This is a genomic window from Affinirhizobium capsici, assembly GCF_977018625.1.
On the sequence record NZ_CDRNXD010000004.1, the window covers coordinates 62,389 to 174,205 of the forward strand.

The window sequence follows — 111,817 nt, forward strand, 5'->3', positions numbered from 1 at the left end:
TTATCTCGACGCTTTGGAAAAGCCGGTTCGCGGCGGCTCTTCTCTGGGGCTCATAGAACGCGTCGCAAGCGGCGTAACCGCTATTGCTGCGCTTTCCGATTTGACTGCGCTTCGGGCGCTAACGGAATTGCAGGGCGCGGGCATTTCCGTTCCTCAGACGGTTTCGGTTTCAGGCTTTGATGATCTTCTCTGGTCTGCTGTCGTCACACCGGCCATCACCACCATGCGCATGAATATGGCTGAGATCGCGCGGCTCGCCATCGATGCCTTGAGTTCGACCATTGAGGATTTACCAGCCTCGGCTTCGACAGCAGATCTTGCGGTCGTCTCGCCCATCGATCGGGTTGCCATGACGCTTGTTGTTCGTGCCTCCACTGGCCTTGCAACAAATGTGCTTCCCCCACAGGTGGTATCGTGATGCGTCGGATTTTCTTTGTTATCGCTATGCGCCCTAATTTGGCCTTGCTTGAAGCCTTTGCTGGCAGAATAGATTTTCGCATCCCCTCAATCGCATCTGGTGCCGTATTTGGCGGTCATCAGCCTATTCCCGATACGGTCTCCCTGGCGGCGGGACTGGTCGGGCCGCCGCGTGCGGTGAACATGGTCTCAGGTCCTTTCCATGTCATCGTGCGCGGCGCACTTATGCTGTTCTCATTGTGCAAGCGGGGAACGGTGTAATGGGTGTGTGGATCGATACCGATATGGGCTTTGACGATATCGTCGCCATTCTTGTCGTTGCTCATTCCCACTACGAAATTGATGGCGTCTCGCTTGTCTTTGGCAACAGTACTCTGGAGCAGGTAAAGGCCAATGCCGCTGGCGCCGCAAAGGCGTTTCAATGGCGTTTCCCGCTTCATACCGGTCGTTCCGGGCCGGTGCTATCACCGCTCGAAACCGCGGAGAGCATTCTCGGCGCCCATGGGATGCCCACGGCAGGTTTGCGCCTGCCTGAAGTGCCTGTGGTCCTGCACGCCGAGAATGCTTTCCAAGCTCTGTGCCGCTGGTTGGAAGAGGGCGAGAAACGGCGCATTCTGGCGCTTGGCCCTTTGACCAATATTGCTGCCGTAGCGCTTGCACGGCCTGATCTTCTGCCGCGTATTGAGCAGCTGGTGTGGATGGGTGGTGGTCTGACCACAGGTAATCACACTGCCTCTGCGGAGTTCAATGCCCTTGCAGACCCGGAAGCTTTGGCCATCGTGCTTTCTCACGCCCTGCCGATCCGCATGGTTGATCTCGATCTCTGCCGCAAGGTATTGGCGGCACCTGCCGACGTCTGGCCGGTCCGGGCAGCGCATGGTCGTAATGCAGACCTTATCGCCGATCTCTTGAGCGGCTTCATTGATATTGCGGTCAGCCGTGGGCGTCGTGCCATGTCGCTCTATGATGGTGTGGCAGCGGTTGCCTTCACGCGGCCTGATCTGGTGGAATGGCGCGAAGCGCGGCTGGATGTCGAACTTCAAGGCCAGCATACGAGAGGCCGTACAGTGATCGAAACACGTCACGGGAGAGGCGTGTTCAATGCCCATTATGCACAAGGCATTCGGGTTGAGGAGGCGCGTGACCTGATCCTGCAAGTGCTCCAGAATGAAGCTGGTTCATGACCCGTCCATTTGAGTTTCTCGATCTCAACCTTCCGGAATTGCGACGTCGCGCTGTGCAGGCTGCAAGGGGGGAGATATCTTTCGACGTGCTGTTGAAGGGTGGAAAAGTTCTCGACGTCGTGACAGGCGAACTGCGTGAAGCCGATGTTGGTTTGGTCGGACCGATGATTGCCAGCGTCCATGCGCCGGGTGCGCATGAGATGGCTGCAAGCATAGTCAATGCTGCGGGTGCCATCATCTCGCCGGGCCTCATCGATACACATATGCATATTGAAAGCTCGATGGTATCTCCTGCTCATTATGCGCAGGCCGTGGTGCCGCGAGGTGTTACGACTGTCGTGTGGGACCCGCATGAGCTCGGCAATGTCATTGGCGCTGAAGGCGTCAACTGGGCCGCAGATGCGGTGATCGACCTGCCTTTGCGCGTCCTTCTTCTGGCTCCCTCTTCAGTGCCATCCGCGCCGGGACTGGAACTGGCCGGTGCCGATTTTGACGAGACGGTGTTGGCCGAGCTTCTTGCCCGTCCTGATATCGCAGGCATCGCCGAAATGATGAATATGCGGGGTATCATCGAAGGCGATCTCCGCATGGAAGGCATTATCCAGGCCGGTTTACACCAGCAAAAGCTGATCTGCGGCCACGCAAGAAGCCTGACCGGCAAAGACCTGCAAGCCTTTGTAACGGCAGGCGTGACATCAGACCATGAACTTGTCTCGGCACAGGATCTCATGGAGAAACTGCGCGCTGGCCTCACCATCGAATTGCGTGGCAGTCATGATCATCTTCTGCCGGACTTCGTGGAGGCCCTGAATGATCTCGGCCATCTGCCGCAGACGGTGACGCTCTGCACCGACGATGTATTCCCAGACGATCTTCATCAGGCGGGTGGGCTGGATGATGTGGTGCGCCGCCTCGTGCGCTACGGTTTGAAGCCGGAATGGGCCATCCAGGCCGCCACCCTCAATGCCGCCAGACGGCTTGGGCGGCCTGATCTTGGCATGGTTGCTCCAGGGCGGCGGGCTGATCTTGTGCTCTTTGAAGACCTCTGCGGTTTTGAGGCACGGCGGGTATTTGTGTCTGGGCGGGAAGTGGCAGCCGGCGGTGCGCTTCTGCATCCGCCGCTCGGCATAGAGACGGCTATCCTTCAAGACAGCATGAAACTTTCAGCGCTGACTGCCGATGATTTCCGCCTGCGATCGGAAGAGGCATCCGTTCGGCTGGCGACAATTGACCGCCCCCGTTTTACCCAGTGGGGGGAGGCCGATGCGGAGGTGGTTGATGGCTTTGTGGTACCGCCAGCCGATACGGTGATGATTGCCGTGATCCACAGGCACGGCAGAACAGAAGCCGTTCCCCGTCTAGGATTTCTGAAGGGTTGGGGTGCGTGGCGTGGTGCCCTTGCCACCACTGTTTCGCATGACAGCCATAATCTGACTGTCTTCGGACAGGACCCGATAGATATGGCAGTCGCTGCCAATGCTGTTATTGCGGCTGGCGGAGGATTGGCTGTTGCATCGGATGGTGAGGTGAAGGCCGTTTTGCCATTGCCTCTCGCTGGCCTCGTTTCAGACCGTCCAGTCGGTGACGTGGCGGCGCAATTTGCCGCGATCCGTCAGATCATGGATGAGATTGTCGATTGGGAGCCGCCCTATCTGGTCTTCAAGGCCTGCTTTGGCGCAACGCTTGCCTGCAATGCAGGGCCGCATCAGACCGATCTCGGCATCGCCGATGTTCTGACGGGGCGGCTTCTGCAAACCCCAATCATCAGAATTACCTCATAGGAGGTACGATTTTGTCGCAGTTGATTCTGCGCAAAGCATGGTTCATTTTGAAGGGCTATTGTCCAGTCCTGGATAGGTGCCGTACTTGAGAGTACGCGCCGGATTTTTGAGGGTAGTCCCTCGAAGGAATGACCATGGAACGGGCCTACCGCGTCGCTGAAATGACGGCATCCGAGATCGATCTCGCTTTTCCCTTGGCTGCGGCTGCGGATGTTGCGAGCGATCTGGGAGAGTGGCGACGCTTTTGTGAAAACATTATTGCCCAGCAGCAGACGGGTGATGACCATCTGTTCGTCTGCACCAATGCGCTTGGTTACCTCAAGGCGCTGTGTCTTGCGCGGCTGAAGCGAACACAGGAGGGTTTAGTGCTGGATGTACCTTTGCAGGTGGTAGCGACGGTTGTCGATGAGGAAGGCGTTCGCGAGGCACTGCTTCAAGGCGTCAGTGCTTTTGCAGACCGAACCGGCGGCCGCCATCAGCCTTAAATTTCCTTACTTCAACTCGCCCGTGAAGATGTAACCAACGCCGCGAACCGAACGAATGAAGGTCGGCTGTGCCGGGTTTGGTTCAATCTTCTTTCTGAGGCGAGCAATCTGAGCGTCGATAGCCCTGTCGAAAGCCTCGAGCGAACGGCCGCGTGTCTGGTCCATGAGCATTTCACGCGTCAATACCCGGCCCGCATTTCGGATCATCACCGTCAACATATCGAACTCGCCGGTCGTGAGTTCAATTTCCTGAAGCTCCGGATTAAGGAGGCGTCGCCGACTTATTTCCAGCCGCCAGCCATCGAATTCCAGTACTTGGCCAGTATCCTGCGGTGCCTGTTCCACTGGCCGACGGCGGCGCAGGATGCTGCGAACGCGGGCCAGCACCTCGCGCAGATGGAAGGGTTTGGGAATGTAATCATCAGCCCCCACCTCCAAACCGATGATTCTGTCCAGAACATCGTCGCGACCTGTCAGCATGACGATGGGAACGTCGGAACCGGCGCGGACCTCACGCGCAAGCGCAAGGCCGTCTTCACTGTTGGGCAGAACCAGATCGAGAAGAATAAGATCGATGGTGTGATCCTGAAGTAGGCGTCGCATAGACTGGCCATCCGCCGCACCCAGTACATGAAAGCCCTCGTCTTCGAAATAGCGTGTCACCATCTGTCGGATTCGGGGATCGTCATCGACGACAAGGATTCGTTCCACCCGCTTTTCGACTTTCGTCATCCGACTGATCCGACTGCTACTTCTGCTCTGTTACACACCGTTACACTATTCAAACGAACGGTAACATGCGCGGCATCCTTCTGTCACCGCCAGCCGCCATATTTCGGCCATCAAGACAGAGGGACGAATGATGTTTTCGACAGCTTCCAACGCACAACCACACCTTGCCACAGTGATGGGCATGAAGCCACAGTTGGCGACGCTGGACGAACTCTTTGCGTCTACGCCTCGCGAGTCACTGGATATCGGTGAAGGCCTGTTCTGGCAAGGTGATCGCGCGCAGCATATATTCGAAATTACAGAAGGTGTGCTGCGGATTTTCAAGATCATTGGTGATGGCCGCCGCGTCATTACCGGCTTTCTGTATGCCGGTGATATGGTCGGGCTGTCACTCCGGGATGTCTATCTCTACAGCGCGGAAGCTGTCACCGCCGTCAAGGTGCGCCGCCTGACGCGAAAGAGCTTCCAGGACGCGATTGAAAATTCGCCGGAACTTCGCCCGCAATTGTTTGCGCTGATGTGCGATGAGATGGCTACCGCGCAGGATCAGATGGTGCTTCTGTCACGCAAGAGCGCGGAAGAGCGGCTGTGCAGCTTCCTCTTGATGACAGGACGTCGCCACTCAGGCGGGCAAATGCCGCGAATGGTGGAGCTTGCCATGAGCCGCCAGGATATTGCCGATTATCTGGGCCTGACCATCGAGACTGTGTCACGCACAATTACAAAGCTGATCCAGCGGGGCATCATCGCGCCAAACGGCCGCCACGCATTCGATGTCGCCAAGCCTGGAAAACTGCTTGCCCTCTGTGGCGATGGAGATAGTTATGAGGAACTCGGCGGCAGCGGCGTGAAGACGCGTCAGGCTGTCTGGCCGAATTGACAGGCACCAGACTAGCGGATTTCGTATGGCTGACAGTAAGGACCACAGTGCATCTGCAACCCAGCTGACGGACCTGCTGTCATTGCTCGATCCCATCAACTTCATCGTCCATACGCATGATGGGATTATTAGCGACTGGAGTTCGGGAAGCACGGACCTGTTTGGCTGGTCGAAGGAAGATGCCATCGGTCTGCACGTGACGGAGCTTCTGTCCCCGGAGCCTTCCATTTCCCTTGACAGCCAAGCCGCCCATCTTCGCGATGCCGGTGCCTGGAAAGCCAATCTGGAATATCGCCACAAGGATGGGCATACCATTTCCGTGCTCAGCCGCTGGCTTGCGGCCGGGCAGGATGCCGATGGCCAGCCAGTCGTGCTTCAAATCAACGAGGATTTCCGCGCAGCAGCCACCATTCAGGAAAATCTGGCGGCGCGTGAAGCGCATTTTCGCTCGATCCTGAAGACAGTGCCTGAGGCGATGGTTGTGATCGATGAGGCTGGCATCATCACCTCCTTCAGCGCCACTGCGGAAGACCTTTTCGGCTATGAGGCGGAAGAGGTTGAAGGCCGCAATGTGAGCATGCTGATGCCGCAGCCGGACCGGGGCAATCACGACAACTATATCCATAATTATCTGCGCACCGGTCAGCGACGCATCATAGGCCTTGGTCGTGTCGTAAAAGGGCTGCGCAAGGACGGCTCCACCTTTCCGATGGAGCTTGCTGTGGGCGAAGCCATCTCCAACGGCAAGCGCATCTTTACCGGCTTCATTCGTGATCTCACCTCGCGTCACAAGATCGAGGAAGAACTGCGTCAGGCCCAGAAAATGGAGGCCATCGGTCAGTTGACCGGTGGTCTGGCGCATGACTTCAACAATCTTCTCACCATCATCAGCGGCAATCTGGAAATGCTGGAAATGCGGGTGAGGGACCCGAAGGCGCAGGAGCTTTTGCGGGAGGCGCAAGGTGCCACCGATGACGGTGCGAAACTGACTGGACAATTGCTGGCATTTGGCCGCCGCCAGCCGCTCAACCCGCGTTTGATGGATTTGGGGCAGATGGTCTCCAGCTTCGCCGAACTGATCCGACGGACGATTGGCGACCGCATCGAACTTCGAACTGTCATACGCGCTGGTGAAAACGAGGCGCTGGTGGACGGGCCGCAACTGCAAAACGCTCTGCTGAACCTCACGCTCAATGCCCGTGATGCCATGCCCTCTGGTGGCCAGTTGATTATTGAGGTGAGCCGCAATCATCTGGATTTCGATTATGCGCAAATGTATCCGCAAGTGCGGGCCGGCGATTATGTGCTGATCTCTGTCACCGATACGGGTAGCGGCATGTCGGAAGAGGTGAAGCAGAGGGCTTTTGAACCTTTCTTCACGACCAAGACCATGGGTGCTGGCACGGGGCTTGGCCTCAGCATGGTCTATGGTTTCGTGCGCCAGTCAGGCGGCCATATCCAGATCTATAGCGAACCCGGCCAGGGAACCAGTATCCGGCTCTTTCTTCCGGCCATTCAGGGCGATGCAAAACCTGCGGATCATGCCAGCGAACAGGAATCGCCTACATTCGATTTTCCGGGGGGCACGGAGAAAATACTTGTGGTGGAGGATGATGCCCGTGTTCGCCGCGTGGCGGTCGCACGGCTTGAAACCATGGGCTATGAGGTGCACCAGGCAGGAAACGGCGTTGAAGCACTAAGCGTGCTGGAGCAACAGCCCGGTTTTGCTCTCGTCTTTACCGATATCGCCATGCCGGGAATGTCCGGCGATCAACTGGCCGGGCATGTGCGAGAGCGCTGGCCTGAGGTGCGCATTCTCTTCACCTCGGGCTATGCGGAGCCGGAAGTGGCGGGCAAGCAGCTGGCGGCGGACGAGAGCTGGTTGAAGAAACCCTATACAGCGCGCGAGCTTGCCATGCAGTTGCGCGCTCTACTGGATTGAATGTGTATCTCTGAAGCTCATCTTGATCAGAATGCTTAAATCGCTACACCGGCTCACTTCTTGAAATGCTCTAAAATTCCGACCATTCCGCTCTATTGCCACCGTTCGCCATCATGCGTTTCGTCTGCTGAGGCGGCGGTGCGCTGGATTCGAATTGGTGGGGTACCGTCGCGGCTGCCATGGTTTTCGCAGTTTGCGTGAGAAGGGCTGCCTGGTGTCCGGTCATCTCCTTCAGTGTGAATTCGCTTACCATATCTCGCAGCCGCTCCGCCTCGCGGGCAAGCGAACTGGCGGCCGCGCTGGCTTGCTCCACCATGGCTGCGTTCTGCTGGGTAACCTGGTCCATCGCATTGACCGCCTGATTGACCTCGGAAAGTCCAGTTGATTGTTCTCGTGCTGCGACCGAGATAGCGGACATATGCTCGTTGATTTGGAGAATAAAACTGCCGATGTTCTTCAGAGCGTCGCCTGCGCCGCGAACGAGAACAACACCGCCCTCGACTTGGGTAGACGAATTATGAATAAGGTCCTTTATCTCCTTGGCGGCCGTTGCTGAACGCTGGGCAAGTTCCCGAACCTCCTGCGCTACCACGGCGAAGCCCTTGCCTGCCTCACCAGCGCGTGCGGCCTCGACGCCGGCATTCAGTGCCAGAAGGTTGGTTTGGAAAGCAATCTGGTCAATGACGCCGATGATGTTTGCAATCTGCTGCGCAGATTCTTCAATTCGACGCATTGCTTCCTCGGCCTCCGATACCACGTTGGCTGAACGGTCAGCGGACATATTGGCCTGACTTGTCACCTGCTGTGCTTCTTGCGTCCGATGAGAAGAATTCTGAACATTGGTCGTAATTTCATCGACAGCAGCAGCGGTCTCTTCAAGAGAAGCGGCTTGCTGCTCGGTACGCCGTGACAAGTCGTTCACGCCTTGCGCAATCTCGCGGGCACCGGTTTCGATTGCCGCCACGCTGTTCAATACCGCGCCCATGGTCGAGCCAAGCTTGCTGATGGACTGGTTGAAGTCGTGACGCAAGGCCTCGAAGTCCGGTGCGAAGGCCTCGGTAAGCTGGAATGACAGGTCGCCATCTGCCATCCGCTTCAAGCCGATAGCCAAACCGGATGTCGCGACCCGCAGGCGCTCAGCAGCTTCTGCCTCGGCTCTGGCTTGCGTCGCAAGACGATCTGCTTCTGCTTGCCGACGATTTTCATCGGCTTCTCTCTCAAGGCGCTTGTTGGTAATTGCAGCCTGTTTGAAGACCTCCAGAGCGTCGGCCATGTCGCCGATCTCGTCATTGCGGCCTTTGCCCGGCACTTCAATGTCAAGTTTTCCATGGGTTAGGCTGCTCATGGCTTCAGCCATTTGAACCAAGGGGCGGCTGATTTTGCGTGAACCGAGGAGTATCGAGATAATGCCGAAAAGAACCGCGAGGCCCAATGCGACATAGGCAACCATCGACGCTAGCCGAGCAGTCGAGAGCGCTTCATTCCCTTCAGCGGTTGTGTCGGAAGCCATATCGTCGACGGCCTGTTGTAGCGTATCACTTGCTTGATTGTATGTATCCAAAGCAGGACCAAAGAAAATTCGCTTGGCTTCATCCAGCTTGCCTTGGTCTTTCAAAGAAGCGACTTCCTTCCAGCTAAGGCTCACTTCGTTCAATTTTCCTTTGAACTTTGCGAAAAACTCTATGTCCGCTGCATCTACGAGAAAGGCTTCGTATTTCTTCATTTCACTCTCAAGTGAATTTGTAGCCTGAGTGAGTGAAGCTTCGAATTTGGGTCTATCTTGCTCAGAGGCATCAAGTACACCGCTTTGTGCGATGCGAAGATCGCCCAGGACAGCGTTCATTTGTCCTATTGTGATGAAAGAGGGCACACGACTTTGTGCGACGATTTCAACTCCGTCGACAAGCCTTGAGAAATAGAAAAGTGATGAAAAGCCCTGAGCGACTGCAACGGTCAACATCAAAACTGTCAGGCCACCGATCATTTTCGCAACAGTCAGCCTCATCACAACCTCACGTATTCCCTGGGTTGTGTGTAAGTATGGGTGTAAAGGTTAAAGGGATCTAAAGTTTCATATTCGAAAATGCGAAAATACTTATTGCGTGTGAAAACTACCTGTTGGGTCCTTAACTTTTCGCCGTTGGTCAGAGCGTTTGAGTGGTCTTAAGAAAGTTGGATCACTCCAAGTCTCAATTTCACGCCTTTTCAGGCGTAAACCGGATTTTACTTTTCCCCGGGACTGCTCCGGGTGTTGCATGACTGTTTGAGCGCTGGCCGGTCAGGTAGGAAATCCAAGCGGTCACATCATGCCGCTTTCACCAATCCTTAGAGGATCTGCAAAAATGTGGCTGTAAGATCTTAGACCTTGGAAGTGCGTCTGCGTTTTGGAACCCGCGCCGCCAGCATCGCCTCTATGTCTGCGGCGGGCAGGGCACGCCCGTAGAGAAAGCCCTGGCCGTAGTCGCAACCCATCAGCCTCAGCGCGATTTGCTGGTCCAATGTTTCAATGCCTTCTGCAATGGTTTGCAGGCCAAGATCGTGGCTTAGCATGATCAGAGCACGCGTGATGGCCGCATCCCGCTGACGGCTCATCAAATCACGTACGAAGCCGCGGTCGATTTTGAGCGTGGTTATTGGGTAGCGCTGTAAGGAGCCAAGCGAGGCATAGCCGGTGCCGAAATCATCGAACGCGATGCCGATGCCGAGTTCCCTCAACTCGCTGATGAGTTCAAACGCGCGATCCTCATCCTCAAGTGTCGCAGTTTCCGTGATTTCCAGCTCAAGCCATTTTGGTTCGATACAATGGCGGGCAGAAAGATCACTGATATGGCGCGGTAAATCGCTACCACGAATCTGCGACGGGAAGAGGTTCATTCCCATTTTGATCGGAGGCAGTCCCTTGGCAATCCACTCGCCCAATTGGCGTGTCGCCTCCTGCATTACCCATGTTCCGACATCGAGGCTCAGCGCGCTTTTTTCCAATGCCGGCAGAAACGCCCCGGGCAAAATCAGGCCGCGTTCTGGATGTTGCCAGCGAATGAGGGCTTCAATGCCCGTCAGTTCACCGGTTTCGAGCAGCACCTGGGGCTGATAGTGCAGAACAAATTGCTGCTTGTTCAAGGCGTCCAGAAGTTCATCGCGCGCCACACGATTTTGCAGAGCGGCTTGGGCTACCGGGCCTTCGTAGGTGACGGCAGTCCTGCCGCCGCCACGCTTGGCATGCATGAGGGCGAAATCCGCATTGGCCAGCCACTCGCGGGCATCGGCGACATTGTCCCGTCTCGCATAACCAAGGATGGGCCGAATCTGTAACCGCATTGTTCCGACATCGAACGGAGCTTCCAGCTCGGTCAGAACCGCCTCACAAAGAACCTGGGCCTCTTCATATGTTTGTGCCGAAGGTACGAGGATGCCGATCTGCTCTTCGGTAAAACGGGATATCAGGCATTCTTTGGACAGGACGCGAGGAAGACGGATGGCGATGTTTTGCAACAGCGTATCGAAGACAGCTTGACCCAGGCGGTCACCGGTTTCGCGCAATCCATCCAATTCGGCCAGAATGACGGTGCCAGCGCGGTGGGTAGCGATATGCTGGTCCAGCAATTCTTCCCAGTGGTGTCGTGTGTTGAAGCCTGTCACCGGATCGTTGTTGGCCAGCCGCAAAAGGCGAGCATCTCTGGCACGGCGTTCGGAGATGTCGTTGATGATCGCGCCAACGCCTAGGCCGTTGGCATCGGTCCAGGCGGAAAGAGTGAGTTCGATCGGGATCTCGGCTCCGTCCTTATGACGTGCAAAAACCTCTACGGTTTTACCGTCCAGGAGGGGGCCATGCGATTTTGAGAGGCGGCTGAAGCCGTGATCATGCGCACCGTGGAAACGCTGCGGTACAATGACGCTCACGTTCTGCCCGATGATTTCCTCACGCTGATAGCCCAAAAGGCGCAGGAGGCTGTCATTGACGAACTTTACCGTACCGGTTCGATCGACGGAAATCATTGAAAGCTCGGTCGCGTTGATGAAGCTGGCCGCCGTATTGGCCGGAAAGCCGTCTTTGCGCGCTTCATAGTGTTCCATCAACAGGCGACCGGCCTGTATCAATCGCGCAGTTCTGGCTGCGCTCCAAGCCTTGCGAGGGCGTGTATCGGCAAAGCACAGCGCACCGAGTACATCGCCATCCGGCGTCGTGAGCGGAACGCCCGCATAGAAACGAATTCTTGGATAGGTTGCAACTAAGGGAAGATCTTTGACGCGCCCATCCAAGGCGGTGTCCAGAATAACCATTGGAGAATTGCTCTCAATGGTTAACCTGCAAATACTGTCCTCGCGCGCGATATCTTTAATGACCGCTCCGCTGCATGCACGGATAATTTGTCGATCATCTGAAATAAGTGATACGTAAACAATCGGAATTTGCGCGATGTTGCATAGAAGATCGCAAAACGATTCTGTGAAGGCATCGTCATAGCTGCGGTCCAGATAGTAGCGGTCGAGCAAAAGCGCTCGCGATTGATTAACCTCTACATTTTTGGGTGCTTGACGCATGCGAAACCCGGCCAGTCCAATGAATGTGAGCTAAATTAACACTTTAAAGCTTAGAAATTGCATAACGGCAGACAGTAAACTGCAAGCTTTCCCGTAGCGATACCATTTCTCATCAATAAGGTTGAAGATGTATTGATTTTGGCTTGATGGACAGAAAGGTTTCTGAGCGGCCGACATAGATAACCGATGCATCGGCCATCTTATCAAGAATGGAAACCAGTTCCTGTTGTGTTTCAGGGTCAAGCGCTTCCAGCGCGTCATCCAGTACAATCCAGCCGGGTTTGACGAGTGCGGCATTGGCAAGCCGAAGCCGCATCTGCTCTTCCTCTTCCAGAACACGTTCCCAGCGGTCGCGATCATCCAGGCGATCTGCCAGTCGCGATAGCCCCACATTGTCAAGGGCCGCGCGCAAGTCTTCGTCGCGATGGGAATCAGCTGGTAGCGGGTAGGTCAAAACTTCCCGCAAAGGAGCATCGGGGAAATAACCCTTTTGCGGAACCAGCAGCATTCGCCCGCTTTTCGGCAGCCGGATTTCGCCTTGCCCCCAGGGCCAAAGACCCGCCAGAGCTTGAAACAGCAGCCGTCTGTTTGCACGCGGATCGCCGTTCACCATCACCCGCTCGCCGGGCAAAATGGTATATTCGCCATCCAGACGCAGTCCGCGATCAGCGCCACTGCCGTTGGGGTTGGGTGTAAGAACGAGATCCTTGAGCACGAGCTCTTCTGTCTCGGCAACTGTGAGCGTGAAGGCCCCTGGCTTCTCCTCCGCTCGGTCCAATTCGATCAAGGCCCGGCGAAATACCGAGACGCGGAAGAGGGCGGCTTTCCAGTCCGCAATCGGGCGGAAGTTATCGATATACCAGCGAAGCGCGGTATTGACCTGATTGAACGCGCCGACCGCCATCATCAAGCCGCCGAAAGAAAGATTTCCGGAAAAATAGACGGGTGCGGCAATCAGGATGGGTGCAATGGCGGTGAGCCAGCCGAAGCCAGCTGATACCCAGGTAAGATTGGTATAGGCCAATGCCAAACGGCGTATGATGGCAAGTACGTTGTCGATTGCGCCGTTGATGCGTCTTTGCTCATTACCTTCCCCTTTGGTGAGGGTGATGGCCATCATGTTCTCGTTGGTCCGCATGAGCGTGAAGCGTAGCTCTGCCTCCTGCGAAAGCTTGCGTGTGTTCAGGATCGGCAGCATGCGACCGACATAATTGCTGAGCAGGGAGGCGGAGCCAGCATAAAGGAGTGCCGCCCAGACCATATAGCCCGGGATGTCGATGCGCTTGCCGTCCAAAGTGAATGAAAAATCCGCCGAGAGTACCCACAGCACGCCGATGAAGCTGATGAGAAGGATGGTTGCGTTGACGAGACCGATGGCCAGTGTGGTGGTCAGCTCAGCCAGGTTACGCGCATCCTCGTGCAGGCGCTGGTCGGGATTGACGCCAATCCTGCCAAGACGGCTCAGGCGCAACGCACGCCGCGGCTTCATCCATTGGTCAACAAGATCGCGGGTCAGCCCCTCGCGCATATAAAGCGCCGTCATCTGGTTCAGCCACGCCTGAATGACATTCAGCACAAGAAGCGAACCGGCGATGATAAAGAAAGCTTTGAGTTGCGTGAAAAACTCCGGCAGGTTGCGCTGTTCCAGTGCATTATAGAAAGGCGTATTCCAGTAATTCAGGCGGTACTGCGCGTAGACCGTTGTCAGAATGATGGTGAGAAGTGCCACGATCAGCGCTAAAACGCGGCCCCGCACCTGCGAGGACCAGAAGGCCCCCGCCATCATTTTCAACTGACTTCCGAAACCAAAATCCGGATAGTTTTCAAGATCGGATCGATCAGCGTTCTGCTCAGTATTTGCCATGCCCTGCATCCACCTGCGGAAACGAAACGTCTCCACCACGCCTATTTATACAGGCAATTGGTAAACCGACCTTGCTACCGTCTCACGGCAAGCTTGCGGCAGGCGGATGTGCTGTTCAGACGTGAAGTTTATCGCCTTCGGCCTGCGGGGCGCTGGCAAGGCTGGCCGCAAGACGTGCCATGCGATTGACCGCTTCTTCCAGAACATCGTCGGGAACAGTCAAGGAAATGCGGATGAAGCCTGCAGCCTGATGCCCGAAAGAGGAACCCGGCATCACGGCGACCTTTTCCTTGCGCAGCAATTCCCAAGCGTAGGCTTCGCCATTCAGTCCTGTGCCGGTTACATCGACCACCACGAACATCCCACCTTCCGGCATCATCGGCTTCAAAAGGTTGCTGCCGGACAGGGTCTTTTCGATAATGGCGGCACGGCGACTGTAATTGGCCTTCATGATGCTTGCTGTCTCGAACGGCTTGGAAAGCGCCAAGGCTGCCATATCTGCGATGAAAGGTTGAACGCCGAAAAGCATGGTTTCCGAAACAGGCAGAAGCCTGGCGCAGAATTCTTCAGGTCCCGCGGCCCAGCCGCTGCGAAAGCCGGGTGCTGCATGGGATTTTGAAATGGAAGAGACGACAATGGTGCGCTCCGCCAGCTCCGGCATGTCGAAAGGAGAGGCGAAATCCGCGCCGAAGATTAGCTGTTCGTAGACTTCGTCGCAAACAATCCAGAGATCATGCTTGCGGCAGATGGCGCCAATGGCTGAGATTTCTGCCGCGGTCAGCACTGCGCCTGTCGGGTTGTGCGGCGTGTTGAGCAACAAGACGCGCGCTTCCGGTGTGATGGCTCTTTCAAGATCGGCAGCTTGCAAATGGAAGCGGTTTTCCGGGCGCAATGGAACGGGGATCAGGTGCGCGCCGGTTGAGGCGATTACGCCTTCATATGTTGCATAGAGCGGATCACCCACCAGAACGCCATCGCCCGCTTCAACAAGGCCTGTCATCACAGCATAAAGTGCACTTTGGGTCCCGGGGAAGCAGAGGAAGTTCTTGTCGGTCACGCCAGGACGACGCGCAGAATATTTATCGACCAAGGCTTTCAGGACGGCTGGCTCACCGCGGCCGTTGGAATAGCGGGTGCGCCCCGCATACATTGCACGTGCGCATTCATCGAGCAGTTCCTGATGGGGGGGAAGATCCGGCTCGCCGATTGTCAGCTCGATGATTGGCTCACCCTCCGCTTTCATGCGGCGGGCTGCGATGTGCAGAGCCCAGCGGCCTGAGCCCAGATCGGCCAAACGGTCGGTGATGGAAGCGTAGCGCATGTATATCTCCTCCGGAACGTGTCAGGCGGAGAGTTCTCCGGGTTTAAGACCGAGAAGACGCTCCACCGAAATGAGAGCTGTTTCTGCCAGCTCGCTTTCGCGGAACATATCTGCCGCCAGCGTGCCTTCCATCCAAAGCCCATCGATGAGGCCGTTTAGCGCGATCGCTTCCCGGCGGCAACGTTCGGAATCGATAACTTCGCCCCGCTCGCGGAAGAAGCTTGAGACCAGATCCTCCAGCGCGTTGAGGAAAATAAGGTAGTTTTCGCGGTGGATGGCGGCTATCGCGGGATCAATGCGGATCTGGCCAATAAAAACGGCCCAGAGCGACAGCATCTTCACATCCGTAACCGGGGGCGTGAGGTTCGCCACGATGAAATCATGCAGCCGCTTGGCGGCGGGCACATCCTGATCCGCAGCGCTCAAGGCAGGCTCCAGCATATCGGCCATGATCTGGCGATAGGCGGCCTGGATCATCTGGTCCTTGCCCTCGAAATAATGACGTATGAGCCCGCCGGTGACGCCAGCACGCGTTGCAATCTGGCGCACAGTTGCGCCCTGAATACCGAATTCGGCGATGCAATCGAGTGTGGCGTTGATCAGATCGTCGCGGCGCTCGTTTTCCGAGGCGCGGTGATAGCTACGGCGGGTCAATCCGGTTTCCCTCTTGCGGCTGCGAACGCAAATACATCGGAACATAGCATCGATCAGACGAGGAGGGGCGTCACTGCCGCGGCCAGAAGCGCAACAATAGACCTCGCCATGGATGCCAAAGCTGAAGATTGTTCAGAAACTGTATTATACGCTTGAGTAATTTATGGACAAGTGCAAAAGTTGCCGCTTAATCCATCGGTACCAGCTCCGTTGATCAAAAACATGCTGGGGGGAATAATCGTTAAGCCAAGACCGGCCATTCAAAGGCTGGCAGTGAAGGTAACATGACGGAACCGGCGCAAGCCATTGAAGTTCGGGATCTCCATAAGCGTTTTGGTCCGCTGGAGGTTCTCAAAGGCGTTTCTCTCACCGCCAAGCAGGGCGATGTGATCGCGCTGATCGGCGGGAGTGGTTCGGGGAAATCTACTTTCCTGCGCTGCATCAACATGCTGGAACTGCCGACGGCAGGTAGCGTGTCGATCCACGGTGAACCCATCGATTTGAAAAGCGATGGTCATGGCGGCCTGATGCCCGCCAACCGCCGCCAGGTTCAGCGCATTCGCACCAAGCTCGGCATGGTGTTCCAGAGCTTCAATCTCTGGCAGCACATGACGGTGTTGCAAAACGTCATTGAAGTGCCGGTCCACGTCCTCGGTCAATCGAAGGATCAGGCTATTGAAGTGGCGGAAGCGCTGTTGCGCCGCGTCGGCCTTTACGAGAAGCGTGATGCCTATCCAGCATTTCTCTCCGGTGGTCAGCAGCAGCGTGCCGCGATTGCCCGCGCGCTCGCCATCCAGCCGCTCGTTATGCTTTTCGATGAGCCGACATCCGCGCTCGACCCTGAACTGGTCGGCGAGGTCTTGAGCGTTATTGGCGATCTTGCCCGCGAAAAGCGCACGATGCTTCTGGTGACGCACGAGATGAAGTTTGCACGGCAGGTGGCAAGCCACGTTATCTATCTGCACGGCGGCGTCATCGAGGAACAGGGGCCGCCAGAAGCCATCTTCGAGAACCCGCAATCTGAGCGGTTGAAGAAGTTCATCAGTTCTATCCACTAAAAACGAAGATAATCTCGAAAGGGGAAATCATGAAGAACATTGTGAAGACAGCCGTTCTGGCGCTGGCACTGGGAGCCGCCAGCCTGACCGCAGCCGTGGCGCAAGACATCAAGGTCGGCGTTGATTCCGGCCCGTATCCACCGTTCAGCTCGCCGGATTCCAGCGGCAAGTGGGTTGGCTGGGAAGTGGAAATCATGGATGCGCTCTGTGCAGAAGCCAAGTTGACTTGCACGCTGACGCCGATTGCCTTTGACGGCCTCATCCCGGCGCTCAACGGCAAGAAAATCGACGCGATCATGAGCTCCATGTCGATCACCGACGAGCGCAAGAAGATGATCGATTTCTCCGATAAATATTATAACACACCATCGGCCATTATCGGCCCGAAGGGCGAGAAGTTTGAACCAACGGCAGAAGGTCTCAAGGGCAAGATCGTGGGCGTTCAGGCTTCCACCATTCACCAGCGCTATGTGCAGGCCCACTTCGGCAAGGCTATTTCCGAACTGAAGGAATATCAGTCCCAGGATGAAGCCAATAGCGATCTGGCAGCTGGCCGTATCGACGCGATCCAGGCCGACCTCATCACGCTCGATTCCTTCCTCAAGACGGATGAAGGCAAAGCTTGTTGCGACCTCAAGGGCAACGTTCAGGATGACCCGGAAATCCTGGGTGCCGGCGTTGGCGTTGGCGTTCGCAAGGATGACACGGCGCTGAAGGACAAGTTCAACGCCGCCATCAAGGCTATCCGCGCCAATGGCACCTACGACACGATTTCGAAGAAGTACTTCGACTTCAACGTCTACGGCAAGTAACTTACCGTAATCGCTGCCGAAGCCCGTCTTTCTGGTGGGTTTCGGCTTTTCGATTGACGCTTCTGCATCCTTTTTCTGGTCGCTTTCCTGCTGTCAGAACATGCTGCATAAGCCCCGGAAAACCGATCGTTCATGGGCCCTACTAGTTTTGACCTGAGCCTGCTTGCCCTTTCTTCACCCGGCTGGGGCGGCGTTTTGCTGCAAGGGCTTTTGATGTCGCTGAAGGTGGCCATTGGTGGCTATCTGCTGGGGCTTTTCATTGGCATCGGAGGAGCAGCGGGGAAGCTGTGGGGCGGTCCCATTCTGCGCGATCTGCTGGCGGTTTACACCACTGTGGTGCGCGGGGTGCCGGAACTCATCCTGATCCTCATACTCTATTATGCTGGCACGGATGCGGTGAACCAGTTGATGGCCGTGCTGGGTTTGCCTGCGGTCGATATCAGCGGTCTGGTAGCCGGTATTTTCGTTATCGGCGTGGTGCAAGGGGCGTATTCGACCGAAGTGTTGCGCGGTGCCATTCTTGCCGTGCCGCCTGGCCAGATCGAAGCGGCTCGCGCCTATGGCATGCCACCGTTGCTGGCGCTTCGCCGCATCACGCTTCCGGCCATGTTGCCTTATGCCATTCCCGGCCTTTCCAACCTCTGGCTCATTGCCACGAAAGATACCGCGCTTCTTGCCGTCGTGGGCTTCGCGGAACTTACGCTGGTCACGAGGCAGGCGGCAGGCACCACGAAGGCCTACCTCATGTTCTTCCTGGCGGCAGGGGTTCTCTATCTATTGGTAACATTGATCTCGAACGTGCTGATCGGCTTTCTTGAGAAGCGAGCCCGCCGTGGCATGACCCGCCCGGAAGGTGCAGCATGAGCGAGGTTACCGGAATTCCCGCTTACGAGCCGCCCAAGGCGCGCAGCCTGTTTGAGCCACATCGAATTTTCCTGATGGCCGTCTTTGCTGGCATCATCTTCTGCATGGTCTGGTTCATGCGGTGGGATTGGTTGCCGCAATACCAGAGCCGTCTGCTCTGGGGCATCTGGGAAACGCTGCTTCTGCTCTTTTCAACCTCTGTGGTTGGCTTCCTGTTTGCCGTGCCGCTTGGCCTCGTTCAGGTTACAGGACCACGGCCTCTCGCTTGGTTGGCGCGGGGTTTTTGCACCCTCATTCGTGGAACACCCCTGCTTTTGCAGCTCTGGCTGCTCTATTACGGGCTGGGGTCGCTGTTTGCGCAGTACCCGGAAATCCGCCAATCCTTCCTCTGGCCCTATCTCAGGCAGGCATGGCCCTATGGTTTCGCAGCGCTGACGATTTCCTTTGCCGCCTATGAGGGTGAGGTTATGCGCGGCGCATTTGCCGGTGTGCCGAAGGGCGAACTGGAGGCTGCCCGCGCCTATGGCATGGGTCGTTTCACCATGTTCCGGCGCATCTGGTTGCCACGGGCTGTCCAGCGCACCCTGCCCACACTGACGGGCGAAACGGTTCTGCAGCTGAAATCAACACCGCTCGTCGCCACGATCACGGTTGTGGATGTGTATGGCGTGATTTCCCGCGTGCGTCAGGATACCTTCCTCACCTATGAGCCGCTGTTGTTCCTGGCACTCATCTATCTCATCCTGACCGGCATTCTGGTCTACGCCTTCCGACTGCTCGAAAAGCGCGTCCCAAATCGAGGGGCGTGAAGGCGTTCAGGCTCCAAGCCACAGTTTGATAATGAGGCCAACGAAGCTGACAGCCAGCACACCCGCAAGCCAGAGGCCAATGAACCAGGCGATCTGCTGAACTTTCTGGCTTGCCATTAGTGATAGCCCTCATCGGGGTTCATTTTGCCTCGGAAGACCCAATAGGCATAAGAGGTGTAGATCAGGATCGCCGGAACCAGGACCGCAGCTCCCACAAGCAGAAAACTCAGGCTCTCATCGGGTGCTGCAGCATCCCAGATGGTGACTGAGGTCGGAACGATATAGGGATAGAAGCTGACCCCGATGCCCGCATAGGCCAGGACGAAGAGGCCAAGCGAGCAGAGAAAAGGCCTCGTGTCCTTGTTGTTGCGGATGCCAGAAAGCACGCCATAAAGGCAGGCAAAAACGAGGAGTGGCACGGTAACCGTCAACAGAGCGCCGGGGAATTTGAACCAGCGATCCAAGTATTCCGGCTTCAACAGGGGCGTCCAGATGCTGACAATACCCATAGCGGCCACGGTTCCGAAAACCGTGAAGAAAGCAAAGTTTCTTGCCCGCTCGGCCAGCTCGCCTTCTGTCCGCATGACCAGCCATGTTGCGCCGAGCAGTGCATAGCCAATCAGCAAGGCCACTCCCGTCATAACGGAAAACGGTGTCAGCCAATCCCACCAGCCGCCTGCATAGGCGCGGTTGACCACCGGAATACCTTGCACGAGAGCCCCGAGCGCCACGCCTTGGGCAAAGGTGGCGACAATGGAGCCGCCCGCAAAAGCCCAGTCCCAGAGCCACTCCGCCCGCTTGGTTCTCCAGCGATATTCGAAGGCCACGCCGCGAAAGATCAGACCCAGCAACATGGCAATCAGCGGCGCATAAAGAGCGGGAAGAATGGTCGCATAGGCCAGCGGAAAGACGGCGAGCAGACCGCCACCGCCAAGCACCAGCCATGTTTCATTTCCGTCCCAGACTGGTGCGACGGAATTCATCATGACATCCCTATCGTGCTTCTGCTGAAAGAATGGGAACAGGATGCCGATGCCAAGATCGAAGCCGTCGAGAACCACATAGGCGAGCACGGCGAAGGCGATGATGGCCGCCCAGATGAAGGGAAGATCAAGCTCCATGATGCGCCCCTCCATGGCGGGTATGGCCCTCTGCAAGGGCGGGTGCCGGGGTGATCCCCGCGCTGCGAATTGGTCCACCCCCCAAGTGGGCATCCGGATCACGCGGCAACCGGCCCATCAGTCTTAGGATATAGAAGGTTCCAGCACCGAAGACGAGAAAGTAGACAATGATGAAGGCGATGAGAGAAGCACCAACGGCAGGCGCTGAGATCGGTGAGATCGAATCTGCCGTCAGCAGGTGACCATAAACTGTGTAGGGCTGCCGTCCCACTTCTGTGGTGATCCAACCCGCCAGAACTGCGATAAAACCGGCTGGTCCCATAACGCAGGCATAGCAATGCAGCCAGGCGTTCTGGTAGAGAGAACCCCGCCAGCGGCAGTACAGGCTGAATAGCCCAAGTCCCAACATGGCAAAGCCGAGAGCGACCATGACGCGGAAGGACCAGAAGACGACCGTGACTGGCGGCTGTTTGTCGCGCGGTATTGTATCGAGCCCTGCTAGCGGAGCATTGAGATCATGCTTCAGGATCAGGCTCGACGCCTTCGGAACCTCGATAGCGTAGTTCATTTTCTGGTTTTCCTGATCGGGTATACCGAAGAGGATCAATGGTGCGCCGTTTGGATGGCTTTCAAAATGGCCTTCCATGGCCATGACCTTGGCGGGCTGATGCTCCAGCGTGTTCAAGCCATGCGCATCGCCTGCCAGAATTTGCAGAGGCGCGACCACCGCAATCATGCCCATGGCCATGGAAAACATAGTGCCTGCCCGCAAAGGGGCCGTGCGACGCAAGAGATGCCATGCGCCAACCGCACCCACCACCAGAGCCGTCGTCAGATAGGCGGCAAGCACCATATGCGTGAAGCGATAGGGGAAGGAGGGATTGAAGATCACCGCCCACCAATCCGCAGGCACGAATTGGCCCTTCTCGTTCATGGCAAACCCTGCCGGCGTCTGCATCCAGGAATTGACCGAGAGAATCCAGGTTGCTGATAACAGCGTGCCAAAAGCCACCATCAGTGTGGCAAAGAAGTGTAACCCTTTGCCCACCCGCTTGCGGCCAAACAGCATCACACCCAGGAAGCCAGCTTCGAGGAAGAAGGCAGAGAGCACTTCATACCCCATCAATGGGCCAATCACCGGCCCGGCTTTATCGGAGAACACGCTCCAGTTCGTGCCGAACTGGTAGGACATGACGATGCCGGAGACCACGCCCATGCCGAATGCAATCGCGAAGATGGTTTTCCAGAAATCGAAAAGCTCGATGTAGATCGGTTTTTTTGTCCAAAGGTGTAGGCCTTCCAGCACCGCAAGATAGCTTGCAAGCCCAATAGAGAAGGCGGGGAAAATGATGTGGAAGGAAACCGTGAAGGCGAACTGAATTCGCGCCAGTAGGATGGCATCGAAGTGCTCGAACATGGCAGCTCTCTTTCCGATCGAAAAACACACAGATCGACCTTGTTGAGCAGTATGTAATCGCAAGCTGAAGTTCGGCAATGGTTAGTTTGGTCGCATTGACGAAAGGTCGCAGAGCATCCGATGCGAAAGAAAGGGCGCCTCCTTAGGAAGGAGACGCCCCGAGGGGGGAGGTTCTATGACGCTGTCGCGAGGCGCCTTGTGCCTCGCGACAGCAAAAAAACGAGCGGTCGGGCCATTAGTTCCAGGCGGACAAACATTCTTTGAGGAACCCTGGCCTCAGGCACTGGTTCGGAATGGTGTCAGTTCATCAGGAGAACCAACATGAGCGAATCCGTTCAAACGACCGATCATAAGGAAATTCGTGGCTGGATCGAGAAGCGTGGCGGCCATCCCTCGCGCGTCAAGGGAGCGAAGGAAGGTGGCCTGTTGCGCGTGGATTTCGGGAAGCCGGAGGAGAACCTGGAAAAGATCGGGTGGGACGATTTCTTTGCCATTTTCGATGAGAACGAGCTGAGCTTTCTTTATCAGGACAAAACCAAGGATGGAAAGACAAGCCGTTTCAACAAGTTCGTGTCACGTCACTGATCAGGAGCCGAGCCATGCAAGGCAATAAGACACATCAACAGCAGCGGGCCATCATCGAGAAACAGGAAAATACAGCCAATGCCGGTCCTGATTTCGATGCACGCGCTGACCTGGAACGTAGCCCGGAAGCGCGGGAGGCCTTCCGCAAGGGTGAGAGCATCAACCCGCAGGTGGGAGAAGTATCGATGCACGATGATCCCGGCATTGTCCGCGGGGTGAATCAGGAAAGCGCGCACCGTAAAGGTTGAGCTTTCATAGCCTTATATCGGCAATCAGAGGCAGATGATCGGAGGCGCGGCGGGTGGCGGTGTTTCGCACCGCTTTCGCCTCCACGATTTCAGGCCCATTGACCACAAAGATGTGGTCAAGCCGCAAAAGAGGAAAACGAGAGGGGAATGTTGGATCGGCCAATCGCTTCGTGTGGCGCTTGGTATCGGCAAGAGCACCGCTCAGTTCGCGATAGGGCTTGGAACTTGGGATGGAATTGAAATCACCCATCAGGATGGCTGGCCTATCCCGAAGGGTGGGATGCCCAAGCCAGTGAGGACCAAGCAGTTCTCTTGCCTGTCGCAGGCGGTCGCGGCGCAGCAAACCAAGATGCGTGTTGATGACCTGAACCGAGGTTTCCCCCACATCGACTTCAGCCCAGAGAGCACCTCGAGGCTCCCCATAGGAGGCAAGGCCTGCAGCCTTGACGAGCCGCATGGGGAGAGCCGTCATCAATGCGTCTCCATAAAGCTCCTCTTCCAAGTGCAGGGCTGGGTGAAAATGGAAATCCATCTTTAGCCGCATGGCAATGGCTTCGGCCTGATCAATTCCGCCGCTGCGCTTTCGCCCGACATCCAGCTCCTGCAAACCGATAATGTCCGGGTTCAGCGAGGCAATTACATCTGCCACGCGCGCGGGGTCGAGCTTGCGATCCGTGCCCACGCAGCTGTGAACATTATAGCTGAGGATTCGAATGGTCCGGTGAGGAGCGGAGGGCGTAGAGAGGCTGGGTTCGTTCATGACGCGGGGAACCCCTTTACACCGCGTTTCGTTCCCTCAGCACTTATTATCGCAGGCCACCTTCTAGCGGAAAAAGGGCGAGGACATTTCGTGTCGCGGCAATTCATTCGAATACTCATCTTTCTGGTCATCTGCATCGCCCTGGTTCTCGTCTACCGGAGTTTGAGCCGTTACAGCCTGGAAGAAGTGACAGGTTCATTATCGCAAATACCCGTCTCGCGGATCATCAGTGGCTTTGCCTGTGTTCTGTCGTCTTATATCTGCCTTTCGCTCTTTGATTGGCTAGGTCTGAAATATGTCGGCAAACCGCAAAGCTATCCGCGTGCGGCGCTTGCTTCCTTCTGCGCATTGTCGATTGGCCACAATGTCGGCGGTGCGGCACTTTCCAGCGGTGCCGTGCGCTATCGGTTCTACACGAGGTGGGGACTGACTGGCGACGAAGTGGCGAAGGTGATCCTGTTTTGTGGCGCGACCGTTCTCTTGGGCTTGAGCATGCTGGCGGGTCTTGCCCTCGTTCTCATGCCGCCGACGGGTGAAACAATCCTGCAACTGGACCCATGGCCGCGCTTCTGGCTGGGCATAGCCTTTCTTGCCTATCCAGCGGCTTATGTGCTTGCATCCATCCGCTGGCGGCCTCCGCTGAAGTTTCGCAATTTTCGCATGGAAATGCCAACCACCGGCATGTGTATGGCCCAGATTGCCGTGGGCACCGTGAATTTCGGCTTCGTGGCGGCAGCGCTCGATCAACTGCTCTCGACCTTTACGGATGCAGGCTATCTGCAAGTCGCATCCGCCTATGTGACCGCGACAATCGCGGCCATGCTGAGCCATGTTCCGGGAGGGTTGGGAGTTCTGGAAGCAACCATGCTGATGCTGTTGCCCGCCGGTGCCTCGATCGGCGCCCTGGTCGCATTCCGCGTGCTTTATTATTTTGTACCGCTGTTGATCGGCGGGCCACTGTTTCTCCTGACGGAAATTCTAGCCCGCCGCAAGGGCGTCAAGGAAGCCGAGGTTTCAGGTAAAGCTGCGCATCAGGCGTGAGAGCGCCCAGCGGGTGCCAACCTTGAACTGTCGATAGGGCCAGAAGGGACGGCGAGGATCTATGATCGAGGTGCCCATGAGGGATTCGGTTTCGCCGTTCAGAACGTCCACATCGAATTGTCTCAAGCCGCGTGGCTTCACGTTCAGCCTATCGATGGTGCGGATCATCGAGCCGGTTTCTGCAAGCGTCTCCGTCACCCGTTCAGGTGTCGTATCCAGATGTTCGGCAATCAGATCGTTGCGGAAGTCGAGGATAGCCTGCCGGTTGGCTGCATCCGTGGGTTCGAAGGCGAGATCAGATTCCGTATCCAGCCCCTCTGAGCGGTTATTGAGGTTGGAAGAGCCAACGCGCACGAAGCTGTCATCGATAATGACGACCTTGGCATGAACGACGATTTCCCGCTCCTGGCCTTCCTCATCTTGCGTTACAGCATAGAAAACCCGCAGTCGACCATAGCGATCATGTCGCTTCAGGCGGCGTAACAACCGGGTGCGGTTGTGGCCCATCATGACCTTTTCCAGAAAGCCATGAGATTCGCGTGTGACGAGAATGACAACCTCAGGCCCATTCACTTCCTGCAGTCGATCGATGATGGTGCGGGCAACATTGAAGGAAGCGAGGTATTGGGACTCAAGATAGATATGCTTTTTGGCCGCATGAAGCGCATCATGCGTCAGCTGGATAGCCTCACGGCGCCCCTTGCGCCCGTTCCAGCGAAGTGGCTCCGTCAACGCCAACGCGACGTTGCAATTGGTGAGGGCCGGGGCAAGATCGCTGGGCCAGAGGTCATCCGCTAGGCCTGAAACAGGCTGGAGTACTTCCTTGCGCGCCCATTTCCAACGCTTTCGGCAGGCATCGCCTACCATGCGTGCGGCCTCGCCAGAGACAATGGACTGCACATCGTGCACCGGCCCATAGCAGGTGCCATCAGGCGAGCAGCGCAGCTGGTTGGGAATGGCATGACGACGGTCATCCCAGCGTCGCGCTGTCAGGTCTATACCGCCGAGGAAGGCCACCGCGTCGTCAACGCACACCATTTTCTGGTGGTGGCTTGCCCGCACGGGATGGCGGAAATCAAATTCCATGGTGATGCGGGCATGGTCGTTCCATCCGGTTTTCTTGAAAAGCTTCAGACTTTTGCCGGAATAGATCGGCCCCATGCCCCAAACGAGAATATGAACCGTCAAATCCGGCTGCGTATCCACACGCTGGCGCAGGATCTGGCCGAGTGTGGGGCTGCCCGGAATTTCCGGCCTCAGGCGGATGTTCGGGTTGAAATCCCACCCGACGATGAAGATGGATTTGCGCGCTTTACGCAACACCTGCTCAAGGCGATGATAATATTCTGCCCCATCGACAAGAAAAGCCGCCTTTTCACATTGGCTGCTGCGCCACGCGTTGCGACCCGGCCGAATGACGGAAAGGCTTTTGTCGTTCAATGGAACGGCGTTTGACGAGAGATCCACGTTGCTACCCCTGAAACGTTTCCTCGAAAACGCAATTGGCCGCACGTGGGTTCCCACGGCGGCCTCGCGCTTGGATAGAATCTTGTTTTAAGCGTTTGCCTGCATCGGAGGCTCACGCGTTTCATCGGGGTTTGGAACGGGATTTTCATCTGGGAGATGGTCCGGTTCCGGCTCCTGGATCGGCGGTTCCGGCGCCCAGCTCGGTGCTGGCATGGGAGGCTGCTCGCTTGGTTCCCGAGGGTCAGACATGCATGTCTCCTTCCGTTGGACTTCAGTTTCAAAACACGAGTGGCGGCCTTTGGTTCCGTGCCAAATTCTTGCAAAATGCCGTTCGTGGCCCACATGTTGAAAAGAGAAGTGAAGGAGAGGAGCAAGGTTCATGACCCATGCCAGAGATCACTTTGCACGCTGGTTGAGCGATGCGCATGCGCTTGAAGTGCAATCCATCACCCGCTTGAAGGGCCAGATCGCACGCATTGAGAATTACCCTGACTTGCGCGAAAAAATGATTGAGCATCTCGCCAATAGCGAGGGGCATGAGCAGGCTCTGCGAGGCTTGATGGAGCGCTTTCCCGGCGCGCAGTCTGTTCTCAAAGAGGTGGCGGGACGCCTGTCCGCGACAGCGCAAGGGTTGACGGGTGCCTTCTCAGCCGATGAGATCGTGAAAACCTGCATGAATGCTTACGTCTTCGCGCATGAAGAAATCGCTCGCTACAAAGTGCTGTTGGCTGCAGCGGATGAATTGGGAGATGCCACGGCCGTTTCCGTTTGCGAGACAATTCTCGACGAGGAAAAGGCCATGGCGGATTGGCTTGAAGCTTATCTGGATGGGGTCACGCGGCTCTATCTTATGCGTGAAGAAAGGGATCTGCTCGCTAAACGCTAGCCCAATTTTTCATCCAGTTCCTGAGGGTCGCGAACCCCGATTTGATAAAGCTCAATAATCTGCGCCGCCAGATTACTGGCGGCTGTCGTGTCATTGTCGAGACCTCGACGTTTCAAAGCGTCGTTGAAGACGTCCTCCAGAAAGGAAAGCTCCTGCGGTTCAATGACTGTAGTTTCAGCGGATGTCTGCATCTTGTCACCTCCAAGGTGGAGGGCGAAAGCGATGTCGTCTTCCAGCCGTCGATGCCCTTGATTTATCGACGATGAGTTTAGCCTACGCTTAAATGCGGCAATTGCAAGCCGCAGCCACCTCACGAAATCGAAAGGATCATCGTGAGGTGGTCAATCGTTCTTAAAGGCCGGGCGTCAATTCAGCTTGTTGGATTCATGATCCTGATATTGCTCCGTCTGGACGAACTTGCTGTCCAGGCCGCGCTCTTGGGAATGTTGGGCCTTGTCGCGGTTGGAAAGCACCATGTTTTCGTTGAGCTTGTCCTTATCGATATCTGTCATCGCGCCAGTTCCGCTCCCTTTGCCCTGTGCGCCCGAACCCATGTGTTTGGAGTTGGCATTGGCCATTTCGGTTCTCCTTCATCTCTGTTCACGAAGATCAAACCGTCTAGGGCGACATTTGATCCCACTTTATGCGGCTTCTGTTTTTTGACGTCGTGCCAGTCCCCATGGTTTGAGCAGTGATTGGGCAGACAATATTCCAATGAAAGCCGCGTTATCGCGAAAGCCAGTCAAGGGTGCGCCCTGCGCCTTTCGGCAGAGTTTTGAAACCGCAAACGTATCGAACAAGCCGCCAGCGGCAATCGCCTCTTCAGACATCAACTCATTGATGATTGCTTGCCCTGCAGCGCCTTGAAATGCTGCACTATCGGGCGCGCGATAGGGTTGTTTCGGGCGGGTCTGTATCTCTTCAGGTAGAAGGCCTTTTGCCAGTTCGCGCAGAAGAGGCTTTTCCGTCAGCCCTTTCAGTTTGAGACCGGGAGGCAACTGTGCCGCAAATTCCATTACGCGGTGATCGAGGTAGGGAAAGCGTCCCTCCACACCGTTTGCCATGGCCATGCGGTCACCCTGAGAGGACAGAATATAGCCGGGCAGCAGGTAGCGTGCTTCCAGATATTGCGCCTGGTTTTGTGGATGCCAGTGCTTGAATTCATTTGGCAGCAGGGAGGCGAGTTCCTCAGCGGCATCGTATCCCTTCAACGCGCGCCGTAATGCATCGGAGAAAAAGATCTTGGTGCCACCTGTGTTGCGCATGCGGGGTCGGTGCGAAAAGAGTGGATCATCCAGCCTATCTTGCGCCACGCCAAAGAAGCTTGCGATATAACTTGCCGGTTGGCTCTGGAGGCCCGGCAGGTAAGGATAGAGGCGACGGAAGAGAAGCGCCCGCCGCTGTGATTTTGGTTGAGCAGCGCAGAAGCGGCGAAGCCGTGCTTCTTTGAATATGTCGTAGCCGCCGAAAATCTCATCCGCGCCTTCACCGGTTAGAACCACTTTCATGTCCGATTGGCGCACCAGACCTGACAGCATGTGCATGGGTACAGGCGCTGTTCGAAGGATAGGTCTCTCGCATAGACCCACAACCTCTTTGAATCTATTGGCAATGCCCTCCAGGCTGCACTGTATGCTGCGGTGCCGGGTGCCAAGCGCTTTCGCCACTGTTTGTTGAAAGCTGCTTTCATCATGCTCCCAACTATCGAAGCTGACGGAGAAGGTGTTCAGCGGCTCCAGGCTCATGGGGGCTGCCAGGGCGCAGAGAAGAGAGGAATCCAAACCTCCGGACAGGTAGGCACCGACTGGCACATCAGCTCGCAAACGGATGCGTATGGCATCTTGCAACAGGTGCTTTGCCTGCTCGCACGCCTCGTCCATGCGCAGCGCCGGTGCGATGTCACCTGAACGGGGATAGGAGAGCTGCCACCATGTTTTTGTCGTGGTGCGGCCATCTTCTATGATCATCAGATGGCCCGGTTGCAGTTCCTGGATGTCTGTAAAAGCGGTTCGCTCACCCAACGTCGTCCAGAGCGTAAAAATCTGGTCCATCGCCATGGGGTCGATGCGCGGCGTGACCCCTGGTAGCTCGAGCAGTGCCTTGATCTCTGAAGCAAAGGCGATGCCTTTGCCGTGGCGCATAAAGAAGAGCGGTCGTACGCCAATGCGGTCCCGCGCCAGCAACAGGCGCTTGATACGTTTATCCCAGAGGGCGAAGGCGAAATCGCCGTTCAGGTGTTGCAAGCATTCTTCGCCATACTCCCCGTAAAGCGCCAGAATGACTTCCGTATCGCTCCCGGTGCGAAAGCTGTGGCCCCGCTGGCGCAGGTCTTCCCGCAACTCGACGTAGTTGAAGATTTCGCCGTTGAAGACGATTGTGAGGCACTCATCGCTGCTGTGCATCGGCTGCTGCCCGTCGCCCAGGCCAACGATGGAAAGGCGGACATGCGCCAGACCAAGCTCTCCCGTTTCGCTGAGGTCGATGCCGCGCTCATCCGGGCCGCGATGGGCAATGGCATCTGCCATGCGACTTAGGATCTGGCGTCCTTCTGCGGGGTTGATATCCGCTTTCAGGTATCCCGCAAAGCCACACATGCGCCACTCCATTCCACATCATCATGGTGGCTCGGATGCTACTGCATAATTCCTTCAATCGGAATTGATTTAAGGACAAAATAATGCAGCAGATTTAAAGTGTTACAGCGTCCTTTGTGCGTTTGATAAAGCGCACGGCGCTGTAACCTCTGAAAGCTAAAAGAAACCGCAAGGAGGCGGTGTCGATAGCATTAGACGCGGACAGGCCCTTGTTCGGGCCGGTCAATTGAGCCACCTTTTCGCAATCCATGGGAGGATCGGCTTGGGGAAGCGTTATCTGGCGGCATTCATCGCCTTTGTTATTCTGGGTGTTGTGTTTGCCATTCATGGCGGCAACATCATCAAACGCGGCTATCTGGATGAGGCTGCCACGCAAGGCGGCACCACGCTTCGTCTGGCCGTCGCGGCCCTTGAAGGGCATTTGCGCCGCTATGAAGCGCTGCCGGCCTTGATCGCGGATCAGCCGGACATCGAAGCGCTGATCCTGTCTCCCAATGATCCGGTGCGGCGCCACTCCACAAACCTATATCTGGCGAACATCAACGCTCTGCTCAGCTCCTCCGACATCTATATGCTGACCATGAATGGGGAAACGATTGCGGCCAGCAATTACGATCTGCCAACCAGCTTTGTCGGCCAGAATTTCAGCTATCGTCCCTATTTTCAGGAGGCGGCAGCGGGCAAGCAGTCTCGCTTTTATGCGCTCGGCACCACGTCAGCCAAACGCGGCTATTACTTCTCCTCCCCCATCGAGATTGGCGGCAAGATCTTGGGCGTCATCGTCTTCAAGGTCGATATCGATAATCTGGAAGCGTCCTGGGTAGGAGGAGATTCCCGCATCTTCGTGTCGGACCCGGAAGGTATCATCTTCATGACGGGCACGCAGAATTGGCTCTACCACTCGCTCTTGCCGTTGACCAAGGAGCGTCTGGAGCGGACCTCCGCCTCGCGCCGCTATTCCGATGCGGCATTGAAACCGTTGAATTTCACCCAGCGGCAAGAGGACGGTCACGCCTTGATGACAATCCCAGAGGCGGGGAATGTCCGGGAATATCTCGTGCTGTCGCAGACCATGCCAGACGCGGGGTGGACGGTGAATGTGCTGACCGATACCGCGTCTGCCCGTGCGCAGGCGCAGACCGTGGTGGTCGCGGGACTTCTGCTCATTTGCCTTGCGGGGCTTGGCTTTGCCATTCTCATGCAGCGGCGTGCGCGGCTTGCCGAACGCATGCACATGCAAGAGGCGGCGCAGGTGGAGCTGGAGAGAAGGGTTGAGGAGCGCACCTCCGATCTGGCACGTGTGAACCGCCGCATCGAGGAGGAGATTGCCGAGCGCCGGGCAACGGAGCAACAGCTTCGGCAAACCCAGGCCGATCTTATTCAGGCAGGCAAGTTGGCAGGGCTCGGCCAGATGTCTGCGGCGCTCTCACATGAGTTCAATCAGCCCTTGGCGGCAGCCAAGACCTATTCCGATAGTGCCGAAGTTCTGATCGAACGCGGGCGACTGGATGAGGCTCGCGACAATATCCGGCGGATTTCCGCCCTCATTGATCGGATGGCGTCCATTTCGCGGCATTTGCGCAATTTCGCTCGAAAACCCAATGAGAAACTAAGCACCGTTGCGCTGGATGAGGTGATCCGCGATACGCTGGAAATTGCAGAAGCGCGGCTGAAGAGTGCCAGGGCAGACCTTGCCGTAAAGATTGAGGAGCCTGCTCCCATAGTGCAGGCAGGCTCCGTCCGTTTGCAGCAGGTGCTCGTCAACATCATCACCAATGCCGCCGATGCCGTTGAAGGTCTGGAGGACCGTCGCATCGATCTCACCGTCACCACTGAAAAATCGACGGTGCGCATTGCAGTGCGCGATTGCGGCCCAGGCGTGCCCGAAGCCATCCGAGAGCGTATCTTCGATCCGTTCTTCACCACGAAGGGTGTGGGCAAGGGGCTGGGACTTGGCCTTTCCATCTCCTATAACATCATCAAGGATTTCGGCGGCAGCCTGAGTGTTGGCTCGCACCCGGAAGGCGGCGCTGAATTTGTGATTGAACTTGCCAGAGCCGGGACATCCCTGGACCAGGCGGCAGAGTAACGGGGATATATGCAGCGCGTTCTGTTGGTGGATGATGAAGAGGAGCTTCGGCGCTCCACGGCGCAGGCGCTGGAGCTGTCTGGCTTCAACGTGCAGACCCTAGCCAGTGCCGAACAGGCTCTGGAACTGGCTGGCTATGCCTTCGACGGGGTTATCATCAGCGATATCCGTATGCCCGGTATGGATGGCATGACGCTGATGCAGCGCGTTCGCGAGTTAGATTCTGAGCTGCCTATCATTCTGGTCACGGGTCATGGCGAGGTGCAATTGGCGGTCAAGGCCATGCGCGAAGGTGCCTATGACTTTATCGAGAAGCCTTTCGTTACAGCACATCTGGCCGGTGTTTTACGACGCGCGCTCGACAGGCGAAGCCTCGTTTTGGAAAACAGGCGGCTGCGGGCGGTTGCGGGCAAGCGTGACGATTTGGAAACGCGTCTGCCGGGCCGCACGCAGGCGATGATCGACTTGCGCTACAAGATCCGCGCCATTGGTGCGACAGACGCCGATACGCTGATCATCGGAGATACAGGCGTTGGAAAGGAGGTGGTTGCCCGCGCGCTTCACGATGTCAGCGCCCGCGCCAGCCGGCCTTTCATTGCAATCAATTGTGCCTCCCTCCCGGAAACACTGATCGAGAGCGAGCTTTTCGGACATGAGGCGGGTGCCTTCCCCGGTGCGCTCCGCCCGCGATACGGCAAGTTTGAGCATGGACGTGGCGGCACCATTCTGCTGGATGAAATCGGCTCCATGCCCATCGATCTCCAGGCGAAATTCCTGCGCGTGCTTCAGGAGCGGGTGATTACGCGGCTGGGTTCGAATGAGCCAGTGGGGCTCGACGTGCGCTTCATTGCGACAAGCAAGGTGGATCTTGAAGCAGAAGTGGCCAGCGGTCGCTTCCGTGCCGATTTGTTCTATCGGCTCAATGTGGCCACGCTGCATGTTCCCGCACTCACACAGCGTCGCCCGGATATTCCCTTGCTGTTCCTGCAATTGGTGCGGGAAGCCTGTGCCCGTTATGGGCGGGATGATATGGATGTGCCGCAGGAACTGGTCGCCTCCGTGGCTTCCAAAGAGTGGCCGGGCAATGTGCGTGAGCTTCGCAATGCTGCGGATCGCCTCGTACTGGGGCTTGATATGTGGCCAGGCGATGGTGGTGCGCTGGTCAAGCCGGAAAGCGGAAGGTTGGCAGATAGAGTGGCTGCTTTCGAGCGCAATATTCTGGCAAGCGCCATTGCCGCACATGGCGGTGCGTTGAAGCCTGTTTATGAGCAATTGGGAATCAGTCGCAAAACACTTTACGAGAAGATGCAGAAATACGGTTTGGACAAGAAACATCTTTCTCCCGAAAGCTTGGCCGAACTAGACGATTGATCGCGCTCATAGTGATGTGTGGATTTCCACCCGCGGTTTGAAAGCCCGTGTTTCGCAATCCACCCATCAAGCCGGCAAAGGCGCACAGCCGATCCGGCAAAGCATGCTGCGGGCATTGAAGCGCCAGCGTTTCTTCTGACAGATGACGGCGAACCAGGGGCTGCGGGAGGAGCTGCGGCCCTGGAATGATCGTCTGAGGAGGATGTCGATGAAGTTTCTCAAGGCTCTTGCCTGTGCGACGGCTTTTGCCGCCTGCGCATTTTCGTCTGTTGCCAATGCTGCGGGCTATCCCGAACGTTCCATCACCATGATCGTGCCGTTCTCGGCGGGTGGCCCGACTGATACTGTTGCGCGCCTTGTGGCAGAAAGCATGTCCAAGGATCTCGGCCAGCAGATCATCATTGAAAATGTTGGCGGTGCCGGCGGCACGCTTGGTGCTGGACGTGTGGCTAACGCGGAGGCGGATGGCTACACCCTGCTGCTCCATCACATTGGCATGGCAACGAGCGCCACGCTTTATCGCAAGCTGCCCTATGACACGTTGAAGGCCTTTGAATATGTGGGCCTCGTGACCGATGTCCCGATGACCATCGTGACCCGCAAGGACATGGAAGCGAAAGACCTCAAGGGTCTGATCGACTATGCCAAAGCGAACAAGGACAAGGTGACCGTGGCCAATGCCGGTATCGGTGCTGCCTCGCATCTGTGCGGTATGATGTTCATGAGCGCCATTGAAACGCCGCTGGTGACTGTGCCTTACAAGGGCACAGGCCCGGCTATGACGGATCTCCTGGGTGGTCAGGTCGATATCATGTGCGACCAGACCACCAACACGACAAAGCAGATCCAGGGTGGCACAATCAAAGCCTATGCCGTGACCTCGCCCAAGCGTCTGGACGTCATGAAGGATATCCCGACCGCGGTGGAAGCAGGTCTGCCCGGCTTCGAGGTTGGCATCTGGCACGGCATCTATGCGCCGAAGGGTACGCCAGCGGAAGCAACGGAGCGTCTCTCCAAGGCTCTTCAGGTTGCGCTGAAGGACCAGAACGTGGCGGCACGCTTCGCGGAACTGGGCACCGCACCTTCACCTGAAGCCGATGCAAAGCCTGCCGCCTTGAAGGCGAAGCTTGAAGGCGAAATCGCTCGCTGGAAGCCTGTCATCGAAGGTGCCGGTCAGTACGCTGATTGATACCTGCCGCGACCTGCCGCGTCTTCCCGGAAGGCGCGGCCATTTCGCCCATTCAGGCTGTCTCGGTGGTCGTCGCACAGGTGCGGACCCATAAACAGACGGCTGCCGGATCATCGATGGGGGCATCATGAAATCCACCACAATCGACAAGACAAATGCGGTCTGCGGCGCGCTTTTTATTCTTCTTGGGCTGTTTTTCGCCCTGCAATCCCTGGATCTTGACTTGGGTACGGCCTTCCGCATGGGGCCTGGCTACTTTCCTTTCCTTCTTGCTTGTGCGCTCACTCTTCTGGGGGCGGTGATCTTTATACAGTCTTTCCGGGTGGAGCACGAGCAGATCGGCGCAATCGCCTGGCGCGGCCTCATGTTCATTCTGCCATCTGCCATCTTTTTTGGTTTGACGGTGCGTGGTCTAGGCTTTGTACCTTCGCTGTTTTGCACAGCCCTGATCGCCTCCTTTGCCTCTACACGCATGACGCCGCTTCTGGCCGTGCTGTTATCGGCCGGTCTCACGGTCTTTTCGCTGCTTGTCTTCTCCTATGGTCTTGGGCTGCCTTTCCGCACGTTCGGCCCATGGCTCGGCTATTGAGGAGCGAAAATGGATCTTTTCAGTAATCTCGCGCTTGGTTTCTCGACGGCAAGTTCCATCGAAAACCTGTTCTTCTGCCTCATCGGTGTGCTTCTCGGCACGCTCATCGGCGTATTGCCGGGTATTGGCGCAACAGCGACCATTGCCATGCTGCTGCCGATTACTTTCCAGCTTGAGCCGGTTTCCTCGCTCATCATGTTGGCGGGCATCTATTACGGTGCGCAATACGGCGGTTCGACCACGGCAATCCTGATCAACATGCCGGGCGAAAGCTCGTCTGCTGTCACAGCCATTGACGGTTACCAGATGGCGCGAAAGGGCAGGGCGGGAGCCGCTCTCGCCATTGCCGCCCTTGGCTCCTTCTTCGCCGGGACCGTCTCCACTTTTCTTGTCGCCATCTTCGCGCCGCCGCTCACCAAGGTGGCGCTTCAATTTGGGGCGGCAGAATATTTCTCGCTGATGGTGGTCGGTCTCGTTTCGTCCATTGCGCTTGCATCGGGCTCCATCATCAAGGCTCTGGCCATGGTGGTTCTCGGCCTTCTGCTGGGCCTTGTCGGAACCGATATCTATTCCGGTAGCCCTCGCTTTACCCTTGGCATCCGAGAATATTCGGATGGCTTGAACTTCGTCGCCGTCGCTGTCGGTGTCTTCGGGATTGCGGAAATCCTGCGTAATCTTGAAGGAGAAAAGACCCGTACGGTTCTTATTGCCAAGGTATCTGGCCTTTTGCCGACAAAGGACGATTTCAAGCAGATGATTGCGCCCGTGTTGCGTGGCACGGTCATTGGCTCGGCGCTCGGCATCCTGCCGGGTGGCGGTGCCATTCTCGCGTCTTTCGCATCCTATACGGTGGAGAAGCGCGTCTCGAAAACACCGCAGGAATTTGGCCAAGGCTCCATTGCCGGGGTGGCAGGGCCGGAATCCGCCAACAATGCAGGGGCGCAAACTTCGTTCATTCCGCTTTTGACACTTGGCATTCCCGCCAACCCCGTCATGGCGCTGATGATCGGTGCCATGATCATTCAGGGCATCGTGCCTGGGCCGAATGTGGCAGTCGAGCAGCCCGCCCTGTTTTGGGGTATTATTGCCTCGATGTGGATCGGCAACCTGATGCTGGTGGTACTCAATCTGCCGCTCATCGGACTATGGGTGAAGCTTCTGACGATCCCATACTACGTGCTCTTCCCCATCATCATGGCCTTTTGCTCCATCGGGGTCTACAGCGTCAATTCCAACGTGTACGATCTCTATGCGGTCGCCTTCTTCGGCTTCATTGGCTATGTGTTGGTGAAACTGCGTTGCGAGCCAGCACCTCTGCTTCTCGGTTTCGTTCTCGGCCCACTTTTGGAAGAGAACCTGCGCCGCGCCATGATCTTGTCTCGTGGTGATCCTACCACATTCGTCACGCGCCCGATCAGCGCCACACTTCTCGGCATCGCACTCATTGTGCTCATTGTGGTGTTGCTGCCAAGCGTGCGCAAGAAGCGTGAGGAAGTTTTCGTCGAAGAAGACTAAGAGCCAGACTCTGTCTCAAAAGCCCGTTACGCCCTGCACATATTGCAGTTCGTGGACGGGCTTTTTTTCGTTGATCCTTTGTAACAGGAATTCGCCCATCAGACGTCCGGCTTCAGACAGGTCCTCGTAAATGGTTGGTATGCGTGGGCGAACCTGATCGAACAGGCCCGATGTCTGCTTGGTCACGATATGAACGTCCTTGCCGATCTCAAGGCCCCGATCATGAGCCGCTGCCATGACCGCCATGGCAATAACCTCGCCCGCGCAAATGACGCCATCCGGCCTGTCCATCTGGGCAAACTGCTCATAGAAGCAATCGCGGATTGCGTCGGAGCTGCTATCGATGCTGACCGTGCTTGGGATGTCAAATGCAGTCTGCGCCTCTTCGACTGCCTTCATAAATCCGTCGCGCATATGGTGCGCAAAGGTGAAGCTGGTGGGCGGCAGGATGATCGAGAGCTTTGTTGCACCTGCCTCCGCCAGTCGCAGGCCAGCGCGATGAGCGAAAGTGAAGTTGTCATAATCCACAAATGGATGCTGGGTTTCAATTTCCGTTCTGCCATGGCAGATGAACGGAAAGTCGTAATCCAGCAGCATCTTCACGCGCTCGTCCTGCGGCTCTGTACGGGTGAAGATGATGCCATCTGCCATACGGTTGCGCACGATATGCTGGACCGGGTCGATCTGCGGCGTGTCGGAAAAATGCGGCGTGATGACCAGATGATAGGCGGTGGAACGCAGGGCTTCGCTCAAGCCACTGATCATGGATGTTGCGTAGCCAAGGATTTCCTCGTGCGGATCAAGAACGAGGCTGATGACATTGGTGCGGCCCGTACGCAAACGCTGGGCAGCTCGATCCGGCAGGTAACCGATGTCTTCTGCGACCTGTGCTACGCGTAACCGGGTTTCCAGTGCGATTTGCGGTGCGCCTGCCAAGGCTCTGGAAACGGTTGTGACCGCAAGGCCTGTCAGTTCAGAGATGGTTCGTAAAGTAGGCTTTGCGGAAACTCCGTTGCCGGTCAGTTCCCTGGTCGAAATTCCTCCGGAAGGTCTTTCCTCCTTGAATGTCATGATCCTTACTCTCCCCCAGAGTCTCGTCTTGCTGCCTACAATCACATTCAATCGCAATTGAAAATGCTGGTCTAAGACTTCAAGCGGAAAAAATACGACACGGTATCACCGCCAGGAGAGCAGGCAAAACCATGTGAAGGAAAACGTTCAGAAATGGAACAATTTATCTTTGCAAGTGGTACAACATTAAGAACAATAATGAATGAAGTTTTTAGCGTACTTCAATCGAACGTTGCGTCTTGAGTTTCCGGCGGATAGGTTCGATTCTAAATATGATTAACGATCGTGTTCAATTGTATCGTGTTGATACCGACTTGGTTCCATAAGCGAAGTCGGATAGAAGTGGTTCGACGATCTTCGTCGAAGATATGAGGGGACTGCAAGCGATGATCGCATATTCAAGCGAGATTCGGCACATCGTTCGGGATGTCATGGCAGCACATGAAACGGTTTAACCGCCTTCTGCCGACCGCACCCATTGGGGCTTATCTTATAGCGTTGGCGGTTGTCATCGCACTGCCTCTTATTGCCTTCGTCATTTTCCTAATTCTGCGGTTGGAAGATCAGCAGCGGGAAATCCTGAACGGGGAAACGCAGGATGATGCTCGCGTTATTGCGCGAGCCATTGATCAGGAACTGCGGGACGGTATGACCACGCTTCGCCTGATTGCGACCGCCCCTGAACTGGAAGCCGGGGATCTGGCCAATTTTCATTCACGCACACAGCAAAGCCTGCGTGGCAGCCAGCGCTATGTTTTGATAGCCAACGCAGATGCCCGGCAGGTTTTGAACACGCGTGTCGATTATGGCGTGGCACTGCAACCTTTGTCAGATAAAAATGGACTTCGAACGGTTATTTCGACGCAGCAGGTGACCGTCTCCGATATCTTTTTTGGCAATACAAGCAAGCGCTGGGTTTTCAACGTGCTGATGCCTTTGCCGGAGCGGCTTCGCAAGACAGCGGGCGATGCCCTTATCCTGACCCAGAATGCGGAAGACCTTCAGCGTCTGATTTCCACCGACGTCTTGCCAAAGGGGTGGTCGGTCGCTGTGCTTGACAAGACGGGGCACGTGGTGACCTCCACCAATGCCTGGGCGGGTGAGCCAAGCCCGATACCGCCTGCGACCCTTGCACTGATGACGGGCGCGAGCGGCACGATTGAAGATGTGGGCGGCAGCGAACGCAACATGTATGGCTATGCGCAACTGGCACCCTGGGATTGGAAAGTTATCGTCTGGGGTCCCATCAGTGCTGCCCAGGCGACCATTACGTCCACATGGAGATACTTCGCTGTAGGCAGCATGGCCTTCCTCTCTGTCGGTCTTTTAATGGCCTATCTGCTGGCCAGGCAGTTGCGCACGCCCATCCGCCAGATCGCCGAGATGGCGGATCAGATCGGGCGCGGCAAAATTGTTTCACCGGTTCAAACACGGATCGATGAAGCCAACCAGGTTGCAATCGCACTATCCAATGCATCCTTCGATCGAAGCGAGGCAGAGGACCGCATTCATCTCATCATGCATGAGCTGGTGCATCGAACCAAGAATATCATGACGCTGATCCAGGCGATGATCCGGCAATTGGCCCGCAAGGAAACAGATATCGATTCCTTTCAACGCTCCATTGGCGAACGTTTGCAGGGGCTTGGCAAGTCCATCGAAATGCTGGCCCAGGAGCAGTGGGCGGGTGTTCCCATTGCGCGTGTCATCTCGCTGCATCTGGAGGTCTTTGCCGAGGCACAGAAGCGCGTGGATGTTTCAGGACCCGATTTTGTTTTGCGAGCGGAAGCGGTTCAAAACCTCGGTCTTGTTCTGCATGAGCTGGCGACGAATTCGGTGAAGTACGGCGCTCTGTCCGCTAATGATGGTCGTGTTTCGCTCACATGGAAAGTTGTCGAGGAGATTGGCGAGGAGCCAAATATCCGCATCGAGTGGGCGGAAAGTGGCGGCCCGGAGGTGCACGAACCAACGACGACCGGCTTTGGTACAACCATCATCAAACGTCATGCCGCCGCCGCCTTCAATGGCCAAGTTGAGGTGGATTATTGTGCTGATGGTTTCCGTTGGGCGCTCACAGGCCCGCGACGTCTGTTTGAACGCTGCCCGACAGAAGCGCAAATGGAAGCCGAAGCAAGATTGTGAGCCGGAACGAACGCGCGGATTGGGCGTTTGGCGGGGATGGATGTTACACGCACAATTCCCCTGGAACCGGCGGCTCTGTCAGAGATCGGCCTCATCTATGTCAGCGATGCTGAACCTGGCATCAGCCGTGTGCGCAAAGGGCGCGGCTTTTGCTACCGAATGCCGGATGGGACGCTGGTTTGCGAAGGGCCGATCAAACAGCGCATCCTGTCTCTTGGCCTGCCGCCCGCCTATGAAAAGGTCTGGATCTGCCTTGATGAGCAAGGGCATTTGCAGGCAACCGGCTATGATGCCCGCGGGCGCAAGCAGTATCGCTATCACACAGCCTGGCAAAGCTTTCGCAGTGAGCTGAAATACGACCAGCTTGCCGCTTTCGCAAACGCATTGCCACGCATTCGCCGCAAGGTTCAGCGGGATTTGTTGAATGGCCTGGATAAGCCTGAAGCAGTACTGGCCGCATTGGTTTCATTGCTGGATGTGACGCATCTGCGCGTTGGAAACCGCGCCTATGTCAAGCAGAACAAGACCTATGGCGCGACAACACTTCTCAAGCGCCATATGAGCTTTACTGAGGATGGTGTGCAGCTTCGCTTCACCGCAAAAGGTGGAAAGCGCGTGCGTCACGTCATTCGCCATCCGCGTCTGCAACGGATCTTCGAAGAAATTGCCGATCTGCCCGGGCGGCAGCTGTTTTCCTGGTTGGATGAGGATGGGGTGATGCATCCCGTCGATTCAGGCCGCCTGAACAGCTACCTCGCACAATGTTCAGGCCTGCCGATTTCCGCCAAAACTTTCAGAACCTGGGGAGGCAGTCTTGCCGCCTTCGGCGCAGCGGCGCATGCCTTCAAAAAGGGTGAGAAAATAAGAATGAAGCTTCTGACGCAGGCTGCATCGGAGCGGTTGCAGAATACGCCCGCCGTCTGTCGCAACAGCTATATTCATCCAACCATACTTTCGCTTGTTGATGATGTTTCACCCCTGGAACAGCTATTTTCAGCACCTCTTGCAAAAGAGGCAAAGCTCACTGGTTTGCGGGCTGAAGAGCAATATTTGCGAGCATATCTCGGCCTTGCTCAAGAGTAGTCCGGAACGCTTTGCACGAGAAAAGGCCGCCTGTGAGGGCGGCCTTTTTTTGTTGTCGTATCAAATTGATTAGGCAGCGCGGCGGTCGTGGCGACCTTCCTCGACTTCCTCGACGATCTTGGCCACGAAAGCTTCAAGATCTTCAGGGGAACGCGAGGTAATGATGCCGTTGTCCGTCACCACTTCCTTGTCTTCCCATGTGGCACCAGCGTTTTTCACATCGGTGCGGATGGAGTGGTAGGATGTGGCCTTGCGACCGCGCAGTGCATCCGCTTCCACCAGAAGCCATGGGCCGTGGCAGATCGCAGCGACCGTCTTGCCGCTCTTGATGAAATCGCGAACGACCTGAACAGCCTTTTCTTCCGTACGCAGAATGTCAGGGTTGATCTGGCCGCCCGGAATGACGAGCGCGTCATAATCTTCGTGGCTAACCTGATCGACGGTCAAATCGACAGGAACGGTATCGCCCCAATCCTTCTCGTCCCAGCTTTTGATTTCGCCGGATTTGAGAGATGCGATTTTGACATCGGCGCCATGGCTGCGGAGCTTCTCAAGCGGTACGCGAAGTTCAGAACGCTCATAACCGTCTGTTGCAAGAATAAGAATACGTGCGGATTTGATATCAGGCATGGGTCAATAATCCTTTCGTGCTTTTGAAGGTGATCGGTCGTTAGAAACGGCCGGTCGATAGGTCGCGCCCGTTGATGGAAGCTGGCACGCAGATTTCTTCGCGGGAAGCGCGAGGAAAAGGCAGTGTCACGCTATCGGGTGCGACGACGTGAAGATGCGGGGTGGGGCGAACCTCACTGGCATCGGTATTACTGTGTTCACTCAAAAGGCCTTTCAGCCTCGTCAAAAAACTAGTCATCGGTCTTCTCCCTTCCATGTCGGCGGTGAGGTTCTTGATGCCTCGTGCTGTAAGAACCGATGGAGCAAGAAGACGGTTCCGTTAAAAATCGTCGAAATCTATGGAACCTTTTCTAAGTTCGATGTGTTTCGCGCGAGTGCCGTTGTTCGGAGCCTTGTGCTGCGACGACATGAAAATCTCTCAAAGTCAGGCCAGAGCCCCTCATGAATGACCGATTGGTTGGCCCTTGCCGACTGACACGATCACTGTCACGGATTTTACTGCCGCCTTCGGCATTGCTTCCCTTGGTTCTGGTATTCTTGAGTTCTTGTTCTGGCGTGCAATCCGCACTCGATCCTGCCGGGCGTGAGGCAGAGGCAGTCTCGCTTCTATTCTGGGTCATGGTTGCAGGCGGAGGCATTATTTGGCTCGCCGTGATGGGGGCGCTGATCTATGCAAGCCACCTGAAAAAACGCAGGTATTCCGAGCGTCAGGCGAGTGGCTTGATCCTCTTTGGAGGGGTGGCCTTTCCAGTGACCGTGCTTGCGGCACTGCTTGCCTATGCGGTTTGGCTGATGCCCGCCATGCGGCCATGGTTCGGCGGCGAGGGTGAGGGTTTGCGACGCATTGAGGTGACGGCCGAACAATATTGGTGGCGCGTTCGCTACCTGGATGAGCGCGGCAAGCTGATCCGGGAAAGTGCCAATGAAGTTTACATGCCTGTCGATGAGCGCGTGCTTTTCCTGCTCAAAGCCAAGGATGTCATCCATTCCTTTTGGATACCCTCGATTGGCGGGAAAATGGATGCCATTCCCGGTCGCGTCAATGCGCTGCAACTGGAAGCGACGAAGCCTGGCAGCTATCGCGGCGTGTGTGCAGAGTTTTGTGGCACGGCCCATGCCTTGATGGCCTTTACCGTGGAAGCATTGGAGCCGGATGCATTCAATGAATGGCTGCAAAAAACCTCTGTCGCTTCATCGGATCAGCCAAGGCTGCAGCAGGTTTCGTTGTCAGCTGGCGAAGCATCATTTCTGCGACAGGGTTGCGGGGCGTGCCACGCAATTGACGGAACAGAGGCGCGGGGAACCATTGGTCCGAATCTGACTGGTTTCGGCAGCCGACCCACCATTGGCGCTGGAACTCTGCCAAACACGCGCGAACACCTCATCCGCTTTATTCGAAACCCCGATACGATCAAGCCAGGTGTTCGAATGCCTTCATTTTCCATGCTGCCTGAGAGTGAACTGACGGCCATCGCAGACTACCTGAAAGGATTGGAATGACAGCCAAGCTTGGACCGCTTCTGCCCGCCGAAGAGCGTGAGGCGCAGGAGAAGCGTCTTCGGGACGTATGGAGAACGCCCAGTGGCTGGCGATATTGGACATCTGTCAACAACAGCGAAATTGGCCTTTGGTATGGCTGCGCCGCCTTCATCTTCATGTTGTTTGCAGGCGCCTTGGCGCTTCTCGTTCGCCTGCAATTGGCAGTACCGGAAAATACATTCCTTAGCGCCAATTTTTTCAACCAGGCCTTCACCCTGCACGGCACGGTGATGATGTTCCTTTTCGCGGTGCCGATTTTCGAGGCCGTGGCAATATTTCTGCTCCCATCGATGCTGGGTGCGCGTGAACTGCCCTTCCCAAGGTTGTCTGCTTTTGGCTTCTGGAGCTTTGCAATCGGTGGCGTTTTCGTCTGCGGTTCCATCTTCTTCAATGCAGCGCCCAATAGCGGCTGGTTCATGTATCCGCCGCTCGCCACCGACAAGGAGCAGACCGGCATTGGTGCCGACATATGGTTGCTCGGTCTTTCCTTCATCGAGGTCGCATCCATCGCGGCTGCAGTGGAACTGATTGTTGGCATCATGAAATGCCGTGCTCCGGGAATGCGGGTCAACATGATGCCGCTCTTTGCCTGGTATTTGTTGATCGTAGCGGGCATGATCCTGTTTGCTTTTCCGCCATTGATTGCAGGCGATCTGCTGTTTGAAATGCAGCGCATGTTCGACTGGCCCTTTTTCGATGCCAGTCGCGGCGGCGATCCGCTCTTGTGGCAGCATCTGTTCTGGATATTTGGCCACCCGGAAGTCTACATCATCTTCTTGCCCGCCATCGCCTTAATGGCGATGATCGTGCCGACCTTTTCCCAGCGTCCCATTGTTGGCTATTCGTGGATCGTGTTGGCGGCGGTCGGAACCGGATTCCTGAGCTTCGGGCTGTGGGTGCACCACATGTTCACCACGGGCCTGCCGCAGATTTCGCTCGCCTTCTTTTCGGCAGCATCGGAAGCCGTTGTCATACCCACTGGCGTGCAGATTTTCGTCTTTATCGCCACCATGCTGGCAGGCCGGGTCATCTTCTCGGTGCCCATGCTGTTTGGCGCGGGCGGGCTGGCCATCTTCATTATCGGCGGGTTGACCGGGGTCATGGTTGCCCTTGTGCCCTTTGACTGGCAGGCGCACGATACTTATTTCATCGTGGCGCACCTGCATTATGTGCTGATTGGCGGAATGCTGTTTCCCGTCACCGCTGGCATCTACTACTTCTACCCCTTCTTTAACGGCAAGAAACTCTCCGATAGCCTCGGCAAGATCGCCTTCTGGCTGATGTTCGTCGGCTTCAACGTTGCATTCTTCCCCATGCATTTTGCCGGTCTTCGCGGCATGCCGCGCCGCGTGTTCAGCTATCCGGCCAATATGGGCTGGGATTGGTTCAATCTCATTTCCACCGTGGGTGCCTTCGTCTTTGCGGCGGGGTTCCTCATTGTTGTCTTCGATGTGGTGAGGCCGAAGAAAAAAGTGCCACCCTGCGCTCCAAACCCCTGGAATGCAGGCACGATGGAATGGCTGAACCAGCACGAGGAAAGCTGGGGCATTCGGTCGATCCCGATTATCGAGAGCCGTTATCCGCTATGGGATCAGCCGGACCTGCGCGAGAACATCGAGAAGGGCCGCTATTATCTGCCGGATGCGGAAACCGGCCACCGCGAAACGCTGGTCACCTCTGTTCTCGATGGCAAGCCGCTTCAGGTTCTGCGCGTCGGCGGTTCGTCCTATATCACCATGATCGCAGCTTTGTTGTTGGGCGGCGTCTTCATCGCGCTCACCTTTGAGTGGTGGCTCGTTACCATCCTCTGCGGAATTGGCACACTGGTTGCCATTCTCTATTGGCTTTGGACAGGTACGGCGCAAATCCCGGAAAAGGGAAATCGCGAGGTGGGGCTGGGCGAGAGCTATCCGCTCTATGTTTCCGGTCCGGCATCAGTTGGCTGGTGGGCCATGTTCATCACCATGGTAGGAGATGGAACGGCCTTTGCCAGCCTCGTCTTCGGCTATTTCTTCTACTGGACCATCCATGAGGATTTTACAGCCGGTCTCGGTGGCCCTGGCATGGCCTGGCCCTTGGCGGCCGCAGCGCTGTTTCTTATTGCCTGGCTCTTGATGGTGGGTGCGAGAAGGTTAAACGACCGCGACAGGGTTTTGCCTATGCGCCTTTCACTCGGCTTCTCATTTCTTCTGACGATTGGCGGATTGCTGGCCGGTTTGATGGGGCCTTATACCCATGCCATGGACCCGACCGTGCATGTCTACCCGGCAACTGTATGGATTCTGGCCATCTGGACCTCCGTTCACGCGCTGGTGGCTCTCATCATGCAGGTCTATTGCCTGGCGCGAAGCTTTGCTGGCTACCTGACTTCGGAATATGATCAGGATCTCTGCAATACAGTGCTCTACTGGCATTTCATGGCCTTCACCGCCGTGGTGACCTACCTCACCATCGGCCTCTTCCCGGAACTGAGGTGAGGCCATGAAAAGCGTCATCCCTCGCGAAGTGGAAACCCTCTGGACCCTGTTTACCGCGCCAACCGTGTGGGCGCTCCACTTTCTCATCTGCTACGTGGCCGCGGCGATTTACTGCGCAAAGCCGGGCATCATGGGGTTACAGTTCATCAGCCTGCGCTGGTTACTCGGTGGGCTCACTTTCGCCGCGCTCGCATTTATTGTTTTTGCGGGCTATCTGGCCTGGCGGCAATGGGGTTTTGGTTCCGGCGACCCGCCCCATGATGAACCGACGCGGGATGACCGCAAGCTGTTTCAGGGTTTTGCGACCCTGCTTCTCTGCGGCCTCAGCTTTGTCGCGGTGATCTATACCTCGATCCCGTTGATATTCCTCGCGGAGTGCCAGTCATGAAGTTCAGGCAGATCTGCTTCATCCTTGGACTCCTGGTTCTCGCTTCTGCCTGGATAACGCTGATCCTTGGCAACAAGCAGAGCTTCTCAGTGCACATGATCGTGCATATGGCTGTCGTGGCGGGGGCAGCACCTTTGTTGGCGGCAGGACTGGCAGGCGGGGTTTACGACGTTGTTTCGCGAAGCCGGGTTTTGACGCCGCTCGTTGCATCGATGGTGGAGCTTTTCGTCGTCTGGGGTTGGCATTCGCCAGCGGCGCGTGACCTGGCAGAAGGGTCGGTACTGGTTCGCGGCCTTGAGCAGGTGAGCTTTCTGATGGCAGGCCTTATTCTTTGGCTTTCCTGCCTAAGTGGTTCAGGGGGTGAAAAAGATAGCCGCCGTCTGGCGGGAACACTCGGGCTTCTCTTTACTTCCATGCACATGACCCTGCTCGGCGCACTGTTATCGCTCTCGCCCCGGCCTCTTTACGGAGAAGGGGAGGTAACCTGTTTTGGCGTGCCGCTCACTGCAGGTCAGGATCAACAGGTTGGTGCAGTGGTCATGCTGCTCATCGGGGCAGCCGTTTATCTGGCAGGGGGTGTGACACTGCTTGGCCGTACGCTGAACCGGCCAGACTTGAGACCATCTGGAGAATGACATGCGATTAGGCTGGAAACATCTTGCAATTGCAGCGGTCGCGGCAGTCATCCTGGGCTTCGCGTTTGCCTGGTCGGGTATCATGGGCATTGGTGCTCGGAGCGGCCATTGGGCGGTGACGGATTGGTTTCTCCACTGGACGATGAAAAATTCGGTACGCACAGCCTCCCTCGGTACCGAACCACCACCGCTCGATAACCCTGAAATGCTGAAGCTCGCTGCCGGTCACTATGAGCAGGGCTGCGCTTTTTGCCATGGTTCGCCGGCTGAGGCCCGGTCTCAGGTGGTCTTCAATATGTTGCCGGTTCCGCCGGACCTAAAAGTCAAAGTGCCTGAATGGACGGATGCAGAACTTTTCCATATCGTTCAGGACGGTGTGCGCTTCACCGGTATGCCAGCCTGGCCTTCCGACCATCGGGAAGATGAGGTCTGGGCCATGGTCGCTTTCCTTCGGCAGGTGCCGCGCATGGACGCTGGAAAGTACTGCGAACTGGCGGGGCTTGGCGATGTCTCTTCGCAGCAGAAGGTGGATCTCAACTGTCAGTCCTGTCACGCGGAGGACCGGCTGAACGGGCAAAGCCTTATCCCAAGCCTTGCCGGTCAATCGGAAGCTTATTTGAGGGCAACCCTTCTAGCCTACCTCAAGGGCGAGCGTGCAAGTGGTGTCATGCAGGCGGCGGTGGCTGGCCTGGATGCGAATGATGTCGGCAGACTGGCGCATACCTATGCCACCATGCAGCGTAAGCCGATTGATGCGGGGGGTGTGAACCCGCGTGGCGCGGATGTTCAGGCGGGAAAAGATTTGGCGATGAATGGCCGGGCGCAGGATCGTATTCCTGCCTGCCTGAGTTGCCATGAGAGAAAAGATAGCAACCCGGCCTATCCGAGGCTTTCAGGTCAGAGTGCGCCTTATCTTGCGCAGCAATTGCGGCTGTTCAGGGAAGGCTATCGAGGCGGAACGGCCTTCAGTCACTTGATGATACCAGCGGCCAACAACCTGACGGATAAGGATATCGAGAACCTCTCCGCCTATTTCGCTTCAGAACTGAGATAGCCCGTGAATACGGGCAATCACACTATTTCGAGACCGGCTCAAACCGGGACGATGAACATGTAGCAGACGGCAATTGCAAACACGAAACTCGCCGCTTCAACCCACTCGCGTGTCATGATCAGTCTCCCTTTGCTGTGTGCTGTCAAAACGCTGTGTCGCGTCAAGGGTTCCACACATTCGCCACAGGTGTGAATAATGGGGCGATAATCTGTCGGGAAGATGACGGTCCGTTAACTTTTCGCAGCGTCAGCCCGCGCTTTCGCGGCCTCCAGAATGGAGCGCACTTCGCGGGCTGCTCCGTTTTCAATGGCGATGCCGGCAGAGGGAACAGCACCTGGATCTTCCTCATAATTCTTATAGTTCGCATCTTCGCGAATGCGCTCAATCAAACTGTCCCGCACCGATTGACCCGCCAAAAGAGCGGCCAGACAATCGATCAGTAATTCCCGGTGGGCGTTCACGCGCGCTTCCAGTTCTTCGCGGCTAAGGGCGGTCATAGGCGTTCTCCTCGTTGCACTTATCATCTGGAACTAGCGCGATAGGATACGGGAACAACCCGGCACGGCAGTCAGTTAATCCTCCAAAGAACAAGGAGGAAATACCATGGAAGGGCATGCCACATTGGGTGGATTAGGCCGCGGCGGTGATGTTCGAGACCGTCTTATTCTCGCACTCTATGCGCAGCTGAAGGCCGAACGCGATACGCGAGAAGCGTTGGAATACGTCATTCGCAAAGGCGCAATTTCGCCGGAAGTTCTGCAGGCGATTGCCGAAGATCCCATTCCAGCTGCCGCGGAGGCTGATATCGCCGCTGTTGAAAAGGTTGTGTCCTTTGATCGAGACCGCCGTAAAGCCAAGACTACCGAGGAGCAATTTCCATGAGAATTCTCAGATTTGCTTCCGCAGCATTGTTGGTGCTGTCTTTGTCCGCTTGCGATTCCGACAAGCAGAACTCTCGCAGCGATACTGACCCTGTAACGACAAAGGGTGTCGGAACTGCACCTGCCAGAAGCGACCCTACGGCGGATAGCAGCACGGGCGGCGACAGGCAGAACAAGAACGGTGGCTTTACCCAGTAGATCGTCAATCGCTTATATTCTTCGCAGGTGCGGGAACGAAAAGACATGTCGCGCTTTGATTGCGCACATTCAACACAAGGTGCGGCATGGACAGCAAATCACACAATTTCACCATCGAGTCCGGCACATGGCTGGAACAGGGCGCGACCTTTGACGGCAAAGGCACGAACTTCGCCATATTTTCTGCCCATGCCGAACGCGTGGAACTTTGCCTTTTCGACCCTTCAGGCAAAACGGAAATTGCAAGGCTGACACTGCCGGAAAATACGCATGAAATCTGGCATGGCTATGTGCCGGGCGTAAAACCGGGGCAGCTTTACGGCTATCGCGTTCACGGACCCTACGATCCTGAAAACGGCCACCGCTTCAATCCTAACAAATTGCTGGTCGATCCCTATGCAAAGGAACTGGTCGGGAAATACGACTGGAACGACGCGCATTTTGCCTACGACATCTACCACGATGACAAGGATCTGACATTTGACGAGCGCGACAGTGCGCCGTTCACGCCAAAGTGCCGGGTGATCGACCCGTTTGCCATCGATTGGGGGTCTGATCAGCGTCCGAATGTGCCGTGGCCTTCAACCATCATCTATGAAACCCACGTCAAAGGCTTTACGCAGCTGAACCCCGGTATTCCGCAGGATCTGCGCGGCACGTTCGAAGGCATGGGCCACAAGGCAACGGTCGATTATATCAAGAGCCTTGGCATCACCTCTGTCGAACTCATGCCAGTGCATGAATTCCCGGACGATCAGCACCTTCTGGACAAGGGGTTGCACAATTTCTGGGGTTATAACACCATCGGCTTCTTTGCGCCGGCCTCGCGCTATTACGGGCCAAAGGGTCTGCAAGGCTTCCGCAACATGGTGCGCGCCTTCCACGATGCCAATATCGAAGTCATTCTCGATGTGGTTTACAACCACACGGCAGAAGGCAATGAGCTCGGCCCAACCCTTTCCTTCAAGGGCATCGACAACTTTTCCTATTATCGGACGATGCCGGATAATCACCGCTATTACATCAACGATACGGGCACCGGAAACACGGTCAACACATCGCATCCACGCGTGCTGCAGATGATCATGGATTCGCTGCGCTACTGGGTCGATCACATGCATGTTGATGGTTTCCGCTTCGATCTCGGTACGATTTTGGGCCGCGAACCGGAAGGTTTCGATGAGCGTGGCGGCTTCTTCGATGCCATTACGCAATGCCCGACCCTGTCTCGCGTGAAGCTGATCGGTGAGCCTTGGGATATCGGTCCCGGTGGATACCAGGTCGGCGGTTTTCCTCCCGGCTGGGCAGAGTGGAACGACAAGTACCGCGATACGACTCGCGAGTACTGGAAGGGCGACCAGAACACCGCGCCGGATTTTGCTGCACGCCTTTTGGGCTCAGGTGACCTCTACGACCAGCGCGGGCGCCGTCCCTGGGCTAGTGTCAATTTCCTGGCAGCCCATGATGGCTTCACGCTGAACGACCTCGTTTCTTACAATGAGAAGCACAACGAGGCGAATGGCGAAGACAATAATGACGGCCACAACGATAACCGTAGCTATAATTACGGTGCGGAAGGTCCGACGGAGGATGAGGGTATCAATGCCGTTCGCGAGCGGCAGAAGCGAAACTTCCTCGCCACGCTGCTTCTTTCGCATGGCACGCCCATGTTGCTGGCAGGCGATGAATTTGGCCGCAGCCAGATGGGCAATAATAACGGTTATTGCCAGGACAGTGAAATCTCATGGGTTCAGTGGGAAAATCTCCCTGAATCCAACGAGACTTTGCGCAACTTCACCAAGCAAATCATTGCTCTGCGCGCTAAGCAACCAATTTTCCGCCGCGAAAACTGGCGCGATGGCATGGAGGTAAACTGGTTCAATGCCGGTGGTGGTTATCAGCAGCCTGAGCAATGGTTGGAAGGAACAACACTTGGTCTGCACCTTGGCCGTCGCGACCTGGAAGGCCAATCCGGCATCTGGTCGGATGTGCTGATGCTGTTCAACCCCTTCGAAGGCAATGTGCCGTTCAAGATCCCGCCGCTCAACAAAGGGCGCTGGATACTGGAACTGACGACTGCCGATCCAAGTCTTCGCGGTCAGGAAATCGAGCAGGAAGAAGATTACGAGCTTGAAGGCCGCAGCATGGCAGTGTTCCGCCGCGGCTGATCAGATCACAGATCTGTACAAAAAAACCGCCGCTCCTATTTGGAGCGGCGTTCTGCTTCCAGGCTCTTTTTCAATGCGCTCATAATATCGACGACATTGTTTTCCTTCGCCTTGGCCTTCGGCTTGGCGCGGCTCTTCGTTTTTTTCTTTCGGCTTTCGATGATGGAAACGAGCTTATCCTGCACCGGATCATCCGCCATGGACGGGTCCCACTCTTCTTTCCGCTCGTTGATCAGACGCTTTATAAGGTTCAAATGCCGGGTGTCTGGCTTGCCCGGTGCCGTGCGGTCGAAATAGGCCTCCGCATCTCTTACCTCGTCTCCATAGCGAAGTGTCCAAACCACAATGCCTTTGTCGTCGGGCACGAGCATTACCGCCCGCTCACGGCGGTACATGACAAGCCGGGCAATTCCCACCATGCCCGTTACGCGCATGGCCTCCCGGATGACCGAGAAGGCCTCGTCGCTCACTTTGTCATCCGGTGTCAGATAGTGCGGTCTGTCATACCAGATCCAACCGATGTCCTGGCGCGGAACGAAAGTTTCGATATCGATAGTGCGGGTGCTTTCCAGTCCCACATCGTCCAACTCGTCATCCTCGAACAGGACGTATTCATCTTCTGCGCGCTCAAAGCCTTTGACCTGATCGTCTTCATCGACGGGCTTGCCGCTCACCGCATCCACATATTGCGTGACGATACGATTATGGGTTTTGCTGTTGAGATTGTGGAAACGAACTTTCGCGCTTTCAGATACTGCAGGCGTCATAGCGACGCGGCAGGTGACGAGCGAAAGTTTGAGATATCCCTTCCAGAAGGCGCGAGGTGCCATGATTTCTCTCCAATTCGAGAGAGAAACCGCAAGGCCCTTCACTGGTTCCGTAGGGTACGGGAACCAAGGCCGGGTTGACCCGTTTTCTGTTCAAGCGAAATAGAAAAATACAGGAAAGGGTGGCCATCATGAGCATTGTCGGTACGCAGGTTATCGCAGAAGGCAGCGGAAACGCAGGCTACACGGTCGAATTCATTGAAGACAGCGGGGATGTCGTTTCCGTCAGCCTCCGTTCGAATACGTCTGGTGTGAACAGGACCAATGCAGTTTTGAAGGCCAAGGAATTCTTGAGCCGGATTGTTGAAAGCGATGCACTTCCCGACGAAATGGTGGAGGGAAAAAACCAGGATGGCCGCGCTTCGACAATGGCCTCCGCAGACCGCGTCAGCAGCTCTTCTCAGGAGCAGCAGTTGAACGAAGGTCTGGAAGACACATTCCCGGCCAGTGATCCGGTGTCTGCAACCATCACGTCTATTCCTGGACGCAATAACAACACGAACTAAGTAATCGCGAAGCACGAATGTCACGCCCGAGAGCTAAGTCGCTTTCGGGTGTTTTGCGTTTGCGAGCATCGCTTGACTTTGCCATTCAATCGTCGTTTTCCACTCGTTCAGATGTTCTTAATCAGAATGTACTGAACATGGTGTACCTGTGCTCTTGCTGCGCGGGCGTCAAAGAGGTCGGAATGACAAAGGAAGAGCCCAGGATTGTCGAGGAAACTGGCATCAGCCAGAAGGTTCTGGGCCGCGAGGTGAGCGAAAAAGTCGCTGATCTGCTTTGCGAAATCGAGAAAGAGCCGGTGCCGGACCGGCTCATGTCGCTGGCATTGGAATTGCAAAAAGCGCTAAACGAAAAGCTGAAGTAAGCGTTAGCGGGTTTTTGCCTTGGCAGAGGCAGACAGAACATCGCGTTCGATATAGCCAGCCACGACCTCGCGCGGGCCTTCCGTTTCATATTGCCCACTCTCATCCAAGATCACGCTGTAAAGTTTCTCGCTGCGGAAGGCGCTTGCCATTTCTGTTGAGTTTCCCTCCGCGGGCAGCGCATCGATCTGCGTAAAATCACCTTCAGCTTCACTTGCGACAAGCCTTGCATCACCTGACGTGCGGGCGCGGACATAGATTGTCCCTTGCGGTGGTCGGTCCATCCACTGCGGGTCGTCGTCTGGGGCATTGGGAACAAGGGCGAAAATTTTAAGAGGTTCTGACATGAAATTTCTCCTCACAGGCAGATCAGAAGCTAACCAAGAGAAAGCTTGAAAGTTTCTGTCTCGGTGAAGGAGGAACATTCGCCTGAGCGTCCTGTTGGGATTGGGACAGCACGAAACTTAAAGAAGGAGAATGTCATGCGACATGAACCCAAGGATGGCGGAAAGCCTGGCGAAATTTCTCAGTGGCCACGATGGGAAGGGCCAGCAGAAAACAGACCGAGCGGCTACGTTCAGGGGGAAGCGAATATCTTCGCTGACGATCCCGTCGAAGACAAGAAGCGTACGGCAAACGACTACCCCGTCGATGACTTGGCCGACGAGGAGCAGCGCAAGCAGGATTTGGAAAAGCGCCGCTGATTCCTCACTATCGATCTCAGTGCGCTCGCTTGTTTCGAACCCACTGATGATTCTTTTTCTCCATCAGGAACCCTGCGGCGGGGTCGCTGTTAGAAGGCGGCCTTGAGCCCAAGGACGTTTGAAAAAGATAACAATGGAGAGAAACACATGGCTGCGAAGACCCTCGACGATCTCTTTTACGAGACCTTGAAGGATATCTACTACGCTGAGCGCAAGATTTCTCGGACGCTTCCCAAGATGGCCCGCGGAGCGCAGAACGAAAAGCTGAAGCAGGCCTTCCTTGAGCATAAGGAAGAAACAGACGGGCAGATCGAACGTTTGCAGCAGGTTTTCGAACTCATCGGCAAGCGCGCCCGTGGTAAGACCTGTGATGCCATTGAAGGCATTATTTCCGAAGGCGAAGAAATTCTCGAAGAATTCAAGGGCACGCCCGCACTGGACGCCGGTCTCTTGGCCGCAGCTCAGGCTGTCGAGCATTACGAGATCAGCCGTTACGGCACGTTATGCGCCTGGGCAAAGCAGCTTGGCATGAAGGAAGCTGCAGACCTGCTCTCGCAGACATTGCAGGAAGAAAGTGCAACGGATGAGAAGCTTTCCAAGCTCGCAGAAAGCACACTGAACGCTGCAGCTCAGAAAGCAGCCTAACAAATAGCAAGGGCCGGCAGATGTCGGCCCTTGCTGCTGTTCAAGCGAAAATTGAAATTACTGATGGGCGATTGTCGAGGCAGAGGCCACGCGGGTCATTTCACCGTTGAGCTCTTGTCTTCGAAACACAATCCGCTTCAGGGTATCTGTCTCTCGGGACGCATGGTGGCGGGCCGCCTTCAATGCCAAGGCATAAGAGGGATAGGATGCGGAAACGCGTCCATCCAACACGTAAACCCAGCCGGTAGAATGCGGAATGATGTCGAAGCATTTTTCCATCTTGACGGGCCCTCCCAAGCCCGGCCCCGTAACTGGCGGCAGTGAAGAAGGTTCCCGCAGCTGAAAAAAAGTTTTTTAGCTCTTGCTAGTTTTAGATGCAGCGCACAAAATCGTTTTGGGTACGGAACCTTTTAGATTTCTCTAACGTTATCGTTGTCGGGCGAATGGAGAGGCATATGGCGGATTCCGAAAATTGGATAAAACAGCGCGCTTATGAGTTGTGGGAGGCCGATGGTCGTCCGCATGGAAAGCATGATGAACATTGGCAGCAGGCGGCAGCCGAGTTCAAGGCCAAGCATAATGGCAAATCTCCGGTTTCAGCTTCCAAAGCGCCAGCAAAGCGCAAGGCGCCGGTAAAGGCCGAGCCTGTTGCAAGCGACCCATCAATTGAAACATCCGCGAAACCGAAAAAAGCCAAGGCTTCATTGAAGCCTATGCCTCCGGTTGCGGACCCTTCGCCGAAGAAGAAGACGCGCAAGGCCACCACGGCCTAATCGCCAATATCTTTACCGGGAATTTGTGACCGTCGCAGCTTCTGCGGCGGCGTGGCGTTGTTTTGACTTCGGGACGGGCATGACTTTCGATCTTCACCATCACTTTATTTCATTTTTTGATTGGAACGGGCGAGGCTTTCGTCACGTTTCGCATGATGCGAAGCATGCGGGTCGGCAGGAACCGTGCATTCGGAGGAAGCCGCGATGATGAACGCCCCGTTGACACTGGATAACCGGTTTAGCCGTGGCGCTGAGCGAAACCGATCGGTTGAGTTCAGCGCGCGCAGGAAAGAAACAGGCCCAATGAAAGTACTCTCGGTCACCTCCGAACTGTTTCCCCTTATCAAGACAGGGGGGCTTGCGGATGTAACAGGGTCTTTGCCGAAGGCGCTTCTGAGTTGCGGAGTGGATACCACAAGCATGCTGCCCGGCTATCCTGTTGTGATGGAGGCCATTGGCGAGCGTATCCCGCTCATGAGCTTTGATGATCTCCTCGGTGAGCGGGCAACGCTCTATCATGCCCGTCATGAAGGACTGGAGCTTTTTATTCTCGACTGCCCAAACCTCTTTGCCCGTGACGGTGGCCCCTATATCGATGGAAGCGGAACCGATCACGCCGATAACTGGAAGCGTTTTGCCGCCCTTTCACGCGCTGCGGCGGACGTGGCAAATGGTGCACTTCCAGGCTGGCAGCCGGACCTCGTTCATACGCATGATTGGCAGGCCGCTCTCACCTCCGTTTACATGCGCGAAATGGGGTGCAATGTACCGGTCGTCTTGACCATCCACAATCTGGCTTTCCAAGGTCAATATGGTGTGGATCGAATGGAGGAGCTTGGTCTTGGCCAGCATCTCTACAGCACGGATTGCCTCGAATATTTTGGCGATATCAGTTACCTCAAGGGCGGATTGCAGACAGCGGACGTCATCACCACGGTCAGCCCCACCTATGCACGCGAAATCCTCACTTCTCGTTTCGGCATGGGACTGGACGGCGTTCTGAACGAGCGCGTCATGTCGCTTCGCGGCATCGTCAACGGTATCGACCTTGATATCTGGAACCCATCCACCGATCCCTATCTGCCCCGGAACTACGATTCCACTACATTGAAGCGCAAGCGGGAAAACCGCGCTGCCTTGATGGAGCGCTTCGGCTTGCAGCAGGGCGATGGCCCGGTGTTTTCTGCCGTGACACGCCTGACATGGCAAAAGGGAATGGACATGTTCGCGGATGCTGCGGATGAAGTTCTGTACCAGGGCGGGCGCGTTATCGTGTTCGGCCAGGGTGACGCTGCCATTCAAGAGGCTTTGCGCCAGACGGCTGCCCGTTTTCCGGGGCGCATGGCTGTTCATGTCGGGTATGACGAACCAACGGCCCACCTCATTCATGGCGGATCGGATGCTATCGTCCAGCCGTCGCGTTTCGAGCCCTGCGGTCTGACCCAGCTTTATGCGCTGCGTTACGGATGTGTGCCTGTCGTTTCCCGCACCGGCGGGCTTTCGGAAACCATCATCGATGCCAATGATGCAGCCATGTCTGCCCGTGTCGCGACGGGTTTCCAATTCCATCCAGTCAACACAGATGGTCTAAGACTGGCATTGCGCCGGGCGCTGGACACTTATGGGGATACGCGCAACTGGGCGCGCCTTCAGAACCAGGGCATGAAAACCCGCTTCTCGTGGGAACGGAGCGCCGAGAAATATGCTGCCATTTATAACAACCTCGTTTCCCGAAGCGAGGAACTGCCGGAACAGCGGCGTTATAGGTAACAAGGCTTGAGACCGCCCAGGCAAAGGGGCGGTCTCGCGACGATCATCTCAACGGCGCTTCTTCTTTGGCGTATCGCCTTCAATCACGGCTTCTGCCTTGCGAAAATCGGCCCATGGATCTTTGTCCAGCGCAGCGAGACGGGCAGGCGTGTTTTCGACAGTAAATTGCGCCGGACCAATATCCTCATTCAGTTCCGACCAATCAAGCGGCATGGAAACCGGTGCGCCCGGACGAGCGCGGGTCGAGTAGGGCGCGACGGCAGTCGCTCCGCGTCCATTGCGCAGATAATCGATCAGAATTTTTCCCCGGCGCTTGGACTTTGTCACCGTCGATACGTAAAGATCGGGGCTATCGCCTGCCATGGCATCAGCCAAGGCCTTCATCGTGGCTTTAACGACCGGCCATTCCGCCTTCGGCTTCACTGGAGCAACCACGTGAAGACCCTTTCCGCCCGAGGTCTTCAAGAAGCCGGTCAGGCCCATGGCTGCCAGCCGTTCGCGCACTTCCTCAGCTCCGGCAATCACCGCGCTCCAGGACGTTCCTTCACCGGGATCAAGATCCATGATGATCATGTCTGGCTTTTCCCAGTTGGAAAGATTGGAGCCCCAAGGATGAACTTCCAGCGTCCCGCCCTGAACGAGGCCCAGCAATCCGTCAAGATCGCGGATCGTTATGCTCTGCGCGCCACTCTTATCCTGTGGGTCTGTCACCAGGCGAACCTGCTTGGTCATTCCGCGCCAAGCATGTTTCTGGAAGAACAGGGGTTTGGTGATCCCATCCGGTCCGCGAAGCAGCGACAATGGACGGTTGACCACGAAAGGCGCCATGAACGGCCAGGCCTGCGCATAGTAATTTGCAAGCCCGGCTTTTGTTACGCCCGCATCCGGCCAATAGATGCGGTCTGGGTGAGTGAGCTTGACCGATCGCTGGGTCTCGGGCGGAGAGGAGGCAGTTTTATCGGAAGCATCTGGCTGGCTTTCACGCACAACCTCTTCCGGTGATTTGTCTTCGCGTAAACCCCGAAACGAAGCGTGGCGTAGATGCGCATCGGCTGTCCAACCGCGAAATTCCACTTCAGCCACGAAACGCGGCTCGGTGAAGATGGCGTCGCGTCGCTCGTCTGCGGTCAGCTTCTGCTTAAACGGGCTCTTTTCCACCCGATTGGGTTCAAGCGTTTTGAAAAGGCTACGGGCAGTTTCAGCGGAATAGCCGGTGCCGACGCGTCCGGCGTAGATCAGCTCCTCATTACGATAGTAGCCCATGATCAGGCTTCCGATTGCCGATTTCGAGACGCTGGACGGGACAAAACCTGCAATGACGAATTCCTGCCGGGCGGAGCACTTGGATTTCACCCAGTCTTTGCTGCGACCGTTCCTGTAAGGCGCATTTGCAATCTTGGAGATAATGCCTTCCAGGCTCAAGCGGCAGGCATGTTTCAACACCAACCCGCCCTCATCGGTGAAGTGCTCGCTATAACGCAGCACAGGCGGGCAATCCCTGCACATCGTTTCCAGCCGCTCCTTGCGTGCGGCTAGGGTAGCGCCGGTTAGGTCCTCGCCGTTCAGATAAAGGAGGTCAAACAGGTGAAATACAAACCTATCCTGCCGGTTCTCGCTCAAATCCTGCTGCAGAAGAGAAAAGTCCGTCGCGCCGCTACCGTTTTCAACCGCAATTTCTCCATCCAGAATGGCGGTCTCGACGGCAAGCGTGGAAAGTGCGTCACGGATTGCTTTTCCAAACCTGTCCGTCCAATCCAATCCCGTGCGGGTCAGCAACGTAACCTTGCCGTTTTGAATGTGCGCTTGCAGTCGGTATCCATCAAGCTTTACCTCATGGAGCCAGCGGCTGCCTGTGGGCGCGGATTTAACCAATGTGGCAAGCTGTGGCTGGACGAAATCCGGCATGTCGGCCTGCTTTGCGCCCTTCATCTTGGTGGCGGGCGAGCCAGAAGTTTTCGTTGCGCTCGAAGTCTTGCGGGGCTTCTTGCCCTTCAATGTCTCTCCGGTTTTGACGGATTCGGGGCGTTCCTCAAGAATATCCACATCATCTACTGTGCGGGCGAACTCATCTTCAGCCTTGATCAAAAGCCAGTTTTCGCGGTTCTCATCCCGGCGGTCCGCCATGCGCACAAGATGCCAGCGGCCTTGCAGCTTTTCTCCCTCCAGCACGAATTCCATATGGCCTTTGCGATATGCCTTCTTCAGGTCGCCGACCGGCGTCCAGGTGCCGCGATCCCACACAATCACATTGCCGGCACCATAATGGCCTTCTGGGATTGTGCCCTCGAAATCTCCATAGTCCAGCGGGTGGTCTTCCACGTGGACGGCCAGCCGCTTTTCGCCGGGAACAAGACTTGGACCCTTTGTCACGGCCCAGCTTTTCAGCACTCCATCCATTTCCAGGCGAAAATCATAATGCAGGCGCCGTGCCGCATGCTTCTGGATAACGAAGCTGTTGCCGCTGGCTTTTGCCTTTTTGCCTCTTGGTTCAGGGGAGGCTTTAAAATCGCGCTTTTGATGATAAGTCTGGAGAGACACGAGTTAGCTCGCTTTCTTCTGCTTGGGAGGCGCGGATGTCTTTGTGGCTTTGGTCTTGCTCTTTGCCGAAGCCTTGGCAGGTGCCTTCTTCGCCTTGGGCTTGTCTGCCCCAGCACTCATCCGCAGCGCTTCCATCAGATCGACGACATTGGTTTCTTTGGGCTTTGGCTTTTTCTTTGGCTTGCGGCCTTCAATTTTTGCTTTCACCAGTTCCTGAAGCGCGCTTTCATAGCGATCATCGAACTCTTGCGGATCGAAACTTCCCTGCTTGGTCTTGATAATGTACTTGGCAAGGTCGAGCATCTCACCCTCGATCTTGAAGGGCTTGATGTCGGAAAAGGCTTCGCTGGCTGAGCGTACCTCGTAATCATAGTTCAAGGTGCTGGCGATCAAGCCGTCGCCATGCGGGCGGATGAGCACGGTTCGCAATCGACGGAACAGAACTGTGCGCGCGAGGGCGGCAACATTGCTGGCCTTCAACCCTTGGCGGATCAGCTCGAACACTTCCATCGACACTTTATCAGCCGGTGCAAGATAATAGGGGCGGTCAAGATAGATGGTATCGACTTCACTGCAGGGAATGAAGGTCTCAAGCGCCAGCGTCTTGTCACTTTCAGGCACGGCATCGGCAATTTCCTGCGGATCGAGCAGGACGTATTCGCCGCTCGAAATCTCATAGCCTTTGACGATATCCTCGCGCTCGACCTCATCGCCTGTGTCTGCATCGACCATCTGGCGGTGCACCCGGTTGCCGGTCCGGCGATTGATGATGTGAAAGCTGACCCGGTCAGAGGTGGAGGCCGCGGTATATAGACTAACGGCGCAGCTGAGTTCGCCAAGCGTCAGATGCCCTTTCCAATTTGCGCGAGGTGCCACGACAAGTCTCCTTTTAAGAAGACTCGCTGAACAGGAAACAGGCCGCAATTGTTCCGGCACTGCCGCTTCTTCCGTACGATTCCAGACAAGCTGACATATGCTTGTTTTAGGGGAACCAAATAGATGCACGCGACGTTTGCCAGCATCCACACCCCGCCAAGATCCTGGGAGAGGTTTCGAACGGTGTCCGAATCACAGTCGAGTCGCGATCCTGCTCGCGCAGATATTGTCAGGCTCATTCCTGCCCTTCGTGCCTTTGCTCGCACGTTTTGCCGTAATCCCACAGATGCAGATGATCTGGTGCAGGAAACGCTGATGAAGGCGCTTGCCAATCTCGACAAGTTTGAGCCTGGAACAAAGCTGAAGTCGTGGTTGTTCACCATTATGCGCAACACATTTTACACGCGTGCCAAGGTTCTGGGGCGCGAAGCGCCTGGCGTTGAAGAGTGTGTGAGCGGTGACTCTCCGATGGAAGCAACGCAGGAGGTGCAGGCGCGGGCGCGCGAAGTGCAGGAGGCTCTTGCCAAACTGCCACCGCATTACCGGGAGGTATTGACGCTCGTTGCCATCCTTGGAGAAAGCTACGAATCTGCAGCTGAAATCTGCGATTGCGCCGTAGGAACAGTGAAAAGCAGGCTGAACAGGGCGCGGCATCAAATCCTTCAAGAGCTCGGCGAAGAGTGACATTTCTCCACGATGATTTTTAAATCACTCTGCCTGTAAAAATTGCGGGAACTTTTAGAGCGCTCGCAAGTTCACGCGAAGCGGGAGGCCGTCCGGCCTCGATCGTCTGCACCTGCTCTTTAAGGATTTCATTATGCCCGTAACGATCACCGCGATCCTGTTTGCACTTATCGGGATCGCCCTGGCGGCGGGTGGCGCACAGCTATTGATGCTGGGGGATAGTGCCTACTATCTCATCACCGGCATAGCGTTTCTCGTCACCGCTGTTTTGCTTTTCCTCCGGCGCGCGGAAGCGCTTTGGCTCTATGCTCTCATTGTCCTCGGTTCGCTCGGTTGGGCGATCTGGGAAGTTGGCTTCGATTGGTGGCAGCTTGGCCCTCGCGGCGGCGTCATCATCGTGCTTGGGGCTTGGTTGCTTACGCCCTGGATTCGCAAGCCGCTTGGTTTTATCAGCCCCAATACGGGCTATCGATATAGTGCCGTTGCGACGCCGCTTGTTGCATCGCTGGCTCTGGCCCTCCTCATCGCCGTGGTTTCGATGCTGGTAGATATCCACGATCTTTCGGGCGAACTTCCGGAAGAACAGGTTGCAGCAGCGCCTGCCATGGGAGGCAATGTGCCTCCGGGTGAATGGCACCAGTACGGTCGTACCCCCTATGGTCAGCGTTACTCGCCACTTGACCAGATCAACGTCAAGAATGTTGGCGATCTGACAGAAGTCTGGCGTTACCAGACTGGCGATGTGAAGCTGCCTGAAGATGTGGGTGAGACCACCTATCAGGTGACCCCGCTCAAGATCGGCAATTCTCTCTATCTTTGCACGCCGCACAATTGGGCCATTGCGCTTGATGCGACTACCGGCAAGCAGAAGTGGAAATATGACGCGAATGTGGGCCTCAACCCTGACCGTCAGCACCAGACCTGCCGTGGTGTAACCTATTACAAAGATCCACAGGCGGCAGCTGGCGCAGCCTGTGCCGAGCGCGTCTATCTTCCCACGTCCGATGCTCGTCTCATCGCTCTCGATGCAGCAAATGGGCAGGTCTGCCCAAGCTTTGCGGAAAATGGCGTCCTGCAGCTCGAGCAGAAAATGCGCTTTAACCCAGCGGGTTATTATTACTCCACGTCTCCGCCAGTGATTGCCGCTGGCAAGATCATAATCGGCGGTGCGGTCAACGATAACTATTCGACTGAAGAACAGTCCGGTGTTATCCGCGCCTTTGACGTCAATACGGGACAGTTGGTGTGGAATTGGGATTCGGGCAATCCGACCCAGACACAGCCGCTGCCAGAGGGCCAGAAATACACCACCAACTCGCCCAACAGCTGGTCCGTCTTCAGTGTCGATGAAGAACTGGGTCTCGTTTACATTCCGCTTGGTAATCAGGTGCCAGATCAGCTTGGCATGAACCGCTCGGAAAATGTCGAAAAGTATTCAGCCGGTATTGTGGCACTTGACGTCAACACGGGCGCCGATCGCTGGATGCGTCAGTTCGTCCACCACGATCTGTGGGATATGGACGTTCCGGCACAGCCTGTTCTGATCAACCTGAAGAAGGAAGATGGTGCCATGGTTCCGGCTCTTGTCGGACCAACCAAGCAGGGTGACATCTATGTTCTCGATCGCCGCAGCGGCGAGCCGATCATTCCTGTCACGGAACAGCCGGCGCCTGGCGGTGCCATCCCGGAAGATCGTACCTCGCCAACGCAGCCTATCTCTGCCCTCAACTTCCGTCCGCGCACCCTGGAAGGTCGCGACATGTGGGGCGTCACCATGTTTGACCAGATGGTGTGCCGCATCCGCTTGAAGCAGCTTAAATATGAAGGCCAATACACACCGCCTTCATTGCAGGGCTCACTCATCTATCCGGGCAATTTCGGCACCTTCAACTGGGGTTCCGTCGCAGTTGATCCGGAACGGATGGTCATGTTTGGCATGCCTACCTACCTCGCCTTCACCTCGCAGCTCGTTCCGCGTTCGGAAGTGCCGCCGAAGGGGCAGGACGAAAAGGGTTCCGAACAGGGGCTGAACCGTAATGACGGCGCACCTTATGCCGTGAAGATGGGCCCATTCCTTGGTCCGCTTCAGATTCCGTGCCAGGCTCCGCCATGGGGCTATGTGACCGGCGCTGACCTTCGCAACGGCAAGATTGCCTACAAACACAAGAATGGTACGGTGTATGACATGACGCCGCTGCCGCTGCCATTCAAGGTAGGTGTGCCAGGCATCGGTGGACCGATGATCACCAAGGGTGGTGTCGCCTTCCTCGGCGCAGCTGTCGACAACTTCCTGCGCGCTTATGATCTGACCAGCGGCAAGCAGCTGTGGGAAGCGCGTCTTCCAGCAGGCGGCCAGGCGACACCAATGACCTACTCGGTCGATGACGGTCGTCAGTTCGTGGTGATGGTGGCAGGTGGCCACGGTTCGATTGGCACCAAGCCAGGCGACTATGTAATTGCCTACGCACTGCCCAAGAAATAACGGCGGGGAGCTTCGGCTCCCCCACTTCAAGTCTTGAAGCAAGAAGCCCGGCGCATACCTGCGCCGGGCTTCTTGTATCATATTACGAACGATGAATTTACGGCTGTTCAGCAATCAGAGCGTTCACAACCCTGTCCACGCCCGGCACGCTCAGTGCCACTTCCTCGGCGCGCTGAATTTCACCTTTCAGGAACACGCGACCGCCGAGTTCGATGGTGGGACCCTTGGCCGTCACCTTCACGTTGGATGCGTCCAACCCGCCAGCGCTGGCAAGCGCTGCGGCAACAGTGGTTTCCAGCATGGCCTGTGGCGGAAACTCCTGTTCGACAACCGGGTCTTCCCGATGAAAGGTGGGATGCTTGAATACCATGATGCGTCTCCTCCATGTTTATGGTTTGGAGAGGTAACGCTCGAAATTGGAATTCGTTCATGTTCTCTGCAAGACCATACTAATAGCAGAGCGTAACTCATCCTGTGTAAATGGCTTTGTGAGCTTTTGGAGTGAACCGCCTTTGCCATTTGGGACTTCGGCATAGCCGGTTGCCAGAATGACGGGCAGATCGCTTCGGCGCTCCAGAATGGCGGTCGCCAGTTCGGTACCTGTCATGCGCGGCATGGAATGATCGGTGATGACCAGATCAATGTCAGGGCGTTCATCCAGAAGCCGCAATGCCTCGTCACCGCTGTAAGCTTCCAAGGGCGTGTGACCCAGGTCTTCCAGCATCATTGTGGTGTTCATCAGCACAAGACCGTCGTCATCGACGGCGAGTACGGTGAGGGGACGATTAACGCTCAAAACATCTTGCATGACTGGCTCGGCATTCTCCGTTTCAAGTTGCGGTCTTGCCGCAACTGGAGCTGCCGGAAAGACCATCGACACGGTTGTTCCCGCGCCGGGCTTGCTAAGAATACGCAAGTGACCACTAGATTGTTCCATCAGGCCATGCACCATGGCGAGCCCGAGACCGGTGCCTTTGCCGATCCCTTTGGTGGTAAAAAAGGGTGCGGTGGCATGGGATAAAGTCTCTTCATCCATGCCATGTCCTTCGTCTTTGACATAGAGTTCGACGCCCGGTTCCGACACCTGTGAAGTTACCTGGAACGGCTGGGAACGCCGTACACCAATCAAGATCTTTCCGCCGTTCGGCATGGCATCACGGGCGTTCATGATGAGGTTGAGGAGTGCCATTTCCAGCTGGTTGGCATCGGTCAGCACTTCGGGAATATCCTCCTCGAAGTCCGTTTCAAGCTCAATATCGGGATCAAGAAACCGCAAGGCCAGTTCCAGCATTCCCGAGGCCAAGGCAACCGGCTTTACCGGACCTACGTCCAAATCCTGCCGACGTGAAAATGCCAGGAGACGCCGGGTGAGCGTTGCACCGCGTTCTGCTCCCAAAAGTGCGCTTCTGACCAATGCCTGACATTCGGTATCTTCTGGCAGACGCTTTTGCAAAAGCGTGAGCGAACCCAGGATGGCGGTGAGCAAATTGTTGAAATCATGCGCGATTCCACCGGTCATCTGGCCGATGGCTTCCAGCTTCTGTGCTTGGAACAGTTCTTCTCGCGCCTTGGCGAGCGCCAGTTGTGCCTCGCGCTTTTCGCTAATGTCGCGCGTAATCTTGGCAAAGCCCAGGAGATTGCCTTCGTCGTCGCGAATGGCATCAATGACAATACTGGCCCAGAAGCGCGTGCCATCCTTGCGCACCCGCCAGCCTTCGTTTTCAAAACGTCCTTCGCGTGCCGCCACGTCCAAACCACGCCAGGGCTCTCGTTTTTCCCGGTCTTCGGGCGTGTAGAAATTGGAGAAATGAAGCCCAACGATTTCCTCCGCATCGTAGCCCTTCAGGCGTCTTGCTCCCGGATTCCAGCTCGCAACATGGCCATCCTGATCAAGCATGTAGATGGCGTAGTCGATGATGGATTCGATCAGCAGCCTGTATCGGTCCTGCACCTGACGTCGCACAGTCCGGCCTTCGGCCATATTCCGCATCTCCCACCAGCATTCACAGCAGTGCCGAACATCGCTCATATCGAAAAGTTTCAGGACCGAGCAAATTGTATGCTGGTTGACTCAAAACGGCTGCCGATGTACGACTGACGAAATTCAAAATTCGTCATTCATTAGAAGGTAGCGATGATTGAACCTATGACAGCCGCGGCGGAAGCCTCCCGTCAAGAAAATGTGGAGAAGATTCTCGACAGTGCTGAGCGTCTCTTCAAGCATTACGGCTATACGAAAACCAATGTTGCAGATATCGCCCGCGACCTCTCAATGTCGCCTGCGAATATCTACCGCTTCTTTTCCTCCAAGTCTGATATTCATCAGGCATTGGCCAAGAGAATGCTGTCTATACAATATGATATGTTGCAATTGAATTCAGTCAGAAAAGTGTCTTCGTCGATAAGATTAAAAGATCACGTTCTTATGCAGCATCGTATGACTGTCGAGACTATGATGGACGAAGAAAAGGTCCATGAAATGGTCGTGATTGCGATGGATCAGCAATGGCCCGTTATTGAAGAGCATATCAGCAAGGTCAGAGTTTTAGTGGAGCGGATCATTGCTGAAGGAATAGCCGCTGGTGAGTTTCGGGATCAGAATACACGCCTTGCTGCTGAGTGGTTCATGAATTCAGGCGTCTGTCTGTGTCATCCGCAGTTGATCACCAAAACGCTCGCATCTGATGATGTTCTGACGCCAGAACAACTCGTCGACTATTCCCTGCGAGCGCTCAAGTAGGTTTCGGCTTCCTGGAGAGGGGCCTTTGTGACAGGAGTCATGAAAATGTTGTTCGATAGACTGGGGAAGCTGAGCGCTGCCGGTGTGGTGGTCCTGATCGGCTTGACAAGTTGCTCTGAAGAAAAAGTTGCCGAAGCGCCGGTCATACGTCCGGTCAAGGTGGTCGAGGTAAAGGCACCGCAACAGGGCGCCTCTCTTACCTATTCCGGTGCCGTTCGCGCTCGAACCGAAATCCCCATGGGCTTCCGGGTGGATGGCAAGGTTACGCAGCGTCTGGTCGATGTCGGCCAGCGAGTAAAGGCGGGCGATGTGCTGGCCAAGCTCGATTCCACGGATTACGAGCTTTCCGTTCGCCAAGCCGAGGCTGAGCTGGCCTCTGCTGAGAAGCAGGTGGAGATCAGCCAGCTTGCATTGAAACGCGCGCAGACGCTTCAGCAGCAGAACGTGACATCCCAATCTCAGTTGGAGCAGGCTCAACTTTCCTCCCAGCAGGCCATTGCCAGCCGTGATGCGGCAGCCTCTTCACTGGATCAGGCGCGCAATCGTGTGACCTATTCTGTGTTGAATGCTGATGTTCCCGGTCTTGTGACGGCAGTGAGCGCGGAGGCGGGACAGGTTCTTGCCGCCGGTACGCCGGTGCTGACCATCGCCGAAGATGGCGAAAAGGAAGCTGTGATTGCCGTGCCGGAAGGCGATATTGCCCAGTTTGAACCGGGCAAGACGGTAAAGGCCTCCTTCTGGTTCGATCAGAAGCTCGTCGTTGATGGTAAGGTGCGTGAAGTGGCAGGCAGCGCCGATGCGCAGTCGCGAACATTCGCAGTTCGCGTGAGCCTTCCGGACGATCCACGAATTCGTTTGGGTGTCACAGCAACGGTGACTGCGGTCTCAGATGCGGTTGCGCAAACATTCGAACTTCCCCTGACCGCCTTGACCAAGCAGGACGACAAATCCGTCGTCTGGGTTGTTGATCCCGATACGAAGAAGGTAAGCCCTCGCACTGTCACTATTGGTGGCTTCACCGCCGATGGAGTGCGGATCGGTTCTGGCCTTGCTGCTGGCGATCTGGTGGTGGCCGCTGGTACGCAATTCATGCAGCCGGATTTGGAAGTCAACCTGAGCGCGGAACCGGCAAAGCCAGAGGGCGATGCGGGTAAAGCCGCGTCTCCTGCGAATACGTAAGCGGCGAGCGAGGATCAAAACATGACTTCGTCTCGTCCCACTGGCGGCAAGCAACCATTCAACCTTTCGCGCTGGGCTATTGCCCATCCCAGCATTGGCCGCTTTCTCTTCGGCATCATCATCATTGTGGGAGGCCTTGGCATCCTCAATATGGGCCAGAAGGAAGATCCTGACTTTACCTTCCGCGTCATGGTTGTGCAGGCGGTATGGCCGGGCGCTTCCATTCAGGAAATGCAGGATCAAGTCGTCAACAAGATCGAGCGGAAGCTTCAGGAAACGCCGCATCTCGATTGGGTGAAATCCTATACCCGTGCCGGTTTCTCCATCACGACGATCCAGATCAAGGGCAACACCAACTCCGCACAGGTGGCGGATGCCTTCTATCAGGTTCGCAAGAAGGTGCGTGATATCGAGCAGGATTTGCCATCGGGCGTGCTCGGCCCCTTCTTCAACGATGAGTTTGGCGATACCTATGTGACGCTGCACGCGATCACCGGTGATGGCTATTCCTATCCCGAACTGAAGGACATAGCGACCCGGGCGCGTGATGTGCTGCTGGCTACCAAGGGCGTTGAGAAGGTCTCCATCCTCGGTGATCAGGATCAGCGCATCTATATTGACATTTCCTCCAAGGCGCTGGCCGAACGCAAGCTGACACTGAACGACATCAAGAATGCGCTGGCTGGCCAGAATAATGTTGACCCGGCAGGCAGTGTGCAGACAGCAACCCGCTCGGTTCGCATTTCCGTTGAAGGCGGCGTGAAGACTCCCGAAGATGTGCGCGAACTGCGCATTCGAAGCGGCGACCAAGTGTTTCGCCTGGGTGATATCGCAACGGTTTCGCCGGGGCTCATTTCGCCCTACGACCGAAAATTCCGTTTCAACGGCAAGGATGCGGTCGAAATCGGCGTAGTCATGCAGAATGGCTACAAGGTCACCGATGTCGGCAAGTGGATCGAAGAAACCTACAGCACATTCGACAAGACACTGCCTTATGGCGTTCAAATCTCGCAGATCGCCAACCAGCCGGAAGTGGTGCATGAAGCCATTGGTGAATTCACCCAGGCGTTGATCGAGGCTCTGGTGATCGTCCTTGTCGTCTCGCTGCTGTCGATCGGCTGGCGATCGGGTATCGTCATTGCCATCTCCATTCCGCTCGTTCTCGCCGCGACCCTTGCCATCATGTATGAGATGGGCATCGAGCTTCAGCGTATTTCGCTGGGCGCTCTCATCATTGCGCTTGGTCTTCTGGTGGATGACGCAATGATTGTGGTGGAAATGATGGAGCGAAAGCTGGAAGAGGGGCTGGAAAAGCTCGACGCTGCCACTTTCGCCTATTCCTCCACCGCTTTCCCCATGTTGACCGGCACGCTGATCACCACGGCTGGTTTCATTCCCGTGGGCTTTGCGGATTCAACGGCTGGCGAATATGTACGCTCGCTTTTCTATGTAGTGGGCATCGCGCTTGTGACCTCTTGGTTCGTGGCGGTCTATTTCACGCCCTGGATCGGCTACATGGTGTTGAAGCAGCGACCGCATGCGGGGACGCATCACGATGTCTATGACACGCGCTTCTATCGTGGGCTGAAAGCCACCGTAACCTGGAGCGTGCGCCATCGTCTGATCGTTCTTGCCGCAACACTTGGCGTGTTCTTCACAAGCCTCTGGGCATTCCAGTTCATCCCGCAAAGCTTTTTCCCGCAATCCTCGCGCCCGGAAATCCTTGTCGATATGTGGTTGCCGGAAGGAACAGCGATCGAAGAAGTAGAACGTCAGGCCAAGGTGCTGGAAGCCAAGATCATGGACGATCCGGACAAGGCCTTTGTTGCAACTTTCATCGGGGAGGGCGCCCCACGCTTCTTCCTGCCGCTGGACCAGCAGTTGCGCAATCCGAACTATGCCCAGCTTCTCGTTATGTCCAAGGGGCTTGAACAGCGTGAGCGTCTGGTTGTGAAGCTGCGTGATATTCTGGCGAAGGACTTCCCCACGGTGCGCGGCAAGGTGGATCGCCTCTTCCTCGGGCCTCCGGTTGGCTGGGCCGTGCAGATGCGCGTCATTGGTCCGGATCGGCAGGAGGTTCGCCGGATTGCCGATCAGGTGAAGCAGCGCTTCCACCAGAATCCGGTTCTTGGCACCATTCATGATGATTGGCTGGAACCGGTAACGGAGATGAAGCTGGTCATCGACCAGGACCGCGCCCGCGCCCTCGGTGTGACCTCGCAGCGTGTACGCCAGATGCTCTTTGCATCCATGTCCGGCGTGACGCTCGATCAGTTCCGTGATGGCGAAGAAACCGTCTCCATCGTGGCTCGCGAGCCGAATGCGACCCGTGATCTGCTGACGGCTGTGAACTCCGTCTATATCCCGACCGATAGCGGCGCGTTTGTGCCGGTATCGCAGATTGCCCGCATTGAGCCGGTACAGGAAAACGGCATCGAATGGCGCCGTGACCGCCTGCCGACCATCACGGTTAAGGCTACAGTGCCGGATAATGTGGAGCCGACCGATATTTCTGCCAAGATGTTTGAGGGAATGGCGGATCTGCGCAAGTCCCTGCCTGCCGGATATAAGGTCGAGATTCAGGGCGGTGCGGAAGATGCCGCCGAAAGCCAGATGTCGATTGCCGCCAAGGCTCCCGTCATGCTCTTCGTCATCCTGACACTGCTGATGATCCAGCTGCAGCATTTCGGCAAAGCCATGCTGGTGTTGGCAACGGGTCCGCTTGGTATCATCGGTGCCGCGTCCGCGCTGTTAATTACAGGTGCGCCGTTCGGCTTCGTTGCAATCCTGGGCGTCATTGCGTTGCTCGGCATCATTATCCGCAACTCAATCATTCTGGTGGATCAGATCGATCAGGATATTGCCGCCGGAATGGCGCGTAGCGAAGCGATCATCGGGGCGGCAGTGCGTCGTTTCCGCCCAATCATGCTGACAGCGCTGGTCGCTGTTCTCGCTCTGATCCCGATTTCCCGCGGTCTGTTCTGGGGACCGCTGGCCTACGCCATGATGGGCGGCATCATGGTGGCAACGGTGCTGACCATTCTTGTTCTTCCGGCGGGCTATGCCCTGTTCTTTGGCAAGGACAAGAAGGGCTCGGCTTCGGGCGATCAGACGAATGAAAACACCTCCAGTCCAGGCTCGCTCAAGCCCTCCGCCGCGGCAGAGTGAGCATCTGGCGGGAGGCGGCGTACCCCTGCCGTCTCCCAACCCATCAGCGGGCGGCGATACGCGTTAAAATAGGTATCGCCGCCCGCTTGCTATTTGAGAGAAAAATTCTCTTTCTCGTCAGTGGATGAGGCGGCGGTTCCTCGTAGGGAGGTGAGGGATTTCGTAGTCTTCGGTCATTCAGTGAAATGCACCGGAGAGTGGAATGAAACGCCTGATAATCCTCGGCACCGCGCTTGCTGCCCTTCTCGCAGCCCCTGCCATGGCCGAGCAGAAGCTTCTCAATGCATCCTACGATGTGGCGCGAGAGCTTTTCGCCGCCGAGAACGAGGCTTTCATCAAGCAGCATCCGGGTGTTTCCATCGATCAATCCCATGCCGGTACCTCAAAACAGGCACGCGCGATTGTGGAGGGTCTGGAAGCGGATGTCGTAACCTTCAATCAGGTGACGGATATCGATTTTCTGGTAAAACAGGGCTTCGTTTCCAAAGATTGGCAGAAGAGCTTTGCAAACGATGCTTCGCCCTTCTATTCCTTCCCATCCTTCCTTGTGCGCGCTGGCAACCCGAAGAATATCAAGGACTGGAACGATCTGATCCGCGATGATGTGAAGGTTGTTTTCCCGAACCCCAAGACTTCCGGCAATGCGCGCTACACCTATCTGGCCGCTACCGCATACGCCAAGGAAGCTTTCAATGGCGATGAGGAGAAGGTCGAAGCCTTTGTGAAGAAGATCTTCGACAACGTGCCTGTCTTCGATACGGGTGGCCGTGCTGCGACGACAACCTTCGTGGAGCGCGAAACAGGTGACGTGCTGATTACCTTCGAGGCAGAAACGCGCGGCATTGCCAAGCAATATGGTGCGGACAAGGTGCAGAGTGTCATTCCGTCCGTATCGTTGCTGGCTGAATTCCCGGTTGCCGTGGTGGACAAGGTTGCCAAAAAGCATGGCACGGAAGAGCTTGCAAAGACCTACCTGAACTTTCTCTACAGCGAAGAGGGTCAGCGGGTTGCAGCCCAGTTCGGCCATCGCGTTCACAATGAAAAGGTGGCGGCTGAATTCAAAAGCGACTTCCCGGAAATACGTCTGGTCAATGTGAATGACGTTTTCGGTGGCTGGGACAAGATTCAAAAAGAACACTTCGCTTCCGGCGGCATTCTCGACACGCTATACGGCAGCCGTTGATTTCTCCTCCCAAGGAAATGGCAACCCGGCGGTAATATGACCGTCGGGTTTGCCTGTTTATAACAGGAAGCGCATCGTGAGACGCAATGTTCTGCCCGGTTTGCATCTCTCGCTGGGCATCACTCTTTTCTACGTCGGTCTGATTGTCGTGCTGCCGCTGGCAGCACTGGTTTTCAAGGCGGCAAGCCTCGGTCTTTCCGATTACTGGTCCATTGTCTCGTCGCCGCGTGCTGTTGCAAGCTACCGGGTGACGGCGCTTTCGGCACTTGCTGCGACCGTGTTCAACCTTGTCTTCGGCTTGGCGCTCGCCTGGGTTTTGACACGCTATCGCTTTCCAGGTCGCCGGATTGTCGACGCCATGGTCGATCTGCCCTTTGCCCTGCCAACTGCGGTCGCGGGCATTTCGCTTACTGCGCTTTTTTCGAACAATGGCTGGTTCGGTTCCATTCTCTCCGATGCGGGCATCAAGGTCGCCTATACGCCCATCGGCATCATGATTGCCATGTGTTTCACCAGTCTGCCTTTCATCGTTCGAACCGTTCAGCCGGTGCTGGAGGATCTTGATCCAGCGCTGGAAGAGGCGGCGCAATCACTTGGCGGCTCGGATTGGGCGATCTTCCGCAAGGTCATCCTTCCTCTGCTGACACCGGCTCTGCTGGCAGGTCTTTCGCTGTCCTTTGCGCGGTCGCTTGGCGAGTTCGGCGCCATCATCTTCATCGCGGGTAACCAGCCGATGAGCACGGAAATCACGGCACTGCTGATCTTCATCCGGTTGGAAGAATATGATTATCAGGCGGCAGCAGCGATTGCCTCCGTTCTGCTATTTACGGCCTTCGCCATGTTGGCCGTGACGAACTGGCTGCAGTCCCGCGCCTTGCGCTACACGGTGAAGGGCTGAGGCCATGAGCAATTCTATTCCATCCAGAAAACCGCCGCGCGTGGGTGATGGCCCTGTCTTTCGCCGGGTTCTGATTGGCCTCGTGCTGATCCTCGGCGCGCTTCTCATACTCGCGCCGCTGCTTGTTATCGGCCACGAAGCCTTCAAACAGGGCTGGAACGTCTATATTGGCACGCTGAAACATTCCGATACGCGCCATGCCATTATGATGACGGTGCTGACGGCGCTGATTGCCGTGCCGCTTAACACCGCCTTCGGCGTTGCTGCAGCCTGGGCCATCACCAAATTCGATTTCTGGGGCAAGCGCCTGCTGCTGGTGGTGATCGAAATTCCGTTTTCCGTTTCGCCCATCGTGGCGGGTGTGGCCTATCTTTTCGTTTATGGCCTGCAAGGCGTATTCGGCCCTTGGCTTGATGCGCACGACATCAAGATCCTGTTTGCGCTGCCGGGTATTGTGCTGGCTTCGATGTTCGTTACAGCACCCTTTGTAGCGCGCGAGTTGATCCCGCTGATGCAGGCTCAAGGGCGGGATCTTGAGGAGGCGGCCACCTCGCTCGGTGCTTCTGGCTGGAAAACCTTTTTCTCAGTGACATTGCCGAATGTGAAATGGGCGATGCTTTACGGCGTGGTGCTGTGCAACGCCCGCGTGATGGGCGAGTTTGGTGCCGTGTCGATTGTGTCAGGCAATATTCGAGGCCAGACCAACACGCTGCCGCTGCATATCGAACTGCTCTACCACGATTATCAGGCAGCAGGTGCCTTCGCCTCCGCTTCCATACTGGCCCTTCTCGCCGTCTTCACCATCATTGCCAAAGTGGCGCTGGAGCGTCGCGGTGCGGGACGCCGCCGCAAGCTCGCAGCCACCGAAGCCGTACCGACAGGACATTGAACCATGGAAATTCGCCTCGATAACGTCATCAAGACCTTCGATACGTTCCGCGCGGTACGCGGCGTTTCACTCACCGTAAAGAGTGGAGAGCTGATCGCGCTTCTTGGTCCTTCTGGCTCTGGCAAGACAACCATCCTGCGCATGGTGGCCGGTCTCGAATATGCTGATGGCGGCCAAATCCATTTCGGTGATCAGGACGCAACCGATATCCCTGTGCGGGATCGCGGGGTCGGTTTCGTCTTCCAGCATTACGCACTTTTTCCGCATATGACGGTGGCGGAAAATATCGGCTTCGGCATGAGCGTTTCGAAAGTGAAGCGCAGCAAGGCGGATATCACGGCCCGCGTTGAGCAGCTTCTCTCACTCGTAAAGCTGCAAGGCTTAGGCGACCGCTTTCCCGGACAGATATCTGGCGGTCAGCGTCAGCGCGTGGCCCTGGCGCGGGCGCTCGCCGTGGACCCGAAAGTGCTGCTGCTGGATGAGCCTTTTGGCGCGCTGGATGCCAATGTGCGCCACGACCTTCGCCGCTGGCTGCGGGAGATCCATCAGGAACTCGGCATCACCACCATTTTTGTTACCCATGATCAGGAAGAGGCGCTTGATCTGGCAGATCGCGTCGTCATTTTGAAGGAAGGCCAAATTGTTCAGGAAGGCACGCCCCAGGAGGTTTGCCGCGATCCGAAGGATGCCTTCGTGCTCAAGTTTTTGGGCGATGCCAATCGGCTGACTGGAGAGGTGCAAAACGGGGTTGCGCGAGCAGGTGGTTCGGAAGTTGCGGCTCGCGGCCTTATCGATGGCCCCGCGGAAATCTATGCCCGTCCGCGTGATCTGGAATGGTCCAGCGTCGGGCCGGGGGTCGAGGCGACCGTCCAGCGGGTGCTGGACCGACCCGGTGAACGGCGTGTCGTGGCCGTGACTGCCAAGGGCGAGACGCTGGAGTTCGATGTCGAGCCTGAGATTGATGTGGTGGCTGGCCAGAGCGGATATGTGACGGTGCGGCGGGCAAAGGTGTTTTCGTTGGCCTAACCGCAGAAGCAGTGTTTCAAACTGCCTAACAAAAAAGGGCGCCGGTTTCCCGACGCCTTTTTCTTTGTCTTCAAATCAGATCAGTTCATCTGAGTGACGAAGCGGGTTTCCAGATAGGCTGCAACAGCTTCCGAGCCGCCTTCAGTGCCGTAGCCCGAATCCTTGATGCCGCCGAACGGCACTTCCGGAATTGCAAAGCCGTTGTGGTTGATCGTCAGCATGCCTGCTTCCAGACGCTGGCCGAGCGCATGAGCGGTTTTGACCGAGCCCGTGAAGGCGTAGGATGCAAGGCCGAAGGGCAGGCGATTGGATTCTTCCAGTGCCTCATCAAGCGTTGAGAAGCGGTTGACGATGGCGATGGGGCCGAAGGGCTCCTCGTTCATCATCTTGGCCGAGGTCGGAACGTCCGTGAGAACGGTTGGCTCAAAGAAGTGACCCTTGTTGCCGATGCGCTTGCCGCCGGTCTTAAGAACAGCGCCCTTGGAAACGGCATCGTTAATCATGTCTTCCATGGCCGGAATGCGGCGCTCGTTGGCCAGCGGGCCCATGGTGGTATCGCCTTCGAGACCGTTACCGACCTTGATGCTTTCCGCATATTTCACAATGCCATCGATGAACTTGTCGGCCACGCCATCCTGAATGAGGAAGCGGGTCGGAGCCACGCAGACCTGACCGGCATTGCGGAACTTGGCAGCGGCTGACACTTCGATAGCCTTTTCCAGATCCGCATCGTTGAACACGACGACTGGTGCATGACCGCCGAGTTCCATGGTGGCACGCTTCATGTGCTTGCCAGCGAGCGCTGCGAGATGCTTGCCGACAGGCGTGGAGCCGGTGAAGGAAATCTTGCGAATGACCGGATGCGGGATCAGGTATTCGGAGATTTCTGCTGGCACACCGTAAACGAGGTTGACGACACCAGCCGGAATGCCGGCATCCACGAAGACGCGAATGAGTTCGGCCGGGGAGGCTGGCGTTTCTTCCGGTGCCTTGACGATGATGGAGCAGCCAACGGACACAGCAGCAGAAAGCTTGCGCACGATCTGGTTGATCGGGAAGTTCCAAGGCGTAAACGCTGCGACGGGGCCAACCGGGAACTTGACGGCCATGTTGGCAACGCCACCAAAACGGGCTGGAATGATCTGGCCGTAGGTGCGGCGTGCTTCTTCGGCAAACCAGTCAATGGTGTCGGCAGCGTTGATGATTTCGCCCTTGGACTGGGCAATTGGCTTGCCCTGTTCGCGCGTCATCAGCCAAGCGATGTAATCAATACGCTCGCGCAGCAGGTCAGCGGCTTTGCGCATGATCTTTGAACGCTCGAAAGCGGAGGTGTCGCGCCAGATCTTGAAGCCCTTGTCGGCAGCTTCCAGCGCGAGGTCGAGGTCAGCCTTTTCCGCATGGGCGATCTTGCCGATGATTTCCTGCGTTGCAGGATCTTCAACCGGAATGGTTTTGCCACCAATGGCATCGCGCCATTCGCCTGCGATGAAAAGTTTTACGTCGGGATAAGTGTGCATTTTGACCTCATTTTCGCGTTCGAAGCCGCGTTTAGGCAGGGTAGCCAAGCTTGAAGAGAAGCGGCTCAGGAAGGTTCGGCTCCTGAGTTAAGACATCGGAGCGTGACAATCAACAGCAGGCTCTAAAAGTAATACTTAATAACGTCAACGGCGGCCCTGGGAGCCGCCGTCGTAGGATCGCATCTCAAGGCACAAATCAGAAAAACGCCTGAATATCGGTCTGGGCGCGGCCGAGGATCAACGCATGAACATCATGCGTGCCTTCATAGGTGTTGACCGTTTCCAGGTTCTGAGCGTGGCGCATGACGTGGTATTCGATCTGGATGCCATTACCACCGTGCATGTCACGGGCCTGACGGGCGATATCCAGCGCCTTGCCGCAATTGTTGCGCTTGACGATGGAAATCATTTCCGGGGCCATCTTGTGGTCGTCCATCAGGCGGCCAACGCGAAGCGATCCTTGCAGGCCAAGCGCAATTTCGGTCTGCATATCGGCAAGCTTTTTCTGGAAAAGCTGGGTGCCAGCCAGCGGCTTACCAAACTGCTTGCGGTCCAGACCGTATTGACGGGCGCGGAACCAGCAATCTTCTGCCGCACCCATGACACCCCAGGAAATGCCGTAGCGGGCACGGTTGAGGCAACCGAACGGTCCTTTCAGGCCGGATACGTTGGGGAGCAGCGCATCTTCGGAAACTTCCACACCATCCATGACGATTTCGCCGGTGATTGAAGCGCGAAGCGAAAGCTTGCCGCCGATCTTCGGTGCGCTGAGGCCCTTCATGCCCTTTTCCAGCACGAAGCCGCGAATTTCATTATTGTGGGCTTCGGACTTCGCCCAAACGACGAACACATCTGCGATCGGCGCATTGGAAATCCACATCTTCGCACCGCGCAGACGATAGCCGCCCTCGATCTTCTCGGCGCGGGTCTTCATGCCGCCGGGATCGGAACCGGCATCCGGCTCGGTCAGGCCGAAACAGCCGATGAGTTCACCAGATACGAGGCCCGGCAGATATTTCTTGCGCTGCTCATCCGAACCATAGGCATAGATCGGATAGATGACGAGCGAGGATTGCACGCTCATCATGGAACGGTAGCCGGAATCGATGCGCTCGACTTCGCGGGCAACCAGACCGTAGGCGACGTAAGAAGCATTGGCTGCGCCATATTCCTCCGGCAGTGTGACCCCTAGAAGACCTGTCTGGCCCATCAGGCGGAAGAGTTCCGGTTCGGTCGTTTCGCTGAGATAGGCCTCCTGGATGCGGGGCAGAAGCTCGGCTTTGCCGAAGGCTGCTGCCGTATCGCGGATCATCCGTTCGTCATCCGTCAGCTGGTCGTCCAGCAGGAAGGGGTCTGCCCAATTGAAAGCCGCGCGGTCGCTCATGTCGAAATCTCCAAAAACTGTTGGTGGCACTATGGGGGATGGGCAAATGCCGGTAAAGCGCAGTTTACTCACGTTGATATGAGATATAGGAATGGGGCATGAGCAATCTCAGCCGAAGGCTTCTTCCCTCCACCAGCGCGCTTGCGGCGTTTGAATCTGTTGCACGACTTGGCAGTTTCTCTGCTGCCGCAGATGAGCTTGCGCTCACGCAAGGGGCTATCAGCCGCCAGATTTCCGGCCTGGAAGAGCAGCTTGGCATTCTTTTGTTCGAGCGCAGCAGTCGTGGCGTTTCCCTGACGGAGTCGGGCCGGGCCTATGCAAAAGCCATCGGTGCGGCACTCTCGCAAATCCGCACCGCTTCGCTTCAGGCCATGACCAAACGGCATGGCGACACCTTGAATCTGGCGATGCTTCCAACCTTTGGCACCCGCTGGCTTTTGCCGCGCATCCCGCGTTTTGTCTCCGCCCATCCGGAAATCACGCTCAATTTCGCAACCCGCATTGGCATCTTCGATTTCGAGCAGGATGGACTGGATGTCGCCATCCACATCGGCCAACCGAACTGGCCGGGTGCGGAATGTACGTTCCTGATGGATGAGATGGTCGCGCCCGTATGCAGCCCGGAATTTTTGCGTGAAAATCCTATCAATCAGGCGGACGATCTCACGACCGTGCCGCTTTTGCATATGGCATCTCGCCCCGGTGCCTGGACGCATCTATTTGAGACGCTGGGTGTGACAGCAGTCCCATCGCCTGGTATGCGGTTCGAGCAATTTTCAAGCGTAGCGCAGGCATGCAGCGCCGGTCTCGGTATCGCGCTCATGCCGCTGTTTCTGATCGAGGCGGAACTGTCTGCCGGGACCCTGGTGCAGGCCTATCCGCAGCAGGTCCGCAGCCCAAGCTCGTATTATCTGGCAGCCCCTATCACCAAGATGGATTTTCGCCCCGTTGCGCTCTTTCGCAATTGGTTGATCGAAGAGGTCGGCCGCTGGCGAAATGAACCTTTCTACGCATAAGCAGGGATCGACAATGCAGCCCCATGATTTCTGGCAGGAGCTTCATGCCCCCGGCACGTTTCCGCAAGCTGGACCCTATGAAGGCTTTTACCCTGCGAGGTTGAGAGACGGCAGGCAATTGCGCCTTCCCATTCGTCCCCTCAACGATGGCGTCCATGCGCTCGCCTCGCTCATCGTCAATCAAGCCTCGTTTGCCGTGCTGGATGCGCTGGCAGAGGATCTGGCGGGCCAGCTTGCCACAGAGAATGTAGAGGTCGTGGTTGGCCTGCCAACACTGGGGCTGACCTTGGCGGCAGAGGTGGCGCGCAAGCTCGGCCATTCCCGCTACGTGCCCTGCGGCAATTCCCGAAAATTCTGGTATCGGGATGAACTTTCGGTTCCCATTTCATCCATCACGACGCCGGAACAGGTAAAGCGGCTCTACATTGATCCACGCATGTTGCCTCTTCTGGAAGGGCGGCGCGTGGCGCTGGTGGATGACGTGCTTTCAAGTGGAACGTCTATAATCGCGGGCCTCTCATTGCTCGGTGCAGTTGGCGTGGAGCCGGTGGCAATTGGCGCCGCCATGCTGCAAACGAGACGCTGGGAGGAAGCGCTTGCGGCACTCGACCCGAAGTGGATTGCCCTTGTCAGGGGCGTTTTCGAAACGCCGAAGCTTACACGGTCAGGAACTGACGCTTGGGTCTGATGCGGCACTTTTTGCCTTGCGGTTCGGCTTTATCCCATTAGGATCGCCGCATCTTTCCTTGATCGAACATGCGGAAAATCCTGATGGAATTAGTTTTCGACGGCCACAACGACGTTTTGCTGCGGCTGTGGCGCACCCTGCGCAATGGCGGCGATCCTGTGCGGGAGTTCGTTGAGGGAACCCGCGAAGGACACATTGATGCGCCGCGCGCACGTGCTGGTGGTTTGGCGGGTGGCCTCTGTGCCATTTATATTCCATCGGGTGATCTGATCCTGCAGGAGCCGGATCTTAACGGTCACTACGTGACCCCGCTGGCCGCACCGCTGGAACGGACACCCTCTCTGGATATTGCGCTTGAGAAGTTCTCGATTGCGCTTCAACTCGACCGCGCCAAGGCTTGGGCAATCTGCCGCACCGTGCCGGAGATTGAAGCCGCCATGCGTGACGGCATTTTCGCTTGCGTCATGCACATGGAAGGCTGTGAGGCCATCGGAGCGGACCTTGCAGCGCTGGATGTGTTTCATGCAGCTGGCTTGCGCTCTCTTGGCCCTGTCTGGAGCCGCCACAATATTTTCGGCCACGGTGTTCCGTTTGCCTATCCCATGTCGCCGGATACAGCACCGGGTCTTACCAATGCGGGTTTTGATCTTGTTCGCGCCTGTGACCGACTGGGCATCGTGATCGATCTTGCCCACATTACGGAAAAAGGCTTCTGGGATGTGGCGAAAACCTCTGCCAATCCGCTGGTTTCCAGTCATTCCAATGTTCATGCGCTGACTGCGGTAGCCCGCAACCTCACCGATAAACAGATGGATGCGATCCGCGAGACAAAGGGTCTTGTCGGGCTGAACTATGCGGTTACGATGCTCCGGCCCGATGCCCGGGACGATGCCCGTACACCACTGGACCTGATGGTGCGCCACATCGATTACATGGTGGAGCGTATGGGCATTGATTGCGTGGCGCTTGGATCGGACTTCGACGGCGCAACCGTGCCGGAAGAAATTCATGATGCAGCGGGCAATCAGAAACTGGTTGCGGCCCTCAAAAACGCGGGATACGGTCAGGATGATCTAATAAAGCTGTGCCGCACTAACTGGTTGAGAATCTTCAACCAAACGTGGCGCTAGGCCACTTCGGATCGATCCAAAAAACACTGCTGTCTACAAAGACAAGGGGAACAATGACCATGAACGCATTCAATCGCAGCCTTCGAGTTCTGGGTGCCAGTGCAGCCCTTTCGCTGATGATGCTTTCCGCACCGAATGCCTTTGCCGCAACACCTGCGGATACCCTTGTCGAGGGTTTTGCGATCGACGACATCATCACGCTTGACCCAGGTGAGGCCTTCGAGCTTTCCACGGCGGAAATCACGGCCAACACCTATGAGAAGCTGGTGACGCTTGACCCAAGCGATACGTCGAAGGTGATCGGGCAGCTTGCCGATAGCTGGACCATTTCCGATGATGGGATGACCTATACCTTCAAGCTGAAGCCGAATTTGAAGTTTGCCTCCGGCAATCCGATTACGGCGGAAGATGTGGCTTTCTCGTTTGAGCGCGCGATCAAGCTCGACAAATCCCCTGCTTTCCTTCTGACCCAGTTCGGTCTGAAGGGCGATAACGTGGCCGAGAAGGCAAAGGCAGTCGATGCCGGAACCTTTACTTTGACGGTCGACAAGCCTTACGCACCAAGCTTTGTCCTGAACGTGCTGACAGCAACGGTTGCTTCAGTAGTCGACAAAAAAGTGGTGATGGCCAAGGCCAAGCCCATGAAGCCGACCAACGACTACAAATATGACACGGATTTCGGCAACGAGTTCCTGAAGACTGGTTTTGCCGGTTCCGGCCCCTTCAAGGTATTGACCTGGAAGGCAAACGAAGCTGTCGTTCTGGAAGCCAACCCGAATTTCCAAGGCGAAAAGCCGAAGCTGAAGCGCGTCATCTACCGCTACATGAAGGAAAGCGCTTCGCAGCGTCTGGCCTTGGAAAATGGCGATATTGACGTTGCGCGCAACCTTGAGCCGAACGATTTGAAGGCGATTGCCTCCAAGGAGAACCTCGGCACGGTTTCCGCACCCAAGGGCACGGTCTATTACATCAGCCTCAACCAGAAAAACGCCAATCTGGCCAAGCCGGAAGTGGCAGAAGCCTTCAAGTACCTGATGGATTACGACGCGATTGGTGCGACGATCATCAACGGCATTGGCAAGGTTCACCAGACCTTCCTGCCGGAAGGCCAGTTGGGTGCACTGTCCGATACGCCTTACAAGCTCGATGTTGCCAAGGCCAAGGAACTGCTGGCTAAGGCTGGCCTGAAGGATGGCTTCACCGTTACCATGGATGTGCGCAACACGCAGCCGGTGACCGGCATTGCCGAGGCATTCCAGCAGACGCTGGCGCAGGCTGGTATCAAGCTTGAAATTATTCCAGGCGATGGCAAGCAGACGCTGACCAAGTATCGCGCGCGCCAGCACGATATGTATATCGGCCAGTGGGGTTCGGATTATTTCGATCCGAATTCCAATGCTGAAACCTTCACCTTCAACCCGGATAATTCCGACGAAGGCAAGAACAAGACGCTGGCCTGGCGCAATGCCTGGGACGTGCCGGAGTTGACCAAGCAGACGCAGGCAGCACTGCTTGAAAAGGACACCGAAAAGCGCGCCGAAATCTACCGCAACCTGCAGAAGGAAGTGCTGGCCAAGAGCCCGTTCCTCATCATCTTCCAGCAGGTTGAAGTGGCTGGCCATTCCAAGAAGCTGAAAGGTTTCAAGCTTGGTCCGAGCTTTGACACCAACTTCGTCTATACGGTGTCCAAGGAATAGGGACCAGTTCCTTGACGCTTCCTGAAACAAGCGGGGCGACGCGGCTGAGGCGGCGTCGTAACACCCGTGCGGTCGGGGCCGTTCTGCGTTTTGCGGTAACGGTTTTGACCACGTTCCTCGGCCTTCTGGCTGTCACCTTTTTCATCGGTCGGGTGATCCCCATCGACCCGGCGCTCGCGATTGTCGGCGATCGTGCCCCTGCCCATGTGGTGGAACGTGTGCGCGAGGAGCTTGGACTGAACCTGCCGCTCTGGCAGCAGTTTTTCATCTATATCAAGCAGGTGTTGACCGGCGATTTCGGTACCTCCGTGCTCACCACCAATCCGGTGATGGAAGATATCAAGCGGGTGTTTCCTGCCACCATGGAACTGGCAACGGTTGGAACGCTGATCGGTGCCTTTTTTGGTGTGCCTTTGGGTGTGCTGGCTGCGGTGAAGCGCGGCAGCATCATCGATCAGATCGTGCGCGTGGTGGGCCTTATCGGCTATTCCGTGCCGGTCTTCTGGTTGGCGCTTCTGGCGCTCCTCCTGTTTTATGCGAAGCTGAACTGGGTGGCTTATCCAGGCCGGATCGACATTGCCTATGAATATACCTTCACCTCGACGACAGGCTTCTTCCTCCTGGATGCCGTTATGCAGGGCGAGTGGGATATCTTCTGGGATCTCATGCGCCACATCATTCTTCCCGCCGCGCTACTCGGCTATTTCTCGCTGGCCTATATCAGCCGCATGACGCGCAGTTTCATGCTGAATGAACTGGCACAGGAATATGTGGTGGCAGCGCGTGCCAAGGGGCTTTCCGAAGCGCGGATCATCTGGTTTCACGCGCTGCGCAATGCTGCAGTGCCGCTGATTACCGTCATTGCACTCTCCTATGCCGGTCTGCTTGAAGGTTCCGTGCTGACGGAAACGATCTTCTCCTGGCCGGGGCTTGGCCTCTACATCACCAATTCGCTGCAGAACGCGGATATCAACGCCGTGCTGGGTGGCACGATTGTTGTGGGTGCCGTGTTCGTCACCATCAATCTGCTGTCCGATCTGCTCTACCGGACGCTCGATCCAAGGACGCGCAGCCGATGACCAGTCTTGAGACGACACTGAAACCCTATAGCCGTGAATGGCTGCTTTCCGACCGCCCCGCGACACGGCGGCAGGCCCAGCTTGGCCGCGCCTATGTGATCTGGCGGCGATTTTCCGAAAATCGGTTGGCGCTCTTGGGCCTCTTCATCATTCTGGCGCTGATCGTAGTTGCGGCCCTGGCCGATGTCATTTCGCCGCATAATCCGGTGATCGGCGATCTGCGCAATGCCCGCCTGCTGCCGCCGGGAGCCGATGGCTACCTGCTTGGAACAGACGATCAGGGCCGCGATATTCTTTCTCGCCTGATCCATGGCTCACGGCTTACGCTAATGGTGGTAGTGCTGGTCGCGGTCATTGCCGCCCCCATCGGCCTGCTGGTCGGCACAGTGGCTGGCTATGCAGGCGGCTGGGTAGATGCTGTTCTGATGCGCATTACCGATATCTTTCTCGCCTTCCCGAAACTGGTCCTGGCACTGGCGCTCGTCGCGGCACTCGGCCCCGGCATTGAGAATGCCATTCTTGCCATCGCGGTTACCTCCTGGCCGCCCTATGCGCGTATCGCCCGTGCTGAAACGCTGACCTTCCGCCATTCGGAATTCATCTCGGCGGTGAAGCTGATGGGGGCTTCTCCCTTCCGCATCGTGTTGCGCCATGTCATGCCGCTCTGCACCTCTTCGCTCATCGTGCGTGTCACGCTCGATATGGCGGGAATTATTTTGACGGCTGCCGGGCTTGGCTTCCTTGGCCTTGGTGCCCAGCCGCCGCTGCCGGAATGGGGTGCGATGATTGCTTCGGGTCGTCGCTTCATTCTCGATCAATGGTGGGTGGCGGCCATGCCGGGTTTTGCCATTCTCATCGTCAGCCTTGGCTTCAACCTACTGGGGGATGGGCTTCGCGATGCACTGGACCCCAAGGAGGCTGGACAATGAGCCTACTTCTGACGGTTGAAAACCTGCGCGTGACCTTTCCCACGAGAACCGGGGAGGTCAATGCCGTGCGTGGTGTTTCCTTCACGCTCGGGCGCGAAAGACTGGGCATTGTTGGCGAATCCGGCTCCGGCAAGTCTCAGACCGGCCGGGCCATCATGGGGCTCACCCCGGCGCAGGCGCGCATCACGGCTGACAGGCTGGACTTCGATGGTACGAACCTGCTGACCGCATCCAAAAAGGAACGGCGGGATATGCGCGGCAAGCGCATGGCCATGATCCTGCAAGACCCGAAATATTCGCTCAATCCTGTAATGCCGATTGGTCGGCAGATCATGGAAACGCTGAAGACGCATGAGCGTGTATCCAAAGCCCAAGCACGGGAGCGGGCGCTTGCCATGCTGGAAGCCGTGCAGATCCGCGACCCGGAACGTGTGTTTGGCCTTTATCCGCATGAGGTATCCGGCGGCATGGGCCAGCGCATCATGATTGCCATGATGCTGGTTTGCGGCCCGGAACTGTTAATTGCCGACGAGCCGACATCCGCACTCGATGTGACGGTGCAGCTGGAAGTTCTGGATATTCTGGACAAGCTGGTGCGCGAGCGCGGCATGGGCCTGATCTTCGTGAGCCATGATTTGCGGCTCGTCTCGTCTTTTTGCGACCGCGTTCTCGTCATGTATGCGGGCAGGGTGGTGGAGGAGCTACCCTCAGCCAATCTGCACGCGGCCCAGCATCCGTACACACAGGGGCTTCTCAATTGCCTGCCGACCATTGGAACTCATCGTCACCCGCTGCCGGTTCTGGAGCGAAAGGCGGAGTGGGCGCAATGACAGGCACGGCACTTTCCGTTCGCGACATGGTCGTGACATTCGATGAATTCGTGGCGCTGAACCACGTCACGCTCGATGTGAACGAGGGCGAATCCTTCGGCATTGTGGGAGAGTCCGGTTCCGGTAAATCAACGCTTCTCCGTGCGGTTGCCGGTCTGAATGCTTTCGAATCCGGCACTCTGACCGTCGCGGGCCGGAGCTATTCGGGCACAAAGAGGGACAAGGAGTTCTATCGCACGGTGCAGATGGTGTTTCAGGACCCCTATGGTTCTCTGCATCCGCGCCAGACGGTGGATCGTCTGTTGCTGGAGCCGCTGGCGATCCATGGATTTACCGACGTGGATGCCCGTATTGCCCGTGCGTTGGATGAAGTGGGGCTCGGCTCTGGGTTCCGTTTCCGCTATTCGCATCAGCTTTCTGGCGGACAGCGTCAGCGTATCGCTATTGCGCGCGCCCTGATCCTGGAGCCAAAAATCCTGTTGCTGGATGAGCCAACCTCGGCACTGGACGCTTCCATTCAGGCGGAAATTCTGAACCTTCTGGAGCAGGCACGCAAGGATCGCGGCCTGACCTTCGTGATGGTGAGCCACGATTTGGGTGTCATCAGCCACATGTGCGAACGGCTTACCGTCATGCGCAAGGGCGAGGTGGTGGAGACTGTGGCTGTGGAAGCGCTGGAAAATCGCCAGTTCTCGCAAGACTATACGCGCCAACTGCTGGTGGCGAGTGAGGGCTTCCGGCGAAACTGAGAACCCGTTACTCTCTTTTTCGTGCAACGAAATGTCATCTCGCATAAATAGCATCCTCCCCAATCGAGGGGAGGTGCTGCATCGGGGTATTGTATATGTCGCTTCTGTCTTTGCTTTCTTCCGCAAGGCTTCACCGCACGCGCCGGGCTATTCTAGGTACAGCGCTGGTCGCTGCATTTGCAGGCCCCCTGTCTGCTCACGCGGCTGCAAAGACGACTCTGACCCTTGGAATGACCATCGAACCGGCTGGACTGGACCCAACTGCTGGCGCCCCCGTCGCAATCGGACAGGTGACATGGCAGAATATTTTCGAAGGCCTGACGACCATTGATGCGCAAGGCAAGGTGCAGCCGCAATTGGCCGAAAGCTGGACGATTTCGCCGGACAGTTTGACCTATACCTTCAAGCTGCGCGAAGGCGTCACCTTCCACGACGGCTCCCCCTTTGACAGCGCGGTCGCTAAATTCACAATCGACCGGGCGCGTGCAGCGGATTCAGTCAACCCGCAAAAGCGCTATTTCTCCTCTGTCGATGCAGTTGAGACACCGGATGCTTCCACGCTTATCGTGAAATTGAAAAGCCCGACCGGCAATCTGCTCTATTGGCTCGGTTGGCCATCTTCCGTCATGGTGTCGCCGAAAACGGCGGATGCAAACAAGACCACGCCGGTTGGCACCGGCCCATTCAAGTTCGTCAGCTGGATCAAGGGATCTGCCGTTCAACTGGAACGCAACGCAAACTACTGGAACCGTGAGGGCGCGGCCAAGCTGGAGAAGGTCACCTTCCGCTTCATCAACGATCCGCAGGCGCAATCAGCATCGCTTAAATCCGGCGATGTCGATGCTTTCCCGGAATTTGCAGCCCCGGAGCTAATGGATAGCTTCAAGGATGACGCAAACCTCGTCACCGTAATCGGTAACACCGAGATGAAGGTGGTCGCGGGCATGAACAATGCGCGCAAGCCCTTCGATGACAAGCGCGTGCGCCAGGCATTGATGATGGCGGTGGATCGTAAGACGCTGATCGAAGGCGCATGGTCCGGTTTTGGCACGCCGATTGGCAGCCATTATACGCCGAATGACAAAGGTTATGTTGATCTGACTAGCCGCCACCCGTATGACCCGGAAAAGGCAAAGGCGCTCTTGGCTGAAGCAGGTTATGGCAGTGGTCTGTCTTTCTCGATCAAGGCGCCGCAAATGGCCTATGCCCAGCGCAGTGCGCAAATGCTACAGGCCATGTTTGCAGAGGTTGGCGTCACGCTAACCATCGAGACGACCGAGTTTCCCGCGAAGTGGGTTTCCGATGTGTTCAAGGGGGGCAATTACGAGATGACCATCGTTGCCCATGCAGAACCGATGGATATCGATATCTACTCGCGTGATCCCTATTACTTCAACTACAAGAACCCAGCTTTCAATGAGGTTCTGAAGCAGGTGGATGCCACGACGGATGAGCTAAGCCAAGCCAAGCTTTATGGCGAGGCGCAGCAGATTCTGGCGGAAGATGTGCCAGCGCTCTACCTCTTCGTCATGCCAAAGCTTGGGGTGTGGAACAAGAAGTTGAAGGGTCTTTGGACCCATGAACCTATTCCTTCCAACGTTCTGAGCGGCGTGGAGTGGGTGGAGTAATTTGAACCCTGTCCTGCCTCGAAAGCGGTTGCAATGATAGCGCTCATCGCCCGCCGTTTCGCCGGTCTCATTGTCACGCTCCTGGTCGTGTCGCTGTTGCTCTTTGTGGTTATGGCGCTACTGCCGGGCGATCCGGCGTCGGTGATGCTCGGAACATCCGCTACGCCTGAAACGCTGGCGGCGCTGCAAAAGCAATTCGGCCTCGACCAGCCTTTGCCCGTGCGTTACCTGCAATGGCTGATACGTGCGCTGACTGGCGATATTGGGACCTCCTATACCTATGGCGTCCCGGTGGCTGAATTGATCGGCGAAAGGCTCACCGTTACTCTGCCCCTGGCGCTGATGGCGATCATTCTCTCCCTGCTCATCGCCATTCCTCTTGGCGTGGTTTCGGCTGGCCGCTCCGGCAGCGGGGTGGATTTCGCGGCGGGCTTTGTATCGCAAATATTTATCGCGGTTCCGGGTTTCTGGATTGGCCTTCTGCTTGTGATGCTGTTCTCCGTCACATTGGGCTGGATGCCTGCTGGAGGTTTTCCCGGTTGGAATGCCGGAGGTTTGGCAGCGATGAAGGCGCTTCTGCTACCAGCGCTGGCGCTTGCCCTGCCTCAAGCCGGTGTGTTGACGAGGGTGACGCGCACTTCGGTGCTTGAAGTTCTTTCCGAAGATTATGTGCGCACGGCCCGTTCAAAGGGTCTATCCAATCGAAGGGCGCTCTGGTGCCATGCGCTACCCAATGCGCTGGTGCCGATAGTGACCATTCTTGGTCTTCAGTTTACCTTCCTGATTGCAGGTGCGGTTCTGGTGGAGAATGTCTTCAACCTGCCGGGCCTGGGAAGACTTGCCTACCAGGCGCTTTCGCAGCGGGATGTGCTGGTTCTGCAGAATGTCATCCTGTTTTTCGCGAGCCTCGTAATCCTGATGAACTTTCTGGTCGATATGCTCTACCTCGTTCTTGATCCGCGTTTGCGGCAAAGAGTGCGTTGATGCGGCGGTTGGTTCACCATCCCGCGCTCGTCTTTGGTTGTCTTGTCGTCGGGGTATTGCTGTTCATTGCGCTGGTGTCGCTGATCTGGACTCCTGCCGTACCGACCAAGATGCAGATCATGCAGAAGCTTCGTCCGCCGCTGACTTACGGGCTTTTGGGAACGGACCAATTCGGGCGTGATCTTGCCTCGCTCTTGATGGTCGGCGCGTGGAATTCGCTTTCGACTTCGGTTCTGGCCGTTGTTCTCGGCGCAAGTCTCGGCTCATTAATCGGAGTGCTGGTGGCGGCTGTGCGCGGCTGGACAGACGTTCTGGTCATGCGCAGCCTTGATATTATCTTTGCCGTTCCGCCAATTCTCTCAGCCATGCTGCTGGCTGCCTTCATGGGGGCAGGCCGGTTCACCGCCATCATTGCCATTGCGGTTTTCATGGTGCCTGTTTTTGCCCGCATGACGCTTGGAGCTGCCCGCCAGATCTGGACGCGCGATTATGTAACCGCAGCCATTGGCATGGGACGAAGCCGCGCTCGTATCACTTGCGTGCATATTCTGCCCAACATTGCCCCTCAGATCATTGTTCAGACCGCCGTGCAGCTTGGTCTCGCCATTCTGACCGAAGCGGGCTTGAGCTTTCTGGGCCTCGGCATGCCGCCGCCCGCTCCAAGCTGGGGGCGGATGCTGTTCGATGCGCAAACCTATCTGACCCAAGCGCCCTGGCTTGCGGCTTTCCCGGGTCTCGCCATCGCTTTTGCCGTGATCGGCTTCAACATGCTGGGCGATGGATTGCGCGACCTTCTTGATCCTCGTTCCCATTGATTCCGCTCAAGGCGACATTGTTGCCTGTCTGCTAAGGAACAAAATGGCGGCATAGCCGTTGTCGGCGCGAAGAGGGCAGCTTGCGGGGCTGCCATCCAGAAGGGGGAGCGCTGACACGTCGTGTTACCCTCTAATCGCGGTTTACTTAGCTAGGAGACGATGATGTCCATGGATTCACCGAATGATTTCACGCGTACCGGTTCACAGGCAGATATCGAGCGCCAGCTGCAACAGCTGCGCGAAGATATTGCGTCTCTGGCACGTTCGGTGGCCACGGCAGGTTCGAACAAGGCTGATAACCTGAAGCACAAGGCACGTCGCGCTTCGCACGAAGCAATGGATGCTTCTCAACAGGCACTCGATTCCGCCAAGCTTCAGTTCCAGTCCATGGAAAAGGATCTTGAGCGTCAGATCCGCACGAAGCCCTTGCAGTCTGTCGCCATTGCGGCTGGCATCGGTTTCCTGTTCGCACTTCTGTCACGTCGCTGATATGGGCGGATTGGCGCCCTTGCTGGCGTCGCTTCTGGCGGCTGATGTGAAAGGTTTCGCACAGCGCACGAAGCGCAACGTCATTGTTTATGCATTTGTCGGTCTGTTCTTGCTGACTGCCTACGGTGCCGGAATTGCTGCGCTTGCGGTATGGCTTGCCACAATGATGAGCCTTGCTGAAGCGCTCGGCATCGTCGCTGCTGCCTCCATCGTCATCGCGCTTATCATGATCCTTTTCGTGGTGCTCAAAAACCGCGCGGATGAGAAAAAGCGACGCGAAGCCGCGGCAGGCAGCCGGGCGATGATGCTGACAGCGGCTGTCACAGCACTTCCGCTTCTCATGAAATCGAAGCCGCTGATGGCTGCTGCGATTTCAGGCGGGGTGGGTCTGGTGGCTCTAAAGCTGCTGGGTGGCAGGCACGACGACCCGGATATGGATGCCTGACAGGCGTCCTCGGCGGATGAAACCAGAAAAAGGAAACGCTGAAATGGCTAATGCATCCTCTGTTTTGAAGCCGAAGTCTCACGATGAAGACATCAACATCGGCCTGGAAAAGAAGTATCGTGCCGACGCTGCCAAGAACCTCTCCGAGATTTTGGCTGCAACCTACCGCCTGACCATCAAAAGCCACGTTTATCATTGGAATGTCGTTGGTCCGCTGTTCAAGCCTCTGCATGAACTGACGGAGGAGCATTACAACGCTTTGTTTGGTGCGGCGGATATCATTGCCGAACGCATTCGTGCACTCGGCCATCTTGCCCCGGCAACACTCGGTGAGGCTGCCAGCTTTGCACCAAAAGCCAATGACGTCAGCAAGCTGACAGCGGTTGATATGGTAAACGATCTGGTTGCCGATCACGAAGCCGCGGTAAAGACGATGCGCGAGACGGCTGAAAAGGCCGATGAGGCCGGTGACGTCGTGACCGCCGATATGCTGACCGATCGCCTGACTTTCCACGAAAAAGCTTTGTGGATGCTCCGCGCCATCGTTTCAGAATAAGCTCCATACCCATCAATCGTGAAGCGCTGCGGGAAACTGCGGCGCTTTTCCTGTTCAAATGAAAGGGCGAAGTCCTTCGGGTGCCGGTTGCCATCCGGCGATGTCGAGCAAGCCTCGCATGTCGAGAACCTCACACCCACGATCAAGCCAACGAACCAATCCCATTTCGGACAGTCGCTTCAGTGTCTTGTTGGTGTGAACGAGCGAGAGACCAAGCGTATCGGCCACATGCTGCTGTGTCAGTGGCAAGACTTTTGGGCCGTCAGCCGTAAATACCCCTGTTACCTTGGCGCGATGATTCAGAAATGCCAGGAGATAGGCGGCTCTTTCCAATGCGGTGCGTCTACCGATGGACAGAAGATGCTCATCCAGCATCGATTCTTCGCGCGAGGCAATCCAGGTGAGGTCATAGGCGAGCGGCGGGTGATTGCGGAAGAGAGTGGTCAGGCGCTCTCGCTCGAATATGCATAGTGTCATGCGAGTCAGTGCTTCCACCGAGTGAAGCATTTCCGACATCAGGTTACCCTGGAGGCCTATAAGATCGCCAGGCAAGATATAATTCAGGATCTGGCGCCGGCCATCCTCCAGAATTTTGTAGCGAAAACCCCAACCGCCAAGCGCTGTGTATAGCTGTGGATGACGTTCACCCTCCACAATGATGGGAGATCCGGCTTCAACCAGCAATTCTGTCATCTTGAAGGATGAAACGAAAGACAGTTCTTCAGGTGCAAAATCGCGAAAGGTTGGGCGACTGCGCAATGGACAAAGTTCACAGGGTGTACGCGAGGCGCTTGAGGTCTTCGTATGAATCATTGGGAACCGTTCTCATCCAGCCGGTTTTCATATTATCCAAGATTTTGGGTTCCGCTGTGTCTTTTTTAAATGACCCACAGCCACATGAAGTGATCTACGCCATAAGCTCTTTCAATGAGGAATGCGCGATTGCGGCTGCTGGTCATCGACACGCAATACCTGGTGGCCCTTGAAGCAGAGCAGGTTCTGGGAGATGCATTCGGCTGCCCGGTGGAGATTGGCATGCCGCGGGACGTGGAAAAATTTCTGGAATCAGCGGACTTTGATGTCGCGGTTGTGGATGCTGCATTGGTCGACGCTGTTTTGGGGGAGAGAATCCAGCGCCTGATGGGCGCAGGCGCTGGATTCGTTTTTTCTTCGGTAGACAGCAGTCATCGTTCCGGCGTTCCGGGTTTTCCCCAAGTGCCAGTGATTTTGAAACCGTTTGATGATGAAAAGCTCATTGAGGCTGTAGGCCTCATGCTCGGATAAACCCGGCGTTAGCTACCGAAGGCGCGTGCGGTAATGGCGGCATCACCAGGATCTGGACCGAAATCGCTTTCGCCGGAAACACCGAGCAATTCCTGAAGTCTGGTTCTCGCGCGGCTGACACGGCTCTTGATTGTGCCGACAGCACAGCCGCAGATCGTCGCCGCCTCTTCGTAGGCGAAACCGGCCGCACCCACCAGGATGATTGCTTCACGTTGATCGTCGGGCAAGGTGTCGAGAGCCTTGCGGAAATCCTGAAGATCCAGACGGCCATATTGTTCAGGGTGAACGGAGAAGCGTTCGCTGAACAGACCATCGCTGTCTTGAACCTCACGCCCACGTTTGCGCATCTGGCTGTAGAACTCGTTGCGCAGGATTGTGAACAGCCAGGCGCGCATGTTCGTTCCGGCGGTGAAGCTCTTCTGGTTGGCCCAGGCCTTCATGATCGTATCTTGGACCAGATCGTCCGCCTTATCGTGGCGACCGGTCAATGAAACGGCAAATGCGCGCAAATTCGGAAGGGAAGACAGGAGGTCTCGCTTGAATGCGCGGTCGGCATCGTCTTTTTCGACAGTCATTTCGGGTTCACCGACTTGGATTTTTTCTCCGCCTCTTCAAGGCGTTCCAACAGGTCCATGAAGCGATCCGGGATGCCTTCTTCCTGAACAGCATCATAAAATTCCCGAAGTTTACGGGAAATCGAAGCGTTCGGTGACGCGGCGCCCGGCCTGAAATTGCTCGATTGTGCTGTGTTCATATCATCTTTTTTTCTGGATTTGTCGTCACTCATCACGCAGGCAGCCTGTTGCGGTATTGTTTTATGAAAATGCGCCAATGCAAAAAAAGTTCCCCAAGTCGGAACTTTTTTTCTACATTGGTGTTTATACCACGTTCATTGCCCGCTGGGCATCAGGGGAGATTCTGAATGTCACTTACCACTCGCGTTGCGTCCCACCTTCCTTATCTGCGCCGTTACGCCCGCGCTGTAACCGGCTCGCAGACCTCAGGTGACGCATATGTCGCAGCGGTCTTGGAAGCTTTGATTGCCGATGTTTCCATTTTTCCGGAAACGTCAAAAGACCGTGTTTCGCTGTACAAACTCTTCGTCGCAATTTTTGGTTCCACCTCGATCGAGATCCGACCAATCGAGTCTCCTTTCGCATGGGAGCAAAGAGCGGTTGCCAACCTTGCGAGCCTTCCTTCCCAGGCACGTCATGCCTTCCTGCTGCTGTCTGTTGAAGGCTTCACCATGGAAGAGGCTTCCGAAATTCTTGACGTAAGCGTCGATGAGGTTGCCCGTCTGCTTGATGAGGCGTCGCGCGAAATTTCTCGTCAGGTTGCGACCGACATCATGATCATCGAAGACGAGCCGCTGATCGCGCTCGACATCGAGCAGATGGTGCAGGATCTTGGTCATCGCGTTACGGGCATCGCCCGCACCCACAAGGAAGCTGTGGCCCTGTTCCAGAGCTCGAACCCGAAGATGGTTCTCGCCGATATCCAGCTTGCGGATGGCAGTTCCGGTATCGATGCCGTGAACGAAATTCTCAAGTCATCCAATGTGCCGGTCATCTTCATTACAGCGTTCCCGGAACGTCTGTTGACCGGCGAGCGCCCGGAGCCTGCCTTCCTCGTTACCAAGCCGTTCAACCCGGACATGGTAAAGGCGCTCATCAGCCAGGCGCTGTTCTTCAATGAGGCCGTTAAGGCTGCTGCTTAACCAATTCGTCTCGTAGTATTCGTATTGGAGCAATCCTGCGGAACCTTCGCGGCGGTTCTATCGTTTTTCCGCCGCGAACCCTTTGGGGGAAGCAGTCTTGGCTCTTAAACGGGCCAATTCCAAAGTTTTTGTTCTTTAAAATTACCCGCTCGTGCGAACCGCGCGGGCAATAATTAGACTGGCGGAATTTGGTTATTCATGGCTTATCGGATTGAGACCGAAGGGCTTAGGGCCTATAACGGGCGCAGCGTTGGCGGCGGTAGCAACAAGGGTGTTGTCTATGGCCCCACAGGGAATGGCGGAGTAAATTCTTGTCGCATCAGCTGACATGGCAGCAAGCTGGTGAAAACGGCGAGGCCCTGCGTGATTTCTTCATGCCCGCCTTGGTGGACCTTGGTGCCAGCGTGATCATCCAGGATCTCAATCAAAATTATCTATTCGTAACCAATCTTCCGACCATCTGGTCCGAGGGGCTTGGCGAACAGCCGTCTGACCGTGGCCTGTTTGGTGATGACATCGCCGGCAAGCTGCGTCTTTTAAAGGATGGCATTACCGAGCATGGCCAGAAGGGTCATATTGAGTTTACCGTCAATTCCGATGAGGTCTACGAATTCCGCGTGCAGGCCATTGCCCGCCGCGGTGGCGACGTTCATTTGATCACCACGATTGTCGACCGATCCGAGGAGCGCCACCGTGAGCGGTTGCTGCGAGCGCTTCTGAGAGAGGTGAGCCATCGTTCGAAGAACCTTCTCGCCATCATCCAAAGCATTGCCTTGCAAACCGCGCGCTACTCGGTCACGCTTGATGTGTTTCTCAACAAATTCCGTGGGCGTCTTTATTCACTCTCGCAGTCGCAGGACCTGATCACGGATTCCAGCTGGCGCGGAGCCTATTTCTTTGATCTCGTTCAGCAGCAGACGGACAAGTACCTTCCGGAGAAGTCGCGACTGGTGAAAATCCAGGGCGACAATGTGCTCTTGAGCCCGAATGCTTCCTTGCATCTTGGTCTGGCGCTGCACGAGTTGATCGTCAACGCCGTGAGCCACGGTTCACTGGCAAAAAGCGGTCGCGCCATCTCGGTTACGTGCCAACGTGTGCAGGCAAACGGCCAGGATTCGCTTGAAGTGCGCTGGGAGGAGGGCCTGCCAAGCTTGGTGCGTCATGCAGACCCCCGCGACAGCGACAACCTGAAAGCCAATTTTGGTAGCACCGTGCTTGAACGCGTGGTGCCGGCCTCCGTCAACGGCAAGGCACGATATACGATCACAGCCGACCGCATCAGCTACAGTCTTGTGTTCCCGCTGGAGCACGCCTCGGAATAATTGCTTCCGCCAGAAACGACATGCAAGTGCGCCCGCTTCAGATTTAACTGAGCGGGTTTTTTCATGCGCTTGCTGGAGCGTTTCATTGTTTCCCGGAAATATTGAGGCGCCTGAGTCTTTGTTTTCACGCATTTCCGGACGGAAAACCGCTACGCGCTTTTCCTGGAATTGCTTTAGCAAGCATCAAGTTTGATGAGGGAACAAAAAGAAACGGTCTCGGTTTCTTGCGAAGCCGAGACCGTTGGTCTCTTCGAGGGGGATGAAGAGTTTATCTGGAAGCTTGAAGGGCGGGGGACGGGGGCGCTTCCAGATATCCTAAGAACGGGCGGGCCGGAATTAGGTTCCGGGGGTTCAGAAAAAAATCGAGAAAAAGTTTGTGGCTTGTTTTTTTTACTGTGTTTGCGTCCTCGGATCCAAGGCGTCACGAATGGCATCGCCGATGTAGTTGACGCTGAGCACAGTCAAGGAAATTGCCAGTCCTGGCCAGATGACACGCGACGGGGTGATTTGCAGGAAGTTTGCTCCATCGAACAGCAGCCGTCCCCAGGTTGGAAAGTCTGACGGAAAGCCGAGGCCAAGGAAGGAGAGGGCGGATTCGGTAATGATGGCAGAGGCGATCCCAAGCGTTGCCGAAACCATGATGGAGCTCAACACATTTGGCAGGATATGACGCAGCACGATACGGTATTCCCGCATGCCGCTGCTTTTTGCCGCCGTGATGAACTCTTGAGATTTGACCGCCAGAACATCGCCGCGCACGATGCGGGCCGTGTGCATCCAGCTTGTTACGCCAATCACGAAAACAATCAGAATAAAAATGCCGGTTTCCGGCCCGAAGGCACCCCTCAACGTATCTCGAAACAGCATGATGATGACGAGAAGCAGCGGCAGAAGGGGAAGGGCGAGGAAAAGGTCGGTGAGGCGCATCAAGGACCCATCGAGCCTGCGAAAATAACCGGAGAGAACCCCCACAAGCGTTCCAAGCAGCAATGCCAGCAGCATGGCGGTGAGGCCGACGGCAAGCGAAATCTGCCCCCCCGCCATCACTTGTGCCAGCATATCATGGCCGAGATTATCGGTGCCGAATGGGTGAGCGAGTGAAGGCCCCTTGTTCTTGGCGCGGATATCGATCTTGTTCGGATCGATGGTATGGATCAGCGGGCCGATGTAGACAATCAGAACGATGGCGATAAAGACAATGAGGCCCGCGACCCCGCCCTTGTGACGGCGAAATTTGCGCCAGAACATGCCGAAGGGCGTTGTTGTGTCAGCTGCAGCTGCAGCGGCAGGTGTGGTGAGGACGATATCAGTCATAGCGAATCCTCGGGTCCAGGATGCCATAGAGCACGTCGGCAATCAGGTTGAAGAGTACGATCAGCACGGCAAAGATGAAGGTGAGTGTCTGCACCAGCGGAATATCCGCGCCTTGAACCGCCGTGATGAGCAATTGGCCAAGCCCGTTGACGCGAAAAATCTGCTCGGTGATGATAGCGCCCGAGAAGATGGTCGGGACGCCAAGCGCAATGACCGTGACCACCGGGATGAGGCTGTTGCGTAAAACATGCACCAGAAGAACGACCTTCTCCTTCACGCCCTTGGCGCGTGCCGTGCGCACGTAATCCTGGCTGAGATTATCCAGCATCGAAGCGCGCACGAAGCGGGCAATCTGCGAGGCATTGTAGAGGGCCAGCACCGTGACTGGCAGCACCATTTGCTTCACCTGCTGCAGGAAACTCGACCAATCATTGACCACCAGGTTCGTGTCATAAATTGACGGGAACCATTGCAGGTAGGACGAGAAGATTACGATCAGCACGACACCCGTGAAGAAGGTCGGAACGGAATAGCCGACCATGGTGACGAAGGTGCCGATCTGATCGAAGATCGAATATTGCCGATAGGCGGAAATGACACCAATGGGAATGGCGATCAGAATACCCAGGACATAGGCCATGCCAACCACCCAGAGGGTTTGCGGCAAACGCTGCACGATCAGATCCACCACAGGGCTCCGCGTGGCCCAGGAGAGAACCCGCATGCGCTGGCCATCGCCAACCGTCATGCCGGTCAATTGCTCGACGATGTTCAGTGGCTCGTTAATGAAGAACTGGTGAAGCCAATGCAGGTAGCGGATGAGGAAGGGCTGATCGAGACCCATGGAGGCGCGGATCTGTTCGCGAACTTCCGGCGGAATGGTCAGTGGCATTTCACCCAAGGGATCATTGGGGGCGAGATCGAGTAGGGCGAAAATGACGAAGCTGATGACAAGCAGCGTCGGCACGGCAAACATCAGCCGCCGGATCGTGTAGGTAAACATGAATTGCGTCTCCAGGTTCTCGAAGAAAAAGATGGCCAGCCCCCGCAAGCGGGGGCTGGGTTTCATCCGATCACTTCTTGCGAGACCAGTCCGCAACGTTCCAGAGTTCCGAATCCCAACCCGTCATCTTCACGCCTTGAAGCGTGACAGAGTGGGAAGAGATCTGGCCGCGGTGAACCAGCGGAATATGCGCGCCTTCCGTGGTCAAAAGGTCATTGGCCTTCTTGGCCAGTTCACCACGCTTTTCGAGATCGGCAGTCTTTGCCAGCTCGTTGACAGTCTTGTCATATTCCGGGTTGCAGTAACGTGGAATGTTCTGGCCCTGCCAGCCATTGGCTGGAGCCGGAATTTTGTTGCAGAGCCATTCCGCCAGATATTTCTCAGGGTCCGTACCGTCGAAGTTGTTGGTGTACATCTCCACATCGGCATAGAACTTCTGGAATGTATCCGGGCTTGCCGGATCACCGCCGAAGAAGACGGATGCGGAGACATTGCGAAGCTCGGCATCAACGCCGATCTGGCTCCACCAATCCTTGACCAGTGCCTGTGTGCCTTGGCGCACGGAGTTGGTTGAGGTCTGGTAGAGGAAGGAAAGTTTCACGCCGTCCTTGGCGCGAATGCCATCGCCGCCCTTTTTCCAACCCGCATCATCCAGAAGCTTGTTGGCCGCCTCGATGTCCTGCTTTAGGCACCAGCTGTCGTTGGTGGTGGAAACATAAGCATCCGGTGCCGGTACGATATTGCAGGTGGGCTTGCCCGCTTCGCCGTAGCCCGCTTCAACGATGATGTCACGGTCGATGGCGAGGGAGAGGGCGCGACGAACTGCCGGATCGGAAAGGGCTGGATGCTTGCCGCCATCGACGGTAGAGCGCTTGTCGCCGAGCTTCGGGTCCGGGTTCGTCCAGTTGATGACGATACGTTCAACCTGCGTGCCAAAGGCGGTTTCCAGCTTGCCTTTGCCAGCCTGCATCATGGTGGCCAGTACTTCCGGCTCCACCTGCATGTTCCAGCCATAGTCGTATTCGCCGGTTTCCAGAACGGCGCGCGCGGCAGAAGCGGCATCGCCGCCGCCTTTCAAAGTGGCTGTGGCAAAGGCAGGCTTGGCCGGATCGCGGAAGTTTGGATTGGCCGTGAAGGTGATCACGTCATTCGGCTTGAATTCCTTGACGACGAAGGGGCCGGTGCCGATGGGGCTGAAATTGGCCGAAGTGCAGCCGGGGGCTTTCGCACCCATGCAATCCTTGAACTGCGCCTTCTGGATAATAGGCTGCTGTGCGCCCGTCAGAGCGCCATAAGGGTAATATTTCGGTTCGGAGAAGCTCACTTTGACGGTCAACGGATCGACAGCTTCTACGCTGCTGATGCCTTCGAACTGGGCTTTTTGTGCGCAACCGCCATCCGGTGCCGTGCAATATTGCCAGGTGAAAACCACATCATCTGCAGTGAAAGCTGACCCGTCCGACCATTTGATGCCCGGCTTGATCTTCCAGGTGATGCTCTTCATGTCCTTGGCAACGCCGCCATTTTCAAGCGTTGGAATTTCTGTCACCAGCCAGGGCTGAAGCACACCTTTCTCGTCGTAGCGGGCCAGTGGCTCAATAACCATCGAGGATGCGTAGATCTCCTTGGTGCCGCCGGAAAGATAGGGGTTCATCGTGGAAACGGCCTGCCAGAACAGGATTTTGAGATCCCCGTCCGTTCCGCGTTCGGCATGCGCCATATTGGCAAAGGCGAGCGACGCCACGCAGCCTGCCAACAGGATCTTGCTTCTCTTCATGTCTGTTCCCCTTGAGGTTTGGTGTGATTTACAGCCATCCCGGCCCGGCTTCTTCGTTATTGTGGGCCGGATTCTCCATTTCGCCGTATCCTCCCGGCGCAATGATGAATTATTGAATTCTCCCAATGTCTTGACGCGATAGCAGGCCGACGTTTTCGCCGTGTCAGGATCGAGGATGATCAAATTTTGGGCCATCTAAACACAAGCCTAAATTTCATTCAAGAATGAAAATTCGAGCTTGCTTTCGTGCGATGGACCACTGCAATATCTCCAATAACGATAAGGGAAACAGTGAAAATTCAAAGGGGTTGTATTCATGCCAATTCTCAACCGAGCCGCAGAAATGCAGGAAGAGGTCGCAGGCTGGAGACGCCATCTGCATGAAAATCCAGAGCTTTTGTACGATGTGCATGAGACTGCCGCTTTCGTGGCGGACAAACTGAAAGCCTTCGGTTGCGATGTGGTTGAGACTGGGATTGGTCGCACTGGCGTGGTGGGAATCATCAAGGGATCGCTCGGCGAGGGCGCAACCATCGGCCTGCGAGCCGACATGGATGCGCTACCGATTCTCGAAAGCACCGGCAAACCATGGGCATCGAAGGTGCCGGGCAAGGCCCATTCCTGCGGGCATGATGGACACACCGCGATGTTGCTTGGGGCCGCTCAATATCTCTGCGAAACAAGGCGTTTCGCCGGTTCCGTTGCAGTGATCTTCCAGCCGGCGGAAGAAGGTGGCGGCGGCGGTCTTGCCATGGTGCAAGATGGCATGATGGATACCTTCGGTATTCGCGAAGTCTATGGGCTGCACAACGCGCCGAATCTTCCGCTTGGAGGCTTTGCCATTCGCAAGGGCGGCATCATGGCGGCGGCAGATTCCTTCGAAATTACCATCAAGGGCAAAGGCAGCCACGCGGCACAGCCGCATCTATCGGTCGATCCGGTGCTCGCCGCAGCCTATGTGGTGGTCGGGCTGCAGGCTATTGCCTCCCGTGAGGTCGATCCGCTGAAATCGGTCGTGGTGTCGGTCACCACCATTCACGGCGGCGATGCCTATAACGTCATCCCGATGGATGTGAAACTCACGGGAACCGTGCGTACGCTCGATCCGGAAATCCGCGAACTTGCCGCCAGACGTGTGATGGAGGTGGCGCAAGGCACGGCCATGGCGCATGGCGCAATTGCCGACGTGAACTATGTTCGCGGCTATCCAGTCACCGTCAATCATGCGGAGGAGACTGATTTTGCAGCCTCCGTCGCGGCGAAGGTTTCCGGCGAAAAGAGCGTCGAAGTGGAAATGGCCCCGAAAATGGGGGCTGAAGATTTCTCCTACATGCTGGAGGCTCGTCCAGGCGCCTTCATCTTCCTTGGTATCGGCGAGGGTGCCAATCTTCACCATCCGGCCTATGACTTCAACGATGAGGTTATTCCTTACGGCATCAGCTACTGGGTGACTTTGGCCGAAACGAAGCTTGCTGCCTGAACGGGCGTGACGGACAGGAGAATGCCATGACCTCCAATGCCTCCGAAAAAGCGCCTATCTTGCGCGTCGAAAACCTCACCACATCTTTCCGGGTGAATGGCGAGTGGCGCTCCGTGGTTCGCAATATGAGCTTCTCGGTAGCTCCTCGGGAAACGGTTGCCATTGTCGGCGAATCGGGCTCCGGCAAGAGCGTGACTTCGCTCTCCATCATGCGCCTGTTGCCTAAGGCTTCGAGCAAGATCGAGGGCAGGGTTTTGCTGGGCCAGAAGGAGCTGCTGGCACTGCCGGAAGAGCAGATGCGCCAGGTGCGCGGCAACGATATCTCGATGATCTTTCAGGAGCCGATGACGAGCCTGAACCCGATCTTTCCGATCGGCAAGCAGATTGCCGAAGCGCTGACGGTTCATCAGAATATCTCGTCGGCTGCGGCGAAGGCGGAGGTTATCCGTCTGCTCGAAAAGGTGCGCATTCCCAACGCCAAGGGTCGATTTGACGAGTTCCCACACCAGTTTTCCGGCGGTATGCGTCAGCGCGTGATGATCGCCATGGCGCTTGCTTCCAAGCCGAAGCTTCTGATTGCCGACGAACCGACAACGGCGCTCGACGTGACGATCCAGGGCCAGATCCTCGATCTTATCAAAGAGTTGCAGGATGAAGAGGGCATGTCCGTTCTCTTTATCACGCATGACATGGGCGTTGTGGCGGAAATCGCTGACCGAACCATCGTGATGTTCCGGGGCGAGCAGGTGGAGTCGGGCGTCACAGACGATATATTCCATCGCGGCCAGCATCCTTACACGCGGGCACTTCTGGCGGCGGTGCCAAGGCTCGGCTCGATGAAGGATAGAAACCTTCCGCTTCGCTTCCCCGTAGTGGATGTCCGATCAGGACAGGCTCAGCCGATGGCGGAGGTCGCCGATACGGTTGCCAAGACCAAGACACCTATCCTCGATGTCCGTGACCTGACGACACGCTTTGCCATCCGATCCGGCATTTTGGGCCGCCAGACAGGCGCTGTGCATGCGGTGGAGAAGGTGTCTTTCCAGCTTTTCGAAGGGGAAACGCTCTCTCTCGTTGGCGAATCCGGCTGCGGAAAATCCACCACCGGGCGCTCCGTGACACGGCTTGTGGAGCCAACCAGCGGCGAGGTGACGCTTGATGGCTACAACGTGATGGGGCTGGATCGCACAACGCTTCGCACCATGCGCCGCTCGATCCAGATGGTGTTTCAAGATCCTTTCGCCAGCCTCAATCCTCGCATGAGTGTGGGGTCTGCGGTCATGGAGCCCTTCATCGAGCACAAGTTGGGAAGCAAGGCGCAAGCGCGGGAGAAGGCTGCGGATCTTCTGGCCAAGGTGGGGCTATCCCCCGATATGATGGGCCGTTATCCGCATGAATTTTCCGGCGGTCAGCGGCAGCGCATTGCCATTGCCCGTGCGCTGATGCTTGATCCCAAAGTTATTGTAGCCGATGAGGCAGTGTCTGCGCTCGACGTCTCCATCAAGGCGCAGGTCTGCAACCTGCTGCTCGACCTGCAACAGAGCCTGAACCTCGCCTATCTCTTCATCAGTCACGACATGGCGGTGGTGGAGCGGGTGAGCCATCGGGTGGCCGTAATGTATTTGGGCGAAATCGTCGAGATTGGGCCGCGTGCGGCAGTGTTTGAGAACCCACAGCATCCCTATACCAGGAAGCTGATGGCCGCCGTGCCGGTGCCTGATCCTTCGCGCCGCAATATCAAGCGCAATCTCTCTACCGAAGAAATCAAGAGCCCGATTCGGCCGACTGGTTTTGAGCCGCCTGTTCGTGAATATCGACAAGTGTCTGAAGGGCATCTTGTTCAGATGGCTTGATCTTCGATGAGGAATGCAAGCATCCCGATTTGACACGATCCCCGCAATCATGCCAGCAATTTGCGCGGGGTGGAGCAGGAATCGAGAATGGCCAGAAAATCGGATGCCCAAGGCAGGCTGGATGACGCAGCGAGAGCCGGATGGCTCTATTACGTCGCTGGTCGCACACAAGATGAAATTGCTGCGGCCATGGGTATTTCTCGCCAATCGGCCCAGCGGCTGGTGTCGCTGGCAGTGGCTGAACGGCTGATCAAGGTGCGTGTGGACCATCCCATTGCAGTTTGCCTTGAATATGCAGAAGCGCTCAAGAAACAGTACGACCTCGCGCATGTGGAGGTCGTGCCAAGCGATCCGGCTGGTAGCTCCACGACAGTCGGTATTGCTGAGGCTGCCGCAGCCGAAATCGAGCGCTGGCTGAAGCGTCCTGACCCCATCGTGCTGGCTATCGGAACCGGGAGAACCTTGAAAGCTGCAGTCGACCAGCTCGGCGTCATGGAATGCCCGCAGCATCGCGTGGTCTCACTCACCGGCAATATCGGCCCGGATGGTTCCGCGGCCTATTACAACGTCATCTTTTCCATGGCGGATGCCATAAAGGCGCGGCATTTCCCCATGCCGCTTCCGGTGCTGTGCTCCTCGGCAGAGGAGCGGGATGCGCTCCACCAGCAAAGCATCGTGCAATCAACCTTGAGGCTTGGCGCAGAAGCGCATGTCACCTTTGTTGGTATTGGCGAGCTGGGGGTCGATGCACCGCTCTGCGTTGACGGTTTTCTTGCACCAGAAGAGATGACGGCCCTGATGGAACGCGGTGCGGCCGGTGAAATTTGTGGTTGGGTGTTTGATCGCGAGGGAAGTCTTCTCGTCGATCCGATCAATGAGCGTGTAGCAAGCGTTCCTATCCCGCCGCGTGACCCCGGCATCGTCATTGGTGTTGGCCTCGGCAAACGCAAGGAAAAGGCGATCAAGGCTGCCTTGATCGGCGGTTTGATAAACGGCCTGATCACAGACGAACGCACAGCTGAGCAGTTGCTCACACGTTGAGCTAAAATATTATCTATACCTTTCAACAGCTTGATAGAGTGTCGCTGCACTGCAGCGACGAATGCCGCTTGACATTTCCCAGCCTTAAATGAGTAATTGCCCACGAGCAAAGCGAATGCTCGTTTCTCATTCTTCTGGGAGGAAGACATGACTTTCAAGACTATTCTGCTTGGCGCGGTATCTGCGCTGGCACTCTCCGGCATTGCATCTGCAGAAACGCTGACAATTGCGACGGTCAACAACGGCGATATGATCCGCATGCAGAAGCTGACGGATGACTTCACGAAGAAGAATCCCGGCATCGACGTGAAGTGGGTTACCCTGGAAGAAAACATCCTGCGCCAGAAAGTGACCACGGATGTGGCTACCAAGGGCGGCCAGTATGATGTGATGACCATCGGCATTTACGAAGCGCCCATCTGGGGCAAGCAGGGCTGGCTGGCGCCGCTGGACAAGCTTTCTTCGGATGCCTCCTATGATGCCAATGATCTCCTGCCGCCAATTCGTTCTGGTCTGACGGTTGATAACAAGCTCTACGCGGCACCTTTCTACGGCGAAAGCTCGATGGTGATGTATCGCAAGGACCTGTTCGACAAGGCTGGCCTGAAGATGCCGGATGCGCCGACCTGGGATTTCATCGCGGATGCTGCCCGCAAGATTACCGACAAGAAGTCTGAAACCTACGGCATCTGCCTTCGTGGCAAGGCCGGTTGGGGCGAGAACATGGCCTTCCTCACGGCAACGGCCAATGCCTTTGGCGCTCGCTGGTTCGATGAGAACTGGAAGCCGCAGTTCGATCAACCGGAGTGGAAGAACACGCTCGACTTCTACGTGAAGCTGATGAAGGACGCTGGTCCTCCCGGCGCTTCCTCCAACGGCTTCAACGAAAACCTGGCTCTGTTCCAGACCGGCAAATGCGGCATGTGGATCGATGCAACCGTTGCTGCCTCCTTCGTGACAAACCCGAAGGAATCCAAGGTTGCGGATCAGGTTGGCTTTGCGCTTGCACCGGATAACGGCCTTGGCAAGCGCGGCAACTGGCTCTGGTCCTGGAACCTCGCCATTCCGGCAGGCTCCAAGAAGGTGGAAGCCGCTGAAAAGTTCATCGCCTGGGCAACCGGCAAGGACTATCTGAACCTTGTGGCCGAGAAGGATGGCTGGGCAAACGTTCCTCCGGGCACGCGCACCTCGCTCTACCAGAATGCCGAATATCAGAAGGCGGCGCCTTTCGCCAAAATGACGCTGGACTCAATCAACGCTGCCGATCCGAAGAAGCCGACGGTGAAGCCTGTACCGTATGAAGGCGTGCAATACGTTGCCATCCCAGAATTCCAGGCCATCGGCACGGCTGTCGGCCAGCAGTTCTCGGCGGCTCTGGCTGGCCAGGTGACGGTAGATCAGGCTCTCAAAAGTGCTCAGCAGCTGACCGAGCGTGAAATGAAAAAGGCGGGTTACCCTAAGAAGTAATCTTAGCGACAGGCCGCTGTCCAGGCGGCCTGTTCCCTCTTCGCGAGGGTAAGGAATAGCCCTTTTACGGCTAACAAACCTACAGAACACGTTATCAAGAGGCGGCCTCATGGCGACGACCCACACCCGTTCGGCAGCGCGGTTGATGATGGCACCTTCCGTCATTCTGCTGTTTGCCTGGATGATCGTGCCGCTCGGCATGACCATTTATTTTTCCTTCCTCCGTTACAATCTTCTCATGCCGGGCACGGAAGAGTTTGCCGGTCTGTTGAATTATCAGTTCTTCCTGACGGACCCGGCCTTTTTCGATGCGCTGACCAATACGCTTCTTCTCGTCGGTGGCGTGCTGGCGATCTCTGTGATTGGCGGCATTCTGATGGCGCTGCTTTTGGATCAGCCCATGTTCGGGCAGGGCATTGTGCGCATTCTTGTGATCGCACCCTTCTTCATCATGCCCACGGTCGCGGCACTGGTGTGGAAGAACATGTTCATGAACCCGGTGAACGGGTTGTTCGCATGGCTGTTTCGGCTGTTTGGCGCAGAGCCGCTCGATTGGCTGGCCGTGGCACCGCTTACCTCGGTCGTCATTATCGTTGCCTGGCAGTGGCTGCCGTTTGCCACACTGATCCTTTTGACTGCGCTCCAATCTCTCGATGAAGAGCAGAAGGAGGCAGCAGAAATGGACGGAGCCGGACCGCTTTCCAAGTTCATCTATATCACCCTGCCGCACATGGCCCGCGCCATCACGGTTGTGGTGTTGATCGAGACGATTTTCCTTCTCTCCGTGTTCGCCGAAATTCTCGTTACCACCAATGGCGGACCGGGAACGCAGAGCACCAACATTACCTACCTCGTCTATACGCAGGCGCTGTTGCAGTTCGATGTGGGTGGTGCGTCCGCTGGCGGTATCGTGGCGGTCATCCTCGCCAATATCGTCGCCATCTTCCTCATTCGCCTCATCGGCAAGAACCTGGAGGCCTGATCCATGGCGCGCGCAGTCTCCACACAACGCAAGATCACCTTCACAGTCATCGCCTGGACCATCGGCTTCCTGATGTTCTTCCCGATACTGTGGACGTTCCTGACCAGCTTCAAGAGTGAAGGCGATGCCATTGCCTCGCCGCCCGTCTTTCTGTTCTTCCATTGGACGACGGAAAACTACACGGAGGTGCAGGGCCGGTCTGACTATTTCAGCCACTTCCTCAATTCGGTCACCATTTCCTTTGGGTCTACGCTTCTGGGGCTTCTGATCGCTATCCCAGCCGCCTGGGCCATGGCCTTTTCACCCACAAAGCGCACCAAGGATGTGCTGATGTGGATGCTTTCCACCAAAATGATGCCGCCGGTTGGCGCGCTCATCCCGATCTACCTGCTGTTTCGCGATACTGGATTGCTGGATAGCCGCATCGGGCTGGTGGTTGTGCTGACCCTTATCAACCTGCCGATCATCGTGTGGATGCTCTACACCTATTTCAAGGAAATTCCGGGGGAGATCCTGGAGGCAGCGCGCATGGATGGTGCTTCGCTGATGAAGGAAGTCATCTATGTGCTGACGCCGATGGCCGTTCCGGGCATTGCCTCCACGCTTTTGCTCAACATCATTCTGGCGTGGAACGAGGCTTTCTGGACGCTCAACCTCACCACCTCGAATGCAGCCCCGCTCACCACGTTCATCGCCTCTTACTCCAGCCCTGAAGGTCTTTTCTACGCCAAGCTTTCCGCTGCCTCGACCATGGCCATTGCGCCCATCGTCATCCTCGGCTGGTTCAGCCAGAAGCAGTTGGTGCGTGGCCTGACCTTTGGCGCCGTCAAGTAACCGTAGATATTCAAGGAAAACGAAGATGGGTTCCATTACTCTTCGCAATGTTTCAAAAGTCTTCGGTGAAGCGAAGGTCATTCCCTCCATCAATCTGGAGATCAACGACGGGGAATTCGTGGTGTTCGTCGGGCCATCCGGCTGCGGCAAATCTACCCTTCTGCGCCTGATCGCCGGGCTGGAGGATGTCTCCGGCGGTGAGATCATCATCAACGGCCAAAATGCCACTGAACTTGCGCCTGCAAAGCGCGGCTTGGCCATGGTGTTCCAATCCTATGCGCTCTATCCGCATATGAGCGTGCGCTCCAATATTGCGTTCCCGTTGAAGATGGCGGGCGTGGACAAGGCGGAAATCGACCGCAAGGTGTCTGACGCCGCCAAGGTTTTGAACCTCACCGATTATCTGGAGCGCAAGCCGCGCCAGCTTTCGGGTGGACAGCGCCAGCGCGTCGCCATTGGCCGCGCCATCGTGCGCCAGCCAGATGCCTTCCTGTTCGATGAACCGCTTTCCAACCTCGATGCAGCGCTTCGTGTGAACATGCGGCTGGAAATCAGCGAACTGCACCAGCAGCTGAAGACCACGATGATCTATGTAACCCACGATCAGGTGGAAGCCATGACCATGGCCGACAAGATTGTGGTGCTGAACAGGGGCAATATCGAGCAGGTGGGTTCGCCGCTCGATCTCTACCGCAAACCGGCGAACCTCTTCGTGGCAGGCTTCATTGGTTCGCCGCGCATGAACCTGATCGAAGGTGCCTATGCCGAGACGAAGGGTGCCAAAACAGTCGGAATCCGCCCGGAACATATCGGTTTATCGCGTGAAAGCGGAACCTGGGAGGGCATGGTCACCATTGCCGAACATTTGGGGTCAGACACCTTCATGCATATCGAGATTGCAGGGATTGGCACGGTGACGGCCCGTGCGGGCGGTGAATTTGGCGTTCGCCATGGCGACCGCGTCTTCCTCACCCCCGATGAGGCCAAGCTGCATCGCTTCAACGACAAGGGGCTGGCAATGTGAGTGCTCTGGATAAAGGGCGAACTTCATTTCACCGTTCAATTTTCAGGACGTGACATCATGACTGTCAAACTTTCGCTTTCCACGCTGGCAGCTGCCGGTAAAACGGCTGCGGTTCCTGGTTACGATCCCGGCAGCCTCAAGGCTGGCATCCTTCATTTCGGCGTTGGAAATTTCCATCGCGCCCATCAGGCGATTTATCTGGACGACCTGTTCAATCTTGGCCTCGATCATGATTGGGGCATTCTGGGTGCCGGTGTGCTGCCGTCCGATCAGGCCATGCGCGACAAGCTTTCCGCGCAGGATTTCCTCACCACCGTCGTGGAGCAGGATAACAACAAGACCGGCGCGCGGGTCACGGCACCGATGGTGGATATTCTGCCTGTAGGCGACACCAATGCCGTCATTGCGGCGTTGGCTGATCCCAAGATTCGCATCGTCTCCATGACAATTACGGAAGGTGGCTATTTCATTGATGCGGAGGGGCATTTCAACCCGTCCCATCCGGCCATCGTCGCGGATAGCCAGAACCCAGATCAGCCGAAGACAGTTTTCGGTCTGATCATTGCGGGCCTTAAGGCGCGGCGTGAGAAGGGCATTGCGCCCTTCACCGTCATGTCCTGCGACAATATTCCGGGTAATGGCCATGTGACGGAAAACACGGTCTGTGGTCTGGCGCGGCTTTCCGATCCGGCATTTGCCGAGTGGGTTCACGAGAACGTGGCCTTCCCGAATTCCATGGTTGACCGCATTACGCCCGCCACAGGTAAACGCGAGATCGACCTTCTGGCGAATGAATTCGGCATTGACGATAACTGGCCGGTCTTCTGCGAAGAATTCAAGCAGTGGGTGATGGAAGACAATTTCCCGGCGGGTCGCCCGGCGCTGGAAAAGGTGGGTGTTCAGTTCGTGCCGGATGTGGCGCCCTATGAGCTGATGAAGATCCGCATTTTGAACGGCGGCCATGCCGCGATTGCCTATCCGGCAGCGCTGCTCGACATTCACTTCGTGCACGAAGCCATGGAGCATCCTCTCATCCGGACCTTCCTCGCCAAGCTGGAGCGGGAGGAAATCATCCCCATTGTGCCGCCGGTGCCGAACACCAATCTGGATGAGTATTTTCAATTGATTGAGCGGCGTTTTCTCAATCCCAAGATTGGCGATACGATCCCGCGTCTGGCGCAGGACGGCTCTAACCGCCAGCCGAAATTCATTCTGCCTTCCACGGTGGATCGCCTGCGGCAGGGAGGGGACATCGTGGGCTTGTCGTTGGTTTCCGCTCTCTGGTGCCGTTATTTCGCAGGAACGACTGACAGCGGCAAGGTGATTTCCTTCAATGATGCGAGTGCAGATAAGCTGCAAGCGGCAGCAGTGAAGGCAAAGGATGATCCGGCGGCATTCCTGGCCTTTGACGAGATCTTTGGTGCCGTTTCCGGCTCTGAGCATTTCCGCCAGCGCTTTGCCCATGCGCTCAACTGCCTGTGGACGAAGGGTACGGCAGAGACACTTCAACTCTATCTCGATAACCGCCTCGTGGAGTAGTCTCAAGGCCATGCAACATGTCCAAGAGCCGCTGGTGATTTTCGATTGTGACGGTGTGCTCGTCGATAGCGAGCCACTGTCCGTCCGTGTCCTGATGGATGCGGTTGCGGCTCATGGCGGTACCTTGTCGGAAGCGGAGGCCTATCGGCGGTTTCTAGGGCGCAGCATGGCCACCATGGTCTCCATTCTGGATGAGGATTTCCGTATAGCTGCCGATGCTGCATTTCTGGATGGCATGCGGCGTGCGCTCTATCAGCGGTTTGAGGAAGAACTGCAGCCCATCACGGGCATAGCCAATGCTGTGCAGCAGATGCCGTGGCGCAAATGCGTAGCCTCTTCCAGCCAACCGGAGCGGATACGTCTTTCTCTTGGGCTGACCGGCCTTCAAGATTTCTTCGAACCGCATATCTTCAGCGCTACAATGGTAAAGCGCGGCAAGCCGGAGCCGGATTTATTTCTGCATGCCGCTGCGGAAATGAATGCCGAACCCGGCAAATGCGTGGTGGTCGAAGATAGCCCGGCCGGAATACTCGCCGCCAAAAGGGCAGGTATGCGCGTGTTTGCCTTCACCGGGGGCTCCCATGCGGACCGGGAGGAGTATCGAGAAGAGGTTGCAGCACTTTCACCAGACGTCATATTTGACGACATGGACAAATTGCTCCACCTTGTGGCTGAAAGTCTGGGAGTGGATGCGCCCTGATCGTGCCTCATGCGGGTCACTCAGCGGAGCATCGAGGGGATGGGAAACACAGCCTGATGCGTCAGTATCTGGTGGCGGTCGACATTGGCACGACCAGCGCACGCGCAGGTGTTTTTGACAGCCAAGGCCGTATGCTGGCCAAGGCCCAGCACCCTATTCAAATGCGCCGGTCGGTGCCGGATTTTGCCGAGCACGATTCCGAAGATATCTGGCAGGCAACCTGTTCTTCCGTGCGTGCGGCTCTGGGCGACGCGGGTGTGCGCGCAGATGAGGTGGCGGGTATTGGCTTTGATGCGACCTGTTCGCTTGTCGTGCGTGACCGAGATCATCGGCCACTGGCTGTCTCCGCAGATGGTGAGCCCCGCTTTGATACCATCGTCTGGCTCGATCATCGTGCTGTCGCGCAAGCGGAAAAAATCAGCGCATCTGGCCATCGAATCTTGGGTTATGCGGGTGGGTCCATCTCCCCGGAGATGCAGATCCCGAAGCTCATGTGGTTGAAGCGCAACCTGCCACGGCAGTGGTCCAGGGCGGGGCTTTTCCTTGATCTTGCGGATTTCCTCACCTGGCGATCAACGGGATCGACCGCACGCTCCCGCTGCACGTTGACGGCCAAATGGAATTATCTCGCCCATGAGGCCCGCGGATGGGACGACAGCTATCTTCGCCTTGCCGGACTGGAGGATTTGCTGGAGCGCGGTGGTTTACCGCAAGAGACGGTGGCACCGGGCGACGCGGTTGGAACGCTGACTTTAGAGGCGGCGCAAGCGCTTGGCTTGACCACGGATTGCGTCGTTGCCGCCGGTCTCATCGATGCCTATGCAGGAACAATCGGCCTTCTCGCGCCGGATCTCGGTCGTTCTGAGGTCGAGCAGAATCTTGCGCTGATCGGCGGCACATCCAGTTGCCTCGTTGCTCTGTCGCGCAAGCCTCAACCGGGACATTCCCTTTGGGGACCATATTTCGAGGCTGTATTAAAAGAATACTGGCTGGTCGAGGGCAGCCAATCGGCCACCGGCGCGCTTCTCGACCATGTGGTGCGAATGCATGCGGCGGGTGGCCAGCCGACGCCAAAGCTGCATCAGGCCATCATTGACCGGATCGGCGTGTTGAGAGCCACCGAAGGGGAGTGCTTCGGAGAGGGGCTGCATATTTTACCTGATTTTCATGGAAACCGTTCCCCACTGGCAGATCCGCGTGCGCGTGGCGTTATCAGCGGACTGACGCTCGACGCGTCCTTCGATGGCCTATGCCGCATATACTGGCGGACATGCGTGGCGCTTGTTCTCGGTATCCGGCATATCCTGGAACGGATGGAGGAATCGGGCTACCGCTTTGAGCGGCTTTACGCGGGCGGCGGCCATCTCAACAATCCGCTCCTGGTAGAGCTTTATGCCGATGTGACGGGACGTAGCGTCCTTCTTCCCAAGGCGCCCGATGCAGTCTTGCTCGGTTCTGCCATGGCAGCGGCTGTTGCCAGTGGTCGCCATCGAGATATGGCTGAGGCGGGAAGGCAGATGGATCAGGGTTCGACCGTAAAACTGCCGGATGCAAAACGGCAGGAAGGGTATGAGCGCGATTACCGTCGTTTTCTTCTGATGCACCGCCATCGCGCCGAACTTGAAGCCTTGTGATGGCTCGCACGCTCGCTGCTGCTTGTTCATGACTAGCTCACCACCTACATCGGTGAGGAACAGGGAGCGTTTCTTACATGATCCTCGAAGCAGCCCGTCTTTCGCTGTTGAACCTTTTTGCCCCGGAAACACGATCTGTATTCTGGAAAGTTTTGGGGCTGACCTTCGTCGTGCTGATGGGGCTATGGTTTGCCCTGCGCGAAGTGTTCTTCCTCTATATCTGGCCATATTTCGCGCAATGGATGCCGACAGTTCCGGGCTGGGCAGGGTGGCTGACCTTCATTTTCGCTATCTTGGCGGGGATCGGACTGGCGCTTGCGCTTGCCCTTCTCATTGCGCCAGTGACCGCTCTGATCGCAGGTCTTTTTCTGGATGACGTGGCCGACGTGGTGGAGCGCCGGGATTATGCCGCCGACCCCCCGGGTATGGCGTTGCCGCTCGGACAGGCGCTTGTGGAATCGGCGAAGTTCCTCGGCGTCGTCATCATCGGCAACATCATCGCGCTGTTCCTGCTCTTTGTGCCAGGCATCAACATTATGGCCTTCTTTCTGGTGAACGGTTACCTGCTGGGGCGAGAATTCTTCGAATTTGCTGCCATGCGCTTTCGTCCAGCCTCCGAGGCCAAGGCCTTCCGGGAAAAGCACAAGGGAACCGTATTCATGGGCGGGCTGTTGATCGCAGGTTTTCTGGCTATTCCTTTCCTCAACCTGCTAACGCCGCTGTTTGCGGCGGGTATGATGGTGCATCTGCATAAGGCCGTCAGCCGCAAGGACCCGTCATTCGCTCTCGCCCAGAGCAGCCACCCCAATCAGTTGCGCGGGTAGCTCTACAAGTGGAGCAGGGATGTCGTTTGTCTTGGCAGGATAGCGACAGAGATCTGCGATCACGCAAATCTCACATTCCGGCTTGCGGGCCTTGCAGGTGTAGCGCCCGTGCAGGATCAGCCAGTGGTGGGCGTGAAAGAGATATTGCTTCGGAATAACACGAACGAGATTATCTTCCACTGCATCCGGGTTTGAGCCGGGTGCGAGCTTGATGCGATTGGCGATGCGGAAGACATGCGTATCGACCGCAAGAGTGGGGATACCAAAAGCCATGGACATCACCACATTGGCAGTCTTACGGCCTACGCCGGGCAGGCGCATGAGTTCTTCGCGGGTTTGCGGAACCTCACCGCCG

107 protein-coding genes (2 of these 107 running past the window's edge) are annotated in these 111,817 nt (G+C 56.5%); 73 read left to right on the forward strand and 34 right to left on the reverse strand.

Annotated elements, in window-relative coordinates; genetic code table 11:
• The 5 genes from AC0JZ1_RS03740 to AC0JZ1_RS03760 form a co-directional block, all read left to right on the forward strand.
• On the forward strand, positions 1–418 hold the 3' portion of the coding sequence (locus tag AC0JZ1_RS03740; protein WP_471881094.1) for a LacI family DNA-binding transcriptional regulator. Its footprint begins 623 nt before the window's first position; 418 of the gene's 1,041 nt are visible here — the last part of the coding sequence; the start codon falls outside the window, past its left edge; its stop codon occupies positions 416–418.
• Positions 418–678, forward strand: a complete 261-nt coding sequence (locus AC0JZ1_RS03745) for a hypothetical protein (RefSeq protein WP_471881095.1) — start codon at positions 418–420, stop codon at positions 676–678. The genes AC0JZ1_RS03740 and AC0JZ1_RS03745 overlap by 1 nt, the downstream gene beginning before the upstream one ends.
• Positions 678–1,601 (forward strand): nucleoside hydrolase, encoded by a 924-nt coding sequence (locus AC0JZ1_RS03750; protein ID WP_471881096.1) that lies wholly within the window; start codon positions 678–680, stop codon positions 1,599–1,601. Before AC0JZ1_RS03745 ends, AC0JZ1_RS03750 begins: the two co-directional genes overlap by 1 nt.
• Entirely contained in the window at positions 1,598–3,382 is a 1,785-nt protein-coding gene (locus tag AC0JZ1_RS03755; RefSeq protein WP_471881097.1) for an adenine deaminase, read from the forward strand. The genes AC0JZ1_RS03750 and AC0JZ1_RS03755 overlap by 4 nt, the downstream gene beginning before the upstream one ends.
• Before the next feature lie 134 nt (positions 3,383–3,516).
• Complete coding sequence (locus AC0JZ1_RS03760) at positions 3,517–3,867, forward strand: hypothetical protein (protein ID WP_471881098.1); 351 nt, start codon at positions 3,517–3,519, stop codon at positions 3,865–3,867.
• A 6-nt stretch (positions 3,868–3,873) separates the two neighbouring features.
• Here AC0JZ1_RS03760 and AC0JZ1_RS03765 read toward each other — a convergent pair whose 3' ends face one another.
• Positions 3,874–4,599 (reverse strand): response regulator, encoded by a 726-nt coding sequence (locus AC0JZ1_RS03765; protein ID WP_471881099.1) that lies wholly within the window; start codon positions 4,597–4,599, stop codon positions 3,874–3,876.
• A gap of 127 nt (positions 4,600–4,726) precedes the next feature.
• On the opposite strand from AC0JZ1_RS03765, the gene AC0JZ1_RS03770 reads away from it, so the two are divergent.
• Positions 4,727–5,479, forward strand: a complete 753-nt coding sequence (locus tag AC0JZ1_RS03770) for a helix-turn-helix domain-containing protein (RefSeq protein ID WP_471881100.1) — start codon at positions 4,727–4,729, stop codon at positions 5,477–5,479.
• Between the two features lie 25 nt (positions 5,480–5,504).
• Positions 5,505–7,421, forward strand: a complete 1,917-nt coding sequence (locus tag AC0JZ1_RS03775) for a hybrid sensor histidine kinase/response regulator (RefSeq protein WP_471881101.1) — start codon at positions 5,505–5,507, stop codon at positions 7,419–7,421.
• 70 nt (positions 7,422–7,491) lie between these two features.
• Here the strand turns inward: AC0JZ1_RS03775 and AC0JZ1_RS03780 are convergent, their stop codons facing one another.
• The 5 genes from AC0JZ1_RS03780 to AC0JZ1_RS03800 all read right to left on the reverse strand — a co-directional run bounded on the left by AC0JZ1_RS03780 (position 7,492) and on the right by AC0JZ1_RS03800 (position 15,802).
• Positions 7,492–9,426 (reverse strand): methyl-accepting chemotaxis protein, encoded by a 1,935-nt coding sequence (locus AC0JZ1_RS03780; RefSeq protein ID WP_471881102.1) that lies wholly within the window; start codon positions 9,424–9,426, stop codon positions 7,492–7,494.
• A gap of 353 nt (positions 9,427–9,779) precedes the next feature.
• Positions 9,780–11,963: a putative bifunctional diguanylate cyclase/phosphodiesterase gene (locus AC0JZ1_RS03785; protein WP_471881103.1), complete on the reverse strand. Its 2,184-nt coding sequence runs from the start codon at positions 11,961–11,963 to the stop codon at positions 9,780–9,782.
• 112 nt (positions 11,964–12,075) lie between these two features.
• A complete protein-coding gene (locus tag AC0JZ1_RS03790; RefSeq protein ID WP_471881104.1) occupies positions 12,076–13,827 on the reverse strand; it encodes an ABC transporter ATP-binding protein/permease in 1,752 nt (583 codons plus the stop codon).
• 115 nt (positions 13,828–13,942) lie between these two features.
• On the reverse strand, positions 13,943–15,148 hold the full coding sequence (locus tag AC0JZ1_RS03795; RefSeq protein ID WP_471881105.1) for a pyridoxal phosphate-dependent aminotransferase: 1,206 nt from the start codon (positions 15,146–15,148) through the stop codon (positions 13,943–13,945).
• Positions 15,149–15,169: 21 nt separating this feature from the next.
• Positions 15,170–15,802, reverse strand: coding sequence for a TetR family transcriptional regulator C-terminal domain-containing protein (locus tag AC0JZ1_RS03800; RefSeq protein ID WP_471881106.1), 633 nt, complete (start codon positions 15,800–15,802; stop codon positions 15,170–15,172).
• Positions 15,803–16,086: 284 nt separating this feature from the next.
• Between AC0JZ1_RS03800 and AC0JZ1_RS03805 the strand changes: the two genes are divergently transcribed.
• The 4 genes from AC0JZ1_RS03805 to AC0JZ1_RS03820 all read left to right on the forward strand — a co-directional run bounded on the left by AC0JZ1_RS03805 (position 16,087) and on the right by AC0JZ1_RS03820 (position 19,345).
• Entirely contained in the window at positions 16,087–16,860 is a 774-nt protein-coding gene (locus tag AC0JZ1_RS03805; RefSeq protein WP_471881107.1) for an ABC transporter ATP-binding protein, read from the forward strand.
• A 29-nt stretch (positions 16,861–16,889) separates the two neighbouring features.
• Positions 16,890–17,672, forward strand: coding sequence for a transporter substrate-binding domain-containing protein (locus AC0JZ1_RS03810; RefSeq protein WP_471881108.1), 783 nt, complete (start codon positions 16,890–16,892; stop codon positions 17,670–17,672).
• 132 nt (positions 17,673–17,804) lie between these two features.
• A complete protein-coding gene (locus AC0JZ1_RS03815) occupies positions 17,805–18,536 on the forward strand; it encodes an ABC transporter permease (RefSeq protein ID WP_471881109.1) in 732 nt (243 codons plus the stop codon).
• Positions 18,533–19,345 (forward strand): ABC transporter permease, encoded by an 813-nt coding sequence (locus tag AC0JZ1_RS03820; protein WP_471881110.1) that lies wholly within the window; start codon positions 18,533–18,535, stop codon positions 19,343–19,345. Before AC0JZ1_RS03815 ends, AC0JZ1_RS03820 begins: the two co-directional genes overlap by 4 nt.
• A gap of 116 nt (positions 19,346–19,461) precedes the next feature.
• Here AC0JZ1_RS03820 and cydB read toward each other — a convergent pair whose 3' ends face one another.
• Complete coding sequence (gene cydB / locus AC0JZ1_RS03825; protein ID WP_471881111.1) at positions 19,462–20,466, reverse strand: cytochrome d ubiquinol oxidase subunit II; 1,005 nt, start codon at positions 20,464–20,466, stop codon at positions 19,462–19,464.
• Positions 20,456–21,883, reverse strand: coding sequence for a cytochrome ubiquinol oxidase subunit I (locus tag AC0JZ1_RS03830; protein WP_471881112.1), 1,428 nt, complete (start codon positions 21,881–21,883; stop codon positions 20,456–20,458). Before AC0JZ1_RS03830 ends, cydB begins: the two co-directional genes overlap by 11 nt.
• A 321-nt stretch (positions 21,884–22,204) precedes the next feature.
• Here AC0JZ1_RS03830 and AC0JZ1_RS03835 point away from each other — a divergent pair, with 321 nt between their 5' ends.
• Together AC0JZ1_RS03835 and AC0JZ1_RS03840 are read left to right on the forward strand one after the other, a co-directional pair.
• The gene (locus AC0JZ1_RS03835) at positions 22,205–22,468 is read left to right on the forward strand and encodes a hypothetical protein (RefSeq protein WP_471881113.1); all 264 of its coding nucleotides are present in this window, start codon (positions 22,205–22,207) and stop codon (positions 22,466–22,468) included.
• 14 nt (positions 22,469–22,482) lie between these two features.
• Complete coding sequence (locus AC0JZ1_RS03840; RefSeq protein WP_471881114.1) at positions 22,483–22,716, forward strand: hypothetical protein; 234 nt, start codon at positions 22,483–22,485, stop codon at positions 22,714–22,716.
• Positions 22,717–22,720: 4 nt separating this feature from the next.
• Here the strand turns inward: AC0JZ1_RS03840 and AC0JZ1_RS03845 are convergent, their stop codons facing one another.
• The gene (locus AC0JZ1_RS03845) at positions 22,721–23,476 is read right to left on the reverse strand and encodes an endonuclease/exonuclease/phosphatase family protein (RefSeq protein WP_471881115.1); all 756 of its coding nucleotides are present in this window, start codon (positions 23,474–23,476) and stop codon (positions 22,721–22,723) included.
• Between the two features lie 90 nt (positions 23,477–23,566).
• Here AC0JZ1_RS03845 and AC0JZ1_RS03850 point away from each other — a divergent pair, with 90 nt between their 5' ends.
• Complete coding sequence (locus AC0JZ1_RS03850; RefSeq protein ID WP_471881116.1) at positions 23,567–24,517, forward strand: putative bifunctional lysylphosphatidylglycerol flippase/synthetase; 951 nt, start codon at positions 23,567–23,569, stop codon at positions 24,515–24,517.
• Here the strand turns inward: AC0JZ1_RS03850 and AC0JZ1_RS03855 are convergent.
• Together AC0JZ1_RS03855 and AC0JZ1_RS03860 are read right to left on the reverse strand one after the other, a co-directional pair.
• The gene (locus AC0JZ1_RS03855) at positions 24,491–25,984 is read right to left on the reverse strand and encodes a phospholipase D-like domain-containing protein (RefSeq protein ID WP_471881117.1); all 1,494 of its coding nucleotides are present in this window, start codon (positions 25,982–25,984) and stop codon (positions 24,491–24,493) included. The genes AC0JZ1_RS03850 and AC0JZ1_RS03855 overlap by 27 nt on opposite strands.
• 87 nt (positions 25,985–26,071) lie before the next feature.
• A complete protein-coding gene (locus tag AC0JZ1_RS03860) occupies positions 26,072–26,233 on the reverse strand; it encodes a hypothetical protein (protein ID WP_471881118.1) in 162 nt (53 codons plus the stop codon).
• Between the two features lie 130 nt (positions 26,234–26,363).
• Here AC0JZ1_RS03860 and AC0JZ1_RS03865 point away from each other — a divergent pair, with 130 nt between their 5' ends.
• A complete protein-coding gene (locus AC0JZ1_RS03865; protein WP_471881119.1) occupies positions 26,364–26,870 on the forward strand; it encodes a ferritin-like domain-containing protein in 507 nt (168 codons plus the stop codon).
• Here AC0JZ1_RS03865 and AC0JZ1_RS03870 read toward each other — a convergent pair.
• From AC0JZ1_RS03870 to asnB, 3 genes are all read right to left on the reverse strand, one after another.
• Positions 26,867–27,061 carry a hypothetical protein gene (locus AC0JZ1_RS03870; protein ID WP_471881120.1) on the reverse strand — a complete coding sequence of 65 codons (195 nt, stop codon included), beginning with the start codon at positions 27,059–27,061 and terminating at the stop codon, positions 26,867–26,869. The two genes, AC0JZ1_RS03865 and AC0JZ1_RS03870, sit on opposite strands and share 4 nt — an antisense overlap.
• A gap of 174 nt (positions 27,062–27,235) precedes the next feature.
• On the reverse strand, positions 27,236–27,448 hold the full coding sequence (locus tag AC0JZ1_RS03875) for a hypothetical protein (protein WP_471881121.1): 213 nt from the start codon (positions 27,446–27,448) through the stop codon (positions 27,236–27,238).
• 63 nt (positions 27,449–27,511) lie between these two features.
• Positions 27,512–29,464 carry an asparagine synthase (glutamine-hydrolyzing) gene (gene asnB / locus AC0JZ1_RS03880; protein ID WP_471881122.1) on the reverse strand — a complete coding sequence of 651 codons (1,953 nt, stop codon included), beginning with the start codon at positions 29,462–29,464 and terminating at the stop codon, positions 27,512–27,514.
• A gap of 262 nt (positions 29,465–29,726) precedes the next feature.
• On the opposite strand from asnB, the gene AC0JZ1_RS03885 reads away from it, so the two are divergent.
• The 5 genes from AC0JZ1_RS03885 to AC0JZ1_RS03905 all read left to right on the forward strand — a co-directional run bounded on the left by AC0JZ1_RS03885 (position 29,727) and on the right by AC0JZ1_RS03905 (position 36,217).
• Positions 29,727–31,553 (forward strand): sensor histidine kinase, encoded by a 1,827-nt coding sequence (locus tag AC0JZ1_RS03885; protein ID WP_471881123.1) that lies wholly within the window; start codon positions 29,727–29,729, stop codon positions 31,551–31,553.
• 9 nt (positions 31,554–31,562) lie between these two features.
• Positions 31,563–32,924, forward strand: coding sequence for a sigma-54-dependent transcriptional regulator (locus tag AC0JZ1_RS03890; protein ID WP_471881124.1), 1,362 nt, complete (start codon positions 31,563–31,565; stop codon positions 32,922–32,924).
• 208 nt (positions 32,925–33,132) lie between these two features.
• Positions 33,133–34,113 carry a tripartite tricarboxylate transporter substrate-binding protein gene (locus AC0JZ1_RS03895; protein ID WP_471881125.1) on the forward strand — a complete coding sequence of 327 codons (981 nt, stop codon included), beginning with the start codon at positions 33,133–33,135 and terminating at the stop codon, positions 34,111–34,113.
• Between the two features lie 127 nt (positions 34,114–34,240).
• A complete protein-coding gene (locus tag AC0JZ1_RS03900; RefSeq protein WP_471881126.1) occupies positions 34,241–34,702 on the forward strand; it encodes a tripartite tricarboxylate transporter TctB family protein in 462 nt (153 codons plus the stop codon).
• Between the two features lie 9 nt (positions 34,703–34,711).
• On the forward strand, positions 34,712–36,217 hold the full coding sequence (locus AC0JZ1_RS03905; RefSeq protein ID WP_471881127.1) for a tripartite tricarboxylate transporter permease: 1,506 nt from the start codon (positions 34,712–34,714) through the stop codon (positions 36,215–36,217).
• A 15-nt stretch (positions 36,218–36,232) separates the two neighbouring features.
• On the opposite strand, the gene AC0JZ1_RS03910 is transcribed toward AC0JZ1_RS03905, so the two are convergent.
• A complete protein-coding gene (locus AC0JZ1_RS03910; RefSeq protein WP_471881128.1) occupies positions 36,233–37,288 on the reverse strand; it encodes a LacI family transcriptional regulator in 1,056 nt (351 codons plus the stop codon).
• A 441-nt stretch (positions 37,289–37,729) separates the two neighbouring features.
• On the opposite strand from AC0JZ1_RS03910, the gene AC0JZ1_RS03915 reads away from it, so the two are divergent.
• Both AC0JZ1_RS03915 and AC0JZ1_RS03920 read left to right on the forward strand, forming a co-directional pair.
• Complete coding sequence (locus AC0JZ1_RS03915; RefSeq protein ID WP_471881129.1) at positions 37,730–39,430, forward strand: HWE histidine kinase domain-containing protein; 1,701 nt, start codon at positions 37,730–37,732, stop codon at positions 39,428–39,430.
• 60 nt (positions 39,431–39,490) lie between these two features.
• Positions 39,491–40,513: a DNA topoisomerase IB gene (locus AC0JZ1_RS03920; RefSeq protein ID WP_471883346.1), complete on the forward strand. Its 1,023-nt coding sequence runs from the start codon at positions 39,491–39,493 to the stop codon at positions 40,511–40,513.
• A gap of 69 nt (positions 40,514–40,582) precedes the next feature.
• Here AC0JZ1_RS03920 and AC0JZ1_RS03925 read toward each other — a convergent pair whose 3' ends face one another.
• A complete protein-coding gene (locus tag AC0JZ1_RS03925) occupies positions 40,583–41,143 on the reverse strand; it encodes a type 1 glutamine amidotransferase domain-containing protein (protein WP_471881130.1) in 561 nt (186 codons plus the stop codon).
• 40 nt (positions 41,144–41,183) lie between these two features.
• Positions 41,184–41,381, reverse strand: coding sequence for a hypothetical protein (locus AC0JZ1_RS03930; RefSeq protein ID WP_471881131.1), 198 nt, complete (start codon positions 41,379–41,381; stop codon positions 41,184–41,186).
• A gap of 317 nt (positions 41,382–41,698) precedes the next feature.
• Here AC0JZ1_RS03930 and coxB point away from each other — a divergent pair, with 317 nt between their 5' ends.
• The 5 genes from coxB to AC0JZ1_RS03955 are packed head-to-tail and all read left to right on the forward strand — an operon-like array spanning position 41,699 to position 47,236.
• Positions 41,699–42,643 carry a cytochrome c oxidase subunit II gene (gene coxB, locus AC0JZ1_RS03935; protein ID WP_471881132.1) on the forward strand — a complete coding sequence of 315 codons (945 nt, stop codon included), beginning with the start codon at positions 41,699–41,701 and terminating at the stop codon, positions 42,641–42,643.
• Complete coding sequence (ctaD, locus tag AC0JZ1_RS03940) at positions 42,640–45,159, forward strand: cytochrome c oxidase subunit I (RefSeq protein WP_471881133.1); 2,520 nt, start codon at positions 42,640–42,642, stop codon at positions 45,157–45,159. Before coxB ends, ctaD begins: the two co-directional genes overlap by 4 nt.
• A gap of 4 nt (positions 45,160–45,163) precedes the next feature.
• Positions 45,164–45,547: a hypothetical protein gene (locus AC0JZ1_RS03945; RefSeq protein WP_471881134.1), complete on the forward strand. Its 384-nt coding sequence runs from the start codon at positions 45,164–45,166 to the stop codon at positions 45,545–45,547.
• Complete coding sequence (locus AC0JZ1_RS03950) at positions 45,544–46,182, forward strand: cytochrome c oxidase assembly protein (protein WP_471881135.1); 639 nt, start codon at positions 45,544–45,546, stop codon at positions 46,180–46,182. The genes AC0JZ1_RS03945 and AC0JZ1_RS03950 overlap by 4 nt, the downstream gene beginning before the upstream one ends.
• Before the next feature lies 1 nt (position 46,183).
• Positions 46,184–47,236, forward strand: a complete 1,053-nt coding sequence (locus AC0JZ1_RS03955; protein WP_471881136.1) for a c-type cytochrome — start codon at positions 46,184–46,186, stop codon at positions 47,234–47,236.
• Positions 47,237–47,466: 230 nt separating this feature from the next.
• On the opposite strand, the gene AC0JZ1_RS03960 is transcribed toward AC0JZ1_RS03955, so the two are convergent.
• Positions 47,467–47,733, reverse strand: coding sequence for a hypothetical protein (locus tag AC0JZ1_RS03960; RefSeq protein ID WP_471881137.1), 267 nt, complete (start codon positions 47,731–47,733; stop codon positions 47,467–47,469).
• Between the two features lie 106 nt (positions 47,734–47,839).
• Between AC0JZ1_RS03960 and AC0JZ1_RS03965 the strand changes: the two genes are divergently transcribed.
• From AC0JZ1_RS03965 to glgX, 3 genes are all read left to right on the forward strand, one after another.
• Positions 47,840–48,118 (forward strand): hypothetical protein, encoded by a 279-nt coding sequence (locus tag AC0JZ1_RS03965; protein WP_471881138.1) that lies wholly within the window; start codon positions 47,840–47,842, stop codon positions 48,116–48,118.
• Positions 48,115–48,315 carry a hypothetical protein gene (locus AC0JZ1_RS03970; RefSeq protein ID WP_471881139.1) on the forward strand — a complete coding sequence of 67 codons (201 nt, stop codon included), beginning with the start codon at positions 48,115–48,117 and terminating at the stop codon, positions 48,313–48,315. The genes AC0JZ1_RS03965 and AC0JZ1_RS03970 overlap by 4 nt, the downstream gene beginning before the upstream one ends.
• Positions 48,316–48,401: 86 nt before the next feature.
• Complete coding sequence (gene glgX / locus AC0JZ1_RS03975) at positions 48,402–50,483, forward strand: glycogen debranching protein GlgX (RefSeq protein ID WP_471881140.1); 2,082 nt, start codon at positions 48,402–48,404, stop codon at positions 50,481–50,483.
• A gap of 35 nt (positions 50,484–50,518) precedes the next feature.
• Here glgX and ku (AC0JZ1_RS03980) read toward each other — a convergent pair whose 3' ends face one another.
• Positions 50,519–51,313 carry a non-homologous end joining protein Ku gene (ku, locus tag AC0JZ1_RS03980; RefSeq protein WP_471881141.1) on the reverse strand — a complete coding sequence of 265 codons (795 nt, stop codon included), beginning with the start codon at positions 51,311–51,313 and terminating at the stop codon, positions 50,519–50,521.
• A gap of 128 nt (positions 51,314–51,441) precedes the next feature.
• On the opposite strand from ku (AC0JZ1_RS03980), the gene AC0JZ1_RS03985 reads away from it, so the two are divergent.
• Both AC0JZ1_RS03985 and AC0JZ1_RS03990 read left to right on the forward strand, forming a co-directional pair.
• The gene (locus AC0JZ1_RS03985) at positions 51,442–51,816 is read left to right on the forward strand and encodes a hypothetical protein (protein ID WP_471881142.1); all 375 of its coding nucleotides are present in this window, start codon (positions 51,442–51,444) and stop codon (positions 51,814–51,816) included.
• Positions 51,817–51,998: 182 nt separating this feature from the next.
• Positions 51,999–52,178 carry a hypothetical protein gene (locus tag AC0JZ1_RS03990; RefSeq protein ID WP_471881143.1) on the forward strand — a complete coding sequence of 60 codons (180 nt, stop codon included), beginning with the start codon at positions 51,999–52,001 and terminating at the stop codon, positions 52,176–52,178.
• A 3-nt stretch (positions 52,179–52,181) separates the two neighbouring features.
• Here AC0JZ1_RS03990 and AC0JZ1_RS03995 read toward each other — a convergent pair whose 3' ends face one another.
• Entirely contained in the window at positions 52,182–52,523 is a 342-nt protein-coding gene (locus tag AC0JZ1_RS03995; protein WP_471881144.1) for a hypothetical protein, read from the reverse strand.
• A 135-nt stretch (positions 52,524–52,658) separates the two neighbouring features.
• Between AC0JZ1_RS03995 and AC0JZ1_RS04000 the strand changes: the two genes are divergently transcribed.
• Both AC0JZ1_RS04000 and AC0JZ1_RS04005 read left to right on the forward strand, forming a co-directional pair.
• Complete coding sequence (locus AC0JZ1_RS04000; RefSeq protein ID WP_471881145.1) at positions 52,659–52,880, forward strand: hypothetical protein; 222 nt, start codon at positions 52,659–52,661, stop codon at positions 52,878–52,880.
• A gap of 147 nt (positions 52,881–53,027) precedes the next feature.
• Positions 53,028–53,525: a YciE/YciF ferroxidase family protein gene (locus tag AC0JZ1_RS04005; protein ID WP_471881146.1), complete on the forward strand. Its 498-nt coding sequence runs from the start codon at positions 53,028–53,030 to the stop codon at positions 53,523–53,525.
• Between the two features lie 57 nt (positions 53,526–53,582).
• Here the strand turns inward: AC0JZ1_RS04005 and AC0JZ1_RS04010 are convergent, their stop codons facing one another.
• Positions 53,583–53,804 (reverse strand): hypothetical protein, encoded by a 222-nt coding sequence (locus AC0JZ1_RS04010; RefSeq protein ID WP_471881147.1) that lies wholly within the window; start codon positions 53,802–53,804, stop codon positions 53,583–53,585.
• Between the two features lie 176 nt (positions 53,805–53,980).
• Between AC0JZ1_RS04010 and AC0JZ1_RS04015 the strand changes: the two genes are divergently transcribed.
• The gene (locus tag AC0JZ1_RS04015) at positions 53,981–54,298 is read left to right on the forward strand and encodes a DUF2934 domain-containing protein (protein WP_471881148.1); all 318 of its coding nucleotides are present in this window, start codon (positions 53,981–53,983) and stop codon (positions 54,296–54,298) included.
• A gap of 303 nt (positions 54,299–54,601) precedes the next feature.
• On the forward strand, positions 54,602–56,068 hold the full coding sequence (glgA, locus tag AC0JZ1_RS04020) for a glycogen synthase GlgA (protein WP_471883347.1): 1,467 nt from the start codon (positions 54,602–54,604) through the stop codon (positions 56,066–56,068).
• 48 nt (positions 56,069–56,116) lie between these two features.
• Here the strand turns inward: glgA and ligD are convergent, their stop codons facing one another.
• Together ligD and ku (AC0JZ1_RS04030) are read right to left on the reverse strand one after the other, a co-directional pair.
• Complete coding sequence (gene ligD, locus AC0JZ1_RS04025; RefSeq protein WP_471881149.1) at positions 56,117–58,606, reverse strand: DNA ligase D; 2,490 nt, start codon at positions 58,604–58,606, stop codon at positions 56,117–56,119.
• Positions 58,607–58,609: 3 nt separating this feature from the next.
• Positions 58,610–59,482: a non-homologous end joining protein Ku gene (ku, locus tag AC0JZ1_RS04030; protein ID WP_471881150.1), complete on the reverse strand. Its 873-nt coding sequence runs from the start codon at positions 59,480–59,482 to the stop codon at positions 58,610–58,612.
• A gap of 183 nt (positions 59,483–59,665) precedes the next feature.
• On the opposite strand from ku (AC0JZ1_RS04030), the gene AC0JZ1_RS04035 reads away from it, so the two are divergent.
• Positions 59,666–60,166 (forward strand): sigma-70 family RNA polymerase sigma factor, encoded by a 501-nt coding sequence (locus AC0JZ1_RS04035; RefSeq protein ID WP_471881151.1) that lies wholly within the window; start codon positions 59,666–59,668, stop codon positions 60,164–60,166.
• 133 nt (positions 60,167–60,299) lie between these two features.
• Entirely contained in the window at positions 60,300–62,648 is a 2,349-nt protein-coding gene (locus tag AC0JZ1_RS04040) for a glucose/quinate/shikimate family membrane-bound PQQ-dependent dehydrogenase (protein WP_471881152.1), read from the forward strand.
• A gap of 97 nt (positions 62,649–62,745) precedes the next feature.
• On the opposite strand, the gene AC0JZ1_RS04045 is transcribed toward AC0JZ1_RS04040, so the two are convergent.
• Both AC0JZ1_RS04045 and AC0JZ1_RS04050 read right to left on the reverse strand, forming a co-directional pair.
• A complete protein-coding gene (locus tag AC0JZ1_RS04045; protein WP_471881153.1) occupies positions 62,746–63,018 on the reverse strand; it encodes a BON domain-containing protein in 273 nt (90 codons plus the stop codon).
• Between the two features lie 57 nt (positions 63,019–63,075).
• Complete coding sequence (locus AC0JZ1_RS04050; protein WP_471881154.1) at positions 63,076–64,629, reverse strand: PAS domain S-box protein; 1,554 nt, start codon at positions 64,627–64,629, stop codon at positions 63,076–63,078.
• A 153-nt stretch (positions 64,630–64,782) separates the two neighbouring features.
• On the opposite strand from AC0JZ1_RS04050, the gene AC0JZ1_RS04055 reads away from it, so the two are divergent.
• The 7 genes from AC0JZ1_RS04055 (at position 64,783) to AC0JZ1_RS04085 (ending at position 73,731) form a co-directional block, all read left to right on the forward strand.
• Entirely contained in the window at positions 64,783–65,388 is a 606-nt protein-coding gene (locus AC0JZ1_RS04055; protein WP_471881155.1) for a TetR/AcrR family transcriptional regulator, read from the forward strand.
• A 39-nt stretch (positions 65,389–65,427) separates the two neighbouring features.
• On the forward strand, positions 65,428–66,567 hold the full coding sequence (locus AC0JZ1_RS04060) for an efflux RND transporter periplasmic adaptor subunit (RefSeq protein WP_471881156.1): 1,140 nt from the start codon (positions 65,428–65,430) through the stop codon (positions 66,565–66,567).
• Positions 66,568–66,588: 21 nt separating this feature from the next.
• Positions 66,589–69,735 carry an efflux RND transporter permease subunit gene (locus AC0JZ1_RS04065; protein WP_471881157.1) on the forward strand — a complete coding sequence of 1,049 codons (3,147 nt, stop codon included), beginning with the start codon at positions 66,589–66,591 and terminating at the stop codon, positions 69,733–69,735.
• Positions 69,736–69,937: 202 nt separating this feature from the next.
• Positions 69,938–70,918: a thiosulfate ABC transporter substrate-binding protein CysP gene (gene cysP / locus AC0JZ1_RS04070; protein WP_471881158.1), complete on the forward strand. Its 981-nt coding sequence runs from the start codon at positions 69,938–69,940 to the stop codon at positions 70,916–70,918.
• Positions 70,919–70,994: 76 nt separating this feature from the next.
• The gene (gene cysT, locus AC0JZ1_RS04075; protein WP_471881159.1) at positions 70,995–71,816 is read left to right on the forward strand and encodes a sulfate ABC transporter permease subunit CysT; all 822 of its coding nucleotides are present in this window, start codon (positions 70,995–70,997) and stop codon (positions 71,814–71,816) included.
• 4 nt (positions 71,817–71,820) lie between these two features.
• Positions 71,821–72,705, forward strand: a complete 885-nt coding sequence (gene cysW / locus AC0JZ1_RS04080) for a sulfate ABC transporter permease subunit CysW (protein WP_471881160.1) — start codon at positions 71,821–71,823, stop codon at positions 72,703–72,705.
• A gap of 3 nt (positions 72,706–72,708) precedes the next feature.
• Positions 72,709–73,731, forward strand: coding sequence for a sulfate/molybdate ABC transporter ATP-binding protein (locus tag AC0JZ1_RS04085; RefSeq protein WP_471881161.1), 1,023 nt, complete (start codon positions 72,709–72,711; stop codon positions 73,729–73,731).
• A gap of 80 nt (positions 73,732–73,811) precedes the next feature.
• Here the strand turns inward: AC0JZ1_RS04085 and AC0JZ1_RS04090 are convergent, their stop codons facing one another.
• Positions 73,812–75,248 (reverse strand): NAD-dependent succinate-semialdehyde dehydrogenase, encoded by a 1,437-nt coding sequence (locus AC0JZ1_RS04090; RefSeq protein ID WP_471881162.1) that lies wholly within the window; start codon positions 75,246–75,248, stop codon positions 73,812–73,814.
• Between the two features lie 196 nt (positions 75,249–75,444).
• Positions 75,445–76,632, reverse strand: coding sequence for an acyl-CoA dehydrogenase (locus AC0JZ1_RS04095; RefSeq protein ID WP_471881163.1), 1,188 nt, complete (start codon positions 76,630–76,632; stop codon positions 75,445–75,447).
• 98 nt (positions 76,633–76,730) lie between these two features.
• Between AC0JZ1_RS04095 and AC0JZ1_RS04100 the strand changes: the two genes are divergently transcribed.
• From AC0JZ1_RS04100 to AC0JZ1_RS04165, 14 genes are all read left to right on the forward strand, one after another.
• On the forward strand, positions 76,731–77,648 hold the full coding sequence (locus AC0JZ1_RS04100) for a LysR family transcriptional regulator (protein WP_471881164.1): 918 nt from the start codon (positions 76,731–76,733) through the stop codon (positions 77,646–77,648).
• Positions 77,649–77,661: 13 nt separating this feature from the next.
• Positions 77,662–78,336: a phosphoribosyltransferase gene (locus tag AC0JZ1_RS04105; RefSeq protein ID WP_471881165.1), complete on the forward strand. Its 675-nt coding sequence runs from the start codon at positions 77,662–77,664 to the stop codon at positions 78,334–78,336.
• Between the two features lie 83 nt (positions 78,337–78,419).
• Positions 78,420–79,466 carry a dipeptidase gene (locus tag AC0JZ1_RS04110; protein WP_471881166.1) on the forward strand — a complete coding sequence of 349 codons (1,047 nt, stop codon included), beginning with the start codon at positions 78,420–78,422 and terminating at the stop codon, positions 79,464–79,466.
• 53 nt (positions 79,467–79,519) lie between these two features.
• Positions 79,520–81,163, forward strand: a complete 1,644-nt coding sequence (locus AC0JZ1_RS04115) for an ABC transporter substrate-binding protein (RefSeq protein ID WP_471881167.1) — start codon at positions 79,520–79,522, stop codon at positions 81,161–81,163.
• 11 nt (positions 81,164–81,174) lie between these two features.
• A complete protein-coding gene (locus AC0JZ1_RS04120; protein ID WP_471881168.1) occupies positions 81,175–82,242 on the forward strand; it encodes an ABC transporter permease in 1,068 nt (355 codons plus the stop codon).
• Positions 82,239–83,171 (forward strand): ABC transporter permease, encoded by a 933-nt coding sequence (locus AC0JZ1_RS04125; protein WP_471881169.1) that lies wholly within the window; start codon positions 82,239–82,241, stop codon positions 83,169–83,171. The genes AC0JZ1_RS04120 and AC0JZ1_RS04125 overlap by 4 nt, the downstream gene beginning before the upstream one ends.
• Positions 83,168–84,001 (forward strand): ABC transporter ATP-binding protein, encoded by an 834-nt coding sequence (locus AC0JZ1_RS04130; protein ID WP_471881170.1) that lies wholly within the window; start codon positions 83,168–83,170, stop codon positions 83,999–84,001. The genes AC0JZ1_RS04125 and AC0JZ1_RS04130 overlap by 4 nt, the downstream gene beginning before the upstream one ends.
• Positions 83,998–84,750, forward strand: coding sequence for an ABC transporter ATP-binding protein (locus AC0JZ1_RS04135; protein ID WP_471881171.1), 753 nt, complete (start codon positions 83,998–84,000; stop codon positions 84,748–84,750). The genes AC0JZ1_RS04130 and AC0JZ1_RS04135 overlap by 4 nt, the downstream gene beginning before the upstream one ends.
• A gap of 95 nt (positions 84,751–84,845) precedes the next feature.
• On the forward strand, positions 84,846–86,378 hold the full coding sequence (locus AC0JZ1_RS04140; protein ID WP_471881172.1) for an ABC transporter substrate-binding protein: 1,533 nt from the start codon (positions 84,846–84,848) through the stop codon (positions 86,376–86,378).
• Positions 86,379–86,411: 33 nt separating this feature from the next.
• Positions 86,412–87,362 carry an ABC transporter permease gene (locus tag AC0JZ1_RS04145; protein WP_471881173.1) on the forward strand — a complete coding sequence of 317 codons (951 nt, stop codon included), beginning with the start codon at positions 86,412–86,414 and terminating at the stop codon, positions 87,360–87,362.
• Positions 87,362–88,177, forward strand: coding sequence for an ABC transporter permease (locus AC0JZ1_RS04150; RefSeq protein ID WP_471881174.1), 816 nt, complete (start codon positions 87,362–87,364; stop codon positions 88,175–88,177). The genes AC0JZ1_RS04145 and AC0JZ1_RS04150 overlap by 1 nt, the downstream gene beginning before the upstream one ends.
• A gap of 162 nt (positions 88,178–88,339) precedes the next feature.
• Positions 88,340–88,666 carry an ElaB/YgaM/YqjD family protein gene (locus AC0JZ1_RS04155; RefSeq protein ID WP_471881175.1) on the forward strand — a complete coding sequence of 109 codons (327 nt, stop codon included), beginning with the start codon at positions 88,340–88,342 and terminating at the stop codon, positions 88,664–88,666.
• 19 nt (positions 88,667–88,685) lie between these two features.
• A complete protein-coding gene (locus tag AC0JZ1_RS04160; RefSeq protein WP_471881176.1) occupies positions 88,686–89,111 on the forward strand; it encodes a hypothetical protein in 426 nt (141 codons plus the stop codon).
• Between the two features lie 43 nt (positions 89,112–89,154).
• Positions 89,155–89,667 (forward strand): Dps family protein, encoded by a 513-nt coding sequence (locus AC0JZ1_RS04165; protein ID WP_471881177.1) that lies wholly within the window; start codon positions 89,155–89,157, stop codon positions 89,665–89,667.
• A 54-nt stretch (positions 89,668–89,721) separates the two neighbouring features.
• Here AC0JZ1_RS04165 and AC0JZ1_RS04170 read toward each other — a convergent pair whose 3' ends face one another.
• Positions 89,722–90,480, reverse strand: a complete 759-nt coding sequence (locus AC0JZ1_RS04170; RefSeq protein WP_471881178.1) for a Crp/Fnr family transcriptional regulator — start codon at positions 90,478–90,480, stop codon at positions 89,722–89,724.
• A gap of 129 nt (positions 90,481–90,609) precedes the next feature.
• Between AC0JZ1_RS04170 and AC0JZ1_RS04175 the strand changes: the two genes are divergently transcribed.
• Positions 90,610–90,951, forward strand: a complete 342-nt coding sequence (locus AC0JZ1_RS04175) for a hypothetical protein (protein WP_471881179.1) — start codon at positions 90,610–90,612, stop codon at positions 90,949–90,951.
• An 8-nt stretch (positions 90,952–90,959) separates the two neighbouring features.
• Here the strand turns inward: AC0JZ1_RS04175 and AC0JZ1_RS04180 are convergent, their stop codons facing one another.
• Complete coding sequence (locus AC0JZ1_RS04180; protein WP_471881180.1) at positions 90,960–91,526, reverse strand: RNA polymerase sigma factor; 567 nt, start codon at positions 91,524–91,526, stop codon at positions 90,960–90,962.
• Positions 91,523–91,705 (reverse strand): NepR family anti-sigma factor, encoded by a 183-nt coding sequence (locus AC0JZ1_RS04185; RefSeq protein WP_471883348.1) that lies wholly within the window; start codon positions 91,703–91,705, stop codon positions 91,523–91,525. The genes AC0JZ1_RS04180 and AC0JZ1_RS04185 overlap by 4 nt, the downstream gene beginning before the upstream one ends.
• 168 nt (positions 91,706–91,873) lie before the next feature.
• Here AC0JZ1_RS04185 and AC0JZ1_RS04190 point away from each other — a divergent pair, with 168 nt between their 5' ends.
• Positions 91,874–92,668: a response regulator gene (locus AC0JZ1_RS04190; protein ID WP_471881181.1), complete on the forward strand. Its 795-nt coding sequence runs from the start codon at positions 91,874–91,876 to the stop codon at positions 92,666–92,668.
• A gap of 311 nt (positions 92,669–92,979) precedes the next feature.
• Positions 92,980–93,990, forward strand: coding sequence for a sensor histidine kinase (locus AC0JZ1_RS04195; RefSeq protein WP_471881182.1), 1,011 nt, complete (start codon positions 92,980–92,982; stop codon positions 93,988–93,990).
• Between the two features lie 390 nt (positions 93,991–94,380).
• On the opposite strand, the gene AC0JZ1_RS04200 is transcribed toward AC0JZ1_RS04195, so the two are convergent.
• The 3 genes from AC0JZ1_RS04200 to AC0JZ1_RS04210 all read right to left on the reverse strand — a co-directional run bounded on the left by AC0JZ1_RS04200 (position 94,381) and on the right by AC0JZ1_RS04210 (position 98,084).
• Positions 94,381–95,304 carry an ABC transporter permease gene (locus AC0JZ1_RS04200; protein ID WP_471881183.1) on the reverse strand — a complete coding sequence of 308 codons (924 nt, stop codon included), beginning with the start codon at positions 95,302–95,304 and terminating at the stop codon, positions 94,381–94,383.
• A complete protein-coding gene (locus AC0JZ1_RS04205) occupies positions 95,297–96,307 on the reverse strand; it encodes an ABC transporter permease (RefSeq protein WP_471883349.1) in 1,011 nt (336 codons plus the stop codon). Before AC0JZ1_RS04205 ends, AC0JZ1_RS04200 begins: the two co-directional genes overlap by 8 nt.
• 70 nt (positions 96,308–96,377) lie before the next feature.
• Complete coding sequence (locus AC0JZ1_RS04210) at positions 96,378–98,084, reverse strand: peptide ABC transporter substrate-binding protein (protein WP_471881184.1); 1,707 nt, start codon at positions 98,082–98,084, stop codon at positions 96,378–96,380.
• Positions 98,085–98,400: 316 nt separating this feature from the next.
• Between AC0JZ1_RS04210 and AC0JZ1_RS04215 the strand changes: the two genes are divergently transcribed.
• The 11 genes from AC0JZ1_RS04215 (at position 98,401) to AC0JZ1_RS04265 (ending at position 111,462) form a co-directional block, all read left to right on the forward strand.
• On the forward strand, positions 98,401–99,564 hold the full coding sequence (locus tag AC0JZ1_RS04215; protein ID WP_471881185.1) for a M20 aminoacylase family protein: 1,164 nt from the start codon (positions 98,401–98,403) through the stop codon (positions 99,562–99,564).
• 26 nt (positions 99,565–99,590) lie between these two features.
• On the forward strand, positions 99,591–101,417 hold the full coding sequence (locus tag AC0JZ1_RS04220) for an ABC transporter ATP-binding protein (protein ID WP_471881186.1): 1,827 nt from the start codon (positions 99,591–99,593) through the stop codon (positions 101,415–101,417).
• 87 nt (positions 101,418–101,504) lie between these two features.
• Complete coding sequence (locus AC0JZ1_RS04225; protein ID WP_471881187.1) at positions 101,505–102,458, forward strand: sugar-binding transcriptional regulator; 954 nt, start codon at positions 101,505–101,507, stop codon at positions 102,456–102,458.
• A gap of 147 nt (positions 102,459–102,605) precedes the next feature.
• A complete protein-coding gene (locus AC0JZ1_RS04230) occupies positions 102,606–103,925 on the forward strand; it encodes an ABC transporter substrate-binding protein (protein WP_471881188.1) in 1,320 nt (439 codons plus the stop codon).
• A 109-nt stretch (positions 103,926–104,034) separates the two neighbouring features.
• Positions 104,035–104,907: a carbohydrate ABC transporter permease gene (locus AC0JZ1_RS04235; protein WP_471881189.1), complete on the forward strand. Its 873-nt coding sequence runs from the start codon at positions 104,035–104,037 to the stop codon at positions 104,905–104,907.
• A 3-nt stretch (positions 104,908–104,910) separates the two neighbouring features.
• Entirely contained in the window at positions 104,911–105,741 is an 831-nt protein-coding gene (locus AC0JZ1_RS04240; RefSeq protein WP_471881190.1) for a carbohydrate ABC transporter permease, read from the forward strand.
• A 25-nt stretch (positions 105,742–105,766) separates the two neighbouring features.
• On the forward strand, positions 105,767–106,765 hold the full coding sequence (locus tag AC0JZ1_RS04245; RefSeq protein WP_471881191.1) for an ABC transporter ATP-binding protein: 999 nt from the start codon (positions 105,767–105,769) through the stop codon (positions 106,763–106,765).
• Positions 106,766–106,822: 57 nt separating this feature from the next.
• Complete coding sequence (locus AC0JZ1_RS04250; RefSeq protein WP_471881192.1) at positions 106,823–108,304, forward strand: mannitol dehydrogenase family protein; 1,482 nt, start codon at positions 106,823–106,825, stop codon at positions 108,302–108,304.
• 10 nt (positions 108,305–108,314) lie between these two features.
• Positions 108,315–109,004, forward strand: a complete 690-nt coding sequence (locus AC0JZ1_RS04255) for an HAD family hydrolase (RefSeq protein ID WP_471881193.1) — start codon at positions 108,315–108,317, stop codon at positions 109,002–109,004.
• Positions 109,005–109,060: 56 nt separating this feature from the next.
• The gene (locus AC0JZ1_RS04260; RefSeq protein WP_471881194.1) at positions 109,061–110,638 is read left to right on the forward strand and encodes an FGGY-family carbohydrate kinase; all 1,578 of its coding nucleotides are present in this window, start codon (positions 109,061–109,063) and stop codon (positions 110,636–110,638) included.
• A 77-nt stretch (positions 110,639–110,715) separates the two neighbouring features.
• Positions 110,716–111,462, forward strand: coding sequence for a sulfate transporter family protein (locus AC0JZ1_RS04265; protein ID WP_471881195.1), 747 nt, complete (start codon positions 110,716–110,718; stop codon positions 111,460–111,462).
• Here AC0JZ1_RS04265 and nth read toward each other — a convergent pair.
• On the reverse strand, positions 111,415–111,817 hold the 3' portion of the coding sequence (gene nth / locus AC0JZ1_RS04270; protein ID WP_471881196.1) for an endonuclease III. It continues 386 nt past the right edge of the window; 403 of the gene's 789 nt are visible here — the last part of the coding sequence; its start codon lies beyond the right edge, outside the window; it ends in the stop codon at positions 111,415–111,417. The two genes, AC0JZ1_RS04265 and nth, sit on opposite strands and share 48 nt — an antisense overlap.

What these genes read in the sequence shown, in the direction of transcription:
- AC0JZ1_RS03945 (WP_471881134.1), top strand. Translation starts at nt 45,164, where the DNA reads ATGAAAAGCGTCATCCCTCGCGAAGTGGAAACCCTCTGGACCCTGTTT.
- AC0JZ1_RS03890 (WP_471881124.1), top strand. Translation starts at nt 31,563, where the DNA reads ATGCAGCGCGTTCTGTTGGTGGATGATGAAGAGGAGCTTCGGCGCTCC.
- AC0JZ1_RS03835 (WP_471881113.1), top strand. Translation starts at nt 22,205, where the DNA reads ATGAGCGAATCCGTTCAAACGACCGATCATAAGGAAATTCGTGGCTGG.
- AC0JZ1_RS03960 (WP_471881137.1), bottom strand. Translation starts at nt 47,733, where the DNA reads ATGACCGCCCTTAGCCGCGAAGAACTGGAAGCGCGCGTGAACGCCCAC.
- AC0JZ1_RS04050 (WP_471881154.1), bottom strand. Translation starts at nt 64,629, where the DNA reads ATGGCCGAAGGCCGGACTGTGCGACGTCAGGTGCAGGACCGATACAGG.
- AC0JZ1_RS03930 (WP_471881131.1), bottom strand. Translation starts at nt 41,381, where the DNA reads ATGACTAGTTTTTTGACGAGGCTGAAAGGCCTTTTGAGTGAACACAGT.
- AC0JZ1_RS04130 (WP_471881170.1), top strand. Translation starts at nt 83,168, where the DNA reads ATGAGCCTACTTCTGACGGTTGAAAACCTGCGCGTGACCTTTCCCACG.
- AC0JZ1_RS03810 (WP_471881108.1), top strand. Translation starts at nt 16,890, where the DNA reads ATGAAGAACATTGTGAAGACAGCCGTTCTGGCGCTGGCACTGGGAGCC.
- AC0JZ1_RS04190 (WP_471881181.1), top strand. Translation starts at nt 91,874, where the DNA reads ATGTCACTTACCACTCGCGTTGCGTCCCACCTTCCTTATCTGCGCCGT.
- glgA (WP_471883347.1), top strand. Translation starts at nt 54,602, where the DNA reads ATGAAAGTACTCTCGGTCACCTCCGAACTGTTTCCCCTTATCAAGACA.
- AC0JZ1_RS03845 (WP_471881115.1), bottom strand. Translation starts at nt 23,476, where the DNA reads ATGAACGAACCCAGCCTCTCTACGCCCTCCGCTCCTCACCGGACCATT.
- AC0JZ1_RS04250 (WP_471881192.1), top strand. Translation starts at nt 106,823, where the DNA reads ATGACTGTCAAACTTTCGCTTTCCACGCTGGCAGCTGCCGGTAAAACG.
- AC0JZ1_RS03815 (WP_471881109.1), top strand. Translation starts at nt 17,805, where the DNA reads ATGGGCCCTACTAGTTTTGACCTGAGCCTGCTTGCCCTTTCTTCACCC.
- AC0JZ1_RS03755 (WP_471881097.1), top strand. Translation starts at nt 1,598, where the DNA reads ATGACCCGTCCATTTGAGTTTCTCGATCTCAACCTTCCGGAATTGCGA.
- AC0JZ1_RS04255 (WP_471881193.1), top strand. Translation starts at nt 108,315, where the DNA reads ATGCAACATGTCCAAGAGCCGCTGGTGATTTTCGATTGTGACGGTGTG.
- AC0JZ1_RS04180 (WP_471881180.1), bottom strand. Translation starts at nt 91,526, where the DNA reads ATGACTGTCGAAAAAGACGATGCCGACCGCGCATTCAAGCGAGACCTC.
- asnB (WP_471881122.1), bottom strand. Translation starts at nt 29,464, where the DNA reads ATGTGTGGCTTTGCGGGATACCTGAAAGCGGATATCAACCCCGCAGAA.
- AC0JZ1_RS04000 (WP_471881145.1), top strand. Translation starts at nt 52,659, where the DNA reads ATGCGACATGAACCCAAGGATGGCGGAAAGCCTGGCGAAATTTCTCAG.
- AC0JZ1_RS04225 (WP_471881187.1), top strand. Translation starts at nt 101,505, where the DNA reads ATGGCCAGAAAATCGGATGCCCAAGGCAGGCTGGATGACGCAGCGAGA.
- AC0JZ1_RS04100 (WP_471881164.1), top strand. Translation starts at nt 76,731, where the DNA reads ATGAGCAATCTCAGCCGAAGGCTTCTTCCCTCCACCAGCGCGCTTGCG.
- AC0JZ1_RS04170 (WP_471881178.1), bottom strand. Translation starts at nt 90,480, where the DNA reads ATGATTCATACGAAGACCTCAAGCGCCTCGCGTACACCCTGTGAACTT.
- AC0JZ1_RS04085 (WP_471881161.1), top strand. Translation starts at nt 72,709, where the DNA reads ATGGAAATTCGCCTCGATAACGTCATCAAGACCTTCGATACGTTCCGC.
- AC0JZ1_RS04185 (WP_471883348.1), bottom strand. Translation starts at nt 91,705, where the DNA reads ATGAACACAGCACAATCGAGCAATTTCAGGCCGGGCGCCGCGTCACCG.
- AC0JZ1_RS03830 (WP_471881112.1), bottom strand. Translation starts at nt 21,883, where the DNA reads ATGTTCGAGCACTTCGATGCCATCCTACTGGCGCGAATTCAGTTCGCC.
- AC0JZ1_RS04145 (WP_471881173.1), top strand. Translation starts at nt 86,412, where the DNA reads ATGATAGCGCTCATCGCCCGCCGTTTCGCCGGTCTCATTGTCACGCTC.
- AC0JZ1_RS03905 (WP_471881127.1), top strand. Translation starts at nt 34,712, where the DNA reads ATGGATCTTTTCAGTAATCTCGCGCTTGGTTTCTCGACGGCAAGTTCC.
- AC0JZ1_RS04015 (WP_471881148.1), top strand. Translation starts at nt 53,981, where the DNA reads ATGGCGGATTCCGAAAATTGGATAAAACAGCGCGCTTATGAGTTGTGG.
- cysW (WP_471881160.1), top strand. Translation starts at nt 71,821, where the DNA reads ATGAGCAATTCTATTCCATCCAGAAAACCGCCGCGCGTGGGTGATGGC.
- AC0JZ1_RS04110 (WP_471881166.1), top strand. Translation starts at nt 78,420, where the DNA reads ATGGAATTAGTTTTCGACGGCCACAACGACGTTTTGCTGCGGCTGTGG.
- AC0JZ1_RS03925 (WP_471881130.1), bottom strand. Translation starts at nt 41,143, where the DNA reads ATGCCTGATATCAAATCCGCACGTATTCTTATTCTTGCAACAGACGGT.
- AC0JZ1_RS03875 (WP_471881121.1), bottom strand. Translation starts at nt 27,448, where the DNA reads ATGGCCAATGCCAACTCCAAACACATGGGTTCGGGCGCACAGGGCAAA.
- AC0JZ1_RS04010 (WP_471881147.1), bottom strand. Translation starts at nt 53,804, where the DNA reads ATGGAAAAATGCTTCGACATCATTCCGCATTCTACCGGCTGGGTTTAC.
- AC0JZ1_RS03860 (WP_471881118.1), bottom strand. Translation starts at nt 26,233, where the DNA reads ATGTCTGACCCTCGGGAACCAAGCGAGCAGCCTCCCATGCCAGCACCG.
- AC0JZ1_RS03820 (WP_471881110.1), top strand. Translation starts at nt 18,533, where the DNA reads ATGAGCGAGGTTACCGGAATTCCCGCTTACGAGCCGCCCAAGGCGCGC.
- AC0JZ1_RS04045 (WP_471881153.1), bottom strand. Translation starts at nt 63,018, where the DNA reads ATGGTATTCAAGCATCCCACCTTTCATCGGGAAGACCCGGTTGTCGAA.
- AC0JZ1_RS04105 (WP_471881165.1), top strand. Translation starts at nt 77,662, where the DNA reads ATGCAGCCCCATGATTTCTGGCAGGAGCTTCATGCCCCCGGCACGTTT.
- AC0JZ1_RS04040 (WP_471881152.1), top strand. Translation starts at nt 60,300, where the DNA reads ATGCCCGTAACGATCACCGCGATCCTGTTTGCACTTATCGGGATCGCC.
- AC0JZ1_RS03865 (WP_471881119.1), top strand. Translation starts at nt 26,364, where the DNA reads ATGACCCATGCCAGAGATCACTTTGCACGCTGGTTGAGCGATGCGCAT.
- AC0JZ1_RS04125 (WP_471881169.1), top strand. Translation starts at nt 82,239, where the DNA reads ATGACCAGTCTTGAGACGACACTGAAACCCTATAGCCGTGAATGGCTG.
- AC0JZ1_RS03780 (WP_471881102.1), bottom strand. Translation starts at nt 9,426, where the DNA reads ATGAGGCTGACTGTTGCGAAAATGATCGGTGGCCTGACAGTTTTGATG.
- AC0JZ1_RS04055 (WP_471881155.1), top strand. Translation starts at nt 64,783, where the DNA reads ATGATTGAACCTATGACAGCCGCGGCGGAAGCCTCCCGTCAAGAAAAT.
- AC0JZ1_RS03790 (WP_471881104.1), bottom strand. Translation starts at nt 13,827, where the DNA reads ATGGCAAATACTGAGCAGAACGCTGATCGATCCGATCTTGAAAACTAT.
- AC0JZ1_RS03775 (WP_471881101.1), top strand. Translation starts at nt 5,505, where the DNA reads ATGGCTGACAGTAAGGACCACAGTGCATCTGCAACCCAGCTGACGGAC.
- AC0JZ1_RS04165 (WP_471881177.1), top strand. Translation starts at nt 89,155, where the DNA reads ATGGCTAATGCATCCTCTGTTTTGAAGCCGAAGTCTCACGATGAAGAC.
- AC0JZ1_RS03990 (WP_471881143.1), top strand. Translation starts at nt 51,999, where the DNA reads ATGACAAAGGAAGAGCCCAGGATTGTCGAGGAAACTGGCATCAGCCAG.
- AC0JZ1_RS03915 (WP_471881129.1), top strand. Translation starts at nt 37,730, where the DNA reads ATGAAACGGTTTAACCGCCTTCTGCCGACCGCACCCATTGGGGCTTAT.
- AC0JZ1_RS03985 (WP_471881142.1), top strand. Translation starts at nt 51,442, where the DNA reads ATGAGCATTGTCGGTACGCAGGTTATCGCAGAAGGCAGCGGAAACGCA.
- AC0JZ1_RS04200 (WP_471881183.1), bottom strand. Translation starts at nt 95,304, where the DNA reads ATGACTGATATCGTCCTCACCACACCTGCCGCTGCAGCTGCAGCTGAC.
- AC0JZ1_RS04115 (WP_471881167.1), top strand. Translation starts at nt 79,520, where the DNA reads ATGACCATGAACGCATTCAATCGCAGCCTTCGAGTTCTGGGTGCCAGT.
- AC0JZ1_RS03785 (WP_471881103.1), bottom strand. Translation starts at nt 11,963, where the DNA reads ATGCGTCAAGCACCCAAAAATGTAGAGGTTAATCAATCGCGAGCGCTT.
- AC0JZ1_RS03965 (WP_471881138.1), top strand. Translation starts at nt 47,840, where the DNA reads ATGGAAGGGCATGCCACATTGGGTGGATTAGGCCGCGGCGGTGATGTT.
- AC0JZ1_RS04060 (WP_471881156.1), top strand. Translation starts at nt 65,428, where the DNA reads ATGAAAATGTTGTTCGATAGACTGGGGAAGCTGAGCGCTGCCGGTGTG.
- AC0JZ1_RS04210 (WP_471881184.1), bottom strand. Translation starts at nt 98,084, where the DNA reads ATGAAGAGAAGCAAGATCCTGTTGGCAGGCTGCGTGGCGTCGCTCGCC.
- AC0JZ1_RS03770 (WP_471881100.1), top strand. Translation starts at nt 4,727, where the DNA reads ATGATGTTTTCGACAGCTTCCAACGCACAACCACACCTTGCCACAGTG.
- AC0JZ1_RS03795 (WP_471881105.1), bottom strand. Translation starts at nt 15,148, where the DNA reads ATGCGCTACGCTTCCATCACCGACCGTTTGGCCGATCTGGGCTCAGGC.
- ctaD (WP_471881133.1), top strand. Translation starts at nt 42,640, where the DNA reads ATGACAGCCAAGCTTGGACCGCTTCTGCCCGCCGAAGAGCGTGAGGCG.
- AC0JZ1_RS04265 (WP_471881195.1), top strand. Translation starts at nt 110,716, where the DNA reads ATGATCCTCGAAGCAGCCCGTCTTTCGCTGTTGAACCTTTTTGCCCCG.
- AC0JZ1_RS04090 (WP_471881162.1), bottom strand. Translation starts at nt 75,248, where the DNA reads ATGCACACTTATCCCGACGTAAAACTTTTCATCGCAGGCGAATGGCGC.
- AC0JZ1_RS04005 (WP_471881146.1), top strand. Translation starts at nt 53,028, where the DNA reads ATGGCTGCGAAGACCCTCGACGATCTCTTTTACGAGACCTTGAAGGAT.
- AC0JZ1_RS04235 (WP_471881189.1), top strand. Translation starts at nt 104,035, where the DNA reads ATGGCGACGACCCACACCCGTTCGGCAGCGCGGTTGATGATGGCACCT.
- AC0JZ1_RS03895 (WP_471881125.1), top strand. Translation starts at nt 33,133, where the DNA reads ATGAAGTTTCTCAAGGCTCTTGCCTGTGCGACGGCTTTTGCCGCCTGC.
- AC0JZ1_RS03950 (WP_471881135.1), top strand. Translation starts at nt 45,544, where the DNA reads ATGAAGTTCAGGCAGATCTGCTTCATCCTTGGACTCCTGGTTCTCGCT.
- AC0JZ1_RS04065 (WP_471881157.1), top strand. Translation starts at nt 66,589, where the DNA reads ATGACTTCGTCTCGTCCCACTGGCGGCAAGCAACCATTCAACCTTTCG.
- AC0JZ1_RS03900 (WP_471881126.1), top strand. Translation starts at nt 34,241, where the DNA reads ATGAAATCCACCACAATCGACAAGACAAATGCGGTCTGCGGCGCGCTT.
- AC0JZ1_RS03750 (WP_471881096.1), top strand. Translation starts at nt 678, where the DNA reads ATGGGTGTGTGGATCGATACCGATATGGGCTTTGACGATATCGTCGCC.
- AC0JZ1_RS04215 (WP_471881185.1), top strand. Translation starts at nt 98,401, where the DNA reads ATGCCAATTCTCAACCGAGCCGCAGAAATGCAGGAAGAGGTCGCAGGC.
- AC0JZ1_RS04245 (WP_471881191.1), top strand. Translation starts at nt 105,767, where the DNA reads ATGGGTTCCATTACTCTTCGCAATGTTTCAAAAGTCTTCGGTGAAGCG.
- AC0JZ1_RS04095 (WP_471881163.1), bottom strand. Translation starts at nt 76,632, where the DNA reads ATGAGCGACCGCGCGGCTTTCAATTGGGCAGACCCCTTCCTGCTGGAC.
- AC0JZ1_RS03840 (WP_471881114.1), top strand. Translation starts at nt 22,483, where the DNA reads ATGCAAGGCAATAAGACACATCAACAGCAGCGGGCCATCATCGAGAAA.
- AC0JZ1_RS04240 (WP_471881190.1), top strand. Translation starts at nt 104,911, where the DNA reads ATGGCGCGCGCAGTCTCCACACAACGCAAGATCACCTTCACAGTCATC.
- AC0JZ1_RS03805 (WP_471881107.1), top strand. Translation starts at nt 16,087, where the DNA reads ATGACGGAACCGGCGCAAGCCATTGAAGTTCGGGATCTCCATAAGCGT.
- AC0JZ1_RS03760 (WP_471881098.1), top strand. Translation starts at nt 3,517, where the DNA reads ATGGAACGGGCCTACCGCGTCGCTGAAATGACGGCATCCGAGATCGAT.
- AC0JZ1_RS04155 (WP_471881175.1), top strand. Translation starts at nt 88,340, where the DNA reads ATGTCCATGGATTCACCGAATGATTTCACGCGTACCGGTTCACAGGCA.
- AC0JZ1_RS03910 (WP_471881128.1), bottom strand. Translation starts at nt 37,288, where the DNA reads ATGACATTCAAGGAGGAAAGACCTTCCGGAGGAATTTCGACCAGGGAA.
- AC0JZ1_RS03970 (WP_471881139.1), top strand. Translation starts at nt 48,115, where the DNA reads ATGAGAATTCTCAGATTTGCTTCCGCAGCATTGTTGGTGCTGTCTTTG.
- glgX (WP_471881140.1), top strand. Translation starts at nt 48,402, where the DNA reads ATGGACAGCAAATCACACAATTTCACCATCGAGTCCGGCACATGGCTG.
- AC0JZ1_RS04205 (WP_471883349.1), bottom strand. Translation starts at nt 96,307, where the DNA reads ATGTTTACCTACACGATCCGGCGGCTGATGTTTGCCGTGCCGACGCTG.
- AC0JZ1_RS04220 (WP_471881186.1), top strand. Translation starts at nt 99,591, where the DNA reads ATGACCTCCAATGCCTCCGAAAAAGCGCCTATCTTGCGCGTCGAAAAC.
- cysP (WP_471881158.1), top strand. Translation starts at nt 69,938, where the DNA reads ATGAAACGCCTGATAATCCTCGGCACCGCGCTTGCTGCCCTTCTCGCA.
- AC0JZ1_RS03745 (WP_471881095.1), top strand. Translation starts at nt 418, where the DNA reads ATGCGTCGGATTTTCTTTGTTATCGCTATGCGCCCTAATTTGGCCTTG.
- AC0JZ1_RS04230 (WP_471881188.1), top strand. Translation starts at nt 102,606, where the DNA reads ATGACTTTCAAGACTATTCTGCTTGGCGCGGTATCTGCGCTGGCACTC.
- AC0JZ1_RS03955 (WP_471881136.1), top strand. Translation starts at nt 46,184, where the DNA reads ATGCGATTAGGCTGGAAACATCTTGCAATTGCAGCGGTCGCGGCAGTC.
- AC0JZ1_RS04140 (WP_471881172.1), top strand. Translation starts at nt 84,846, where the DNA reads ATGTCGCTTCTGTCTTTGCTTTCTTCCGCAAGGCTTCACCGCACGCGC.
- ku (WP_471881141.1), bottom strand. Translation starts at nt 51,313, where the DNA reads ATGGCACCTCGCGCCTTCTGGAAGGGATATCTCAAACTTTCGCTCGTC.
- AC0JZ1_RS04135 (WP_471881171.1), top strand. Translation starts at nt 83,998, where the DNA reads ATGACAGGCACGGCACTTTCCGTTCGCGACATGGTCGTGACATTCGAT.
- AC0JZ1_RS04260 (WP_471881194.1), top strand. Translation starts at nt 109,061, where the DNA reads ATGCGTCAGTATCTGGTGGCGGTCGACATTGGCACGACCAGCGCACGC.
- AC0JZ1_RS04150 (WP_471881174.1), top strand. Translation starts at nt 87,362, where the DNA reads ATGCGGCGGTTGGTTCACCATCCCGCGCTCGTCTTTGGTTGTCTTGTC.
- AC0JZ1_RS03995 (WP_471881144.1), bottom strand. Translation starts at nt 52,523, where the DNA reads ATGTCAGAACCTCTTAAAATTTTCGCCCTTGTTCCCAATGCCCCAGAC.
- cydB (WP_471881111.1), bottom strand. Translation starts at nt 20,466, where the DNA reads ATGGAGCTTGATCTTCCCTTCATCTGGGCGGCCATCATCGCCTTCGCC.
- AC0JZ1_RS03870 (WP_471881120.1), bottom strand. Translation starts at nt 27,061, where the DNA reads ATGCAGACATCCGCTGAAACTACAGTCATTGAACCGCAGGAGCTTTCC.
- AC0JZ1_RS03765 (WP_471881099.1), bottom strand. Translation starts at nt 4,599, where the DNA reads ATGACGAAAGTCGAAAAGCGGGTGGAACGAATCCTTGTCGTCGATGAC.